Source organism: Blastococcus sp. HT6-30, from assembly GCF_039729015.1.
In the GTDB taxonomy this organism is placed as follows: domain Bacteria; phylum Actinomycetota; class Actinomycetes; order Mycobacteriales; family Geodermatophilaceae; genus Blastococcus.
The window spans coordinates 1,369,949-1,481,780 of record NZ_CP155792.1; the positions used below are offsets into that span (position 1 = coordinate 1,369,949).

The 111,832-nt window shown below is 74.2% G+C and carries 109 protein-coding genes, 3 pseudogenes and 1 riboswitch (1 of these 113 only partly in view); of the genes and pseudogenes, 60 read left to right on the top strand and 52 right to left on the bottom strand.

Features of this window, described 5'->3' with window-relative positions:
• The 10 genes from ABC795_RS06620 to ABC795_RS06665 form a co-directional block, all read left to right on the top strand.
• Positions 1–333, top strand: partial view of a type II secretion system F family protein gene (locus ABC795_RS06620; protein ID WP_347060141.1) — the final stretch only. The gene continues 576 nt to the left of window position 1, outside the view; only the last 333 of its 909 coding nucleotides appear in the window; the start codon falls outside the window, past its left edge; the stop codon is at positions 331–333.
• A gap of 348 nt (positions 334–681) precedes the next feature.
• The gene (locus ABC795_RS06625) at positions 682–888 is read left to right on the top strand and encodes a Flp family type IVb pilin (RefSeq protein WP_347060142.1); all 207 of its coding nucleotides are present in this window, start codon (positions 682–684) and stop codon (positions 886–888) included.
• Between the two features lie 143 nt (positions 889–1,031).
• Positions 1,032–1,355, top strand: a complete 324-nt coding sequence (locus ABC795_RS06630) for a TadE/TadG family type IV pilus assembly protein (RefSeq protein WP_347060143.1) — start codon at positions 1,032–1,034, stop codon at positions 1,353–1,355.
• Positions 1,343–2,320: a Tad domain-containing protein gene (locus tag ABC795_RS06635; protein WP_347060144.1), complete on the top strand. Its 978-nt coding sequence runs from the start codon at positions 1,343–1,345 to the stop codon at positions 2,318–2,320. The genes ABC795_RS06630 and ABC795_RS06635 overlap by 13 nt, the downstream gene beginning before the upstream one ends.
• A 31-nt stretch (positions 2,321–2,351) precedes the next feature.
• Positions 2,352–3,149: an RcpC/CpaB family pilus assembly protein gene (locus tag ABC795_RS06640; RefSeq protein WP_347060145.1), complete on the top strand. Its 798-nt coding sequence runs from the start codon at positions 2,352–2,354 to the stop codon at positions 3,147–3,149.
• Positions 3,146–4,336, top strand: coding sequence for an AAA family ATPase (locus ABC795_RS06645; protein WP_347060146.1), 1,191 nt, complete (start codon positions 3,146–3,148; stop codon positions 4,334–4,336). Before ABC795_RS06640 ends, ABC795_RS06645 begins: the two co-directional genes overlap by 4 nt.
• A 269-nt stretch (positions 4,337–4,605) precedes the next feature.
• Positions 4,606–5,838: a CpaF family protein gene (locus ABC795_RS06650; RefSeq protein ID WP_347060147.1), complete on the top strand. Its 1,233-nt coding sequence runs from the start codon at positions 4,606–4,608 to the stop codon at positions 5,836–5,838.
• Positions 5,835–6,776, top strand: coding sequence for a type II secretion system F family protein (locus tag ABC795_RS06655; protein WP_347060148.1), 942 nt, complete (start codon positions 5,835–5,837; stop codon positions 6,774–6,776). The genes ABC795_RS06650 and ABC795_RS06655 overlap by 4 nt, the downstream gene beginning before the upstream one ends.
• Positions 6,777–6,786: 10 nt before the next feature.
• Entirely contained in the window at positions 6,787–7,665 is an 879-nt protein-coding gene (locus ABC795_RS06660) for a type II secretion system F family protein (protein ID WP_347060149.1), read from the top strand.
• Between the two features lie 26 nt (positions 7,666–7,691).
• Entirely contained in the window at positions 7,692–8,834 is a 1,143-nt protein-coding gene (locus tag ABC795_RS06665) for an OmpA family protein (RefSeq protein WP_347060150.1), read from the top strand.
• 112 nt (positions 8,835–8,946) lie between these two features.
• On the opposite strand, the gene ABC795_RS06670 is transcribed toward ABC795_RS06665, so the two are convergent.
• Positions 8,947–9,291 (bottom strand): hypothetical protein, encoded by a 345-nt coding sequence (locus ABC795_RS06670; RefSeq protein ID WP_347060151.1) that lies wholly within the window; start codon positions 9,289–9,291, stop codon positions 8,947–8,949.
• Positions 9,292–9,459: 168 nt separating this feature from the next.
• Between ABC795_RS06670 and ABC795_RS06675 the strand changes: the two genes are divergently transcribed.
• The 5 genes from ABC795_RS06675 (at position 9,460) to ABC795_RS06695 (ending at position 12,087) form a co-directional block, all read left to right on the top strand.
• Positions 9,460–10,593, top strand: coding sequence for a Vms1/Ankzf1 family peptidyl-tRNA hydrolase (locus tag ABC795_RS06675; protein WP_347060152.1), 1,134 nt, complete (start codon positions 9,460–9,462; stop codon positions 10,591–10,593).
• A 34-nt stretch (positions 10,594–10,627) separates the two neighbouring features.
• Positions 10,628–10,885, top strand: a complete 258-nt coding sequence (locus ABC795_RS06680) for a DUF2795 domain-containing protein (protein ID WP_347060153.1) — start codon at positions 10,628–10,630, stop codon at positions 10,883–10,885.
• A gap of 1 nt (position 10,886) precedes the next feature.
• Positions 10,887–11,117: a hypothetical protein gene (locus ABC795_RS06685; protein WP_347060154.1), complete on the top strand. Its 231-nt coding sequence runs from the start codon at positions 10,887–10,889 to the stop codon at positions 11,115–11,117.
• 1 nt (position 11,118) lies between these two features.
• Entirely contained in the window at positions 11,119–11,502 is a 384-nt protein-coding gene (locus ABC795_RS06690; protein WP_347060156.1) for a thioesterase family protein, read from the top strand.
• 156 nt (positions 11,503–11,658) lie between these two features.
• Entirely contained in the window at positions 11,659–12,087 is a 429-nt protein-coding gene (locus ABC795_RS06695) for a ChaB family protein (RefSeq protein WP_347060157.1), read from the top strand.
• A 61-nt stretch (positions 12,088–12,148) separates the two neighbouring features.
• Here the strand turns inward: ABC795_RS06695 and ABC795_RS06700 are convergent, their stop codons facing one another.
• Entirely contained in the window at positions 12,149–13,459 is a 1,311-nt protein-coding gene (locus ABC795_RS06700; protein ID WP_347060159.1) for a M24 family metallopeptidase, read from the bottom strand.
• 167 nt (positions 13,460–13,626) lie between these two features.
• On the opposite strand from ABC795_RS06700, the gene ABC795_RS06705 reads away from it, so the two are divergent.
• From ABC795_RS06705 to ABC795_RS06720, 4 genes are all read left to right on the top strand, one after another.
• Positions 13,627–14,100, top strand: coding sequence for a cupin domain-containing protein (locus ABC795_RS06705; protein WP_347060161.1), 474 nt, complete (start codon positions 13,627–13,629; stop codon positions 14,098–14,100).
• A gap of 58 nt (positions 14,101–14,158) precedes the next feature.
• Complete coding sequence (locus ABC795_RS06710) at positions 14,159–14,341, top strand: hypothetical protein (protein ID WP_347060162.1); 183 nt, start codon at positions 14,159–14,161, stop codon at positions 14,339–14,341.
• A 70-nt stretch (positions 14,342–14,411) separates the two neighbouring features.
• Positions 14,412–15,107: an NADPH-dependent F420 reductase gene (gene npdG, locus ABC795_RS06715; protein ID WP_347060163.1), complete on the top strand. Its 696-nt coding sequence runs from the start codon at positions 14,412–14,414 to the stop codon at positions 15,105–15,107.
• A gap of 62 nt (positions 15,108–15,169) precedes the next feature.
• Positions 15,170–15,925 (top strand): helical backbone metal receptor, encoded by a 756-nt coding sequence (locus ABC795_RS06720; RefSeq protein WP_347060164.1) that lies wholly within the window; start codon positions 15,170–15,172, stop codon positions 15,923–15,925.
• Between the two features lie 112 nt (positions 15,926–16,037).
• Here ABC795_RS06720 and panB read toward each other — a convergent pair whose 3' ends face one another.
• Both panB and ABC795_RS06730 read right to left on the bottom strand, forming a co-directional pair.
• Positions 16,038–16,868: a 3-methyl-2-oxobutanoate hydroxymethyltransferase gene (gene panB / locus ABC795_RS06725; protein ID WP_347060165.1), complete on the bottom strand. Its 831-nt coding sequence runs from the start codon at positions 16,866–16,868 to the stop codon at positions 16,038–16,040.
• On the bottom strand, positions 16,865–18,700 hold the full coding sequence (locus ABC795_RS06730) for an NAD+ synthase (RefSeq protein WP_347060166.1): 1,836 nt from the start codon (positions 18,698–18,700) through the stop codon (positions 16,865–16,867). Before ABC795_RS06730 ends, panB begins: the two co-directional genes overlap by 4 nt.
• A 172-nt stretch (positions 18,701–18,872) precedes the next feature.
• Between ABC795_RS06730 and glnA (ABC795_RS06735) the strand changes: the two genes are divergently transcribed.
• From glnA (ABC795_RS06735) to ABC795_RS06755, 5 genes are all read left to right on the top strand, one after another.
• Positions 18,873–20,213, top strand: a complete 1,341-nt coding sequence (gene glnA, locus ABC795_RS06735; protein WP_347060167.1) for a type I glutamate--ammonia ligase — start codon at positions 18,873–18,875, stop codon at positions 20,211–20,213.
• Positions 20,214–20,331: 118 nt separating this feature from the next.
• On the top strand, positions 20,332–21,072 hold the full coding sequence (locus ABC795_RS06740) for a type 1 glutamine amidotransferase (RefSeq protein WP_347060168.1): 741 nt from the start codon (positions 20,332–20,334) through the stop codon (positions 21,070–21,072).
• Complete coding sequence (locus tag ABC795_RS06745; RefSeq protein ID WP_347060169.1) at positions 21,069–24,167, top strand: bifunctional [glutamine synthetase] adenylyltransferase/[glutamine synthetase]-adenylyl-L-tyrosine phosphorylase; 3,099 nt, start codon at positions 21,069–21,071, stop codon at positions 24,165–24,167. The genes ABC795_RS06740 and ABC795_RS06745 overlap by 4 nt, the downstream gene beginning before the upstream one ends.
• Positions 24,168–24,285: 118 nt before the next feature.
• Positions 24,286–25,842 carry a hypothetical protein gene (locus ABC795_RS06750; RefSeq protein WP_347060170.1) on the top strand — a complete coding sequence of 519 codons (1,557 nt, stop codon included), beginning with the start codon at positions 24,286–24,288 and terminating at the stop codon, positions 25,840–25,842.
• Between the two features lie 43 nt (positions 25,843–25,885).
• The gene (locus ABC795_RS06755; protein ID WP_347060171.1) at positions 25,886–26,203 is read left to right on the top strand and encodes a CDGSH iron-sulfur domain-containing protein; all 318 of its coding nucleotides are present in this window, start codon (positions 25,886–25,888) and stop codon (positions 26,201–26,203) included.
• A gap of 11 nt (positions 26,204–26,214) precedes the next feature.
• Here the strand turns inward: ABC795_RS06755 and ABC795_RS06760 are convergent, their stop codons facing one another.
• Positions 26,215–27,762 carry a methyl-accepting chemotaxis protein gene (locus ABC795_RS06760; RefSeq protein WP_347060172.1) on the bottom strand — a complete coding sequence of 516 codons (1,548 nt, stop codon included), beginning with the start codon at positions 27,760–27,762 and terminating at the stop codon, positions 26,215–26,217.
• A gap of 137 nt (positions 27,763–27,899) precedes the next feature.
• Positions 27,900–28,913, bottom strand: coding sequence for an iron-containing redox enzyme family protein (locus ABC795_RS06765; protein WP_347060173.1), 1,014 nt, complete (start codon positions 28,911–28,913; stop codon positions 27,900–27,902).
• Between the two features lie 74 nt (positions 28,914–28,987).
• On the opposite strand from ABC795_RS06765, the gene ABC795_RS06770 reads away from it, so the two are divergent.
• From ABC795_RS06770 to ABC795_RS06785, 4 genes are all read left to right on the top strand, one after another.
• The gene (locus ABC795_RS06770; protein ID WP_347060174.1) at positions 28,988–29,836 is read left to right on the top strand and encodes an SDR family oxidoreductase; all 849 of its coding nucleotides are present in this window, start codon (positions 28,988–28,990) and stop codon (positions 29,834–29,836) included.
• 59 nt (positions 29,837–29,895) lie between these two features.
• Positions 29,896–30,234 (top strand): DUF1353 domain-containing protein, encoded by a 339-nt coding sequence (locus tag ABC795_RS06775; RefSeq protein WP_347060175.1) that lies wholly within the window; start codon positions 29,896–29,898, stop codon positions 30,232–30,234.
• An 83-nt stretch (positions 30,235–30,317) separates the two neighbouring features.
• Positions 30,318–31,238: a bacteriorhodopsin gene (locus tag ABC795_RS06780; RefSeq protein WP_347060176.1), complete on the top strand. Its 921-nt coding sequence runs from the start codon at positions 30,318–30,320 to the stop codon at positions 31,236–31,238.
• Positions 31,239–31,356: 118 nt separating this feature from the next.
• Positions 31,357–32,241, top strand: coding sequence for a beta-carotene 15,15'-dioxygenase, Brp/Blh family (locus ABC795_RS06785; protein ID WP_347060177.1), 885 nt, complete (start codon positions 31,357–31,359; stop codon positions 32,239–32,241).
• A 124-nt stretch (positions 32,242–32,365) separates the two neighbouring features.
• Here ABC795_RS06785 and glnA (ABC795_RS06790) read toward each other — a convergent pair whose 3' ends face one another.
• On the bottom strand, positions 32,366–33,802 hold the full coding sequence (gene glnA, locus ABC795_RS06790) for a type I glutamate--ammonia ligase (protein ID WP_347060178.1): 1,437 nt from the start codon (positions 33,800–33,802) through the stop codon (positions 32,366–32,368).
• 189 nt (positions 33,803–33,991) lie between these two features.
• Between glnA (ABC795_RS06790) and ABC795_RS06795 the strand changes: the two genes are divergently transcribed.
• Positions 33,992–34,411, top strand: a complete 420-nt coding sequence (locus ABC795_RS06795; RefSeq protein ID WP_347060179.1) for an RDD family protein — start codon at positions 33,992–33,994, stop codon at positions 34,409–34,411.
• An 85-nt stretch (positions 34,412–34,496) separates the two neighbouring features.
• On the opposite strand, the gene ABC795_RS06800 is transcribed toward ABC795_RS06795, so the two are convergent.
• From ABC795_RS06800 to ABC795_RS06810, 3 genes are all read right to left on the bottom strand, one after another.
• Positions 34,497–35,348, bottom strand: coding sequence for a DUF4191 domain-containing protein (locus tag ABC795_RS06800; RefSeq protein WP_347060180.1), 852 nt, complete (start codon positions 35,346–35,348; stop codon positions 34,497–34,499).
• 83 nt (positions 35,349–35,431) lie between these two features.
• The gene (lipA, locus tag ABC795_RS06805; protein ID WP_347060181.1) at positions 35,432–36,418 is read right to left on the bottom strand and encodes a lipoyl synthase; all 987 of its coding nucleotides are present in this window, start codon (positions 36,416–36,418) and stop codon (positions 35,432–35,434) included.
• A gap of 80 nt (positions 36,419–36,498) precedes the next feature.
• Positions 36,499–37,668, bottom strand: a complete 1,170-nt coding sequence (locus tag ABC795_RS06810) for a hypothetical protein (protein WP_347060182.1) — start codon at positions 37,666–37,668, stop codon at positions 36,499–36,501.
• A gap of 106 nt (positions 37,669–37,774) precedes the next feature.
• Between ABC795_RS06810 and ABC795_RS06815 the strand changes: the two genes are divergently transcribed.
• Positions 37,775–38,704 (top strand): LLM class F420-dependent oxidoreductase, encoded by a 930-nt coding sequence (locus ABC795_RS06815; protein WP_347060183.1) that lies wholly within the window; start codon positions 37,775–37,777, stop codon positions 38,702–38,704.
• A gap of 84 nt (positions 38,705–38,788) precedes the next feature.
• On the opposite strand, the gene ABC795_RS06820 is transcribed toward ABC795_RS06815, so the two are convergent.
• Together ABC795_RS06820 and ABC795_RS06825 are read right to left on the bottom strand one after the other, a co-directional pair.
• The gene (locus tag ABC795_RS06820; protein ID WP_347060184.1) at positions 38,789–41,011 is read right to left on the bottom strand and encodes a diguanylate cyclase; all 2,223 of its coding nucleotides are present in this window, start codon (positions 41,009–41,011) and stop codon (positions 38,789–38,791) included.
• Between the two features lie 12 nt (positions 41,012–41,023).
• Positions 41,024–41,263 (bottom strand): hypothetical protein, encoded by a 240-nt coding sequence (locus tag ABC795_RS06825; RefSeq protein WP_347060185.1) that lies wholly within the window; start codon positions 41,261–41,263, stop codon positions 41,024–41,026.
• 265 nt (positions 41,264–41,528) lie between these two features.
• Between ABC795_RS06825 and leuS the strand changes: the two genes are divergently transcribed.
• A complete protein-coding gene (gene leuS / locus ABC795_RS06830; RefSeq protein WP_347060186.1) occupies positions 41,529–44,432 on the top strand; it encodes a leucine--tRNA ligase in 2,904 nt (967 codons plus the stop codon).
• A gap of 58 nt (positions 44,433–44,490) precedes the next feature.
• On the opposite strand, the gene ABC795_RS06835 is transcribed toward leuS, so the two are convergent.
• From ABC795_RS06835 to ABC795_RS06850, 4 genes are all read right to left on the bottom strand, one after another.
• Complete coding sequence (locus ABC795_RS06835) at positions 44,491–45,084, bottom strand: carboxymuconolactone decarboxylase family protein (RefSeq protein WP_347060187.1); 594 nt, start codon at positions 45,082–45,084, stop codon at positions 44,491–44,493.
• Between the two features lie 77 nt (positions 45,085–45,161).
• The gene (lipB, locus tag ABC795_RS06840; protein WP_347060189.1) at positions 45,162–45,824 is read right to left on the bottom strand and encodes a lipoyl(octanoyl) transferase LipB; all 663 of its coding nucleotides are present in this window, start codon (positions 45,822–45,824) and stop codon (positions 45,162–45,164) included.
• Positions 45,825–45,844: 20 nt separating this feature from the next.
• Positions 45,845–46,579, bottom strand: a complete 735-nt coding sequence (locus tag ABC795_RS06845; protein ID WP_347060190.1) for a peptidase E — start codon at positions 46,577–46,579, stop codon at positions 45,845–45,847.
• Positions 46,579–46,722 carry a hypothetical protein gene (locus ABC795_RS06850; RefSeq protein ID WP_347060191.1) on the bottom strand — a complete coding sequence of 48 codons (144 nt, stop codon included), beginning with the start codon at positions 46,720–46,722 and terminating at the stop codon, positions 46,579–46,581. The genes ABC795_RS06845 and ABC795_RS06850 overlap by 1 nt, the downstream gene beginning before the upstream one ends.
• A 104-nt stretch (positions 46,723–46,826) precedes the next feature.
• Here ABC795_RS06850 and ABC795_RS06855 point away from each other — a divergent pair, with 104 nt between their 5' ends.
• Positions 46,827–48,443, top strand: coding sequence for a serine/threonine-protein kinase (locus tag ABC795_RS06855; protein ID WP_347060192.1), 1,617 nt, complete (start codon positions 46,827–46,829; stop codon positions 48,441–48,443).
• Positions 48,444–48,465: 22 nt separating this feature from the next.
• On the opposite strand, the gene ABC795_RS06860 is transcribed toward ABC795_RS06855, so the two are convergent.
• The 3 genes from ABC795_RS06860 to lpdA all read right to left on the bottom strand — a co-directional run bounded on the left by ABC795_RS06860 (position 48,466) and on the right by lpdA (position 52,746).
• Positions 48,466–49,371, bottom strand: a complete 906-nt coding sequence (locus ABC795_RS06860; protein WP_347060194.1) for a TIGR01777 family oxidoreductase — start codon at positions 49,369–49,371, stop codon at positions 48,466–48,468.
• 84 nt (positions 49,372–49,455) lie between these two features.
• A complete protein-coding gene (gene sucB, locus ABC795_RS06865) occupies positions 49,456–51,318 on the bottom strand; it encodes a 2-oxoglutarate dehydrogenase, E2 component, dihydrolipoamide succinyltransferase (protein WP_347060195.1) in 1,863 nt (620 codons plus the stop codon).
• Between the two features lie 48 nt (positions 51,319–51,366).
• Positions 51,367–52,746, bottom strand: coding sequence for a dihydrolipoyl dehydrogenase (gene lpdA / locus ABC795_RS06870; protein ID WP_347060196.1), 1,380 nt, complete (start codon positions 52,744–52,746; stop codon positions 51,367–51,369).
• Between the two features lie 152 nt (positions 52,747–52,898).
• On the opposite strand from lpdA, the gene ABC795_RS06875 reads away from it, so the two are divergent.
• On the top strand, positions 52,899–53,246 hold the full coding sequence (locus ABC795_RS06875; RefSeq protein WP_347060197.1) for an oxidoreductase: 348 nt from the start codon (positions 52,899–52,901) through the stop codon (positions 53,244–53,246).
• Between the two features lie 182 nt (positions 53,247–53,428).
• Here the strand turns inward: ABC795_RS06875 and ABC795_RS06880 are convergent, their stop codons facing one another.
• On the bottom strand, positions 53,429–54,940 hold the full coding sequence (locus ABC795_RS06880; RefSeq protein WP_347060198.1) for a leucyl aminopeptidase: 1,512 nt from the start codon (positions 54,938–54,940) through the stop codon (positions 53,429–53,431).
• Positions 54,941–55,032: 92 nt separating this feature from the next.
• Here ABC795_RS06880 and gcvT point away from each other — a divergent pair, with 92 nt between their 5' ends.
• Positions 55,033–56,151, top strand: coding sequence for a glycine cleavage system aminomethyltransferase GcvT (gene gcvT, locus ABC795_RS06885; RefSeq protein ID WP_347060199.1), 1,119 nt, complete (start codon positions 55,033–55,035; stop codon positions 56,149–56,151).
• Positions 56,152–56,174: 23 nt separating this feature from the next.
• On the opposite strand, the gene ABC795_RS06890 is transcribed toward gcvT, so the two are convergent.
• From ABC795_RS06890 to ABC795_RS06905, 4 genes are all read right to left on the bottom strand, one after another.
• Entirely contained in the window at positions 56,175–57,317 is a 1,143-nt protein-coding gene (locus ABC795_RS06890) for a YihY/virulence factor BrkB family protein (RefSeq protein WP_347060200.1), read from the bottom strand.
• Positions 57,318–57,406: 89 nt separating this feature from the next.
• Positions 57,407–57,679, bottom strand: coding sequence for a DUF4235 domain-containing protein (locus ABC795_RS06895; RefSeq protein ID WP_347060201.1), 273 nt, complete (start codon positions 57,677–57,679; stop codon positions 57,407–57,409).
• Positions 57,676–58,191, bottom strand: a complete 516-nt coding sequence (locus tag ABC795_RS06900; RefSeq protein ID WP_347060202.1) for a DUF3618 domain-containing protein — start codon at positions 58,189–58,191, stop codon at positions 57,676–57,678. The genes ABC795_RS06895 and ABC795_RS06900 overlap by 4 nt, the downstream gene beginning before the upstream one ends.
• Positions 58,188–58,634, bottom strand: coding sequence for a phage holin family protein (locus ABC795_RS06905; RefSeq protein WP_347060203.1), 447 nt, complete (start codon positions 58,632–58,634; stop codon positions 58,188–58,190). Before ABC795_RS06905 ends, ABC795_RS06900 begins: the two co-directional genes overlap by 4 nt.
• 123 nt (positions 58,635–58,757) lie before the next feature.
• Here ABC795_RS06905 and ABC795_RS06910 point away from each other — a divergent pair, with 123 nt between their 5' ends.
• Positions 58,758–58,970, top strand: coding sequence for a hypothetical protein (locus tag ABC795_RS06910; protein WP_347060204.1), 213 nt, complete (start codon positions 58,758–58,760; stop codon positions 58,968–58,970).
• A gap of 68 nt (positions 58,971–59,038) precedes the next feature.
• Here ABC795_RS06910 and ABC795_RS06915 read toward each other — a convergent pair whose 3' ends face one another.
• A complete protein-coding gene (locus ABC795_RS06915; RefSeq protein WP_347060205.1) occupies positions 59,039–60,022 on the bottom strand; it encodes an aldo/keto reductase family protein in 984 nt (327 codons plus the stop codon).
• A 279-nt stretch (positions 60,023–60,301) separates the two neighbouring features.
• A complete protein-coding gene (locus tag ABC795_RS06920; protein ID WP_347060207.1) occupies positions 60,302–60,919 on the bottom strand; it encodes a DUF3043 domain-containing protein in 618 nt (205 codons plus the stop codon).
• Between the two features lie 151 nt (positions 60,920–61,070).
• Between ABC795_RS06920 and ABC795_RS06925 the strand changes: the two genes are divergently transcribed.
• A complete protein-coding gene (locus ABC795_RS06925) occupies positions 61,071–61,418 on the top strand; it encodes an iron-sulfur cluster assembly accessory protein (protein WP_284490907.1) in 348 nt (115 codons plus the stop codon).
• Between the two features lie 106 nt (positions 61,419–61,524).
• Here ABC795_RS06925 and asnB read toward each other — a convergent pair whose 3' ends face one another.
• Genes asnB through ABC795_RS06940 form a run of 3 tightly spaced genes read right to left on the bottom strand, consistent with a single transcriptional unit; the run spans position 61,525 to position 64,218 of the window.
• Positions 61,525–63,456, bottom strand: coding sequence for an asparagine synthase (glutamine-hydrolyzing) (gene asnB / locus ABC795_RS06930; protein WP_347060208.1), 1,932 nt, complete (start codon positions 63,454–63,456; stop codon positions 61,525–61,527).
• Positions 63,457–63,506: 50 nt separating this feature from the next.
• On the bottom strand, positions 63,507–63,863 hold the full coding sequence (locus tag ABC795_RS06935) for a DUF3817 domain-containing protein (protein WP_347060209.1): 357 nt from the start codon (positions 63,861–63,863) through the stop codon (positions 63,507–63,509).
• On the bottom strand, positions 63,853–64,218 hold the full coding sequence (locus tag ABC795_RS06940; protein ID WP_347060211.1) for a metalloprotease: 366 nt from the start codon (positions 64,216–64,218) through the stop codon (positions 63,853–63,855). Before ABC795_RS06940 ends, ABC795_RS06935 begins: the two co-directional genes overlap by 11 nt.
• A 296-nt stretch (positions 64,219–64,514) precedes the next feature.
• On the opposite strand from ABC795_RS06940, the gene coxB reads away from it, so the two are divergent.
• Together coxB and ABC795_RS06950 are read left to right on the top strand one after the other, a co-directional pair.
• On the top strand, positions 64,515–65,414 hold the full coding sequence (gene coxB / locus ABC795_RS06945; protein WP_347060212.1) for a cytochrome c oxidase subunit II: 900 nt from the start codon (positions 64,515–64,517) through the stop codon (positions 65,412–65,414).
• Positions 65,415–65,465: 51 nt separating this feature from the next.
• Complete coding sequence (locus ABC795_RS06950; RefSeq protein ID WP_347060213.1) at positions 65,466–65,870, top strand: cytochrome c oxidase subunit 4; 405 nt, start codon at positions 65,466–65,468, stop codon at positions 65,868–65,870.
• Between the two features lie 859 nt (positions 65,871–66,729).
• Here ABC795_RS06950 and ABC795_RS06955 read toward each other — a convergent pair.
• The 4 genes from ABC795_RS06955 to ABC795_RS06970 form a co-directional block, all read right to left on the bottom strand.
• Positions 66,730–68,412, bottom strand: a complete 1,683-nt coding sequence (locus tag ABC795_RS06955; protein WP_347060214.1) for a cytochrome bc complex cytochrome b subunit — start codon at positions 68,410–68,412, stop codon at positions 66,730–66,732.
• Positions 68,412–69,524: a Rieske 2Fe-2S domain-containing protein gene (locus tag ABC795_RS06960; RefSeq protein ID WP_347060215.1), complete on the bottom strand. Its 1,113-nt coding sequence runs from the start codon at positions 69,522–69,524 to the stop codon at positions 68,412–68,414. Before ABC795_RS06960 ends, ABC795_RS06955 begins: the two co-directional genes overlap by 1 nt.
• A gap of 73 nt (positions 69,525–69,597) precedes the next feature.
• Positions 69,598–70,440, bottom strand: a complete 843-nt coding sequence (locus ABC795_RS06965; RefSeq protein WP_347060216.1) for a cytochrome c — start codon at positions 70,438–70,440, stop codon at positions 69,598–69,600.
• Positions 70,441–70,447: 7 nt separating this feature from the next.
• Complete coding sequence (locus ABC795_RS06970) at positions 70,448–71,077, bottom strand: heme-copper oxidase subunit III (RefSeq protein WP_347060690.1); 630 nt, start codon at positions 71,075–71,077, stop codon at positions 70,448–70,450.
• A gap of 123 nt (positions 71,078–71,200) precedes the next feature.
• Here ABC795_RS06970 and ABC795_RS06975 point away from each other — a divergent pair, with 123 nt between their 5' ends.
• Positions 71,201–71,629: a hypothetical protein gene (locus ABC795_RS06975; protein WP_347060217.1), complete on the top strand. Its 429-nt coding sequence runs from the start codon at positions 71,201–71,203 to the stop codon at positions 71,627–71,629.
• A gap of 8 nt (positions 71,630–71,637) precedes the next feature.
• Entirely contained in the window at positions 71,638–72,699 is a 1,062-nt protein-coding gene (gene trpD, locus ABC795_RS06980; RefSeq protein ID WP_347060218.1) for an anthranilate phosphoribosyltransferase, read from the top strand.
• Positions 72,700–72,749: 50 nt separating this feature from the next.
• Here trpD and ABC795_RS06985 read toward each other — a convergent pair whose 3' ends face one another.
• The gene (locus ABC795_RS06985; protein WP_347060219.1) at positions 72,750–73,037 is read right to left on the bottom strand and encodes an Lrp/AsnC ligand binding domain-containing protein; all 288 of its coding nucleotides are present in this window, start codon (positions 73,035–73,037) and stop codon (positions 72,750–72,752) included.
• The gene (locus ABC795_RS06990) at positions 73,034–74,815 is read right to left on the bottom strand and encodes a DEDD exonuclease domain-containing protein (RefSeq protein WP_347060220.1); all 1,782 of its coding nucleotides are present in this window, start codon (positions 74,813–74,815) and stop codon (positions 73,034–73,036) included. The genes ABC795_RS06985 and ABC795_RS06990 overlap by 4 nt, the downstream gene beginning before the upstream one ends.
• Before the next feature lie 165 nt (positions 74,816–74,980).
• Here ABC795_RS06990 and ABC795_RS06995 point away from each other — a divergent pair, with 165 nt between their 5' ends.
• The 5 genes from ABC795_RS06995 (at position 74,981) to ABC795_RS07015 (ending at position 81,503) form a co-directional block, all read left to right on the top strand.
• Positions 74,981–76,726, top strand: coding sequence for a D-alanyl-D-alanine carboxypeptidase family protein (locus ABC795_RS06995; protein ID WP_347060221.1), 1,746 nt, complete (start codon positions 74,981–74,983; stop codon positions 76,724–76,726).
• Positions 76,727–76,808: 82 nt separating this feature from the next.
• Positions 76,809–77,129 carry a hypothetical protein gene (locus ABC795_RS07000; RefSeq protein ID WP_347060222.1) on the top strand — a complete coding sequence of 107 codons (321 nt, stop codon included), beginning with the start codon at positions 76,809–76,811 and terminating at the stop codon, positions 77,127–77,129.
• A 187-nt stretch (positions 77,130–77,316) separates the two neighbouring features.
• A riboswitch (cyclic di-AMP (ydaO/yuaA leader) is annotated at positions 77,317–77,496 on the top strand.
• A 16-nt stretch (positions 77,497–77,512) separates the two neighbouring features.
• On the top strand, positions 77,513–78,589 hold the full coding sequence (locus tag ABC795_RS07005; RefSeq protein ID WP_347060223.1) for an NlpC/P60 family protein: 1,077 nt from the start codon (positions 77,513–77,515) through the stop codon (positions 78,587–78,589).
• Positions 78,590–79,101: 512 nt separating this feature from the next.
• Entirely contained in the window at positions 79,102–80,385 is a 1,284-nt protein-coding gene (locus tag ABC795_RS07010; RefSeq protein WP_347060225.1) for a M48 family metallopeptidase, read from the top strand.
• Positions 80,382–81,503, top strand: a complete 1,122-nt coding sequence (locus tag ABC795_RS07015; protein WP_347060226.1) for a glycosyltransferase family 4 protein — start codon at positions 80,382–80,384, stop codon at positions 81,501–81,503. Before ABC795_RS07010 ends, ABC795_RS07015 begins: the two co-directional genes overlap by 4 nt.
• Positions 81,504–81,563: 60 nt before the next feature.
• On the opposite strand, the gene ABC795_RS07020 is transcribed toward ABC795_RS07015, so the two are convergent.
• Positions 81,564–83,297, bottom strand: a complete 1,734-nt coding sequence (locus ABC795_RS07020; RefSeq protein ID WP_347060692.1) for an AMP-dependent synthetase/ligase — start codon at positions 83,295–83,297, stop codon at positions 81,564–81,566.
• Between the two features lie 216 nt (positions 83,298–83,513).
• Here ABC795_RS07020 and ABC795_RS07025 point away from each other — a divergent pair, with 216 nt between their 5' ends.
• The 4 genes from ABC795_RS07025 to ABC795_RS07040 are packed head-to-tail and all read left to right on the top strand — an operon-like array spanning position 83,514 to position 86,405.
• Positions 83,514–83,945 carry an SRPBCC family protein gene (locus tag ABC795_RS07025; protein WP_347060227.1) on the top strand — a complete coding sequence of 144 codons (432 nt, stop codon included), beginning with the start codon at positions 83,514–83,516 and terminating at the stop codon, positions 83,943–83,945.
• A 5-nt stretch (positions 83,946–83,950) separates the two neighbouring features.
• Positions 83,951–85,102, top strand: a complete 1,152-nt coding sequence (locus ABC795_RS07030; protein WP_347060228.1) for an ArsA-related P-loop ATPase — start codon at positions 83,951–83,953, stop codon at positions 85,100–85,102.
• Positions 85,099–85,419 carry a hypothetical protein gene (locus ABC795_RS07035; protein WP_347060229.1) on the top strand — a complete coding sequence of 107 codons (321 nt, stop codon included), beginning with the start codon at positions 85,099–85,101 and terminating at the stop codon, positions 85,417–85,419. The genes ABC795_RS07030 and ABC795_RS07035 overlap by 4 nt, the downstream gene beginning before the upstream one ends.
• A complete protein-coding gene (locus ABC795_RS07040; protein ID WP_347060230.1) occupies positions 85,416–86,405 on the top strand; it encodes an ROK family glucokinase in 990 nt (329 codons plus the stop codon). The genes ABC795_RS07035 and ABC795_RS07040 overlap by 4 nt, the downstream gene beginning before the upstream one ends.
• On the opposite strand, the gene ABC795_RS07045 is transcribed toward ABC795_RS07040, so the two are convergent.
• Both ABC795_RS07045 and ABC795_RS07050 read right to left on the bottom strand, forming a co-directional pair.
• The gene (locus ABC795_RS07045; RefSeq protein ID WP_347060231.1) at positions 86,402–87,085 is read right to left on the bottom strand and encodes a hypothetical protein; all 684 of its coding nucleotides are present in this window, start codon (positions 87,083–87,085) and stop codon (positions 86,402–86,404) included. The two genes, ABC795_RS07040 and ABC795_RS07045, sit on opposite strands and share 4 nt — an antisense overlap.
• A complete protein-coding gene (locus ABC795_RS07050; protein ID WP_347060232.1) occupies positions 87,082–87,900 on the bottom strand; it encodes an alpha/beta fold hydrolase in 819 nt (272 codons plus the stop codon). Before ABC795_RS07050 ends, ABC795_RS07045 begins: the two co-directional genes overlap by 4 nt.
• Before the next feature lie 111 nt (positions 87,901–88,011).
• Here ABC795_RS07050 and ABC795_RS07055 point away from each other — a divergent pair, with 111 nt between their 5' ends.
• Complete coding sequence (locus tag ABC795_RS07055; protein WP_347060233.1) at positions 88,012–88,773, top strand: lysophospholipid acyltransferase family protein; 762 nt, start codon at positions 88,012–88,014, stop codon at positions 88,771–88,773.
• Positions 88,774–88,830: 57 nt separating this feature from the next.
• Here ABC795_RS07055 and ABC795_RS07060 read toward each other — a convergent pair whose 3' ends face one another.
• The 3 genes from ABC795_RS07060 to ABC795_RS07070 are packed head-to-tail and all read right to left on the bottom strand — an operon-like array spanning position 88,831 to position 91,932.
• On the bottom strand, positions 88,831–89,427 hold the full coding sequence (locus tag ABC795_RS07060) for a TetR/AcrR family transcriptional regulator (RefSeq protein ID WP_347060234.1): 597 nt from the start codon (positions 89,425–89,427) through the stop codon (positions 88,831–88,833).
• A gap of 16 nt (positions 89,428–89,443) precedes the next feature.
• The gene (locus ABC795_RS07065; RefSeq protein WP_347060235.1) at positions 89,444–90,403 is read right to left on the bottom strand and encodes an alpha/beta hydrolase; all 960 of its coding nucleotides are present in this window, start codon (positions 90,401–90,403) and stop codon (positions 89,444–89,446) included.
• Positions 90,400–91,932 (bottom strand): NAD(P)/FAD-dependent oxidoreductase, encoded by a 1,533-nt coding sequence (locus ABC795_RS07070; RefSeq protein WP_347060236.1) that lies wholly within the window; start codon positions 91,930–91,932, stop codon positions 90,400–90,402. The genes ABC795_RS07065 and ABC795_RS07070 overlap by 4 nt, the downstream gene beginning before the upstream one ends.
• A gap of 116 nt (positions 91,933–92,048) precedes the next feature.
• Here ABC795_RS07070 and ABC795_RS07075 point away from each other — a divergent pair, with 116 nt between their 5' ends.
• On the top strand, positions 92,049–92,954 hold the full coding sequence (locus ABC795_RS07075) for an SDR family oxidoreductase (RefSeq protein ID WP_347060237.1): 906 nt from the start codon (positions 92,049–92,051) through the stop codon (positions 92,952–92,954).
• Between the two features lie 10 nt (positions 92,955–92,964).
• Here ABC795_RS07075 and glpK read toward each other — a convergent pair whose 3' ends face one another.
• Positions 92,965–94,440, bottom strand: a complete 1,476-nt coding sequence (glpK, locus tag ABC795_RS07080) for a glycerol kinase GlpK (RefSeq protein ID WP_347060239.1) — start codon at positions 94,438–94,440, stop codon at positions 92,965–92,967.
• A gap of 94 nt (positions 94,441–94,534) precedes the next feature.
• Here glpK and ABC795_RS07085 point away from each other — a divergent pair, with 94 nt between their 5' ends.
• Positions 94,535–95,020, top strand: coding sequence for a polyadenylate-specific 3'-exoribonuclease AS (locus tag ABC795_RS07085; RefSeq protein ID WP_347060240.1), 486 nt, complete (start codon positions 94,535–94,537; stop codon positions 95,018–95,020).
• Positions 95,021–95,042: 22 nt separating this feature from the next.
• On the opposite strand, the pseudogene ABC795_RS07090 reads toward ABC795_RS07085, so the two are convergent.
• Positions 95,043–95,291 (bottom strand): annotated as a pseudogene (locus tag ABC795_RS07090) (NAD(P)H-binding protein); the annotation flags it as partial.
• 47 nt (positions 95,292–95,338) lie between these two features.
• Between ABC795_RS07090 and ABC795_RS07095 the strand changes: the two are divergent.
• From ABC795_RS07095 to ABC795_RS07105, 3 genes and pseudogenes are all read left to right on the top strand, one after another.
• Positions 95,339–96,288, top strand: a pseudogene (locus ABC795_RS07095) (6-phosphofructokinase).
• A gap of 80 nt (positions 96,289–96,368) precedes the next feature.
• Positions 96,369–97,706, top strand: a complete 1,338-nt coding sequence (locus tag ABC795_RS07100; protein WP_347060241.1) for a 3-deoxy-7-phosphoheptulonate synthase class II — start codon at positions 96,369–96,371, stop codon at positions 97,704–97,706.
• Positions 97,703–98,719 (top strand): GntG family PLP-dependent aldolase, encoded by a 1,017-nt coding sequence (locus ABC795_RS07105; protein WP_347060242.1) that lies wholly within the window; start codon positions 97,703–97,705, stop codon positions 98,717–98,719. The genes ABC795_RS07100 and ABC795_RS07105 overlap by 4 nt, the downstream gene beginning before the upstream one ends.
• A 78-nt stretch (positions 98,720–98,797) precedes the next feature.
• Here the strand turns inward: ABC795_RS07105 and ABC795_RS07110 are convergent, their stop codons facing one another.
• The 4 genes from ABC795_RS07110 to ABC795_RS07125 form a co-directional block, all read right to left on the bottom strand.
• A complete protein-coding gene (locus tag ABC795_RS07110) occupies positions 98,798–99,277 on the bottom strand; it encodes a hypothetical protein (protein WP_347060244.1) in 480 nt (159 codons plus the stop codon).
• A gap of 253 nt (positions 99,278–99,530) precedes the next feature.
• Positions 99,531–100,409 (bottom strand): deoxyribonuclease IV, encoded by an 879-nt coding sequence (locus ABC795_RS07115; RefSeq protein WP_347060245.1) that lies wholly within the window; start codon positions 100,407–100,409, stop codon positions 99,531–99,533.
• Between the two features lie 33 nt (positions 100,410–100,442).
• Positions 100,443–102,428 (bottom strand): Stk1 family PASTA domain-containing Ser/Thr kinase, encoded by a 1,986-nt coding sequence (gene pknB / locus ABC795_RS07120; protein WP_347060246.1) that lies wholly within the window; start codon positions 102,426–102,428, stop codon positions 100,443–100,445.
• Between the two features lie 82 nt (positions 102,429–102,510).
• Positions 102,511–103,662 (bottom strand): alpha-hydroxy acid oxidase, encoded by a 1,152-nt coding sequence (locus ABC795_RS07125; RefSeq protein ID WP_347060247.1) that lies wholly within the window; start codon positions 103,660–103,662, stop codon positions 102,511–102,513.
• A 13-nt stretch (positions 103,663–103,675) separates the two neighbouring features.
• On the opposite strand from ABC795_RS07125, the gene ABC795_RS07130 reads away from it, so the two are divergent.
• From ABC795_RS07130 to ABC795_RS07140, 3 genes and pseudogenes are all read left to right on the top strand, one after another.
• Positions 103,676–103,999 (top strand): Rv2175c family DNA-binding protein, encoded by a 324-nt coding sequence (locus ABC795_RS07130; protein WP_347060248.1) that lies wholly within the window; start codon positions 103,676–103,678, stop codon positions 103,997–103,999.
• Between the two features lie 116 nt (positions 104,000–104,115).
• Positions 104,116–104,481 carry a lycopene cyclase domain-containing protein gene (locus ABC795_RS07135; protein ID WP_347060249.1) on the top strand — a complete coding sequence of 122 codons (366 nt, stop codon included), beginning with the start codon at positions 104,116–104,118 and terminating at the stop codon, positions 104,479–104,481.
• A gap of 41 nt (positions 104,482–104,522) precedes the next feature.
• Positions 104,523–104,687 (top strand): annotated as a pseudogene (locus tag ABC795_RS07140) (lycopene cyclase domain-containing protein); the annotation flags it as partial.
• On the opposite strand, the gene ABC795_RS07145 reads toward ABC795_RS07140, so the two are convergent.
• The 3 genes from ABC795_RS07145 to ABC795_RS07155 all read right to left on the bottom strand — a co-directional run bounded on the left by ABC795_RS07145 (position 104,684) and on the right by ABC795_RS07155 (position 108,364).
• Positions 104,684–105,637, bottom strand: a complete 954-nt coding sequence (locus ABC795_RS07145) for a phytoene/squalene synthase family protein (RefSeq protein ID WP_347060251.1) — start codon at positions 105,635–105,637, stop codon at positions 104,684–104,686. The pseudogene ABC795_RS07140 and the gene ABC795_RS07145 overlap by 4 nt on opposite strands.
• A gap of 67 nt (positions 105,638–105,704) precedes the next feature.
• Positions 105,705–107,237 carry a phytoene desaturase family protein gene (gene crtI / locus ABC795_RS07150; RefSeq protein WP_347060252.1) on the bottom strand — a complete coding sequence of 511 codons (1,533 nt, stop codon included), beginning with the start codon at positions 107,235–107,237 and terminating at the stop codon, positions 105,705–105,707.
• Entirely contained in the window at positions 107,237–108,364 is a 1,128-nt protein-coding gene (locus ABC795_RS07155; RefSeq protein WP_347060253.1) for a polyprenyl synthetase family protein, read from the bottom strand. The genes crtI and ABC795_RS07155 overlap by 1 nt, the downstream gene beginning before the upstream one ends.
• Positions 108,365–108,563: 199 nt before the next feature.
• On the opposite strand from ABC795_RS07155, the gene metF reads away from it, so the two are divergent.
• A complete protein-coding gene (metF, locus tag ABC795_RS07160) occupies positions 108,564–109,472 on the top strand; it encodes a methylenetetrahydrofolate reductase [NAD(P)H] (RefSeq protein ID WP_347060254.1) in 909 nt (302 codons plus the stop codon).
• Here the strand turns inward: metF and ABC795_RS07165 are convergent.
• Together ABC795_RS07165 and ABC795_RS07170 are read right to left on the bottom strand one after the other, a co-directional pair.
• Positions 109,462–110,097 carry a hypothetical protein gene (locus ABC795_RS07165; RefSeq protein ID WP_347060256.1) on the bottom strand — a complete coding sequence of 212 codons (636 nt, stop codon included), beginning with the start codon at positions 110,095–110,097 and terminating at the stop codon, positions 109,462–109,464. The two genes, metF and ABC795_RS07165, sit on opposite strands and share 11 nt — an antisense overlap.
• 74 nt (positions 110,098–110,171) lie before the next feature.
• Positions 110,172–110,966, bottom strand: coding sequence for an alpha/beta fold hydrolase (locus ABC795_RS07170; protein ID WP_347060258.1), 795 nt, complete (start codon positions 110,964–110,966; stop codon positions 110,172–110,174).
• 47 nt (positions 110,967–111,013) lie between these two features.
• On the opposite strand from ABC795_RS07170, the gene ABC795_RS07175 reads away from it, so the two are divergent.
• Positions 111,014–111,712 carry a CDP-alcohol phosphatidyltransferase family protein gene (locus tag ABC795_RS07175; RefSeq protein ID WP_347060260.1) on the top strand — a complete coding sequence of 233 codons (699 nt, stop codon included), beginning with the start codon at positions 111,014–111,016 and terminating at the stop codon, positions 111,710–111,712.
• The last annotated feature ends 120 nt before the right edge of the window (positions 111,713–111,832 follow it).

The window sequence follows — 111,832 nt, forward strand, 5'->3', positions numbered from 1 at the left end:
GCCGAGGAGCTGACCCGCACCCTGCAGGACATCGCCGTCGGCCAGCCGCGCCGGGACGCCTACCTGGCCATGGCCGAGCGCACCGGGGTGCAGGATCTGCGCCGGTTCATCCGCGCGGTCGTCCAGGCCGACGCCTACGGCGTCTCCATCGCCGACGTGCTGCGCACCCAGGCAGCCGAGATGCGGCTGAAGCGCCGGCAGCGGGCCGAGGAGAAGGCGATGCAGATCCCGGTCAAGGTGATCTTCCCGCTCATCCTCTGCATCCTGCCGACGCTGTTCATCGTGTTGCTCGGCCCTGCTGTCATGGACATCGTCGCGGCGTTCAGCGACTGATCCACCTTTCTGCCCCGACGCGATCGGCGGCCTCGCGCTTCCCACGATGCTGGGCGCGCGAGGCCGCCGATGTCGTGTTCCAGGGCGCTCGCTCGCGGGCATCGTGCGTTGCTGGCTCGCTCGCCCGGAAGTCATGGCCGTGCGCCTACGGGGCGGTGCTGAAACCCGCATCAGTCGCCATTCTTGTCACCCACGGTGATTCAACCTGCCTCTAAAGGGGCGGAATCCTGTCACCCACACGGCGGAACCCCCTGTTGCCGTGACGCTGCGTGACCCAGTGTCTTCCTCAGCCGCGACGGCGGGCCACGAGGTCCGACCCGGTTCGGCGACACGGGGGGAGAACCCACCATGCTCAACGTCTACGCCGCCATCGCCACCCTGACCTCCTTCGTCGAGGGCCGCCTCAACCGCGACGAGAAGGGCGCCACCGCCGTCGAGTACGGCCTGATGGTCGGCCTGATCGCCGCGGTGATCATCACCACCGTCACCACGCTGGGTGGCCAGCTGGACGGCCTCTTCCAGGAGATCACCACTGCGCTCACGCCCGCCGGCTGACCTAAACCAACGCGTCACCGTCCGCGGGCGGCGGCGTGGCGGCCACCAGGCCGCCGCACCGCCGCCCGCGGTGCATCGGTCACGCGCAACGCCAACGGGGGGAAGTCATGGGGGAACTGCGTTCGGAGCGTGGTGCGGCGGCGGTGGAGTTGGCGCTGCTGCTGCCGGTGCTGCTCGTTCTCGTGCTCGGCATCGTCGAGTTCGGCCGGGCCTTCCAGGTACAGGCCACCCTGGCCGCCGCCGCCCGTGAGGGCGCGCGTGCGTTTGCCCTTGACAGAGACGCCGACGTCAACGCCGCCGTCATAGAGGCCAGTGCGTCCTTGGATACGACCTTGATCGATACGTACCCGGAAGTCGAAGCGGACAACTGCATCGTCAAGGTCGACTACCCGATGTCCTTTCTCACCGACTTCTTCGGCGCGACGATCGACCTCTCTGCCACCGGAGTCATGCGATGCAACGGCTGACCCGCCGCCGGCGGCTGCGCGACGAGCGCGGCGCGTCCGCGGTCCTGATCGCCCTGCTCATGATTCCGCTGCTCGGCTTCGGCGCGCTCGCCGTGGACATCGCGGCCGTCTACTCCGAGAAGCAGCAGCTGCAGAACGGCGCCGATGCCGCCGCGCTGGCCATCGCGCACGACTGCGCATCAGCGCTGCCCGCCTGCGGCGCCGCCCAGGCGACCGCCGATGAGCTGACGGGAGCCAACTACGACGAGGCCGGCTCGGCGCACGGTGTCCCGACGGTCACCTTCGGCACCAACGAGGTGACCGTGACCAACCCCGGCACCCAGGGCCACTGGCTGGCACCCGTCCTGGGCCACGACTCGACCGACGTCTCCGCCAGCGCCACCGTCCGCTGGGGAGCCGCCGGTGGCGGGACGGCGGTCCTGCCGCTGGCCTTCTCCTGGTGCGCCTTCGAGCAGCAGACCGGGGGCGGGGAGCCCACCGGCGAGACGCCGACGGTCATCGACTTCACCAAGGCCGACGAGACCGAGGGCTGCACCGGCCCGTCCAACCTCGAGGTGCCCGGCGGCTTCGCCTGGCTGGACTCGGATTCCGGCGAGTGCGGCGCGACCACCACGGTCGACGGCGTGGCGTACTCGGACACCGGCAACAGCGTCCCCGCCGAATGCGAGCCGGAGTACTTCGAGAGCCTCCTGGGTGAGACCGTCCTGCTGCCCATCTTCGGTGAGGCGGGCGACACCGGGTCGAATGCCTGGTACCGCATCTACGCGTACGCCGCGTTCACCATCACCGGCTACAACTTCGCCGGCCAGTACAAGAGCGACCCTCCCGCGGACTGCGGTGGTACGGGGTCCAGCGGCCGGTGCATCGAAGGCGTCTTCACGCAGTTCGTCGACGCCACGGACGACTTCACCTACGACCCGACCGCGCCCGATCTCGGCGGGTGGGTCGTCCAACTGGTCGCCTGACCGGCGACCGCTCCACTCAAGGGGGAAATGAGTGAACCGCCGCATCCTTGCCGCTGTGCTCGCGCTCGGCCTGGCGATCGTGGGCACCGTCGTGCTGGTCTCCTACGTCCGCGGGGCCGACGCCCGGGCCCTCGAAGGGGTCCAGACGACCCCGGTCCTCGTGGTCACCGCACCGGTGCCGGAAGGCACGCCGGCTGCCGAACTGGCCGGATCGGTACGCCTGGAGCAGATCCCCGCCAAGGTGGCGGCCACCGGCAGCGTCAGCGACCTCGCCGACCTCGGCGACCGGGTCAGCACCGTGGCCCTGCAGCCGGGCGAGCAGCTGCTGGCCAGCCGCTTCGCGGCGGAGGAGAGCCTGCAGCCGCCGGACCGCGCCGAGGTGCCACCCGGCTTCTCCGAGGTCAGCCTGCTGCTCGAGCCGCAGCGGGTGATCGGTGGCCGGCTGGCCGCGGGTGACGAGATCGGCGTCTACATCTCCATGGACCTGGAGGACGCCAACGAGAAGAAGACGGGCACGACGCACTCCGTCCTGCACGGTGTCCTGGTCACCCAGGTTCAGGGTGCGCCGGCCCCGGCCCAAGCGGCCGAGGGCTCGACCAAGACGGTCGCCGCCGGCGCCGCCGCCCCCTCGAACAGCCTGATGGTCACCGTCGCTCTGCCCGCCCGGGACGCCGAGAAGGTGGTCTTCGGCATGGAGCACGCCAGCGTCTGGCTCGCCCTCGAGCCCGAGGGCGCGGACAACGCCGGCACCGGGATCGTCACGCAGAACAACATCTACGGTGACGCGCTCGCCGGCCTCACCGCCGCCAACGGGGGGTCTGGAGAATGAGCCGCGTCGTCCTCGCCGGAGGCACTCCGGACCTGATCGAGCGGCTGCGCGCCGCCCAGCCCGAGCTCGCGGTGCTGCCGCCCGGTCGGGTGCCCACCGAACCGGTCCGGCTGTTCGAGCTGCTCCCGGCCGGCGACCTGCCTCCCGTGGTCGTGCTCGGCCCGGCCGCGCCGGTGGCGGACGTGCTGGCGCTGGCCGGTGCGCTGGACGTTGCCTGGCCGGGGATCAGCGTCGTCCTCGTCGGAGAGCCCACCCCCGAGCTCTGGCCGGCGGTCATGCGTGCCGGCATCCGGGAGGTGGTCCCGCCGGACGCTGACGTGACCGTGCTCCGCGAGGTGGTCGGACGGGCGGCGCAGGTGGCCCTCGGCCGCCGGCAGGCGTTGCACCCCGTCGCCGGCCAGCCGTCCGCGCCCGGGCGGGTCATTGCGGTGGTCTCCCCGAAGGGCGGGGTGGGCAAGACGACTGTGTCCACGAACCTGGCCGTCGGGTTGGCCGCCGTGGCCCCGCAGTCGACCGTCATCGTCGACCTCGATGTCCAGTTCGGCGACGTGGCCAGCGCGCTGGCACTGCAGCCGGAGTACACGCTGCCCGACGCCGTGCACGGCCGGGCCGGCGAGGACTCGATGGTGCTGAAGACGTTCCTGACCCAGCACCCGAGCGGCCTGTACGCCGTGTGCGGATCGGACTCCCCGGCGGCGGGGGACACGGTGACCGCGGACGACGTCAGCCGGCTGCTCGCCGCCCTGGCCCACCAGTTCCGGTACGTGGTGGTCGACACCGCGCCCGGCCTGTCGGAGCAGACGCTCGCCGCCCTCGACGTCGCGTCCGACGCCGTCCTCCTCAGCAGCCTCGACGTGCCCGGTGTGCGGGGGCTGCGGAAGGAGATGGACGTCCTCGGCGAGCTGAACCTGCTGCCGACCGGCCGGCACGTGGTGATGAACCTCGCCGACCCGAAGCAGGGCCTCGACATGGCCGACGTCGAATTGGCGCTCGGCACCGGCGTGGACGTCGTCCTGCCCCGGTCGGCCGCGGTCCCCGCATCGACCAACGCGGGGGAGCCCCTGCTGCTGCGCGACCTGAAGCGCGACCCGGCCACCAGGGAGCTGCGCCGCCTGCTCGAGCGCTTCGGCGTCGCGCCCGCTCCGAAGTCCAGCGCCTTCTGGACCCGCCAGAAGGCGGCCTCCTGATGCGCCTCGGTGAGCGGCTGGAGGCCACCCGCGGACGCGGGGCTGCCCGGCCGGCACCCGGCCCGCAGGTGCCCACGACACCGGACGGCCCGGCCGCCCTTCCCCTGCCGGAGCCGCGCGGGCAGGCGACCGACCTCGGCCCGGCTGTCCCGTCAGTGACGGAACGGCCGGTGCCCCGTCCGACCGCTCCGGTGGTGCCTCCGGTGGATGCGTTGTCGCGGTTGAAGGATCGGGTGGCGAAGGCGTTGTTCGAGCGGATGGGTGCTCGGATGAGTGATCCGTCGCTGGCTGAGGACCAGTTGCGCACGCTGGTGTTGCGGGAGCTGGACGAGGTGGTCGAGGCGGAGAAGATTCCGCTGTCGGCCGAGGAGCGGTCGCGGTTGACCTCGGAGCTGGCCGATGACGTGCTGGGGTTCGGGCCGTTGCAGCGGTTGCTGGACGACCCGTCGGTGACCGAGATCATGTGCAACGGGCCGGATGCGATCTATGTGGAGCAGTCCGGTCGGCTGGTGCGCACGCCGGCGCGGTTCGCCGGTGAGGAGCATCTGCGGCGGGTGATCGACCGGATCGTGTCCCGGGTGGGCCGGCGGATCGACGAGTCGTCGCCGTTGGTGGACGCGCGGCTGGCCGACGGGTCCCGGGTGAACGCGATCATCCCGCCGCTGGCGTTCAGTGGGTCGACGTTGACGATCCGCAAGTTCGCCAAGGACCCGTTCGGGGTGGACGACCTGATCGGGTTTGGCACGCTCTCGCCGGAGATGGCCGAGCTGCTGCAGGCGTGTGTGGATGCGCGGCTGAACATCATCGTCTCCGGTGGTACCGGCACGGGGAAGACGACGCTGCTCAACGTGCTGTCCTCCTTCATCCCGGAGGGGGAGCGGATCGTCACCATCGAGGACGCGGTGGAGCTGCAGCTGCAGCAGGAGCACGTGGTGCGGCTGGAGTCCCGCCCGCCGAACATCGAGGGCAAGGGTGCGATCACCATCCGCGACCTGGTCCGCAACAGCCTGCGTATGCGCCCCGATCGGATCGTGGTGGGGGAGTGCCGTGGTGGTGAGTCGCTGGACATGCTGCAGGCGATGAACACCGGCCACGACGGGTCGCTGTCCACGGTGCACGCCAACTCCCCCCGCGATGCGATCGCCCGGCTGGAGACCCTGGTGCTGATGGCCGGCATGGATCTGCCGCTGCGGGCGATCCGGGAGCAGATCGCCTCCGCCGTCGACGTGGTGGTGCAGCTCACCCGGCTGCGGGACGGCACCCGGCGGGTCACCCACGTCACCGAGGTCCAGGGCATGGAAGGGGAGACCGTCACCCTGCAGGACGCGTTCCTGTTCGACTACTCCGCCGGGGTCGACCCCGCCACCGGCCGCTTCCTGGGCAGCCCCGTGCCCACCGGCGTCCGTCCCCGCTTCACCGACCGCTTCGAGGAGCTGGGCATCGCCGTGTCGCCCCGGCTGTTCGGCGTCCCGGCGGGCTCGATCTCCGGGGGCTGGCGATGACCGGCACCGCGGCGCTCGCACTGGGCGTCCTGGCGGCCACCGCGGCGCTGGTCCTCGGCGTCCTCGCGATCGTCCCGGCGAAGGAGCGGGTGGCGCTCAGCCGGCTCGACCCGACCATCGGGCCACCGCCGAGCGCCCTGACCGGCCTCACCCAGCGGGCGCAGGGCGGGATCGAGACAGTGCTCGCGCGGCGCGACGGCGGTTCGGGCCTGGCCCGGGACCTGCAGGCCGCCGGCCTGCGGATGCGGCCCGCGGACTTCGTGCTGCTCTCCCTCTCCGGCGTGGTCGTCGCCGGCGCGCTGGGTCTGCTCCTCGGCGGGCCCGTGGTCGGCGTCCTCCTCGCCGCGCTCGCGCCGCTCGTCGCGAAGGTCCTGCTGAGCGTGCTCGCGAGCCGGCGCCGGGCCGCGTTCGCCGACCAGCTCGACGACTCCCTGCAGCTCATGGCCAGCAGTCTGCGCGCCGGCCACAGCATCCTGCGCGCCGTCGACTCCGTGGCCCAGGAGGGAGCGGCCCCGACGTCGGAGGAGTTCGCCCGGATCATTAACGAGACCCGGGTGGGCCGTGATCTGGGTGCGGCGATCGACGAGGTCGCCGACCGGATGGGCAGCGAGGACTTCGCCTGGGTCGCCCAGGCCATCGCCATCCAGCGCGAGGTCGGCGGGAATCTGGCCGAGGTGCTCGACCGTGTCGGGCACACCATCCGGGAACGAAACGCCATCCGTCGCCAGGTCAAGGCACTCTCCGCCGAAGGCAAGCTCTCCGCCTACGTCCTCATGGCTCTGCCCATCGGCGTCGGGCTCTTCCTGTTCCTGACCAGGCCCGAGTACATGGGCGTCTTCACCGAGAGCCTGATCGGCTACGCCATGCTCGCCGCCGTTGCCGTGCTGCTGACGGCGGGCGGGCTCTGGCTGCGCACGACCGTCCGCATCACCTTCTGAGGAGGCCGGCATGATGATCGTCTCCGGAGCCGCCTTCCTGGTGGTGTCCGCCCTTCTGCTGCTCGGCTGGTCGGTCCTCGCCCGGCCCGACGCCGCGGCGGCCAGCACCCGCGCGAACCTGGTGCGGGGCTTCCAGCTGGCGCCCGCCGGCGCGCCGGCCGGCCGTCGCCGGAGCTCGCCACTGGTCCAGCTGCTCACCCCGCGGGGCACCGCCGCGCGGCTGCAGCGGCTGATCGCCGGTGCGGGGTACCCGGCGGAGTGGCCGCTGCCCCGGCTGGTGGCCGCGAAGCTCGTGCTGGCCGCCGTGGCCGGCGGTGTGGGGTTCCTGCTCCTGGCCGACGGACTCAGCTTCTTCCGCGTGCTGTTGCTCGTCGCCATGGTCGGGATCTCCTACTTCGTTCCCGAACTTCTCCTCTACAGCCGGGGCCAGGAGCGCCAGCAGGCGATCCAGCTGCAGCTGGCCGACACCCTCGACCAGATGACGATCGCGGTCGAGGCCGGGCTGGGCTTCGAGTCGGCCATGGCCCGTGCCGGCAAGAACGGCAAGGGAGCGCTGGCCGAGGAGCTCACCCGCACGCTGCAGGACATCGCCGTCGGCCAGCCACGCCGCGACGCCTACCTGGCGCTGGCCGAGCGCACCAACGTGCAGGACCTGCGCCGGTTCGTCAGCGCCATCGTCCAGGCCGACCAGTACGGCGTCTCCATCGCCGACGTGCTGCGCACCCAGGCCGGGGAGATGCGGCTCAAGCGCCGGCAGCGGGCCGAGGAGAAGGCCATGCAGATCCCGGTCAAGGTCATCTTCCCGCTGATCCTCTTCATCCTGCCGACGCTGTTCATCATCGTGCTGGGCCCGGCCGTCATCGACATCATCGCCGCGTTCAGCGACTGATCCGGTCCGCTGAAACGAGGAGAACCATGTTCCAGTCGTCCCTCCGGCGGCGCCTGTGCACCGTGGCCGGCTCCCTGGCCCTGGTGACGTCCGTGATCGCCTGCTCCGCCCCTGTGGTCAGCGACGCCAGCGGCGGGCTCGCGATGGTGGTCGGCGCGCACAGCAACATGCCGCCGACAGCGGTCGGCGGCGTCGCCGAACAGGTGCTCACCAACGCCGTCCGCACCCGGTCCGCCGTCTCGGTCGTGGTCGCCGACGGCGCCCCGTTCGTCCTGGACGCCGAGCAGTCGGGAACCGCCGGAGTGGCGAACCGCGAGGCGCTGGACGAGGCACTCACCTCCGCGGCGGCCCGGACGCCGGAGACCGACCTGCTCACCGCGCTCGGCCTCGGCGCCGCCGAGATCGCCTCCGCGGACGGGCGGCGCACCGTCCTGGTCGTCGACTCCGGCCTGTCCACCACCGGCGCGCTGGACTTCCGGCGGGAGGGCCTGCTCGACGCCGACCCCGCGGACGTCGTCGGCAGCCTCCAAGCGGCGGGCGCCCTGCCGGACCTCAGTGGCGTCCACGTCGTCTTCCAGGGGCTCGGCGACACCGCCGCCCCACAACCGTCGCTGGGTGAGCCAGTGCGCCGCCAGCTGGCCGACCTCTGGACCGCGGTCGCTCTGGCGGCAGGGGCACTGGACGTGAGCGTCGAGCGCACCCCGCTCGTCGGGGAACCCGTCGCCGGCCTCCCCCCGGTCAGCCTCATCGGCCTTGGTGGCGGGGTCACCTGCACGCAGAGCACCGTCGTGCTCGACGGCGGTGCGGTGGCCTTCCAGGCCGACACCTCGGCATTCCAGGACGCCGCGGCCGCGGCCGCAGAGCTCCAGCCGATCGCCGACCGGATGCGGGCCGCCGGCGTCACCGCGACGCTCGTCGGGACGACCGCGGACGTCGGCGACGCCGAGGGCCAGCGGCGGCTCAGCGAGCAGCGTGCCCGAGCCGTCGCCGATCTTCTGGGCGGCCTGGGGGTGCCGGCCGAGCGCCTGACCGTCGTCGGGCTCGGCAGCGACTTCCCCGGCTACGTCCAGGACCGCGACGCCAGCGGCACGCTGGACCCGGCGGCCGCCGCGCAGAACCGGAAGGTGACCATCGAGCTCGTCGGAGCGGGGTCCGCCGTCTGCGCGTGACCGGGCGGCCGCTGCCGTCAGCCCATCCGGACACGACGAGATCGGCGATCTGGCCCGCTTCGAGGTCCTGAAGGGGGGCGAGATCGCCGATCTCGACGGCGTGAAGGCGCGGTCAGCCGGTGGAGCGGGGCTGCGCCGGGTTGGTCGGGTCACCCTGCGACGGCGGGTTCATCTTCGGGCCGGTCGTGGCCTCCGACACCTTCGATCCGGTGGAGGCGTGGACCGGGTCGTCCGCCGCGGGTGCGGCCGGGTCGCCGCCCGAGGGCTGGGCGCCCTCGCGCAACGAGGTCAGCCGGTTCTCCATGATCGTCACGACCTGCACCCGGTCGGCGTGGGCGCGCTCGTACTCGAGCAGCGTCTCGAGGCCCTGCGCGTCCAGGGTCCGGATGCGCGAGGCCAGCCCCTCCACCGGCAGGTGGTCGTAGTCGGGCAGTGGCAGTTGGTCGTGCTCCGTCATCCCTCGTCCTCTCTGCGGTTCCGTGTTCCGGGAGCGCCTACCCCGTCGCCGGCGATCGACACCGGGTGTGAGGTCCCGGTCGGTGGGTAGGCGGCGGGCTGCGGAGTTGCGGCCGTCTGTCGCCCCGCACCTGAGCCCCCCGATCGACCGAGGAGTTGTCCCACCGACATGGACGTGTCCTTCCTGGAGCCGGTGTTCGCCGCCGCTGGGCCCTACGCCACCGTGTGCGCCGACGTCACGCACACCAACGAGAACGCCGACACCGAACTGGACCTGCGGGTCCGTGCGCTCACCGAGCAGCTCAGCGAGCAGGGCGCGCCGGAGGCCGTCGTCGAGGCCGTGCGCGCCCGGCTGACCGAGGGCAACGAGGGCGGTGAGGCCGGCACCCTGAAGGGGCGGGCGGTGGTCGCCGCCGCCGACGGCACGGTCGTGCTGGACGAGGCGCTGGCCGACGCTCCGGCCCGCGAGACCGCCGAGTGGTCGCCGCACCCGGACCTGATCCCGGTGCTCAAGCAGCTGGCCGGCCGCATCCCGCACGTGGTCGTCGTCACCGACCGGATCGGCGCCGACGTCACCACGGCGGGACTTCCGGGCCGGCCGGACCAGGAGAAGGAGATCGAGGGCGACGGGTTCCACGCGCGCAAGGTCAAGGTCGGCGGCTGGGCGCACAACACCTACATGCACACCGCCGAGAACCAGTGGGAGGAGAACGCCGGGCTGGTCGCCGACGAGCTGAACTCCCTCGCCCGGCGGCTGCCGCTCCGCTTCATCCTGCTGGCCGGCGACGTGCGGGCCCGGCAGATCCTCAGCGACAAGGCGCACGCCGCCTGGTCGGACCTCGTCGTGTCGATGGACGAGGGCGGCCGCTCCGCCGGCGCCGACCGCGAGCCGATCGAGCGGCGCACCGCCGAGCTGATCGCCGAGCACGAGGCACGCGACATCGCCGACGCCGTCGAGAAGGTGCAGAGCGCCGGCGCCCACGGGCTCGCCCTCACCGGCACCGCCGCCGTGGTCGAGGCCCTGCGCAAGGGGCAGGTCGAGACGCTCGTCCTGACCGACGCCTGGGACGACGACGCCACCCTGCTGGTGGGCAACGGCCCGCTGGAGCTCGGCGTGAAGCAGCAGGACATGGACGCCCTCGGCGTGCACGGGGAGGTCGTCCCCGCCGGTTCCGCGCTCCTGGCCGCCGCAGTGGCCAGCGCCGCCGGTGTCGTCGTCGTCCCGGAGGCCGCCCTTCCCGGCGACGAGCCGGTGGCCGCGATCCTCCGCTACACCGACGACTCGACGCCGTCGGCCCAGTGACCCGGACCCGTACCGCCCTACTCGAGGAGATCCCGTGACCGACCCGCACCAGCCCGCCACCAGCCCCGGCACCGGCCAGGGCGACATCGAGCGCCGCGCCGCGCTCGCCGAGTCCCTCGGCAAGGAGGTCTGGCCGGCCGACCGCGACGCGCTGATCGCCAAGGCGCAGGAAGGGCCCGCCCCCGACCGGGTGCTCTCCGATCTGCGGCGCCTGCCCGCCGGGCAGCAGTTCGAGAACGTCCAGGAGGTCGCCCAGGCGCTGGGCCTGGGCACCGAGCAGCAGCGGTTCTGACATGACGACGCAGAAGAAGCCCAGCCCCGAGGCGCTGGACAACGTCACCGAGGACAACGTCGAGACGCGGTCCCAGCTGCTCCCGGAGGAGGCCGCGCTGCAGGGCAGCGGCATGGAGGAGGTCGCCGCCGAGGTGATACTGGCCGAGTCGGAGGAGCGGACCGTCCATCCCGATCCCGACGACGCCCAAGGTGCGCACCGCCAGTCCGCCGAGACCGCCGACCTGCCCTGACGTGCGGCACGAGCACCCGGTCCGGCTCCGCTGGTCGGACCCCGACATGCTGGGCCACGTCAACCACGCGCGGGCACTGAGCCTCCTGGAGGACGCACGGCTCGCACTGGGGGACGACCACGCCGGGGGAGGGCTGATCCTCGCCCGTCTTGAGGTGGACTACCTGCGCCAGCTCTACTACCGGGTCGGCGAGGAGCTCTGCGTGCACAGCTGGGTGACCCGGCTGGGCACGAAGTCCTTCACGATGCGGCAGGAGCTGGCGCAGGACGGGGAGGTGGCCATCCGCGCCGACGTCGTCCTGGTGGTCTTCGACTTCGCGGCGAACGCCAGCCGGCCGATGACCGAGGCCGAGCGGGCGCACTGGACGCGCTACCTGGAGGGCTGACCGGCCCGTCGGTGGTTGCGCGTGCGCGGTGCCCGCGCACGCGCACCACCGGGTGCCGGCGCGTCGCGGTGCTGGTCGGGGCGCCGGTCGAGCCCGCGGATGTGATCATCTCCGCCGATCGGGGTAGGGCAGCCCGAGTCGAGGAGAGGAGCGATCATGCCGAAGACGGCGAAGAACGGCTCCGCCAAGCAGTCGGAGCTGCCCAGCACGCTGCAGCGGTCGCCGAAGAAGGCGCAGCGCACCTTCACCAAGGCCTACGACTCCGCGGTGGAGGAGTACGACGACGAGGAGCGCGCCAACCGGACGGCGTGGGCCGCGGTGAAGCACAGCTTCGAGAAGGTCGGCGACCGTTGGGCTCGAAAAGAAAAGGGCAAGAAGGGCCCGTCCGACGCCCAAGCCGCAGGCGGGCGCGGTACCGGCAAGGAGACCAAGGGCGGCGTCGACGCCAACGCCTCGAAGTCCCATCTCTACGACGTGGCCAAGAAGCTCGACATCTCGGGCCGCTCGAAGATGGGGAAGAAGGACCTCGTCGCCGCCATCCAGAAGGCGAATGACAAGAAGACCGCCGCGGCGCGCAAGAAGTAGCCGGCGTCCACCGCGGACCGTCCCGGGCCGGGCACCCACGGGGTGCCCGGCCCGGTGCCGTTCAGCTACTTAACAGCAGGATGAACCCGGTCTGCCGACCGTCGAGGTACTCGACACCGGCGCCGGTCAGCGCGACGCCCTCCTCCAACCCGAGCCGCACGCACTGCCCGTCCCACTCGGGGACCGGCCGGCGGACGGCGAGCTCCAGCGCGTACGCCGTGTCGGAATGCACCGGGTAGTCGCCGGCGCCGGGCACGCCGTGCTGCTGGTCCCACTGCCCGATCGCCGGGCCGGCACCGTGCCCGTGGAAGCCGATCGGGTGCGAGTACACGTCGCCGTCGATCCCCTCGGCGGCGGCCGCGGCCCGGGCCGTGGCCAGCACCTCGTTGCCCGTCCGGCCGGGGAGCAGCGCCGCGGCGGTCAGCTCCTGCAGCCGGTTCGCCGCAGCCATCGCGGCCCGCAGCCCCGCCGGAGCCGCCGTCTCGCCGGGGCGCAACACGTACGCGTTGCGCTGGGTGTCGGTCCGCAGACCCAGGGAGCTGAGCCCGACGTCGCAGTGCAGCAGGTCGCCCGGCTCCACCACCGCGTCGTAGGGGACGCCGGGCAGCAGCGTGCTCTGCTCCTCGACCAGCGGTACCCCGGCCCGCTGCAGGAGCACCGAGGGCTGGAACCACGGGTCCACCCCGAGGTCGTGGAAGCGCTGCCGGATCCACCAGGCCACGTCCAGTGCCGTCGTCGTCCCGACCGTGACCACGGCGGAGGAGAACGCCTCGGCGATGACCTGGTGCGCCAGCCGGTTCATCGCGTGCAACGCCGCGATCTCCTCGGGCAGCCGCGTCTCCAGCCAGCCGACCGCCAGCCGCTCGGCCGACACCACCCGGTCGGCGTAGGGGCCCAGCGCCTCGGTCAGCAGCCGGTGCTCGGTGTGCGAGAGCCCGTCGGCCAGCGCGAAGTGCTCGGAGACGTCGACGCCGATGCGCCCGGGATCGGCCTGCTCGACGAACCGGCGCACCTCGGCCCACTGGGCGCGCTCGGCGGGCTCCCCGCCGCCGGCCGCGGCGGTCCAGGCCGGCAGGAACTGGCCGACCGGATAGCGGGAGACCGCAGCGGGCGTCACGCCGTCGTCGCTGCGGTGCAGCAGCAGGATGGTGCGGCGCCGTGCGGACAGCCAGGTGGCCGGCAGCAGCGTCGCGAGGACCGGGTCCTCGTTGTACTCGCGCCCGACCACGATCCACAGGTCGATGCCGGCCCTGTCCATCAGGCCGGGAAGCACGTCGAGCAGCCGCTGGGTGAGCCAGCGGTCGCGCACGTCGGCCTGCTCCCGCAGCGGCAGGGGCACCGTCCGCGTCGGATCAGGCGCGACGACCGTCATGCATCTAGGGAAGCAGAGAACCGCCGGACCCACCGGTCGAGAACGCCGGACCGGTAGGGGCGGTCACGGGTTCAGGGTGCGGTACGGATCGGTCGACGGTCACCGGCTCGTGCGCGGTCAACACCGCAACGCCCCCATCGGGGTGGCCGAGGTGCCAGGCTGAGGGCATGTCGCACCCTGATCCGGCGCTCGTCGACGTCCGGTCCCTCGCCGACCACCCCCTGACCGAGGCCGGGGAGGGACAGGCGCTGCGCATGGTCGCCCCGGGAGCGGTGACCGCCGGCCGCTTCGGCCTCGTCGAGTACCGGCTCGGCCCGCGGACGGCCGGGGCGGCGCCGCACTACCACCGCACCTTCTCCGAGTCCTTCTACGTGCTCTCGGGCCGGCTGACCCTCTACGCCGACGGAGCCTGGCAGAGCTACCGGCCGGGCGACTTCGCCATCGCCCACGAGCAGGGGGTGCACGGCTTCCGCAACGACGGCGACGAGCCGGCCTCGATGCTCATCCTGTTCACGCCCGGGGTGGCCCGGGAGACCTTCTTCGCCGAGATGGCCGAGATCGGGCGCCGCGAGCAGCCACCCACGAAGGAGGAGATGGCCGCGGTCTACGCCCGGCACGACCAGGTGATGGTCGAGGTCTGAGCGGGGTCGGGCCCCGGGTGGAAAGCTGGACGCCGACGACGAGCGAAGGAGGCTGCGCATGCCCCTGGGACCCTGGTTCTACTGCCTCAAGCACAACCGGGTCGAGGACCGCGACGGGTGCGCCGAGCGCCACCGGCTCGGCCCGTACGACACCCGGCAGGAGGCCGAGCACGCGCTGGCGGCCGTCGCCGAGCGGAACGAGAAGCTCGACGCGGAGGACCGCGAGTGGGAGGACCGCTGACCCCCGCCCCGGGGGACAGGCATGATCGGTCCCGGAGGCCGGGCTGTCCGGCGCCGCGAGAGGGGTGGACGTGACGGACGGTCGCGCGGTCGAGGAACTGGTCGTCGGGGTGCTGGGGGGCACCGGGCCCCAGGGGCGCGGGCTCGCGGTCCGGCTGGCGGCCCAGGGGCAGCGGGTGCTGCTCGGCTCGCGGGACGGCGAGCGCGCCGCGGAGGTGGCGGCCCAGGTCGCCGAGCGTGCGGCGACGGTCGCCACCGGGGTCGAGGTGTCGGTCACCGGCGGTTCGAACGTCGACGTCGCCGGCGCGGCGGATCTGGTCATCGTCGCCGTCCCGTTCGTCGGGCACGCCGCGACCCTGGCCGAGCTGGCCACCCCGCTGGCGGGGAAGATCGTCGTCGACTGCGTCGTCCCCATGGGCTTCGACGAGCTCGGCGCCTACGTGCTCGACGTCGAGGAGGGCAGCGTCGCCCAGCAGGCCGCCGCGCTGCTGCCTGACTCGCACGTGGTCGGGGCCTTCCACCACCTGTCGGCCACGCTGCTCGAGGATCTCTCGAAGCCGACGATCGACGGCGACGTGATGGTGGTCGGCGACGACCGGGCGTCGATGGACACGGTGCAGGCGCTCGCCGGCCGGCTGCCCGGCATGCGCGGCATCTACGCCGGCCGGCTGCGCAACGCTCGCCAGGTCGAGGCGCTCACCATCAACCTGGTGTCGGTGAACCGGCGGTACAAGGTGCACGCCGGCGTCCGCATCACCGACGTCTGAAGGAGGACCTCGTCCTCCCCGGCCGTCGCACGGTCGGCGTGGGGCCCGGGACGGGGCCGGGGGTGCCGGTGCTGCGTGACGACTCGGGGACGGCGTTCGACGGCCCGCCGCCCCGGCGGGTCGTCTCGCTGGTCCCGTCGCTGACCGAGGCGATCGCGGTCACCGACCCGTCGCTGCTGGCCGGTGCCACCGACTGGTGCACCCACCCCGTCAGCCTCGGCGTGCCGCGCGTCGGCGGCACCAAGTGGCCCGACGTCGACCGGGTCCTGGCGCTGCGTCCGGACCTGGTGGTCGCCAACGCCGAGGAGAACCGGGAGGAGGACGTCGCGGCGCTGCGGAAAGCGGGCATCCCGGTCTGGATCACCGCGCCGGCCACCGTCGATCAGGCGCTGGACACCCTCGGCCGGGTGCTCGCGGTGCTCGACCGGCCCGATCCGGAGTGGCTGGTCCGCGCTCGGGAGGTCTGGGCCGACCCGCCCCGCCTGCCCGGCGTCAGCGCCGTCGTCCCGATCTGGCGCCGGCCCTGGATGGTGCTCGGGCGGGACACCTTCGCCGGTGACGTGCTGTCCCGGCTCGGCGTCCGCAACGTCTTCGCCGGCTCCGCGGACCGGTACCCGCGGCTCGGCCGCGACGAGCCGGGCACCGTCCCCGCCGAGTTGGTGGTGTTCCCCGACGAGCCCTACGCGTTCACCCCGGACGACGGTCCCGAGGCGTGGCCGCAGGCCCGCCCGGCGTTCGTCAGCGGGCGGCACCTCACCTGGTACGGCCCGTCGCTCGTCGAGGCGCCGGCCGTGCTGCTCGGTCAACTAGCCGACTGACGTCTCACCACGCGACCAATGCCCCGCTCTGGGGGCCTTCCTCGCGGTCAGGCAGTCCTGCACGACCCGCAGAGCACGGGGGCAACTCCCGGAGCGGTCGCCCGGCGGGCCGTCAGTCGAAGGAGTGCTCGGGCCCGGGGAAGACCCCGCCGCGGACGTCGTCGGCGTACTCCTTCGCCGCCCGCAGCAGCTCGCCGCGCAGGTCGGCGTACTTCTTCACGAACTTCGGCACGCGGCCGCCGTTGAGCCCGGCCATGTCCGGCCACACCAGCACCTGGGCGTCGCAGTCGACCCCCGCGCCGATGCCGATGGTCGGGATGGAGAGCTCCTCGGTCACCTGGCCGGCGAGGGCGGCCGGCACCATCTCCATGACGACGGCGAAGGCGCCGGCCTCCTGCACCGCGTGCGCGTCGGTCAGCAGCTGGTCGGCGCCGGCACCGCGGCCCTGCACCCGGAACCCGCCGAGGGCGTGCTCGCTCTGCGGCGTGAACCCGATGTGCGCCATGACCGGGATGCCGGCCTCCTGGAGCATCCGGATCTGGGGGACCACCCGCGCGCCGCCCTCGAGCTTGACCGCCTGCGCACCGCCCTCCTGCATCATCCGGACGGCGGTGTCGAAGGCCTGCTGAGGGCCCGACTCGTAGCTGCCGAAGGGCAGGTCGGCCACGATCAGCGCCCGCTTGGTCGACCGGGTGACGGCCTTGGTCAGCACGAGGAGGTCCTCGACGGTGACCGCCACCGTGCTGCTGTGACCGAGCACGACGTTGCCGGCGGAGTCGCCCACCAGCATCACCGGGATGCCGGCCTCCTCGAAGATGGCCGCGCTGTAGGTGTCGTAGGCGGTGAGCATCGCCCACTTCTCGCCCCGCTGCTTCGCCTGCTGCAGGTGGTGGATGCGCACCCGCGCGGTGGACTGGCCGCCGTAGAGCACCGATTCGGTCATGCCTGGGCTCCTTCTCGCACGGTGGGGAGGGTTTCGCGCCAGCGGTTGGTGATGGGCAGGCGACGGTCGCGACCGAACGCCTTGAGACTGATCTTCGTACCCGGTGCCGACTGGCGGCGCTTGAACTCGGCCCCGTCCACCAGCCGGAGGACACGGGCGACCACCTCGGCGTCGTGCCCGCGCTCGAGCAGCTCGGCCATGCCGAGGTCGCGGTCGACGTAGTCGGCGATCACCGCGTCGAGTTCCTCGTAGGACGGCAACGAGTCGCTGTCCACCTGCCCGGGAGCGAGCTCCGCCGACGGCGGCTTGTCGATGGAGTTCTGCGGGATCGGCTCGGTCTCGCCACGCCCCCGGGCGTAGGCGTTGCGCCAGCGGGCGAGCTCCCACACCAGGGTCTTCGGCACGTCCTTGATGGGGGCGAACCCGCCGGCCGCGTCGCCGTAGAGCGTCGAGTAGCCGACGGCCACCTCGCTCTTGTTGGACGTGGCGAGCAGCAGGTGCCCGTGCTGGTTGGACAGGCCCATGAGCAGCGTGCCGCGCACCCGGGCCTGCAGGTTCTCGGCGGCGACGCCGGAGAGCTCCACCGAGGCCTCGTAGGCGTCGACCATCGGTGCGATCGGGACGACGGAGTAGTGCATGCCCAGCCGCGACGCGGCGTCCTCGGCGTCGGCCAGCGAGTGCTCGCTGGACCACTTCGACGGCAGCCCGACGCCGTGCACCCGGTCGGCGCCGAGCGCGTCGACGGCGATCGCGGCGACCAGCGCGGAGTCGATGCCGCCGGACATGCCGAGCACCACCGAGGGCATGCCGTTCTTGTCGATGAAGTCCTTGAGCCCGAGCACCAGGGCCCGCCAGACCTCCTCGCAGTCGGAGAGCGGGTCGACGATCGTCGCCGGGCGCCGCTCGAACGCGGGCACCGGCTCGTGCGACAGCACGTGCCGGGTCACGGTCATCGGGCCGATCCGGCCCTCGCGCCGTTCGGGCACCGAGGACGGGTCCAGGTCGAGGTCGACCGTGGCGAGGTGCTCGACGAACTGGGGCGAGCGGGCGAGCAGCGTGCCGTCGGCGGCGACGGCCATCGAGTCGCCGTCGAAGACCAGCTCGTCCTGGCCGCCCACCTGGTTGCAGTAGACGATCGTCGCCCCGGCCTCGGCCGCGCGGCGGCGGACCAGGGGCAGCCGCAGGTCGTCCTTGGCCCGCTCGTAGGGGGAGGCGTTGGGGGAGACGACGAGGTCGACCCCCGCCTGGCCGGCGACCCCGCAGGGCCCGCCCTCGACCCAGAGGTCCTCGCACACGGTCAGCGCGACGTCGACCCCGTGCAGGCGGACGACCGGCAGCTCGGTGCCGGGCACGAAGTACCGGGCCTCGTCGAAGACCCCGTAGTTGGGCAGGTGCCGCTTGTAGTAGCGGACGACGACGCGCCCGCCGTGCAGCAGCGCGGCGGCGTTGCGCGGCGCGCCTCGGCGCGGGTTCGCGTCCGCCGGCCGGTGGTCGTCGGTCGGGGGCTCGTCGACCGGCGCGGGGCCGCTGCCCTCGGTGTGCGCCAGGTACCCGACGACGACGGCGACCTCCCCGAGACCCTCGTCGGCCAGCCGGACGGCGAGGTCGACCAGCGCCTGCTCGCTGGCGCGGGCGAAGGACTCCCGCAGCACGAGGTCCTCCGGCGGGTACCCGGTCAGCGTCATCTCGGGGAAGACCACCAGGTGCGCCCCGGCCCCCGCCGCGTCGGCCGACCGGCGTACCACCAGGTCGGCGTTGCCCTGCAGGTCACCGACCCGGGTGTCGACCTGGGCCATGGCCACCCGCAACTGCACCGGCTGCTGATCACTCACGCCGTCAGTCTGGTCGCATCCTCCGGCCGGCGGCCAGGTGGGGCCGCCGCCCGGCCCGGTCGGCGACGACACGGACGGCGCCGGGGCGGACAACCGTGTGCGAACCGCCCGGACGGGGCAGGCTTGTGCCGACGTCACACTCCCGAAACGAGCGGACTGGATCATGGCCGGCATGGACCGACAGCAGGAGTTCGTCCTGCGGACCCTGGAAGAGCGAGACATCCGCTTCGTGCGGCTGTGGTTCACCGATGTCTCCGGCTACCTGAAGGCCGTCGCGGTGGCCCCGGCCGAGATCGAGGCGGCGTTCGCGGAAGGCATCGGCTTCGACGGCTCGGCGATCGAGGGCTTCGCCCGCGTCTACGAGTCCGACATGCTGGCCAAGCCGGACCCCGGCACCTTCCAGGTCATGCCGGCGCGCGAGGGGCGGGCCAGCGTCACCGCCCGGATGTTCTGCGACATCACGCTGCCCGACGGCTCGCCGTCCTGGGCCGATCCGCGCCACGTGCTGCGCCGGACGCTGGCCAAGGCCGCCGACATGGGGTTCACCTTCTACACCCACCCCGAGATCGAGTTCTTCCTGCTCAAGGACCTGCCCACTGACGGCAGTGCCCCCGAGCCCGCCGACACCGGCGGCTACTTCGACCTCTCCACGCACAACGTGGCGCACGACTTCCGGCGGGAGGCGGTCTTCGCCCTGGAGGCGATGGGGATCTCCGTGGAGTTCAGCCACCACGAGGTGGCGCCCGGGCAGCAGGAGATCGACCTGCGCTACGCCGACGCCCTGTCGATGGCGGACAACATCATGACGCTGCGGCACGTCGTCCGTGAGGTCGCGCTGGCCCAGGGCGTGCACGCCACCTTCATGCCCAAGCCCTTCACCGAGCTGGCCGGCTCGGCGATGCACACGCACCTGTCGCTGTTCGAGGGCGACCGCAACGCCTTCCACGACCCGGCCGACCCGATGCGGCTGTCGACGACCGGCAAGCAGTTCATCGCCGGGCTGCTCACCCACGCCCGCGAGGTCACCGCCGTCACCAACCAGACGGTGAACTCCTACCGGCGGCTGCTGGCCGGCACCGAGGCGCCGACGGCAGCGACGTGGGGCCGGGCCAACCGCTCGGCGCTGGTGCGGCTGCCGAGCTACAAGCCGAGCAAGGCGCAGTCGGCGCGGGTCGAGGTCCGCTCGCCGGACTCCGCGTGCAACCCGTACCTCACCTTCGCCGTCCTGCTGGCCGCCGGCCTGCGCGGCATCGAGAAGGGGTACGAGCTCCCGCCGGAGGCCGAGGACGACGTCTGGTCGCTCACCGACACCGAGCGCCGCGCCGCCGGGTACGAGGACCTCCCGGTCAGCCTCGGCGAGGCGCTGACCGCGATGCAGGGCAGCGAGCTGGTCGCCGAGACCCTCGGCGAGCACGTCTTCCAGTTCTTCCTGCGCAACAAGTGGGAGGAGTTCAACTCCTACCGGCAGAACGTGACGCCGTTCGAGCTGCAGCGCTACCTGCCCGGCCTCTGATGCCGCGTTCTGGGGGTCTTGCTCGTCCTCTGGAGGTGCTGCAGTGCCCGCAGAGCGCGAACAGCACTCCCAGAGCAGGGCCGAGAGGGCTCGGGTCGCGGCCACTAACCTCGTCGTCGTGACTTCCAGCGGCCGCCTGCTCGTCGTCGTCCCGAGCGAGACCGACCCGCCCGCGCGGCTGGGGGAGTGGCTGCGCGCGGCCGGCCTGGAGCTCGACGAGCGGCACCTGGGGCTCGGCGATCAGCTGCCGGAGACCCTCGAGGGGGCCGACGGGTTGCTCGTGCTGGGCGGCCCGCAGTCGTCGATGGACGACGAGGCGACCAGCCCCGAGCTCGTCGGGGTGCGGCAGCTCCTCCGGCAGGCGGTCGACGCCGACCTGCCCACCCTCGCCATCTGCCTGGGCGCCCAGCTGCTCGCGCAGGTGGGGGGCGGCCGCACGCGCGTGGGGGTGGACGGGCCCGAGGTCGGCGCCACGCTCGTGGCCAAGCGCGACGTCGCCGACGCCGACCCCGTGTTCGGCCCGCTGCCGCTCTCGCCCGACGTCGTGCAGTGGCACCACGACGAGATCTCCGAGCTGCCGCGCGACGCCACCCTGCTGGCGGGCAACCCGCACTACCCGCACCAGGCATTCCGGGTCGGCAGCTGCGTCTACGGGCTGCAGTTCCACATCGAGACGACGCCGGAGATGGTCCGCGGCTGGGCCGGGAGCGACCCGGTCGGCGTGGCGGCCTCCCCGCTGGACCTCGAGACGCTGTGCCTGCGCGCGGAGGCCGCCCACGACGACGTCGCCGACGCCTGGCAGCCGTTCGCGGCGCGCTTCGCTGACCTGGTGCGCTCCCGCACCGACGCGCGCGCATGACCGTGCCCCGGGTGGAGATCCCGCGCCGGGCGATCGTGCGCCTGGTCCGGTTCGGCTTCGAGGACGGCGAACGCGCGGCGCGCCTGCTGTCGGACCCGGCGCTCGGCCTGTGGGACCTGGAGCGCAACGAACCGGCCGATCCGGAGGCCGGCCCGGTCGTCGCCGCGCTGGCCCGCGCCGGTGACCCCGACCTCGCCGTCCGCTCGCTGCACCGGCTGATCGAGGCGCTGGACGACGCCGACGACAGCGGCCAGGCCGCCGCCACCCTGCTGGCCCGGCTGCGCGGCTCGGGTCACCTGCGGGGGCGGCTGCTGGCGGTGCTGGGTGCGAGCTCCGGGCTGGCCGACCACCTGGCGGCCCACCCGCTGGACTGGGATGTGCTCGACGACGAGCAGAACGGGCCGCACCGGCCCACGCCGCACGCGCTCGAGCAGCAGATGCTCCAGGCCGTCGGCGCCGACCCCGACGACCCGCCGTGGGGCGTGCGCCTGGGCGCGGCCGCGCCGGACTCCGCGCCGGAGCGGGTGCGGGCACTGCGGCTGGCCTACCGGCGGGCGATCCTCTCCCTCGCCGGGCGGGACCTCGCCGACGGCGTCCCGGCCGAGGAGGCCGCCGCCGAGCTGGCCGACATCGCCGCCGCCGTCCTCACCGCGGGACTGGCGCTCGCCGTCGCCGAGCAGCCGGAGGACACGACCGCCTGCCGCCTGTCGGTGATCGCTCTCGGCAAGACCGGGGGGCGGGAGCTGAACTACGTCAGCGACGTCGACGTCGTCTTCGTGGCCGAGCCGGTCGAGCCGGGCGAGCCGGAGGCACCGGCGCTCGCCGCCGCGACCCGGGTGGCCGCCGCGCTCATGCGGATCTGCCGGGAGGCGGCCTGGGAGGTCGACGCCGCGCTGCGCCCGGAGGGCAAGGCCGGGGCCCTGGTGCGCACCGTCGCCGGGCACGCCGCCTACTACGACCAGTGGGCCGACACCTGGGAGTTCCAGGCGCTGCTCAAGATGCGCCCGGTGGCCGGCGACCCCGACCTCGGCCGCGCCTACGTGGAGGCGCTGTGGCCGTTGGTCTGGAAGGCCGGCGACCGCCCCGGGTTCGTCGGCGAGGTGCAGGCCATGCGCCGCCGGGTGGAGGCGAACATCCCCCCGGCCCAGGCCGAGCGGGAGCTCAAGCTGGGCCGCGGCGGGCTGCGCGACGTCGAGTTCGCCGTCCAGCTGCTGCAGATGGTGCACGGCCGGGTGGACCAGAACCTGCGGGTCGGCGGCACCCTGCCGGCGCTCCTGGCGCTGTCCTCGGGCGGCTACGTCGGCCGCGACGACGCCGCCACGCTGATCGCCTCCTATCGCTTCCTGCGCACCGTCGAGCACCGGCTCCAGCTGCTGCGGCTGCGCCGCACCCACCTGCTGCCCACCGACGAGCAGCAGTTGCGCTGGCTGGCCCGCTCGCTGGGCTACAAGCCCGACCACCGGGGTGACGCCGTCGAGGTGCTGCGGGCCGAGCTCGCGCTGCACACCCGCGAGGTGCGCCGGCTGCACGAGAAGCTCTTCTACCGGCCGCTGCTGTCGGCCGTGGCCAAGGTGCCCGCGGAGGCGACGCAGCTGGGCAGCAAGGCCGCCGGTGACTGGCTGCGGGCGCTGGGCTTCGCCGACCCGGAGGGGGCGCTGCGCCACCTCGCGGCCCTCACCGGCGGGGTCTCCCGGTCGGCGTCGATGCAGAAGTACCTGCTGCCGGTGCTGCTGCAGACCTTCGCGTCCTGCCCGAACCCCGATGCGGGGCTGCTCGCCTACCGGCAGGTCAGCGAGGCCCTCGGCGGCAACCAGTGGTACCTGCGGCTGCTGCGCGACGAGGGCCAGGTGGCCGAGCGGCTCGCCCAGCTCCTGGGCTCCAGCCAGTACGTGGCCTCCCTGCTGACCCGCACCCCCGAGGCGCTGCGGTTGCTCGCCGACGACGCCGAGCTGGAGCCGCGCACCGCGGCCACGCTGGCCAAGGCCTGGCGGCAGGCTGCCGGCCGGGCCCCGGATCCGCAGGCGGGCATCCGGGTGATCCGGGCGCTGCGCCGGCAGGAGCTGCTGCGGATCGCCGCGGCCGACCTGCTGGGGCGGATCGACGTGCACGGGGTCGGCCGGGCCCTCACCGACGTCGCGGTGGCCACCCTGCAGGCCGGTCTCGACGCGGCGCTGCGGGCGCACGCGGGCGAGGCGGGCGTCGACGTCGCCGACCTGCCCATGGATCTCGCCGTCATCGGCATGGGCCGCCTGGGCGGGGGGGAGATGGGTTTCGGCTCGGACGCCGACGTGCTCTTCGTGCACCGAGCGCGCCCGGGCGCCGACGAGACCAAGGCGTCGGCCGCGGCCAACGCCGCGGCGCACACGCTCCGGCGGCTGCTCGGCGAGCCGGCTCCCGACCCGGCCTTCGAGGTCGACGCCGACCTGCGGCCCGAGGGCCGGCAGGGGGCGTTGGTGCGCAGCCTCTCGGCGTTCCGCGAGTACTACGAGCGCTGGGTGTCGGTGTGGGAGGTGCAGGCACTGCTGCGCGCGGTGCCCGTGGCCGGGAACGAGGAGCTGGGCGCGGCCTTCGTCGCGCTCGTCGACCCGATCCGCTACCCGGCCGACGGGCTCAGCGCCGAGCAGGTCGCCGAGATCCGCCGGATCAAGGCGCGGGTGGAGCGCGAGCGGCTGCCCCGGGGCGCCGATCCGGCCACGCACACCAAGCTCGGCCGCGGTGGGCTCGCCGACGTCGAGTGGACGGTGCAGCTGCTGCAGCTCGAGCACGCCGCCGGACTGCCGGCGCTGCAGCAGGCGTCGACCACCGGTGCCCTGCGGGCTCTCGAGGAGGCCGGCCGGCTCGACGCCGACCAGGCCGAGGCCCTGCGGCTGGCGTGGGAGCTGGCGACGCGGGCGCGGAACGCCATCTTCCTGGTGCGCGGCCGGCCCAGCGACCAGCTGCCCCGGCCGGGGCTGGAGCTCGGCGGCGTCGCCCGCGCCTGCGGTTACGGGCCGGACGACGACCCCGGCCAGTTCCTCGACGACTACCGGCGCATCACCCGGCACGCACGCACGGTCGTGGAGCAGGTGTTCTACGGGCAGCCGCCCCGGAGCTGAGCGGTGGCCGCCGACGCGGATGACGATCCGGTGGCGTTCCGCCGTGCGCGGTTGGGCGCGGCCGGGAACGGCAAGGGAACGGGGAGCCCTGTCCCCGATCCCCAAGGCAGGACGTGCGATGCGCCTCCTCCCCGCCGCCGGAGTCTGCGCGGCCCTGGTCCTCACCGGCTGCACCGCCGACGACGGCTCGCCGGCTGACGCCGGCCCGACCGCGTCGGCGACCGCGACTGCGCCGGCGGAGGACCGCGCCGTCGAGCCGGTCGGTGACCCGGGGACCGCCGCCGTGCAGGGCGGTGGGTTCCTGGACGCCGACCGGGCCGTCGCCCACCTCACCGACGTGGAGGTCGCTGGGTACGAGGACTTCGACCGGGTCGTTCTCGAGTTCGACGCTGATACGGTGCCGGGCTACCGCGTGTCCTACGTCGAACCGCCGGTGACTCACGACGCCTCCGGACGGCCGGTGGAGGTCGATGGGTCGGCCTTCCTGGAGATCCGGACCGCTCCGGCCGGCACGGTCGACCTGTCCGGGGAGAGCCCCGAGCAGGTCTACGACGGGCCGGGCCGGATCGCCATCCCGGACGGCGCCGTCGCCGCCGAGCTGGTGGCGACCGGTGAGGCCGAGGCGCAGCTGGCGTGGACGCTGGCCCTGCGGGAGCGGGTCCCGTTCGGCGTCGCCGCGTTCTCCGACCCGCCGCGCCTGGTCGTCGACGTGCTGCACGCCGTCGACGGCAGGCCGGCCGTGGACCTGCGGCCGGTCGCCGAGGGTGGCACGGCCGACTCCATCGCCGCCGGCGACGGCCCGCCGGTGACGCTGACCGACGTGCGGCTGGGCGCCCACGAGGGGTTCGATCGCATCGTGTTCGAGCTCGCCGGCGAGGGGGAGGCCGGCTGGCAGGTGGCCTACACCGACCAGCCGCAGGCCCAGGGGTCGGGCGCTCCGGTGCTGGTGCCCGGGGACGCCACCCTGGGGATCACGCTCACGAACATCGCGCTCCCCGGGGACGCACCCGCCGGGGTGACGCCCTGGGAGGGGACGGCCCAGCAGGAGATCGCCGGGGCCGCGGTGCTCGAGGCCCTCGTGGAGGACACGCTCTTCGAGGGGCGCCACACGTTCTTCGCCGGGCTGGACGAGCGCCGCCCGTTCGCCGTCGGCCTGCTGAGCTCGCCGCAGCGGATCGTCGTCGACGTCCTCGCCGAGGCGCCGGCGGCACCGGAGGCGCTGTCGCAGCGCTGCGAGAGCCCGGCCGGCTTCTCGATCGCGTATCCGGCGTCCTGGTCGGTCAACGAGGGCGACGTCGTGCCGGCCTGCACCCGCTTCGCCCCGGACCCGTTCACCGTGCCGCCCGGCACCGACGCCCGGGTGGGTGCGGTCACCGCCCGGGTGGAGGAGGTCCCGTTCGACCGGGTCGCCGGACCGGGCGCGGGCCAGGAGGTGAGCCGGAGCGAGATGACCGTCGACGGCCGGCGTGCCGTCCGGGTCGAGCAGGTGTCCGCCGGCGAGGGGCTGTGGCCCGAGGGCGTGCGGACGACCGCGTACGTCGTCGACCTCGGCGCCGGCGAGGACGGGCCGCGCACCCTGGTGGTCAACACCGTCGGCCTGCCGCAGTTCGACTACGCCCGCAACGTCCAGGTGCTCGACCGCATGATCGGGACCGTCACGGTTACCGGCGCCTGACCGGGCGGGCACAGCCCGACGACGGCAGGGCATGCTGGGGGGCGTGTCGGGATCACTGCCGGTCGGACCGGAGCTGCCCGAGGACGTCGAGGCCGGGGTGGAACCCGCCGGCGGGCGGGCCGACGGCGCCACCATCACGCCCTACCGGGACGGACCGCTGCTCGTGCGCGGCAACTTCCGGCTGGTCGACCAGGACGGCGCCGAGATCGATCCCGGCCGGGACACCATCGCGCTGTGCCGGTGCGGCAAGTCGGGGATCAAGCCCTTCTGCGACGGCTCGCACAAGCGGTCCGGCTTCTCCGCGCCCAGCGCGCCGAGCCGGCCGCGGCCGGGGGCGCAGCTGCGGCGCGGGCAGGGCTGACCCGCCCGAGGTCAACGGGCGGCGTCGAACGCCCGCGCCATGCGGACCTGCTCCTCGAGGATCTCGGCGATCCGCGCCTGGACGGCGTCGAGCTCGCCGATGACCGCGCTGGTCGCGTGGATGCCCGAGGTCACCGACTCGGTGCCGGCCTGGATGCCGGCGACCTGCTCGGACACCTTGCTGGTGGCCTGCGCGGTCTCCCGCGCGAGCTCCTTGACCTCGTTGGCCACGACCGCGAAGCCCTTGCCCGACTCGCCGGCCCGCGCGGCCTCGATGGTGGCGTTGAGCGCCAGCAGGTTGGTCTGGTCGGCGATCGTGGAGATGATGCGGATGACGTCGCCGACGGCGGTCGACGCGCTGGCCAGCGCCTGCACCTGCGTCGTCATCGACGACGCCCGGGTGACCGCGCTCTCGGCGACCCGGCCGGCGTCGCCGGCGGCCTCGCGCAGCCGGGAGACGGTCTCCAGCAGCTCCCGGGAGTTCGCCTGGTCGGCCGCGGACCGGCGGAGGATTTCCAGCCGCTGGGAGACCAGCTGCTGCACGTTCCGCAGCGCCGAGCCGCGCGACTCCGACAGGTCGATCGTCTCGGTCGCGAAGAAGTCCATGGTGCCGACCACGCGCCCCTCGCAGGTGACGGGGAAGCAGACCCCGGAGCGCACACCGGCCCGCTGCGCGGCGGGGGCGCGCACGCAGTCGGTGACCTCCGCCAGGTCGCGCACGAACACGAGGTCGCGGCTGCGCCAGGCCCGCCCGGACAGGCCGACGCCCTCGGCGAAGCTCGCCCCGAGGGTCACCTGGCGGAACTCCTCGCCGGCCGAGCCCGACTCGACGGCGAACCGCAGCACGTCGTCGGCCTCGTCGAGGGCCCAGAACGAGCCGTACGCCCAGCCGAAGGCCGTCCGGACGGCCTCCAGCGCGATGCGCAGCGCGGACCCCTCGTCCCGGGCCTCGCCCACCTTCGTGACGACGACGGTGACGGCGTTCCGGTCGTCGATGGTCTCGCGGAGCGCAGCGGTGGCCAGCGCGCAGCGCCGGGCGTGCGCGATCAGCCGGCTGAGCGCCTGCCACTTCTCCGCCCGGCCGCCGAAGAGCGGCAGCGTGCTGCGGGTGTAGCACTCGAGGACGGCGGTGACCCCGTTGCCTTCGACGACGGGCACGAAGCACCCCTGCCGTGCGCCGGCGGCCTGAGCGGTCGCCCAGCGCAGGCAGCCGGTGGCGGGCGTGGCGGCGTCCATGAGAACGGGGGTGCGACGGCGCAGCGCCTCGCCCCCGTAACCGGCGCTCTCGACCATCGCTTCGCCCGCCGGCCACTGCGCGGCCATGGCGGCGGCGCTCTCGCCCTCGGTCACCTGCAGGACGAAGTTGCCCTGACCGTCGGGCAGCCAGGCGGCACCGTAGGACAGGGCGAGGGCGTCGACGAGGGTGTGCAGGACCCGCCGGTGGGCCTCCAGCTCGCTGGTGACCTCCCTGTCGAGGGTCGCGATGACGCGCTCCAGAGCTTCGACGTCGCGCGGCTGCTCCACCGGCTCCGCCACCCGACGCATCCCGCGCTTGCGCATGCAGTCCTCCACCTGAACCCGGGACCGCCCACGTCCGTGATAGCGCGGTCTGGTCGTGGAACAGGTTTCGGCATGGCCACCGGCGATGTTGACCCGGAACCGACGCGTTCCGGCGGTCCCGTGGCAGCGGTCTCCCGTCAGGCCGCGAGCGCACCCGCGCGGTGCAGGGCGGACCGGCCGGCCTCCCACGCGCCGAGCAGGTGACGCGCGGCCAGGCCGTCCATGGCCAGTGACGCCCCGGCACCGAAGAGGACGTCGCCGGCCAGCTCCGGCTCCGCGGCCACGAGCGATCCGCACATGTCGACCGAGGCGATCTGCTCGTGCACGGCGTCGGCCTCGACGTGCTCGTCGTAGAACACCGTCGTCCGCTCGTCGAAGCCCAGCCGGCGCAACCCCGCGGAGTAGCGCCGGCTGGGCTCCGAGGAGGTCATCTCCACGGTGGCCAGATGCCCCAGCGCCGCGCCGCGCCAGCGCCGGTGCAGGCCGAACAGCGACATGGTGTTGACCGAGGCGAAGGCCACGGCCGGGGCCTCGTCCCACAGGGCGCCGTAGCCGCCGTCGAGGCCGAGGTCGCGCATCAGCCCGGCGAACAGCTCGCTGTGCATGCGCTCGGCGGAGCCGCCGCCGTACTCGTCGGCCTGGATCTCGACCATGGCCGCCTTCGCCCGCCCGGAGAGCCGGGGGATCGCGAACGTGTGCGGATCGGCCTCCTTCAGGTGGTACACCGACCGGAGGGTCAGGTACTCCCGCCATTGCTCGAGGGTGCCGGTCTTGGCCATGTAGCTCGACAGCGAGGGGCCGTCGTCGGCGGCGATCAGGGCGGTGAGCTGCTGGTCGACCGGCGCGCCGGAGACCGGCACCTCGCCGACGAGCAGTCGCAGCGACGCCAGGTGACGCCGTTCCAGCCCGGCGCGCACCTGCAGCAGCGCCGGGTCCCATTCCCAGTCCTCCGAGACGCCGTCGAAGCCGCGGTAGTGCAGCTCGTAGCAGACGGCGAGCGCCAGCTGGAGGTCGTCGTCGGTCGGGGCTCCGGCCGGGTCGGCCGGCAGGCTCGCGGCGCCCTCGACCGTCGTCGCCGAGAGGCCGGTGCCGGTGGCGAGGTCGCAGCACAGCGCGTCGCTGAGCGGACCGCGGGGTTCGGGCAGGCGCATGATCGTGAACCTGCCCCGCGGGCGGGCAAACGATGCACCGGTGGTTGTGATGTCGCCCGGGGTAGGAGGTGGCGATGACCTCCCTCCGCGACCGCGTCGTCCTCGTCACCGGTGGCAGCGCCGGCATCGGCCGGGCCACCGTCGTCCGGCTCACGTCCGACGGTGCCCGCGTCGTCACCTGCGCCCGCCACGGCGACCGGCTCGAGGAGGCGGTCGGCGGACTGCCCGGCGTCACCACCGTGGTGGCCGACGTCGCGGACGCCGGTGGCCGGGCCGCCCTCCTCGACCGGGTGCTGGCCGAGCACGGCCGGCTCGACGCCGTCGTCCACAACGCCGGGCTGGGGTGGGCCGGCCTGCTCGAGGACATGCCCGGCGAGGTCGTGGAGGGCATCGTGGCCACGAACCTCACCGGGGTGGTCGAGCTCAGCCGCCTGGTGCTGCCCCACCTCCTCCGCTCGGCGGCCGAGAACGGGCGGGCCGACGTCGTCGTGGTGTCCTCGGTCGTCGCCTGGTCGCAGGTGCCGCCGCTCACCGTCTACTCGTCGACCAAGGCCGGGGTGCACGGCTTCGTGAAGGGGCTGCGGCGGGAGGTGACCGCCCGCGGCGTGCGGGTGCACACCGTCAACCCGTTCTTCGTGTCGACCGAGTGGCTGGCCCGTGGCCACGGGCACGCCCCGGTCTCCGACGCCGACGCGCGCGGGCGGCTGTCCCGCGGCATCCGCCCCGAGCGCGTGGCCGACCGGATCGCCGAGTGCCTCGCGGCCCCCCGGTCGCGCACGGTGGCGGTGCCGCGGTGGGCCGGGGCCGCCCGGCTGGCGGAGCTGCCCCCGATCGCCCGGTTGCTCGACGCGGGCCTGTCGCGGTACGCCGACCGCATCGGGGCCACCGCCGCCCGGGTCGCCGCCCGCCGGACCCGTCCCTAGAGGTCCAGCCATCGGCCGGTCTCCGGAGAACGTCGCCGGTGGGGACGAGAGGAGCTGCGGTGCCGTTCGAGGTCGGGGACGTCGTGGTGCGCCGGCTGGACGACCACCGGTGGACGGTCGTCGAACCACTCGTCTACGTCGGCACCAGCGACCGGCCCGTGGTGCCCGCCGGGTTCGTGACCGACTTCGCCACGGTGCCCCGCGTCGGGGTCTGGCCGGTGCCGCGGTTCGGCCGCTACACGGCCGCGGCGATCCTGCACGACTGGCCGAACCGCGGATGTGGTCGACGACCAAACCGGGCGCAGCTCCGGCGACCGACCGCGGTCGGGTGGATCCCGCCGCCCGGCATGCCGGACGCGGAGCCGGCCAGGCCGGTTGTCGGCGGCGAGCCCGGATAGGGGCCCGGCGGCGTCCGGGTCGCGGGCGGGGAGACGGCGGACCGATCCCGGTAGTCGCCGGGGCACGACATCCAGGAGTTCGCATGGACACCCCGGCCCCTGAACTGCAGACGATGCCGCTGGGCCTCTACGACGTCGTGCAGCTGGCGCTCCTCGGCGCGGGGTTCGCGCTGTTCGCCTACTTCCTCTTCGCGCTCACCAGCCGCGAGGAGGTGTCGGCGCGGTACCGCCCCTCGGCCTACGCCGGCCTCTGTCTCGCGGCGGTCGCAGCGATCGCCTACGCCCGGCTGGTCAGCAACTGGGATGCCGGGTTCACGCTGCAGGGCGACGTCTACGTGCCGAACCAGGAAGCACGGCACACGATCAGCAGTCGCTACATCGACTGGTCGATCACGGTGCCGCTGCTGATGGTCGAGCTGCTGGCGGTGTGCTCCCTCGCCGGCGCCAGGGCGCGCAACCTGCGCTTCACGACCATGGCGGCGGCCTTCCTCATGATCGTCACCGGGTACATGGGGTCGCAGGTGGTCGCCCAGGGCCGCGACACCTCGGCGCTGGTGGTGTGGGGTCTGATCAGCACGGTGTTCCTCGTCTACCTCTACGTCGCACTGATCGGTGCGGTCCGGGCCTCCCTGCCCACCATGGGCGAGGAGGCCGCCACGAGCCTCCGCAACGCGACCATCGTCCTGCTCGGCAGCTTCGGCATCTATCCGCTGATCTACTCGATCCCGGTCTTCGTCGACGTCACCCCGGCGTGGCTCACCGCCATGCAGGTCGGCTACTCGGTGACCGACGTCGTCGCCAAGGTGGGCTTCGGCGTGCTGATCCACAAGGTCGCCAAGCTCCGGACCGCCGAGGACGTCGTCGCCGGCGTCGACACCCACACCGAACCGGTCTGGGCGAGCAACGTGCACAAGAGCGACGCCGTGCAGCCCGAGCTCACCCGGGTCTCCTCGGCGGTGCTCGCCCGGGTCCGGGACGGGGACGTTCGCGCCGACCGCGGCTGACGGTGTGTCCGGGGGCGGCGCCGCGTCAGCGGCCGGGCGCGCCCCCGTGGCGCCGTTCGGAGCCCCGGCCCGTGCAGCGACCAGGTGGTCGTGCGCGGCCGCCGGCGCGGTCCTGGCGGTGGAGGTCGTCGCCCCCGGCGGCTGGGGAGGCACCGGCGCGGCGGCGGTGCTGGTCGCCGGGCTCCTCCTGGGGCTGCCGCACGGTGCTGTGGACCACCTCGTCCCCGCGTGGAGGTTCGGCTGGCCGCCGACGCGGCTGGCGCTGTTCGGCGCCGGGTACGCCGGTCTGGCCGCTGGTGCCTACCTGGCCTTCACGACGGCGCCCGCCCCGGCGTTGCTGCTCTTCGTCCTCGTCTCGGCATGGCACTTCGGGAGCGGGGAGACTGCGTTCGCCGACCTGCGCGCCGGTCGGCCCGTCCGGCCGCGGCCGGTGGCGTCGCTGGTGCTCGGTGGGCTCGTCCTGCTGGTGCCGCTGCTCCGTGGTCTGGGCACACCCGGCAGCGACACCGCCACCCTCGCCGCGGCCGTGGCCCCCGGCTGGGGTGGGGTGCCGACCGGAGCCGCGACGGCCTCCGTCGCGGTGCTGACCGGGGCCGCGGGGGTGCTCGCGGTCTCCCTCGCCCGCCGCCACCGGTGGATGGAGGCCGGGGAGACCGTTCTCGTGGGAACGGTGGTCCTGCTGGTCCCGCCGTTGGCCGCCTTCGGCGTCTACTTCGGGGCCTGGCACTCGGTGCGGCACGTGGCCCGGGTGGTGGCCGAGGACCCGGCGAACGGTGCCGACCTCGTCGCGGGGCGGCTTGCCGCGCCGCTGCGCCGGTTCGCCCTCGCGGCCGGTGTGCCGACGGCGGCCGTGCTGGTGGCGCTGGCCGCGCTGTGGTCATGGGCGGACGGCTGGCGCGGGCTCGTCGCCACCGACCTGCCGCTGCTCGCGGCACTGACGCTGCCGCACGTCCTCGTCGTCGCCTGGGTGGACCGCACGCAGCGGCCCGGCTCTACGAGGTGAGCCTGGATGTCGCGAGCGAGCGTGCGGCGGGCCCCGGTCGTGCGGAAGGCGGGGCCCCGGAGGACCCCGCCTTCGCACACGTACCGGTCAGAGAGCGTAGGGGCAGCACCCACCCCCGGCTTCGTCAGATGTCGTAGTACATCGCGAACTCGTGGGGGTGCGGGCGCAGGCGGATCGGGTCGATCTCGTTCTCCCGCTTGTACTCGATCCACGTCTCGATCAGGTCGGGCGTGAAGACGCCGCCGTCGATGAGGTACTCGTGGTCGACCTCGAGCCGGTCGAGGACGGCGTCCAGCGACGCGGGCACCTTGTCGATGCCGAGGGCCTCCTCGGGCGGCAGCTCGTAGAGGTCCTTGTCCACGGGGGCCGGCGGCTCGATCTTGTTCTTGATGCCGTCGAGTCCGGCCATGAGCATCGCCGAGAAGGCGAGATAGGGGTTGGCCGACGGGTCGGGCACGCGGAACTCGATGCGCTTGGCCTTGGGGTTGTCGCCCGAGATGGGGATGCGGCAGCAGGCCGAGCGGTTGCGGGCCGAGTACACCAGGTTGATCGGGGCCTCGTAGCCGGGCACCAGGCGGTGGTAGCTGTTCACCGTCGGGTTCGTGAACGCCAGCAGCGACGGGGCGTGGGCCAGCAGGCCCCCGATGTAGTGGCGAGCGGTGTCGGACAGCCCGGCGTAGCCGGTCTCGGCGTGGAAGAGCGGCTGCCCGTCCTTCCAGAGGCTCTGGTGGCAGTGCATGCCGGAGCCGTTGTCCCCGAACAGCGGCTTGGGCATGAAGGTGGCGGTCTTGCCGGCGGCCCAGGCGGTGTTCTTCACGACGTACTTGAAGAGCATCAGGCTGTCGGCCGAGCGCAGCAGCGTGTCGAACTTGTAGTTGATCTCCGCCTGACCGCCGGTACCCACCTCGTGGTGCCCGCGCTCGAGCTCGAGCCCCACACCGATGAGGTTCTGCATGATGTCGGCGCGCAGGTCGCTCTGCTGGTCGTAGGGCTCGACCGGGAAGTAGCCGCCCTTGGGGCGGGCCTTGTAGCCGCGGTTGGGGCCGACGCCGTTCTCGCCGGTCGGCGAGCCGGTGTTCCAGGAGCCCTCGACCGAGTCGATGTGGTAGTAGCCCTCGTTGATCCCCGTGTCGTAGCGGATCGAGTCGAAGACGTAGAACTCGGCCTCGGGCCCGAAGTACGCGGTGTCGGCGATGCCGCTGGCGGCCAGGTAGGCCTCCGCCTTCTTCGCCACGTTCCGCGGGTCGCGGCTGTAGGCCTCACGCGTGATCGGGTCGTGGATGAAGAAGTTGACGTTCAGCGTCTTGTGCTTGCGGAACGGGTCCACGAAAGCGCTGTTGGCGTCGGGCAGCAGCAGCATGTCCGACTCGTTGATCGCCTGGAACCCGCGGATCGAGGAGCCGTCGAAGCCGAGGCCCTCGCTGAAGGTGTCCTCGCCGAACGTCGACGCAGGGATGGTGAAGTGCTGCATGACGCCGGGCAGGTCGCAGAAGCGGACGTCGACGAATTCGACGTCGTTGTCGCGGATGTAGGCGGCGACCTCGTCGGGACTGGTGAACATCGATCCTCCGGGTGTGGGCGGACGGCTGAACGGCACGCTACGAGCGGGGAGTTGCCCCGCCGTGTCCCGAGTGTTTCGGGGCGGTAACAACGGCGTGGGCGTGTCGCAGGCCACGCGGCCCCCTGCAGGGCCCCGCCGCGAGCGTGCGAGTGGTGAGTGGCAGGGGGCTCTCCTACTACGCTGGTGGTCATGGTCGGCGATGCCGGACAACCCTCTCAGGCCCCGGACCGGGGCGCCTCCCTGGGGTTGCCCTCCTCCGGGCCCGGCTCGCTGGCCCCCTTCGGCAGGCGGGTCGGCGGCTACGTCGTCGATGCGATCGGCTCGGCGGTGATCGCCTGGGCGATCACCGCCCCCTCCGGCCCGGGCAACTGGAGCCTCGTGGTGTTCGGCGTCCTCACCGTCGTCACCCTGGTGCTGTTCGGTCAGACGCCCGGGCACCGGGCGCTCGGCATGCGCCTGGCCCATCCCCGGCCGGGAGCGCGGCTGGCCCCGTGGCGCGCCGTCGTCAGGACGGCCCTGCTGATCCTGCTGGTGCCCGCCCTGCTGGTCGACGCCGACGGCCGCGGCCTGCACGACCGGCTCACCGGCACCGCCGTCGTCCTCGACTGAGGAGGCGCCCGCGCACTCGCGCCTCGCCGGGACGGCGAAAGGCCCCGTCCGAGTCGGACGGGGCCTTTCGGGCGAGCGGGTGGGGTCAGCGGCGGCGGACCTGGCGCTGGCTGACCGACATCTGACGGCCACCGGGCAGCGGACCACCGGGGACCGGCATGCGCGGGCCGCCCAGCGCGCTCATCCGCCGGCCCAGGGAGTTGACCTCGGCGGCGCTGAGGTTGCGCGGCAGCTTCATGACGTGGGTGCTGAGCTTCTTGAGCGGCACCTGACCCTCGTCGTCGCCGACGACCACGTCGTAGATCGGGGTGTCGCCGACCACGCGGGCGATCTTCTTCTTCTCCTGCGCGATCAGCCCGCGCACCCGGCCGGGGGAGCCCTCGCCGACGAGGATGATCCCCGGCCGGCCCAGCACCCGGTGCACGGCGTCCAGCTGCGGACTGCCGGCGACGCCGGAGCTGACCCGCCAGTCACCTCGCATGCCCTCGAGCACCCACGCGGCGGCACCGGGCTGGCCCTCCACCTGCCGGTAGGCCGAGCCCTGGGCGCGACGGCCGAACACGATCAGCGCGGCCAGGACACCGGCGATCAGGGCCAGCGGGAGGACGATGAACGGCGCGCTGAGCAGGATGCCGATCAGCTCGACGACCGCGGCGACCGCGACGAACCAGATGAGCATGACCCAGGGCAGCTTCGGGTCGTTCTTCCGCGTCAGGCCGTAGGCCTGCTTGATCATGCGGCCCTGGCCGCGGATCTTCTTCAGCCGGCCTGCCTTGGGCCGGCCCTTCCTGTCCAGCTTCGGCGCCTTGCCGGCCTTGCCGGAGGCGGAGGCGCCGGAGGCGGTGGCCCCCGAGGTCCGGCTGCGCCCACCGTCCTTCGGGGCGCGCCCGGCGTTGCCGCCCGGAGCGGTGGGGTCAGAGGACTTGCTGCGTGCCATGGCCCCAGGATAGTGAAGGGATCCGCTGCTCCCCGCCACTCGCATGCTCCTGGTGGGCCGCTGCGGCGGATCGGGGCTCGATCTCAGACCTGCGGAGCGAGCTTCCGGGCCTCGATCGCCTGCTGGTAGAGCCGTCCGGCGCGGTAGGAGCTGCGCACCAGCGGCCCGGCCAGGACGCCCGGGAAGCCGATCGCCTGCGCGTCCTCCTGGAACTGGACGAACTCCTCGGGCTTGACCCAGCGGACGACGGGGTGGTGCCGGGGGGAGGGGCGCAGGTACTGGGTGATGGTGAGCAGGTCGCAGCCGGCGTCGTGCAGCGCCTGCATGGTCTCGACGACCTCGTGCGGCTCCTCGCCCATGCCCAGGATCAGGTTGGACTTGGTGACCAGGCCCGCCTCACGGGCGGCGGTGATGACCGCCAGCGACCGCTCGAAGCGGAAGCCCGGGCGGATGCGCTTGAAGATCCGCGGCACCGTCTCGACGTTGTGCGCGAGGACCTCGGGCCGGGAGGAGAACACCTCGGCCAGCTGCGCGGGGTCGGCGTTGAAGTCGGGGATGAGCAGCTCGACGCCGCATCCCGGGAGGGCGGCGTGGATCTGGCGCACCGTCTCGGCGTAGAGCCAGGCCCCGCCGTCGGGCAGGTCGTCGCGGGCGACGCCGGTCACGGTGGCGTACTTGAGGCCCATCGTGGCGACGCTCTCCGCCACGCGCCGCGGCTCGTCGGCGTCGAAGTCGGCCGGCTTGCCGGTGTCGATCTGGCAGAAGTCGCACCGCCGGGTGCACTGGTCGCCCCCGATGAGGAAGGTGGCCTCCCGGTCCTCCCAGCACTCGTAGATGTTGGGGCAGCCGGCCTCTTCGCAGACGGTGTGCAGGCCTTCGCGGCGCACCAGCGACTTCAGCTCGGTGTACTCGGGGCCGGTCTTCAGCCGGGTCTTGATCCACTCCGGCTTGCGCTCGATCGGCACCTGGCTGTTGCGCACCTCGAGGCGCAGCAGCTTGCGGCCGGCGGGCTCGATCCGGGAGTCCTGGACGGTGGCCGGCTCAGGGGTCCTCGGCGGTGCCTCGCTCATGATCCCCACCGTACTCGCGAAGACGCCGCAGCCCCCGTCGCGCCGGGCGACGGGGGCTGCGGCGTGCGAGCTGTTGCCGCTCAGACCTGCTTGTCGGCCGGTCCGGCGGTGGGGCCCTGGTCGGAGCCGCCGCCCGAGGTGAACGGCTGGGGCGCGTCGGTGCCGTTCTCCGTCGCGGAGTCGGGACCGTCGCCCTCGACGAGCTGCGCGTCGCGGACGCCCATGTCGGACTCCGCCGGCGCCGAGTCGCTGGTCTGCGACGCGGTGGAGACGGTCTTGCCGGAGGTGCTGTCGGAACTGGGCACGGGGTCCTCTCGGTAGCTGGGCACCGGGCCGTCACCGGCCGGTGCGGGCGTCCACGCGTCGTCCTTCTTGCGACGGAGCAGGACGAAGGCCGCAGTACCCGCTGCGAGCAGAGCCAACACCCACGGCCAGCGCCGGGGCTGCGGCTCCGCGCCTGCCCGCCGCCGGACCGTCGTCGCGGTGGCCAGCGCCGCCCTCTCGAAGTCACGGTGCTTCTTGCCCGCCGTCCTGCGGGCCTTCTTCGCGGCCCTCCGTGCCTTGCGGGTGGACTCCGCGGCCGCGGCGGCCAGCTCGGCGCGGCGGGCGTCCAGCTCGCTGCGCGCGCTGTCGACCCCCGCCACCAGGGTGCCGCGGGCGCTCTCCAGCGCGGGCGACACCACGTCGCGAGCCGCCACGACCCGTGGGGTCGTGTAGGCCAGGGCCGCGGCCTGCGCCGCGGTCAGCCGCGGACCGACGTCCTCCCTGAGCGCCTTCTGCGCCGCCTCCACCCGGGGGGCGAGGTCGGCTGCGGCCCGGTTCGCGGCCACCTGCGCCGACAGCACTGCGGCGGCGACCCTGGGCGCCGCGGCAGTGCGGGCCGCGTCGACCCGGGGGCCGAGGGCCTCGCGTGCTGCGTCGATCCGGGGGCCGAGAGCGTCGCGGGCGGCGCCGACCCGGGGGCCGAAGGCGTCCCGGGCCGCGTCCACCCGGGGGCCGAGGCTGTCACGGGCGGTGGCGACCGCCGGCGCGGCCACCGCCACGGCGGCGGCCACCTTCGGGGCGACGGCCCGCTGGGCGGCCTCCAGGGCCGGGCCCGCGGCCTCGCGGGCGGCCTCCACACGTGGAGCGAGCTGTTCGGCGGCGGCGCGACCTGCCTCGGTCACCGCCGTCCCCAGGTGGGCCAGGCCCTCCTGCACTTCGGCGCTGATGACCTCGCCGCGCGTCTTCTTGCGGAACACGAGCTGCACCTCCGAGTTGATCGTGTGGCGATCATCCTGCCCGGTCCGGCCGGTAAGCACACCCCGGGCCCGGCCGGGTGGGGGATCGGGCGTGGTCGGCGGTTACCGTCCGGCCGTGCAGCTGCGCATCTTCACCGAACCCCAGATGGGCGCGACCTACGACGACCTGCTGGCCGTCGCGCGCCGCACCGAGGAGACCGGCTTCGACGCCTTCTTCCGGTCCGACCACTACCTGACCATGGGCGGCGACGGCCTGCCCGGACCCACCGACGCGTGGATCACCCTCGCCGGGCTCGCCCGGGAGACCAGCCGGATCCGCCTCGGCACCCTCATGACCGCCGCCACGTTCCGGCTCCCCGGTCCGCTGGCGATCTCCGTCGCGCAGGTCGACCAGATGAGCGGGGGCCGGGTCGAGCTGGGCATCGGCTCCGGCTGGTTCGAGGCCGAGCACACCGCCTACGGCATCCCGTTCCCGCCGCTGGGGGAGCGGTTCGACCGGTACGAGGAGCAGCTGGCCGTGCTCACCGGGCTGTGGCGCACCCCGGTCGGCGGGACGTTCGACCACGACGGGGAGCACTACCAGCTGTCGGGTTCCCCGGCGCTGCCCAAGCCGGTTCAGGAGGGCGGCGTGCCGATCCTGGTCGGCGGCAGGGGGGCGAAGCGGACGCCGCGGCTCGCCGCGCGCTACGCCGGTGAGTTCAACGTGCCGTTCATGCCGGCCGCGGAGAACGCACGGCTCTTCGCCGGTGTCCGGGAGGCGTGCGACGAGGCGGGCCGCGACCCGGCGTCGCTGGTGTACAGCTCGGCGCTGGTGCTCTGCGTCGGCCGCGACGAGACCGAGCTCGCCCGCCGGGCCGCCGCGATCGGCCGGGACGTCGACGAACTCCGGGAGAACGGCGTCGCCGGCACGCCCGCCGAGGCGGTCGAGACCCTCGGCCGCTACGCCGAGGCCGGCGCCGAGCGGGTGTACCTCCAGGTGCTGGACCTCGCCGACCTGGACCACCTGGACCTGGTGGCAGGCGAGGTGGCTCCGCAGCTCCGGTGAGCCCGTGCCGGGCCAGCAGGCCGTCGTAGGCCGACCGGGGAGCAACTGGGCAGGAACTCGATCCGGTCGCCCCGGGCCGGCCGCTCAACTCGGCTGAGCGGGCTGCGACCCCGCCGAGCCGGCCGGCGCCGGGGTGGCGTTCCCGCGGTCGAGCCACGCGCCGAAGGCTTCGGCGGTCATCCCCGGCCCCGGTGCTCGGAGCACCTGGCAGCCCAGCCGCCCCAGGACCGCGTCGGTGTGCCCGTCCACGCTGTCGGCCACCACGGTGCCGCCCAGCGCGGTGGTCAGCGCGACGGTGTGGCCGACGACGAGGGAGGCGCCGGCGTCGGCGACCACGTCGCGGACCAGTGCCGGGTCCAGGTGGAGGCGATCGGCCGGCAGGTCTCGCAGGCGGGTCAGCGCCAGGACTCCGGGGCCGTGGCCGTCGACCGCGGTGCCCACACCGCTGCGGCGCAGCGCGGCGAGCAGCGCAGCGACGTCCCCGGAGCCCGGAGCGCCGGTGCGCACCCGGACGACGAGAGCCGCCGGCGGCAGCCCCGTCCGGAACAGCTCGGCGGCGATCCGGTCGGGCAGGCGGGCCGGGTCCTCGTCCCCTGCCGAGAGGGTGAGCTGCACCGGGATCGGGTGGCGGGTCCACCAGCGGGCCACCGCGGCGACCGCGTCGGTCAGGACAGCCGTCCCGGCCGAATCGCCGTCGCCCGCACCGGCGACGGCGTCGGCGACCACCACCCGGCCGTCGGCGGCGAGGACCGGCCGGACCGTCAGCCCGCCGTTCCGCGGGCGCGGGACGGCGGGGCCGGGCGCTGCGGTGGCCGGACCGCCGGGGGAGAAGCGCTGGATGCCGCCACCACCGGCCTTGGCCGCGTACATCGCCACGTCCGCGCAGCGCAGCAGGCCGCTGGCCTCGGTCGCGTGCTCCGGCGCCAGCGCGATGCCGATGCTCACCCCGACCTCCACCCGCACCCCGGCGATCTCGACGGGCCGGCGGATCAGCCCGGCGATCCGCTCGGCGCACTCGTCGGCGTCGGCCGGGTCCCCGCTGGGGAGGACCACGGCGAACTCGTCGCCCCCCAGCCGGGCCAGCAGGTCGGTCGGGCGCACCTCCGGCAGCAGCCGGGCCCCGAGCCGGCGCAGCAGTTCGTCCCCGGCCTCGTGACCCAGGCCGTCGTTCACCGCCTTGAACCCGTCCAGGTCCAGCAGCAGCAGCCCGGTGGGACGGCCCGTGGTCAGCCGCCGCTCCAGCCGCCGGACGAGGACCCGGCGGTTGGGCAGCCCGGTGAGGTCGTCGGTTGCGGCCTGCCGCCTGGCCTCGTGCAGCCCGCGGCTCTCCGCGAAGGTCACCGCGGTGCGGGCCAGGAACGCCCCGAGGCAGGCCAGCGCGAGGACCTCCTCCACGCTCCGGACCCCGTCGCCCCACCGGGCGCCGAGGACCACCAGGGCGGCCGTCGCGCAGGTGACGGGGACGACCAGGGCCCGCCACCGCGTCTGGTGCCCCGGAACGACCGCCGGTGCCCGGGGCCGCCGTCTCGGTCGTGCCGCGGCCGCGACGACGGCGGCGAGGCAGGCGTTCGCCATCCAGAGGAGGTCCAGCGGGCCACCCGGGACGTACCCGCCGGCCGCCTGTGCCTTGGCCAGCAGCAGGTCGCCGACGAACTTCGACGTGAGGACGGCGCACACGCTGATCAGGACGGGGTCCGCCCGGAGGCCCGCGATGGCCAGCAAGGCTCCCACGAGGGCCAGCAGGAGCACGTCGGCCACCGGGTAGGCCAGGTTCGTGGCGGTGGCGAGGGGCGACAGGTGCGCGGACGGCACGGCCGGGACGATCACCACCGCGACGGCGACCGCGGTCACCCCGAGGGCGCCGACCACCCCGTCGAGCCAGGTGCCGGCGTGCGGCCAGGTGAACCGGGCCCGCACGAAGAGCAGCGGGACCGCGAAGAGCGAGGGGTAGGAGGCGAGCCAGAAGACGTCGGCGACGGACGGGAAGGGCGGCTCGGCAGCCGCGACCAGGAGCAGCCGGTAGGCCAGGTCCCCGGCGATGTTGAACGAGAACCCGGCCGCCGCGGCGCACCAGGCCCACCGCTCCTCGGGGATGCGCCGGGCCGCCTGCAGGCACAGCACGACGGCGAGGACGGGAGCGAGGAGGGACAGGACGCCGGAGTAGACGACGGTCTCCGTCGGTGTGTGCGGCAGACGCCAGGTGCCCGTCGCGAACGCCGCCGTGCAGACGAGGACGGCCAGGACCAGCGGCCGCGACAGCGCCCCGGACCAGGCGCTTCTCCGGACGTCAGGTCGGGCGCCGCGCACGCGCGCACCCTGTCACGACGAGCCGGGATCGAGCCGGAGCGGGGACCGGACGCGCGGGCTCGGGGCGACGTCCAGGTGGCCGAGGGCAGCAGGGTGACGGCGAGGACGACCGCCCCCGCCGGCCCACCACGTGCCGTCCGGGCGGCCGACGAGGCCGGTGGCGTGGATGCCTACCGCGAGCAGGCAGGCGACCAGGAGCCGGCCGGTCGCGGGCATGCCCCCGACCGGCGAGTCCTCGTCTGTTCGGGCCACGTCGAGGTCATCGGTCGCGGAACGGGAACGCGGGATACCGACGCCGCCGGTTCCCACCCGGACGGGGGAGCCGGCCCCGCGTCGGCACCGGGGCCGATCGTCCGCTGCCACCGCACGCGCAGGCGGTAGGCTCGGGCCCGTGACCAGGCGGCTCCTTCTTGCCCGGCCGTGCTGATCCGGCACTGATCGGAGAGCACGGCGACCCCTCCTGCGTGAGGGGTTTTTTGATGTCCGCCGCCGGCACGAGGAACCAGGAGCGCACCAGATGAGCCAGACGGCCAGCCAGACCGGCGCCGATCCCACGGGCGACGGCGTCCCCCCGCACCGGTACACCCCGGCGCTGGCCCAGCGCATCGAGCTGTCCTGGCAGGACCGCTGGAAGGCCGAGGGCACCTTCCACACGCCCAACCCGACCGGCCGGCTGAGCGCGGGCTTCGAGCGGGTCGCCGACCGGCCGAAGTACTTCGTGATGGACATGTTCCCGTACCCCTCGGGCGCGGGCCTGCACGTCGGTCACCCGCTGGGGTACCTGGGCACCGACGTCACCAGCCGGTTCCGCCGCATGGACGGCGACAACGTGCTGCACCCCATGGGCTACGACGCCTTCGGCCTGCCCGCCGAGCAGTACGCCGTCCAGACCGGGCAGCACCCGCGGATCACCACCGAGGCGAACATCGCCGCGATCCGGGCGCAGCTGCGCCGCCTGGGCGTCGACCACGACGACCGCCGCAGCTTCGCGACGATCGACCCGGGCTACTACAAGTGGACCCAGTGGATCTTCCTGCAGATCTTCGGGTCGTGGTTCGACGAGACAGCCGACGGCGGAAAGGGTCGGGCCCGGCCGATCGACGAGCTGGTCGCCGAGCTGGACGCCGGCACCCGGGAGCCGGCCCCCGGCACCAACCCGTCCGGCCGGCCGTGGGCCGAGCTGGCCGAGGCCGAGAAGGGCACCGTCGTCGACGCGCACCGGCTGGCCTACCTGCACGAGGCGCCGGTCAACTGGTGCCCGGGCCTGGGCACCGTGCTCTCCAACGAGGAGGTCACGCCCGACGGGCGGTCCGAGCGCGGCAACTTCCCGGTGTTCCGGCGCCCGCTCAAGCAGTGGATGATGCGGATCACCGCCTACGCCGACCGGCTGCTGGCCGACCTGGACCGGCTGGACTGGTCGGACTCGCTCAAGCTGATGCAGCGCAACTGGATCGGCCGCTCGACCGGCGCGCGGGTCCGGTTCGCCGCCGGTGAGGAATCCATCGAGGTCTTCACCACCCGGCCGGACACGATCTTCGGCACCACCTACATGGTGCTGGCGCCCGAGCACCCGCTGGTCGCGACGCTGACGGCCGACGCGTGGCCGGACGGCACCGACCCCCGCTGGACCGGCGGGGCGGCGACCCCGGCCGAGGCGGTGCGCACCTACCAGCGGCAGGCCTCCCGCCGCTCCGAGCTGGACCGCCAGGACGCCGGCCGGGAGAAGACCGGTGTGTGGCTGGGCGTCACCGCCGTCAACCCGGTGAACGGCCGGGAGTTGCCCGTCTTCATCGCGGACTACGTGCTGACCGGCTACGGCACGGGCGCGGTCATGGGCGTGCCGGGCGAGGACCCGCGCGACTGGGACTTCGCCGCGGCCTTCGGGCTGCCCGTCGTCCGCACCGTGCAGCCCACCGAGGGGTTCGAGGGCGGCGCCTTCACCGGCACCGGCCCGATGATCAACTCGGCCAACGACGAGATCTCGCTGGACGGCCTGGACAAGGCCACGGCGATCGCGCGGATCACCGAGTGGCTGGTGGGCAAGGGCGCGGGCGAGGCGACCACCACCTACAAGCTGCGTGACTGGCTGTTCAGCCGGCAGCGCTACTGGGGTGAGCCGTTCCCGATCGTCTACGACGAGGACGACCGCCCGGTCGCGGTGCCCACCTCGATGCTGCCGGTGCTGCTGCCCGAGGTCGACGACTACTCGCCCAAGACCTTCGCCGACGACGACGCCGACTCCGCGCCGGAGCCGCCGCTGTCGCGGGCCACCGACTGGACGACGGTCGAACTGGACCTCGGCGACGGGCCGAAGAAGTACCGCCGCGAGACCAACACCATGCCCAACTGGGCCGGATCGTGCTGGTACTACCTGCGCTACCTGGACCCGGGCGACGACGAGCGGATGGTCGACCCCGAGCTCGAGCGCTACTGGATGGGACCGCGGGAGCCCGGCGACGTCGGCGGGGTCGACCTGTACGTCGGCGGCGTCGAGCACGCCGTCCTGCACCTGCTGTACGCCCGCTTCTGGCACAAGGTTCTGCACGACCTCGGCCACGTCTCCAGCGAGGAGCCGTTCCGCCGGCTGGTCAACCAGGGGTACATCTCGGCCTACGCCTACACCGACGAGCGGGGCTTCTACGTGCCCGCCGCCGACGTCGAGGAGAAGGACGGGCGCTTCTTCTACGAGGGCAACCCGGTCAACCGCGAGTACGGGAAGATCGGCAAGAGTCTCAAGAACATGGTCACGCCCGACGAGATGATCGGCGCCTACGGAGCCGACACCTTCCGGGTGTACGAGATGTCGACCGGTCCGCTGGAGCAGTCCCGGCCCTGGGAGACCAAGGCCGTCGTCGGCTCGCAGCGCCTGCTGCAGCGCATCTGGCGCGTCGTGGTCGACGAGGAGACCGGCGCCGTCCGCGCCTCCGACGACGTCGCCCCCGACGACGGCACCCAGCGCGCCCTGCACCGGGCCCTGGCCGGCGTGCGGGACGGCTACACGACCCTGCGGTTCAACATCGCTATCGCCCGGATCACCGAGCTGACCAACCACCTGACGTCGGCCTTCGGGTCGTCGTCGCCGGTGCCGCGGCCGGTGGCCGAGGCCCTGGTGCTCATGGTCGCCCCGCTGGCCCCGCACCTGGCCGAGGAGCTGTGGTCGCGGCTGGGCCACGAGGAGTCATCGGCGTGGACGCCCTTCCCCGAGGTCCAGGAGCGCTGGCTGGTCGAGGACACCGTGCGAGTCGCGGTCCAGGTCAACGGCAAGGTGCGCGCGCAGGTGACCGTGCCCGCCGACGCGGACGCCGCGGCGCTGGAGGCGGCTGCCCGTGCCGATGAGAAGATCGCCGGCTACCTGGACGGCGCGACGATCCGCCGGGTCGTCGCCGTTCCCGGCCGCCTGGTCAACTTCGTCCTCGGCTGAGTCCGCCGTCCCCGGGTGGGTGTGCGGCAGGGCCGCACACCCACCCGGAGGGCGTCCTTCAGGTTCCCGCGTGCTTGCCGGCCTCCCAGCCCGCGTCCTGCAGGCGCTCGACGGCCCACGCCAGGGGTGAGCGCTCCAGCTGCGTGGCCATGGTGTCGTTCCACCGGTTGAGGAAACCGAAGTTGGCGATGACGGCGACGATCTCGACGACCTGCTCGTCGTCGAAGTGCCGGCGCAGTCCGGCCATCTCGTCGTCGGTCACGGCATTGGGCGTCGACCCGGCGCCACGGGCCACCCGCAGGGCGGCTCGTTCGGCCTCCGTGAAGAGGGGGCTGGACTCGAACTCCCAGACCGCGGCCAGCTTGCCCGCGTCGGCGCCCCGCTTCTCGGCCACGTGGGAGGTGTGGGCCTGGCAGTACGCGCAGCCGGCGGCGCCGGAGACGACGGTCGCGACCAGCTGCTTGAGCACGCCGCCAACCGTGCCGTCGGCCATGACCACCGCGTTGAGGCGGGCGAAGGCCTCCATGATCTCGGGTCGGCGGGCCATGGTGAGCGTGCTGTTGGGTAGGACGCCCAGCGCGGACTCCACGGCGCGGAAGGTGTCCTCGTACTGCGGCAGCGACTCGCGCGGCAGCGGCTCGATCCTGGGCACGCTCGGCCTCCTCGGGTTGGGGCCGATCACCTTAGCGCTGAGGAAATCCGGATCGCTCTCCGGCCGTGCCCAGACGGCTAGCGCGCCGCTGTGGCCCTGCCGCCGGCGAGGACCGCGCACATCGCGTCCTCGACCGGCCGCAGCGCGTCGGCCACCGTCACATCACGGGCGGTCTCCGCCGACAGCGAGGTCACGCCGGCGTCGGGGATGCCGCAGGGCACGATGGCCCCGAAGGCGCCCAGGTCGGGATCGCAGTTGAGGGCGAACCCGTGCATCGTCACGCCGCGGGCGACCCGGATGCCGATCGCGGCCACCTTGCGTTCGGGGCGGAACCCGCTGCCGGGGGCGTCGGCCGGCAGCCAGACCCCGCTGCGTCCCTCGACCCGCCCGGCGGCCACCCCGAATAGGGCGCAGACGTCGATCAGCGCGGCCTCCAGCCGCCGGACGTAGGCCACGACGTCGACCGGGTCGGGCAGCGCGACGATCGGGTACCCGACCAGCTGGCCCGGGCCGTGCCAGGTGATCTTGCCGCCGCGGTCGACGTCGACGACGGGGGTGCCGTCCATCGGCCGCTCGTGCGGCTCGGTGCGGCGGCCGGCCGTGTACACCGAGGGGTGCTCCAGCAGGAGCAGCGTGTCGGGGACCTCACCGGCCACCCGCTGCGCGTGCAACTCGCGCTGCCACGCCCAGGCCTCCTCGTAGGGAACGGTCCCGGCGTGCACCACGCGCAGCTCAGCCACGGGCCCAGCCTAAGCCCGCGCTACGCCAGGCGGCGCGGCTCGAGCCGGGTCTCCACCGCGGTGCTCCCCGGCCCGCGTTCCACCCGGTAGCCCGCCGCCCGGGGGCGGTCGGACACCACCTCGACCAGCCCGGTGCCCCGGTAGACCAGCCCGGCGCCGTCGTCGGTGGCGTGCCCGCCGGGGAGCGTGCCGTCGGCCACCAGCCGGTGGAACAGCGGCCGGCGCTGCTCCTCGGAGTCGAAGTGGACGCCGTTGGACGTCGGGATGAGGCCGAGGCCATTGGTCACCGGCCGCAGGTCGGGCCCGTAGGAGTCGGTGGTGCCGCCGACGTGCCAGCACAGCGAGCCCGCGGAGACCCCGGCGAGCACGACGCCGGCCTCCCACGCCTCCCGGAACACCTCGTCCAGCCCGTGCACCCGCCAGACCGCCAGCAGGTTGGCCAGACTGCCGCCCCCGACCCACACCACGTCCTGGGCCAGCAGGTGCGCCCGCACATCGGCCACCGTGGGCATCGGGAACAGGCTCAGGTGGCTGACCCGCACCGCACTGCCGGCGAAGGCGCCGTAGACGCCGGCGACCCGTGCCGGGTCGTCGCCGGTCGCCGTCCCCAGGTAGCACAGCCGCGGCCGGTCGGGTGCCCCGGCGAGCTCGACGGCCAGGTCGAAGACCGGACCGGGGCGCCAGTCGTAGGGGCCGCGGCCCCGGGAGGCGAAGCCCATGCTGGTGGCCAGGATCGTGGGGGCGGTCGCGGGCATCAGGCGGCGCTCCGGTCGTCGCTGCCGGCGGTCGGCCGCAGCGCGGGCAGAACGACGCGCGCCGCCCGTGCGCCGTCCTGCGCGCGCTGGGTGGACGGGGTGTCCCGGTGGTCGCCGGCCTCGGGCCGCTGCGGCATCGACACGGCTCGACGGTAGCCGGAGCCGGCGTCCGCGGACCGCGCCCCCGGGGCCGGAGCCTGTGGACAGTGCCGGCGCGGGCGGGTCGGTTCGCCCTACGCTCCCCGTCATGTCCGTCGTCCCACCCTGCGGTCCCGGTGCCGCACCGCCGCCGGCCGTCCCCGGCTACTCCCTCGAGGCGCTGCTCGGCCGGGGCGCGTCCGGCGAGGTGTGGCGGGCCGTTCCGCGCGGGGGTGGGGAGCCGGTCGCGGTGAAGGTGCTGGTGGCCGGCGACCCGGAGCGGCAGACCCGCGAGGCCGCCCTGCTGGGCGAGCTGGACCACCCGCACCTGGTGCGGCTGCACGAGGTGGTCCACCAGCCGCGCCGTGGCGGGGCGCCGCGGGTCGCGCTGGTGCTCGACCTCCTCGCCGGGGGCAGCCTGGCCGACCTGCTCGGGCGGCGCGGGCGGCTGCGCCCGGGCGAGGTGGTCACCGTGATCGCGCCGGTGGCGGCGGCGCTGGCGCACGCCCACGACCACGGCGTGGTCCACGGCGATCTCTCCCCGGGCAACGTCGTCTTCACCGCCGAGGGGCGTCCGGTCCTCACCGACCTCGGTGTCGCCCGCATGCTCGGCGAGACGGCGGCCGCCGAGGTCACCCCCGCCTACGTCGACCCGGTCGTGGCCCGCGGGGGCGCACCCGGCCCCGCGTCCGACGTCTTCGGGGTGGCGGCCGCCGCCTTCCACGCGCTGACCGGCATCGCGCCGTGGAACGCCGCGACCCCCGCCGACACCCTCGCCGTGGCGGCGGACGGCCACCTCCCCGACCTGGCCGAGCTCGCACCGGACGCCCCGGCCGAGCTGGTGGGGGTCATCCGCCGCGGGCTGTCGGCCGATCCGCACGACCGGGGGAGCGCGACGGCGTTCGCGCGGGACCTGCGGCACGCCTGCCGGCCGGAGCCGGTGGCGCTGTCGGCCGGGATGCAGGCGGGTGCCGGTGGCCGCCCCGACGCGCGCACCGATCTCACCCACGTCGTGCCGGGCCGCCGCCCCCGGCCGGCGCCGGTCGTCGTCGAGGCGCCGGCCCGGGGCCGCCGGCGCGCCCGGCGCCCGGGCACCGCGACGGGTCCGCTGGCCCGCGGGTCGTTGGTCGCCGCCCTGGTGGTGGCGGCGCTGGCCGTCACGGCGTGGGCCGGCACCCGCTGGGGTGAGGGCGCCGACGCGCCGGGCACCGCCACGACGGCGACCGTCGCCACCCAGCCTTCTCCGGGCGCCGCCTCACCCGAACCCCCCGCGCCCCCCGCGCCTCCCGCGACCGTCGCGGCCGCCGGGCTGCCGGAGACCGCAGCGCCGGACGGCCCGGACGAGTGGCGCGTCCTCGTGGCCGAGCTGTACGCGCGGCGGGCGGAGGGGCTCAGCGGCACCCCGGCCCGGCTGACCGACGTCTACCCCGCGGGCAGCCCGCTGCTGGCCGCCGACGAAGAGCACGCGCGGCGGCTGGCCGCCGCGGGGGAGACGCTCGGCGGGTTCGCCCCGGCCGTCGTCGAGCTCACCGTCACCGAGGCCTCGCCCGACCGGGCCGAGCTCCTGCTCACCGACCGGTGGCCCGACTACCGCGTGCTGGCGGCGGACGACCCGGCCGGCCTCCCGCTGCGGACGGTGACCGGCCGGCCGGACGCCGAGGTGCGGATGGTGCTCGTCCGCACGCCCGCCGGCTGGCGGATCGACCAGGCCGAACGCGTCGGCTGAGCTGGACCGCGCGGGGAGGGGGTCAGGGTCGTGCGACGGCGGCGCGAAGGGCGGAGTCGACGTCGCGGTGCGCGAAGCGGTAACCGGCCTCGGTGAGCCTGGTGGGCACGGCCCGCTGTCCCGCGAGCACGGCGACGTCGGCGAACTCGCCGAGCACGATCCGCAACGCGGGACGAGGCACCGGCAGCGCCGTCGGCCGGTGGAGCACCCGGCCCAGGGCGGCGGTGAACCCGGCGTTCGTCACCGGCTCGGGCCCGCTGAGGTTGACCGGGCCCGCCACCGGGTGGGTGAGCAGGAAGCAGATCGCGCCGACCTCGTCCGCCTGGCTGATCCAGGGGACGTACTGCCGGCCGGAGCCGAGCCGCCCGCCGAGCCCGGCGCGGAACAGCGGCAGCATCCGGCCGAGCAGCCCGCCGTGCCCCAGCACCAGGCCGGTCCGCAGGTTGGTCACGCGCACGCCGGCGTCGGCGGCCGGCGTGGTCGCCCCCTCCCAGGCCACGCAGACCCGGGCCAGGAAGTCGTCCCCGGCCGGGTCGGACTCGTCGACGACGCGGTCACCGGTGTCGCCGTACCAGCCCACCGCGGAGCCGTTGAGCAGCACCCGCGGCCGGTCGGGCTCGGCGGAGGCGACGTCGGCCAGCGCCTCGCTCAACGTGGCCGTGGTGTCCACCCGGCTGCTGAGGACCGCCTGCTTGTGCCGCTCGTTCCAGCGCCGGTCACCGACACCCACGCCGGCCAGGTTGACGACGGCGTCGGCGTCGCGGAGCAGGGTGGGGTCGATCCGCCGGTGCTGCGGATCCCAGCGGTGCTCGTCGGCGGTCCGCGGGGTGCGTCGCACCAGCTGGATCACCTCGTGCCCGCCGGCGTGCAGGGCGGGTAGCAGGGCGCGGCCGATCATCCCGGACGCCCCGGCGACGGCGATCCTCATGCGGCACTCCCCAGCGGGCACAGGTTGCGTAGGCAGGAAGGGCTCGGGGCCCCGGTGGTCACCGGGGCCCCGAGCGGAGGCGCACTAGGCGAGACCGAGCTCGCCGTGGAACTGGCCGGCCTCCAGGCGCTCGCGCACCGTGGTGAGGAACCGCGCGGCGTCGGCGCCGTCGACGATCCGGTGGTCGTAGGTGAGGGCCAGGTAGACCATCGACCGGACTGCGATGACCTCGCCCAGCTCGGCGTCCTGCACCACGACCGGCCGCTTCACGACCGAGCCGGTGCCGAGGATGGCGACCTGGGGCTGGTTGATGATCGGCGTGTCGAACAGGGCGCCGCGGCTACCGGTGTTGGTCAGCGTGAACGTCCCACCGCCGAGCTCGTCCGGGGTCACCTTGTTGGTGCGGGTGCGCTCCGCCAGATCGGCGATCTTGCGGGCCAGCCCGCCGAGGCTCAGGTCGCCGGCCTGGTGGATGACCGGCACCAGCAGGCCCCGCTCGGTGTCCACGGCGACGCCGAGGTTCTCGGAGTCGTGGTACGTCACCGTGCCGGCCTCGAGGTCGATCGAGGAGTTCACCGACGGGTGCTGCTTGAGGGCCTCGACCGCCGCCTTGGCGAAGAACGGCAGGAACGACAACTTGACGCCCTCGCGGGCCTCGAAGTCGCCCTTCGCCTGCTGCCGCAGCTGCGCGATGCGGGTGACGTCGGCCTCGACGACCGTGGTGAGCTGCGCGCTCACCTGCAGCGACTCCACCATGCGGCGGGCGATCACAGCGCGCAGCCGGGAGAGCTTCTCGGTGCGGCCGCGCACCGAGGTGTCCGGCGTGGCGGCCGGCGACGGCGTGCGGGTGCCCCCGGAGGCGGCCGGGGCCGACGCGGCGGGCTGCGCGGGGGCCGGCGCGGCGGGCTTCTCCGCGGCGGCGAGCACATCCTGCTTGCGGATGCGCCCGCCCACGCCGGTGCCCGAGACGCTGCTCAGGTCGACCCCGTGCTCGGCGGCCAGGCGGCGCACCAGCGGGGTCACGTACTGACCGCCGCCGCCGTCACCCGACGGGGCCGGGGCGGAGCGCGCCTGCGGAGCGACCTGAGGCGGGGGTGCATCGGTCGGCGAGTCCGACGGCTGGGCGCCGCTCGCGCCGTAGTCGCCACCCGGCTGGGCGCTCGCGGGGTCGGCCTCCTTGGCCTTCGGGGCCGCCTGCGGCTCCGGCTCGGCCGGCGCCTCCTGCTTCGGCGTCTCCTGCTGCGGTGCGGGAGCCGCGGGGGCGGAGCCGCCGCCGGACGCACCGGTGCCGATCACGGCGAGCTGGGCGCCGACGTCGACGGTCTCGTCCTCGTTGACCGTGATCTCCAGCAACGTGCCGCTGACCGGCGCCGGGATCTCGGTGTCGACCTTGTCGGTGGAGACCTCGAGCAGCGGCTCGTCGGCGGTGATCTCGTCGCCCACGGCCTTCAGCCAGCGGGTGACGGTGCCCTCGGTGACGCTCTCGCCGAGCGCCGGCATGGTCACGGGAGTGCCTTCGCCACCGCCACCGCCACCTCCACCGCCGCCACCGGACTCGGCGGCCGGGGCCGGCTGCTGCTCGGGCTCGGCGGCGGGCTCCTCCTGCTGTCCGCCGGAGCCGGCGTCCTCGACCTGCTGGTCGGGGGTCTGCGGCGTGGTGTCGGCGTCCTCGGCGGAGGCAGGGGGGCTGGCGGCGTCCTCGTCGCCGTCGCCGCCGCCGATGACGGCCAGCTCCGCGCCGACGTCGACGGTCTCGTCCTCGGCCACGAGGATCTTGGTGAGCACGCCGGCCGCCGGCGAGGGGATCTCGGTGTCGACCTTGTCGGTCGAGACCTCGAGGAGGGGCTCGTCGACCTCGACCTGGTCACCCTCCTGCTTGAGCCAGCGGGTGACCGTGCCCTCGGTGACGCTCTCGCCCAGGGCGGGCATGGTGACGGACGTCGGCATCGGGGCAGTGCTCCTTCTGGCGCGGTGCGGGATGGGGGAGTGGGTCGATCAGCCGTGCACGTGCAGGGGCTTGCCGGCCAGGGCCAGGTGGGCCTCGCCGAGAGCCTCGCTCTGGGTCGGGTGCGGGTGGATGAGGCCGGCGACGTCGTCGGCCTCGGCCTCCCAGTTGTAGATCAGTTGGGCCTCGGCGATGAGCTCGCCGACGCGGCTGCCCACCATGTGGATGCCGACGACGGGGCCGTCGGGCGCCTGCACGAGCTTGACGGCGCCCGTCGTCTTCAGGATCTGGCTGCGGCCGTTGCCGGCGAGGTCATAGGTGAGCGTCTTGACCTCGCCGTAGCGCTCCTTGGCCTGGGCCTCGGTGAGGCCGACCGAGGCCACCTCGGGGTCGGAGTAGGTGATCCGCGGAACGCCGGCGTAGTCGATGGGCGCGGGCTCGAGCCCGGCCACCCGCTCGGCGACGAGGATGCCCTCGCCGAAGCCGACGTGCGCGAGCTGGAGGGTCGGCACCAGGTCGCCGACGGCGGAGACCGTCGGGATGTTGGTGCGCATGTACTCGTCGACGAGGACGTAGCCGCGCTCCATCGCGACGCCCACCTCCTCGTAGCCGATGCCGGAGCTGACCGGGCCGCGGCCGACGGCGACGAGCACCAGCTCGGCCTCCAGCTCCTTGCCGTTCTCCAGCGTCACCTTCACGCCGTTGTCCGTGGTCTGCACGCCGGACACCTTGTTGCCCAGCTCGAAACCGATCTTGCGGCGGCGGAACGCGCGCTCAAGCAGCTTGGAGGACGACTCGTCCTCCAGCGGCACGAGGTGCGGCAGGCCCTCGACGATGGTGACGTCCACGCCGAAGGACTTCCAGGCGCTGGCGAACTCGCAGCCGATGACGCCGCCGCCCAGGATGATCGCCGAGCTGGGGACCCGGTCGAGGTCCAGGGCGTCCTCGCTGGTGATGACCTTGGTGCCGTCGAGCTCGATGCCCGGGAGCGTGCGCGGGTACGAGCCGGTGGCGAGCAGGACGTGCTTGCCCTCGTAGGACTGGCCGTTCACCTCGACCGTGGTGGGGGAGGTGAGCCGCCCCTCGCCCTCCACGTAGGTGATCTTGCGGGCCTTCACCAGACCCTGCAGGCCCTTGTAGAGCTTGGAGATGACGCCGTTCTTGTAGTTGTTGACGCCGTCCATGTCGATGCCGGCCAGCGACGTCTTGACGCCGAACTGCTCGCCCTCGCGGGCCAGGTCGGCGACCTCGCCGGCGTGCAGCAGGGCCTTGGTCGGGATGCAGCCACGGTGCAGGCAGGTGCCGCCGACCTTGTCCTTCTCGATCAGGACGACGTTCAGCCCCAGCTCCGAGGCGCGGAACGCCGCGGCGTATCCGCCCGAGCCACCACCGAGGATGACCAGGTCGGCGGGGGAGGTGGGTGCGCTCACGGGTGCTCCTCGTTCGGGACGGACGGCTTCCCCGCTCGAGCGGGCGGGGGCTGGGGCCCATCCTGCCACCCCGGGAACGACCTGGCCGGTAGCACCGTTGCTCTCGCGGGCGTCGAGGTGATCAACCGGGTCAGGAAGGGGCGGAGAGACCGATGGGGTTGTTCGACCGGTGGCGCCGCCACCGCGGGCGTGCCGGCGGTGCGGGCCGCCCCACGCTGGACCGCGCCTCGCAGCGGACCGACCTGAGCCACCTGGAGCAGTTCGTGGCCACCCGCCGGGGTGTCGAGGGCTACGTGGAGCCGCGCACGGCGGTCACCGAGGCGACGATCGTCCTGGTCGCGGCCGACGGTGAGTGGACCCGTCGGCGCATCGACGGGCCCGACGTGGCGCGCAGGCTGTCGAAGGACCTGGCCATCCCGGTCTACGACGCCCAGGTGACCGGCTATCCCCAGCGGATGCGCGACTGGAGCGCCCGCCAGAAGCAGAACCGCCTCCGCTGACCGCACCGCGGCTCGAGGACCGGCGCCGTCCGCGCGCCGTCCGCCGTCCCGGCTCACCGTGCCGCGTCCTGGCTCACGGTCGGACGTGGGCCAGGCCCCCTGGTGATCAGCAGAAGGCCCCCGGGCTCTCCACCGCTCGCTGACGCTCGCGGCGGGCCCCTGCCCAGGGCCGATCCATTCCGTCACTCGGCGATGAGCGCCTCGATCGTGGCGAGCAGGGTCCGGACGGGGACGCCGGTGCCGCCCTTGGGCGTGTAGCCCCAGGGAGCAGCGGTGTTGTAGCTCGGCCCGGCGATGTCGATGTGCGCCCACGGCAGCCCGGCCGGCACGAACTCGGCCAGGAAGTGCCCGCCGACGAGCATCCCGCCGAGCCGGTCGGTGTTGGCGTTGACGAAGTCCGCGACCGTCGAGTCCAGCCCCTTGCGCAGCTCCGCCGGCAGCGGCATCGGCCACATGGACTCGCCGCTGCGCTCTGCCGCGGCGATGACCGCGTCGCGCATGTCGTCGCTGCCCATGACGCCGGAGGTGCGGGCGCCGAGGGCGACCATCTGGGCGCCGGTGAGGGTGGCGGTCTCCAGCAGGACGTCGGGGGAGTCCTCCGCGGCGCGGGCGATCGCGTCGGCCAGCACGACCCGGCCCTCGGCGTCGGTGTTGGTGATCTCCGCCTTCTTGCCGTTGCGGAAGGTCACCACGTCGGCCGGCCGGTACGCGGTGCCGCTGGGCAGGTTCTCCGCCATCGGGACGGTCGCGATGACCTCGACGGGCAGGCCGAGCTGCGCGACGAGGCACACGGTGGCGATCACGGCGGCGGCGCCGGCCATGTCGCTCTTCATGTCCTCCATCTTCGCGGCGGGCTTGATCGAGATGCCGCCGCTGTCGAAAGTGATGCCCTTGCCGACCAGCGCGACCTTCGTGCGGGCGCCCTCGCCCGCGTAGGACAGGCGCAGCAGTCGCGGCTTGCGGGTCGACCCGCCACCGACGGCGAGGATGCCGCCGTACCCGCCGGCCGCCAGCGCGTCCTCGTCGAGGATCTCCGCGGTCAGCCCGAGCCTCTCCCCGGCGGCGGCACCGCGCGCGGCCAGCTCGGCCGGGTACAGGTCGTTCGGCGGCGTGTTGACCAGGTCGCGCACCAGGGCGACGGCGTCGGCGACGGCACGGACCCGGCGCAGGGCGACCTCGGCGGCACCGGCCCCCGGCACGACGATCGTGAACTCGCTCGGCGGGGCCGGGCGGTCGCTGGGGAGCTGCGACTTGTACGCGGTGAACTCGTAGGCGCCCAGGAGCGCCCCCTCGCCGACTGCGTGCAGCCGCTCGGCATCCGGCGTCCCGCCGACGGCGGCCAGGAGGCTCACCACCGAGCGGCGGCCGCGCAGGGCGCGGCTGGCGGCCCCGGCGGCCCGGCGCAGGGACTCGGGGCGGTAGCCACCGGACGGCTCGGGTGCGCCGAGGCCGACGACGGCGACCACGGGGAACGGGCCCTGGCCGAAGGAGGGGAGCCGGGTGACCTCGTCCTCGGCGCCGCGGGCGCCCAGGTCGGCCAGCGCCGGGAGCAGCCGGCCGCCGAGCAGGCGGTCGACGGCCTCGGCGCCGGGGGTGGGGAGCGGCCCGTCGGGGCCCTTCCCGACGGCGACGACGACGGCGTCGCCGGTCAGCTTCTCGAGCGGGTGGTCGGTGGCGGAGATCGTCGGCGGCACCGCTCGATCCTAGGAGGACCCCCTGCCCGCCACCGCGCACCCGCTCGGGGCGGGTCACCCGCGGGAAGGGCGCGCTAGCTAGCGTGCCGTGCGTGACCCCGCTGACCTCCCCGCTGCACGACCGGCACCTCGCTGCCGGGGCCAAGCTCGCCGACTTCAGCGGCTGGTCGATGCCGATCGAGTACGCCGGTGGTGGTGTGCTCGCCGAGCACGCGGCCGTGCGCGAGGGGGTCGGCCTGTTCGACGTCTCCCACCTGGGCACGGGGACGGTCCGAGGGCCCGGCGCCGCGGCCTTCGTGGACGCGTGCCTGACCAACGACCTGTCCCGCATCGGGCCCGGCCAGGCCCAGTACACGCTGTGCTGCGTACCGGACGGGGAGCCCGACGCCGGGGGAGTGGTGGACGACCTGATCGTCTACCTGCACGGCCCCGAGGACGTGCTCCTGGTGCCCAACGCCGCCAACTCCGCCGAGGTGCTGGGCCGGCTGGCCGACGCCGCTCCGGCAGGCGTCACCGTGGATAACCGGCACGCCGAGGTCGCCGTCCTGGCCGTGCAGGGGCCGCGGTCGCTCCAGGTCCTCGAACTGCTCGGGGTGCCCGGCGAGATCGGCTACATGTCGTTCGTGACCGGGACCGGCGGGAACGGCGCCGAGGTGACCGTGTGCCGCACCGGCTACACCGGGGAGCACGGCTACGAGCTGCTGGTGGCGGCCGACCGGGCCGGCGAGATGTGGGACGCGCTGCTGGAGGCCGGGCAGGACCTGGGCATCCGCCCGTGCGGGCTCGGGGCCAGGGACACGCTGCGGACGGAGATGGGCTACCCGCTGCACGGCCACGAGCTGTCCCGCGACATCACCCCCAACCAGGCCCGCGCAGGCTGGGCCGTCGGCTGGCGCAAGCCGGCGTTCTGGGGGCGGCAGGCCCTGACGGCGGAGAAGGAGGCCGGTCCCGCCCGCCAGCTGTGGGGCCTGAAGGCCACCGGGCGCGGGATCCCGCGCCCGGGCATGGCGGTGCTCGGCGCCGACGGCACCCGCGTGGGCGAGGTGACCAGTGGCACCTTCTCGCCGACCTTGCGGACCGGCATCGGCCTGGCGCTGCTCGACACCGCCGCCGGCGTGGCCGCGGGCGACGAGGTCGCCGTCGACGTCCGCGGCCGCCCGCAGGCCGCGGAGGTCGTCAAGCCGCCCTTCGTCCCCTCGCACGTGCGCTGAGACCGGGCCGCGCGGGGAGGCCGCTACGGCGCGGCCTTGCGGGTGGGGTCGCTGTCGCCCTTCTCCGGCTCAGCCTTGGCCGGCAGCGTGTCGGCCTTCACCGCGTCGCGCTCGCCCATCGGCATCGGCTCGCCGTCGGTGGTGTCCAGGCCGGTCTGGTGCTCGGCCTCGGAGTTGATCTCCGCCCCGAGGAGCACCAGGTAGCAGGTGAGGTACAGCCACAGCATGAGCACGATCACGCCGGCGATCGCGCCGTAGGTCTTGTCGTAGCTGCCGAAGTTGTTGACGTAGATGGTGAAGCCGAGGCTGACCAGCGCCCACACGACGGTGACCACGATCGACCCGAGGCTGACCCAGCGGAACTTCGGCGCGTCCCGGTCGGGGGCCACCCGGTAGAGCACCGCGAGCGACCCCGCGACGACGACCAGCAGCAGCAGCCAGCGCGCGATCTCCACCAGCACGGTGCCGACCGACCCGAGCGGCAGCAGATCGATCACCACCGGCAGGACGGCGACCAGGCCGATGGTCAGCACGACGAAGACGATGGCGCCCAGCGTGAGGACCAGGGACAGCGCCCGGAGCTTGAGGAAGTTGCGGGTCTCCACCTCGTCGTAGGCGATGTTCACCGCCTTGACCAGGTTGTTCACGCCGCCGGAGGCGCTCCAGAGCGCCGCGAGGATCGAGACCACAAGGCTCAGGGTGAGCGCCCCGCCGGCGTTCTCGGTCACGGCGGTGACCTGGTCCTCGATGAGCTGTTGCGCGGCCTCGGGCAGGCCGGCGGTTAACTCCTCGACCTGGGCGGCGGCTTGCTCGGGGGACGCCACCAGGCCGTAGATGGAGATCAACGCCAGGAGCGCCGGGAAGATCGCCAGGAAGCCGAAGAACGCCACCCCTCCCGCGATGATCGGCATGTTGTCGGCGTTGTTCTCCGCCCAGGCGCGCTTGAGGATCTGCTTCCACCCGCGCGCGGGGATCTGCGTGGGGGAGCCGGCGTCGATCCCCGGCAGCTGCGCGGGACCCGGGGCGCCCGCGGGCAGGCGGTTCGCGTCCTGCGACCGGCCGCCGTCGGCCGTCGTCCGGGCCGCCGCGGCGCGCCGGGCGGCCTTCTCCTCGACGCGCTGGCGGATGCGGTCGACGGCGCTCTCGCGAGGGCGGGTACCGGTCACTGCGTCTCCCTGGTGCTGGGCCGTCGTCCGGCTGCGGGGTGAGGGGTGTGCCGGTGGCCGGAACCGGGGTTCCGGCCACCGCCCAGGCGTCAGTCGCCCGGCCACGCCCCGGTGAGCCTGGTGAAGCCCTGCGCGCCCAGGCGGTCGATGGTCGCCTTGGTGGCCGCGAAGATCGCGCCCTGGAGGGCCGCGGAGACGACGATCTCCCACATCGGGTACTCGCTCTGGAGTGCGTCCGGTGCGTCGTCCTCCCCGCTGATGCGCTTCCACACCTGCTTGAAGACCGCGCCGGAGACGGCACCGGCCGCGATACCCGCTGCCAGGCCGATCGGCCGGTAGGCGAGCTTTGCTCCCTTGCTCAACGTTTCCTCCTCGCGCCTCGACGGGCCGCCTTCCGGGCCTGCGCGGTGGCCTTCCGCGCATCCTTCTCCGACCGCCTGGCGGCCTTCCGCGCATCCTTCTCGGCCCGCTTGGTGGCCTTCTGCGCGGCGGCACGCCGGGCGGCCAGTTCCCTGCGCGCCCGCTTGGCCTCGCGCTTGCGGCCCACCCGCGCACCGACCAGCAGCTCCTCGGTGCTTGCCCGCCGCCGTGCGCGTCGCCGTCGCCACAGCACGAGGCCCACCAGCCCGGCCAGCGCCGCGCCGGCTCCGGCGAACGCAGGGGGGCTCTCGCGGTAGGTCTCGACGGCGGTGTCCTTGGCGCGCGCCGCACCCTCCTTGGCCCGGGCGGGCACGTCGAGGCGCTGGCTGAGCTCGTCCACCGTGCGGCCGAGCTGCTCCCGGGTCGCCTCGATGTCGGCCCTGATCGCGTCGGGCTCGGTGGGGCCGTTGGCGGCCTGTGCGTCGTCGGGCCGTGACCCGCTGGGCGTGCTCACCGGCGTGCACTCTCCTTCACGGTCGCGATGTCGGTCTTGACGCTGGAGACGGCCTCCGTGGGCACCGGCGGGGAGCCCTGCTGGACGTCCTTCTTGCCGAGGAGGGCGAGAACGCCCGCGACGGCCAGCAGGACGACTCCGACGATCAGCGCCGCGAGCCAGCCGGGCAGGACGAGGGCCAGGGCCAGGATGGCCGCGGTGATCAGGGCCGCGGCTCCGAAGAAGGCGACGAGCCCGGCACCTCCGAAGAGGCCGGCGCCCACGCCGAGCTTCTTCGCCTTCTGGGTCACCTCGGCCTGGGCGAGGCGCGCCTCGTCGCGGACGAGGCGGCTGATCTGCTCGGTGAGCTGACCGATCAGCTGCCCGGTCGAGGCATTCTCGGGCAGGGGGGTCGCGTCGGCGCGGGTGGCGCCGGCCGTCGCGTCGGGGCGGGGTGCGGTCATCGGTCCTCCGGTTGGGACGGGTCGATGGACGTCCATGCCCCCGGCGGTCGAGGCGTAACCGGCGGGTCGATCACATCGGCGCAACGCTGCCCCCGGGGGACCGCCGCCACTAGCCTTCGGCGCATGAGCTGGCACTGGCGTCTCGAGGACCCCGCTGGATCCCCCCTCGACCCGGCCGCGGTCGGGGTGGAGGTGCCCGAGTCCGACAACCAGGGCGACGCGGAGTCGTGGCTGGGGGAGAACTGGCGGGAGCTGCTCGACCGCGGCGTCGCGACGGTCACCCTGTTCGACGGTGACCGGAAGGCCTACGGCCCGATGGGCCTGGCGGCCGACTGACGCTTAAGCTCACCTTCAGGGTCAGGTTCCTCCCGGGCCGGTGCGCCGGCCCGGGAGGAACTGCCCGGTCAGCCGCGGGCGGTCTTGGTGGGGTCCCGCTCGACGACGTCGCCCAGGGCCTCGTCGATCCGCGCCAGCACCTCGGCGTCCAGGACCACACCGGCCGCCGCGACGTTGTCGTGGACCTGCTCGGGGCGGCTGGCGCCGATGATCGCGGCGGCCACGTTGCGGTTCTGGAGCACCCACGCCAGCGCGAGCTGGGCCATCGACAGCCCCAGGTCGTCGGCGATCGGGCGCAGCTGCTGCACCCGGCCGAGGATGTCGTCGGTCATGAACCGCTGCATCGACTGGCCGGCCTCGGGGTGACCGGCGCGGCTGTCGGCCGGCGGCTGCTCACCCGGCCGGTACTTGCCGGTGAGGATGCCCTGCGCCAGCGGTGACCAGACGATCTGGGAGAGCCCCTCCTGCTCCGACGTCGGCACGACCTCGGGTTCGATGACCCGCCACAGCATCGAGTACTGCGGCTGGTTGCTGATCAGCTGGACGCCGAGCTCGCGGGCGAGCGCTGCGCCGGCGGCGATCTGCTCGGCGTTCCACTCGGAGACGCCGATGTAGAGCGCCTTGCCGGAGCGGACGAGGTCGGCGAAGGCGGTCATCGTCTCCTCGAGCGGCACCGTCGGGTCGTACCGGTGGGCCTGGTAGAGGTCGACGTAGTCGGTCTGCAGCCGGCGCAGCGAGGCGTGGCAGCTCTCGATGATGTGCTTGCGCCCCAGCCCGCGGTCGTTGCGGCCGGGGCCGGTGGGCCAGTAGACCTTGGTGAAGAGCTCGATCGACTCGCGGCGGTGCCCGTCCAGCGCCGCGCCGAGCACCGTCTCGGCCCGAGTGCCGGCGTAGACGTCGGCGGTGTCGAAGGTGGTGATGCCGACGTCCAGGGCCGCGCGCACGCAGGCCACCGCGGCGTCCTCCTCCACCTGCCCGCCATGGGTGAGCCAGTTGCCGTACGCGATCTCGGAGATGGTCAGGCCGGAGCGGCCGAGGCGTCTGAATTCCACGGACCGCGACGTTAGGCGCCGCGCCGGACCACCGCCCGCCCAACCCCGGCGAGCAGCGTGGTCCCGTCGCCGGCGGCCCGGGCGCCACACGTGGCCGACCGGTCGGCGAGCGCCGCCGCATGATGCCGGTGTCGGTCGCGTGCAGCAGCCGGACGCCGTCCAGCACGGGAAGGGCCCGGCCACGGTCAGCGGCCCGGCGTGCCGCACCCACGGCCGCCGGTGCCGAGCAGGCTCACCCGCATCGGCGGTCCGGGGTCGTGCCGGGGCGACGGCCGGTGCTCAGACCTCCGCGCCCAGCGGCACCTCGGGCTTCGGAAAGCGCCACCGGCGGATCATGGTCGACCGGCTGATGCCGTACCAGACCAGGCCGCGCATCTTGTGGTCGCCGTCGGGGAAGCGGCTCGCCACGGCGGTCTTGATCTTCCGGCCCAGGACCACCGAGTCGATGATGAGCAGGAAGAAGAAGCCGAGGAGGACGAAGCTCGAGTAGCTCTTCACCGCGAGGCTGGGCACGAAGGTGCCGACCAGCGCCACCGCGGCGACGGCGAGGAAGAGGCTGCCGATGTTGCGGCGGCTGTCGACGACGTCGCGCACGAGCTTGCGGACCGGGCCGCGGTCGCGGGCGGGGAGGTAGCCGTCGTCCCCCCGGGCCATGCCCTGGCGGGTCTCCGCGCGGCGCTGCGCCTGCTGCTCGCGCATGCGCTTGTAGGCCTCCTTGCGCGTGGTGGGCGGCGGCGGGGGCGGGCCGGGGCGCCGGCCCTGCGCCTCGCTGCGCTTCGGCGTCGGCCGGCCCTTGCCGCCGCCCTTCAGCAGCTGCGTGGTCAGCTCGCCGTCGTCGCCGGACGTGGCGGTGGTCGTCTCGGCGTGGTCACGGCGGCCGGGCAGGCGGAGCTTCACGGCCGTGGAGTCTACGTGTGTGAGCAATGCACCCTGGCAGGTCGAGCGCCGAGCCGTACAGTGGGTGCGCACGGGAAGAGGGGCCGTTCCGACGGCGTTCGTCCGCAGTAGGACCGCCTACGCGGACACCCCGGAGGGAGAGGACAGGAATATGACGGTGCAGGACACCACGGCCACCGGCGTCGTGCTGAGCGACCCCGCGGCCGCCAAGGTCAAGGCGCTGCTGGACCAGGAGGGCCGCGACGACCTGCGGCTGCGCATCGCCGTCCAGCCCGGGGGCTGTTCCGGCCTGCGGTACCAGCTCTTCTTCGACGAGCGGTTCCTCGACGGCGACCAGACCTACGACTTCGACGGCGTCGAGGTCATCGTCGACCGGATGAGCGGCCCGTACCTGGGTGGCGCGGTCATCGACTTCGTCGACACCATCGAGAAGCAGGGCTTCACGATCGACAACCCCAACGCGCAGGGCTCCTGCGCCTGCGGCGACTCCTTCAACTGAGAGAGGACCCCGTCCTCCTCACCCCTCGCATGCTCGGGGCGAGGCTCTGGACGGGGCCTTGCGCGACGGCGGCCCGGTCTCCTCGGAGACCGGGCCGCCGTCGTCCCTAGAGCCTGACCGGGTAGACCGTCGCCGGGATCTCCGGCGTGATCCGCTCCTCGACGAAGATGCCGTGCCAGACCATGAAGACCAGCAGGGTCCACAGCTTGCGGGAGTGGTCGACCGGCGAGCCGGCCCGCTGGTTCTGCCGGTGCGCGGTGAGCATGGCCAGCACCTGCTGCTTGTCCAGCCACTCGTCGGTCCGGCTCTCCTCGATGGTCTGCCGGGCCCAGTCGTGCAGGTCCTCCGCGAGCCAGTGCCGGGTGGGCACGGGGAAGCCGAGCTTGCGCCGGTTCAGCACGTGCGGCGGCACGATCTGCTCCAGGGCGCGGCGGAGGGCGAACTTGGTCGTCTCCTTGGTGACCCGCTGGTCGACCGGAAGCGTGGAGGCCACCCGGAACACCTCGGGGTCGAGGAACGGCACCCGCAGCTCCAGCGAGTTCGCCATGGTCATCTTGTCGGCCTTGACCAGGATGTCGCCGCGCAGCCAGGTGAACAGGTCCACGTACTGCATCGCCGTCACGTCGTCGTACCCGGCCGCCCGCGTGCGCTCGTAGAGTTCCCGGGTGACGGCGACGTGCGACAGGTCCGGGTCCCGCTTCTCGAGGAAGGTCAGCTCCTCGTCGCGGAAGATCCGCGCGTTGCCGTAGTACCGCTGCTCGAGCGGGATGGCCCCGCGACGCAGCAGGTCCTTGCCGCGCATGCCGTCGGGCAGCTTCGTCGACAGGGTGCCCAGGGCGCGCCGGATGCCCTGCGGCAGCCGCTCGAAGGCCGCCAGCGAGAGTGGCTCGCGGTAGATGTTGTAGCCGCCGAAGAGCTCGTCGGCGCCCTCCCCGGAGAGCACGACCTTCACGTGCTTGCGGGCTTCTCGCGCCACGAAGTACAGCGGCACGAGCGCCGGGTCGGCCACCGGGTCGTCGAGGTACCAGACGACGAGGGGGATCGACTCGGCGAACTCCTCGGCCGTCACGACCTTGGTGATGTGCTCCACCCCGATCGCGGCCGCGGACTCGGCGGCGACGTCGATCTCGGAGAAGCCCTGCCGCTCGAAGCCGACCGTGAACGTCATCAGGTCGGGGTTGTAGCGCTTGGCCAGGGCGGCGATGGCCGTGGAGTCGATGCCACCGGAGAGGAACGACCCGACGGTCACGTCGGCCCGCATGTGCATCCGCACCGAGTCGTCGAGCACCTCGGCGATCCGGTCGTAGAGCGGCTGCCGCTCGTCCTTCGCCACCGGCCGGACCGGGAAGGTCGGGTGGAAGTAGCGGGTGGTGGTGAGCTCGCCGCCGGAGACGGTGAAGCTGGTGCCGCTCTCGATGCGCCGGATCCCGCGGTGCAGGGTCGCCGGCTCGGGCACGTACTGCAGCGTCAGGTAGTGCTGCAGCGAGGCGGGGTCCACGCCGCCGGCGGCCGTGCTACCGCCGAGCATCTCCAGCAGGGCCTTCTTCTCCGACGAGAAGGCGATCGCGCCGTCGGCCAGGCGGGTGGTGAACAGCGGCTTGATGCCGAAGGGGTCGCGCGCCCCGAAGACGGTCCCGGTCTCGCTGTCCCAGATGACGAACGCGAACATCCCGCGGAGGCGGGTGACGACCTGCTCGCCCCACACGTGGTAGCCGGCCACGATCGCCTCGGTGTCACCCTCGGTGGCGAAGGTGGCGCCGGCGGCGGCGAGTTCGGCGCGCAGCTCCAGGTAGTTGTAGATCTCGCCGTTGAAGACGATCCGGTACCGGCCGTCGGCGTACGGCATGGGCTGGTGGCTGTTCTCGATGTCGATGAACGACAGCCGGTTGAAGCCGTAGACGACGCGGTCGTCGTGCCAGACCTCGCTCTCGTCCGGCCCCCGGTGCCGCAGGCAGTGCAGCGCACCCCGGACGTCGGACACGACGCTGTCGTCGACGCGTGGGGCGTCGGTGGAGAAGTAGGCGAGCAGGCCACACATGAGGCGCGGAACTCCGGGGGTCGGGGGAGGGCGGCCGGGGGCCGGGAGGGTCAGACGCGCTCGCCGGCGCGGGTCTTCCTGGTGGCATTGCGCTCGGCGAAGAAGGAGAGCACGGGAACGGTGCCGGCCAGCAGCGTCAGGGCGGTGCCCTTGAGCGTCCAGCGGGCGCGCAGGGCGAGGTCGACGGTCGCCAGGAGGAAGAGCCCGTAGAGGAAGCCGTGCGCGGTGCCGAGCACCTCCGACGGCCCGCCGATGCCGGCGAGGTGGTTCAGCGGCACCGCGACGAAGATGAGCGCGATGAGGAGCACACCGACGACCCACGCCATCGCCCGGTAGCGCTGCAGGGCAGCACCGATGCTGCGCTCGTCGCCACGCCCGGTGGTGGTGGCGGTCCGTTCAGCGGCCATTGCTGCTCCGTTGTCCCAGTGCCCGCTCGTTGAGCTCGGCGAGGTAGGCGTTGTAGGCGGCGAGGTCGGGGTCGCCGGTGGTGTCGATGCGCGGCCGCTGGTACAGCACCACCGCGTTGCCCGGCTGGTCCTCCTCGGGGTCGCGGTGCAGCTCCACCCGCACCATCCGGACGTAGAACCACAGACCCATGAAGCCGTAGAGGGGCCACTGCAGGGCGTAGCTCCAGTTGACCGCGCCGCCGCCGGCCTCGGCCTTGGACAGCTGCCAGTAACCGAGGAAGAAGGTGGCGACGAACAGGGCGACCACCAGCAGGTGCAGGAGCACCCATTTCGGGGTCAGCAACCGGGAGAACACGACACCGACTCTAACCGCCGCCCCGGCGGCACCGGCTCGGACGACGGGGGCGCGTCGACGGGGGACCAAAGGCGCCGGGCGGTGCGCGACCGGCGCGTGGGGGAGCGGAACCCGGCTGCCCGCTCGGAGGCGGGCTCCCAACCCGCCCGGCCGTCTCCGGTGGTCGGCGCCTGAGGCGGGTCGGCTACGCTCGGCCCACACTGACTTCGGCGTGGATGCACTCTGCCGAGGACCGGTGGAGGACCCGTTGGGAGGACCGCCCGGACGCCGGGCGGAGGACGAGGAGGCAGCGAGCAGTGGCTCGAGGCAGCAGGCTCGCGCGGCTGGCCGCGCTCGGTCTCCTGGGGGTGCTCACCCTCACCGGATGCGAGCTCGGCAACAGCGAATGGTGGGAGCACAACTTCGTCCGGTGGGGCTGGCCTGAGGGCGTCACCGACGAGGCCGAGGCGATGCGGGAGCTGTGGGTCGGGTCCACCTACGCGGCCCTGATCATCGGCCTGGCGGTGTGGGCTCTCATCGCCTACTCGGTGATCCGCCATCGCAAGAGGGGCGACGAGCTGCCCCGGCAGACCGCCTACAACCTGCCGCTGGAGATCGTCTACACGATCATCCCGTTCATCATCGTCTCCGCTCTGTTCTTCTTCACCGTGGTGACGCAGAACCAGGTGCGGGGCACCAGCGCGGACCCCGACGAGGTCATCGCCGTCAACGCCTTCAAGTGGAACTGGCAGTTCGTCTACCCCGAGACCTCGGACGGCAACGGCGAGCCGGTGAACACCGTCGGCACCAGCGCGGAGATCCCGATCCTCGTGGTGCCCACCGATCGCACCCTCCGGTTCGAGCTCGCCTCCGCCGACGTCATCCACTCGTTCTGGGTGCCGGAGTTCCTCTTCAAGCTCGACGTCATCCCCGGCAACGAGAACGGCCGGGACAACGTCTTCGAGGTGACCGTCCGCGAGGAGGGCGCCTACGTCGGCCGCTGCGCCGAGCTGTGCGGCACGTACCACGCCTACATGAACTTCGAGGTGCGGGCGGTCACCGGCGACGAGTACGACGACTACCTGGCAGCCCGCGAGTCCGGGCTGAGCACCTACGACGCCCTCGAGGCGATCGGGCAGCCCGGGGACGCGGGTACGACGACCCCGCTGGACCTCATCCAGGACAAGGCCGAGGACCAGTTGCAGGCCGGTGACTGACCTCTTCCGTTCCGGTAACCGGACCCGACACACGTACGAGGAGGCGCGGCCGTGAAGGTCGAGGCACTCATCTTCAATCTGATCGCGGTGTTCTGCGTCGTGGCCGCGGTTGTCTACGGCTTCTGGTCGCGCGAGCCCATCGGCACCACGGCGCTCGCGCTCTCGGGCGGGCTCATGCTCCTCATCGGTGGCTTCTTCTGGTTCGTGTCGCGCCGGATCGACCCCCGCCCGGAGGACCGCAAGGACGCCGAGATCGCCGACGGCGCCGGCGAGCTGGGCTTCTTCAGCCCGGCCAGCTACTGGCCCGTCACGCTCGCTGCGGCCGCCGGCCTCATGGGGCTCGGGGTGGCCTTCTGGTATCTCTGGCTGATCCTGCTCGCCACGGCCGCGGTGCTCATCGCCGTCGGTGGCCTGCTGTTCGAGTACTACGTGGGGCAGAACGCCCAGCAGAGCTGACGTCCCACGCGCACGACGAGGGTCCTTTCCGCCACCAGGCGGAGGGGACCCTCGTCGTCGGTGGGGGCAGCGGTGCGGTGCGGGAGCGCCTCGGGCGACCGCAACCGCAGCGGACGGGCCGCCGGGGCGCCATCGCGCTGCGGTGACACCGCCTGTGCTCATCGCCCAGGCCGGGCGGTCACGAGGAGCGGGTGACGGAGCCCTGGACCCGTCGGCCCGTTCCCCGGCGCGTATGCCCCCGGCGGCCGCCGCGGGACGACAGCCGGCCGAGGCGGCCCCTGGCCACGGCTCGGAGTCGGCGCCATGGCCCCCCGGCACCTGGCGCGGAGCCGGCGCCACGCCGCCCGACCCCCGGACCGCTGTCCTGGCCTCTGACGTCCCCGAGACCCGCAGCCGTGGGGGTGTGGGCGTGGAAGGCGCGCCGTGGCGCCGGTGGTGGGCGGCCCGGGGCGCCGAGGCGGCAGGTCCGGTGGCTGCAGCGCGCCCTCGTGGCTTCTGAGGGCGGGAACGGCGCGGGCCAACGTCGGAGGCCGCCCCCGCGCGCCGGCGGCGCTGCCAGCCGGGCCGCAGGGGGGCCTTCACCCGGTCAGGCCCCGACGAGGGGGCCGCCTGCACGCACTGGAACCCGGGGGGCGGCCCGCCGGCTGCGGAGGATTCGGCGCTGTCGAACTAGGGAGCACTTCCGGACGTGTGCGTGCGCAGCAGGCCCGGCGGCCCGCACCTGGACGCCTCGTCGGTGGGCCACCGGAGGGAGTTCGGTCGTCGGAGGATGCGCGCCGATACCTCGCAACGGAGATCCGCCGCCCTGAACGGCGAAGGGCCCCGGCGGAGTCCGCCGGGGCCCTTCGTGCCGTGCTGATCAGTCGCGCGGGTCCTGCGGGCGACCACCATCGGACGGGCGACCGCCCTCGGACGGACGACCCGAGGACGTGAGCTGCCGGTCGGAGTCGGCGGCGGAGAGGCCGCGCCCCTCGCCCCGCTGCTCCAGCTCCACTGCCGACGGCTCCTCGACGGGTGAGAAGAACCCGCGGATGGCGCGGCGGGAGCCGCCTACCTGGTTCATCCGCTTCGGCACCGGAGCGCCGCCGTAGGCCAGCTGGCCGTGACCGTGCTCGTCGACCGGGCCGAGGGGCTGGTGCACCTCGATGAACTCACCGTTGGGCAGCCGGCGGATGACACCGGTCTCGATGCCGTGCTCGAGCACCTCGCGGTCGTGCTGCTGCAGACCGAGGCAGATGCGGTACGTGACCACGTACGCGATCGCCGGCAACACGATCACCCCGATGCGTCCGACCCAGATCATGGCGTTCAGGCTGAGGTCGAACTTGTCGGCGAGGACGTCGTTCGAGCCCGAGATGGCCAGCACCAGGTAGAAGGTCAGCGCCATCGCCCCGAGCGAGGTCCGCACGGGGACGTCCCGGGGACGCTGCAGCAGGTGGTGCGACGCCGTGTCACCCGTGAGCTTGCGCTCGATCATCGGGTACAGCGCGAGCACCGTGAACATCGCCCCGGCCACCACGACCGTCGGCCAGAACAGCGCCGGGATCGTGTAGTCGCCGGGGAGGTTGACGTCCCAGGCGGGGAAGATACGCGTCGAGCCGTCGAGGAAGAGGATGTACCAGTCGGGCTGGGAGAATGTCGACACCTGGGCCGGGTTGTACGGGCCCCAGAGCCAGACCGGGTTGATCTGGGCCAGTCCGGCCAGCGCGGCGCAGACACCGAACACGATGAAGAGCAGGCCGGTCGCCTTCGCGGCGAACGTGGGGAACAGCCGGTTGCCCACCACGTTGTGCTCGGTCCGCCCGGGGCCGGCGAACTGCGTGTGCTTCTGCTTGACCAGGACGAGCAGGTGAACGGCGATCAGCGCGAGCAGGATCGCCGGGAAGATCAGCACGTGGGCGATGTAGAAGCGCCCGATGATCTCCGTGCCCACGAAGTCGCCGTTGAAGATCGCGAAGTGCAGCCACGTCCCGATGACCGGGATGGACAGCAGGATCGCGCTGATGATGCGGAGCCCGGTCCCCGACAGCAGGTCATCGGGGAGGGTGTAGCCGGTGACGCCCATGAGCAGCGCGAGCACGAGCATGACCACACCGATGAGCCAGTTGTTCTCCCGCGGCCGGCGGAAAGCGCCGGTGAAGAAGATGCGCAGCAGGTGGACCACGATGGACGCGACGAACAGCAGCGCCGCCCAGTGGTGCAGCTGCCGCATGAACAGGCCACCGCGGACGTCGAAGGAGAGGTCCAGCGTGGACGCGTAGGCCGCCGACATCTCCGTTCCGCGCAGCGGGTCGTAGGACCCCTCGTACACGACCTCGGTCAAGGTCGCGTCGAAGAAGAAGGTCAGGTACGTGCCCGACAGCAGCAGGATCACGAAGCAGTAGAGCGCGATCTCGCCGAGCAGGAAGGACCAGTGGTCGGGGAAGACCTTGTTGAGGGTGCGCCGGACGGGACCGGCGACGATCATCCGGTCGTCGAACTCGGTAGCGGCCTTGCCGAGCCGGGAGGTGGGTGCTCCCGGGAGAGTGGCGGTAGCAGCCATCAGATGCGCTCCCGGTTCCAGTATGTGGGGCCGACGGCTTCAATGTAGTCACTGCGTGCGACGAAGAAGCCCTCGTCATCGACAGTGATCGGGAGCTGCGGCAGCGATCGGGTGGCCGGGCCGAAGACCGGCTTGGCGCCCTGCGTGACGTCGAACTGCGACTGGTGGCAGGGACACAGCAGGCGGCTGGTCTCCTGCTCGTAGAGCGCCACCGGGCAGCCGGCGTGCGTGCAGATCAGCGAGTAGGCGACGTAGTCGCCGTAAGCGAAGTCGGCCTGGCCCTCGCGCGGCCGGTCCATCTCGACCTGCTCGGGGCGCAGGCGGATGAGCATCGTCCCGGCGTCGGACTGCAGGTTGCCACCGGGCACGGCCGGGAAGACCTTCTCCAGCGAGCCGGGCTCCTGGTCGCCGGGGCGGATCGGGCTGCCGTCGTCCCGCACCAGGCGGACGCCCTCGGCCCACGAGGTGCGGCCGAGCGGGTTGCCCGTGTTGGGGTTCTTGATGAGACCGCCCAGGGGAGCCAGGAGCATGATGCCGACGCCGGCGCCCATGAAGCCCAGCGACCGGGTGATCAGCTTGCGCCGGGGGAGGCCGCTGTTGTGGTAGCCGCCCACCAGGGTCGCGCCGGTGGTGACGCGGTCGAAGTGCGAGCCGTCGTGCTTGTCCTGGACCGCCGTCTCGTGCGGCAGCAGTTTCTTGGTGTAGAGCACCAGACCGACGCCGACCATCGTCAGCGACAGACCCATGAACAGCCCCAGCAGCGGGGTGAACAGGGCGCTCCAGGTGGTGCCTGCCTGGGCCCAGTTCCAGTCGGGGAGGAACCAGCCGGAGCCGGCGTAGACGACCAGGAACAGGAAGGCGAAGACGCCGGCCAGCGTGAAGGCCAGGCCGACCTGGCGCACCGCCCGCCGCTCCAGCCGTGATCCCGGCTCCGGGGCCGGGTCGACGTGGAGGATCTCCACCCCGTCGTACCGGGCGCCGAGGCGGTCCAGGTCCTCGCGGCTCATGCTGGCGAGCTGCTCGGGGGTGTAGTCCTCGTCCGGGCCGCTGTGCAGCGGGCCGGGGGTGTCCGCGCCGCCGGACGAGCCGGGGCGGGTGTCGTGCGTGGTCACGCTACCTCCTCGCTGACGGACGTCGTCAGCGTTCCCAAAGGTGCTCTGGCGGACGGCGAGCTCGCGCGCTCGTTCACGCCTTGCTGCCCATCCAGAAGATGCCGAACATGAGTGCGCTGACGCCGACCACCCACAGGACCAGGCCTTCCGCGACCGGCCCCAGGCGGCCGATGCCGGCGCCACCGGGATCGGCCATGTCCGTGACGGTCTGGACGTAGGCGATGATCGAGCGCTTCTCGTCGGGGGTCAGCTGGTTGTCCCCGAAGACCGGCATGTTCGCCGGGCCGGTCAGCATGGCCGTGTAGATCTCGAGGTCGGTGGCGCCGTCGAGGCTGGGGGCCGCCTTGCCGGAGGACAGGGCGCCGCCCTCGCCGACGAAGTTGTGGCAGGACGCGCAGTTGAGCCGGAAGAGCTCGCCACCCTCGGCCAGCTCGCCGTCGCGCAGGTTGCCCGACGGCAGGGTGGGCCCACCGCCGTTCGCCTGCACGTAGGCCATGAGCTGGTCGATCTCCTCGTCGGAGAAGACCGCCGGCTTGTCGGGTGCGTCGGCCTCCTGGCGCACCAGCGGCATGCGGCCGGTGTGCACCTGGAAGTAGACCGACGCCTCGCCGACGCCGATGAGCGAGGGGCCCCGGTTCGGGACGCCCTCCAGGTTCTCGCCGTGGCAGGAGATGCAGCTGCGCTCGTAGAGCTCGCGCCCGGCCGCCTCGGCCGCGGACTCGCTGGTGGTCTCGTCGGCGGCCTGCGCCGGTGCGAACACCGAGTAAAGGGCGCCGGTCAGGACCAGCGAGGCCATCAGCCCGGCGACGTTGGCCAGGCGGCGGCGGTGCTTGGAGCGACGCCGTGCACGGGCCCGGTCCACGGGGGTGCCGGCGTCGTCGAGCGGGGTGTCGGAGTGCGGGTTCGTGGTGGACACCGGTTCCCTAGCGGATCAGGTAGATCGTGGCGAAGAGCCCGACCCACACGACGTCGACGAAGTGCCAGTAGTAGGAGACCACGATGGCCGAGGTCGCCTGTGCCGGCGTGAAGCGGCCCATGGTGGACCGGATGAGCACGTAGACGAAGGCGATGAGCCCGCCGATGACGTGCAGTGCGTGGAAGCCCGTCGTGAGGTAGAAGACCGAGCCGTACGTCGACGACGAGATCGTCGTGCCGTGCTCGACCACCAGGACCCGGTACTCGTTCGCCTGCGCCAGCACGAAGACCAGGCCCATCACGAAGGTGATGGTGAACCAGCGACGGAGCCCGTAGACGTTCCCGTTCTCCGCCGCGAAGACGCCGAACTGACAGGTCACCGACGAGAGCACCAGGATCACGGTGAAGAACGTGGCGTAGGGCAGGTTGAGCTCGGTCGGCTCGGGCGGCCAGCCCAGCTCGGCGCCAGCCCGGGCTCGCGCGGTGAAGTACATGGCGAACAGGCCGGCGAAGAACATCAGCTCGCTGGCGAGCCAGATGATCGTGCCGACGCTGACCATGTTCGGTCGGGTCAGCGAGTGCACCCGAGAGGTGTCGAAGGTGCTGCTCGCCACGGGGGCCGTTGTCACGGGGCCCATCATGGCATCGGCAGCCCCCCGTCACGACCGCGGGTGCGGTGGGTGTGGCGCCGACGTGACCAGTCCGATACCGACGCCCGCCGCTGGCCTGCGCTGACGCCGCCGGGCACTAGTCTCGGCCGCGTGAGTGCCGCCGAGAAGCCCGCCGCACCGGCCACCGTGCTCGTCTACAGCCACCGCGGGGAGGTGCGCGAGGCGGTCAGGACGGCGGTGGGCCGCCGCCCGGCCGCCGATGTGGGTCCGCTCACGTGGCTGGAGTGCTCGACCGGCGACGAGGTCGTGGCCGCCGTCGATGCGGGCGGGATCGATCTGTGCGTCCTCGACGCCGAGGCGCAGCCCACCGGCGGCATGGCGCTGGCCCGGCAGCTGGAGGTCGAGGTCGCCGACCGGCCCGCCGTGTGCCTGCTCGTCGCCCGGCAGCCGGACCGCTGGCTGGCCCACTGGTCGCGCGCCGAGGGCATCCTCGCCCAGCCGGTCGACCCGCTGGTCGCCCCTGGCGTGGTCGCCGACCTGCTCCGTGCCCACGCCCAGCGTCCCGCGGCGAGCCGGTGAGCCGGTCGGTGCCGGTGTCGTCCGCCGTGCCGACCTGGCCCGGGCTGCTCAACCGTCTGCTCGCCGGCCACGACCTCTCCGCGGAGGACACCAGCTGGGCGATGCGCGAGGTGATGACCGGCGAGGCGACGTCGGCGCAGGTGGCGGGGTTCACGGTCGCCCTGCGGGCGAAGGGGGAGTCGCCCCAGGAGGTCGCCGGCCTCGCCGCCGAGATGCTCGCCCAGGCCACGCCGGTGGAGCTGCCGCTGGACTGCGTGGACATCGTCGGCACCGGGGGCGACGGCGCGCACACCGTCAACATCTCCACGATGGCCGCGGTGGTCACGGCGGCGGCAGGTGCGCCGGTGGCCAAGCACGGCAACCGTGCGGCGTCGTCCTCGTCGGGTGCCGCCGACGTGCTCGAGGCGCTCGGCCTCGTCATCGACCTCCCGGCTCAGGCGGTGGCCCGGTGCGTCCGCGAGGCCGGCATCGGGTTCTTCTTCGCGCCGGTCTTCCACCCCGGCATGCGGCACGCCGCCGCGCCCCGGCGGGAGATGGGCATCGGCACGGTCTTCAACTTCCTCGGGCCGCTCACCAACCCCGCGCGCCCGGTCGCGGCGGCCATCGGCTGCGCGAACCAGCGCATGGCCCCCGTGCTCGCCGAGGTGCTGGCAGCCCGCGGGAGCCGGGCGCTGGTCTTCCGCGGCGACGACGGGCTCGACGAGCTCACCACCGCCACGACGTCGGCGGTCTGGGTCGTCCGTGACGGCACGGTGGTGGCCGACCGGGTCGATCCGTCGATGCTGGGCATCGCGGCGCCGGGACCGGACGCCCTGCGGGGCGGGGACGCCCGCGCGAACGCCGATGTCTTCCGCCGCGTGGTGGACGGCGAGCGGGGCCCGGTCCGCGACGCCGTGCTGCTCAACGCCGCCGCCGCCCTGGTCGCCTTCGACGAGCAGCCGTCCCGGCTGCACGACGGGCTGGCAGCGGGGCTGGAGCAGGCCGCGGCCGCCGTCGACGACGGCCGGGCGGCGGCGCTGCTGGACCGCTGGGTGGCCGTCAGCCGCGCGGTCGCCCCGCCCCGCGGCTGACCAGGGCCGTCCCGACCCGATCGCCCCCTGCTGCCGGTAGGAGGAGGTCTTCAGTCGACGGTGTCGAAGCCGATGGAGAACGCCGCCTCCAGGTCGTGCCGCGAGTAGGCGCGGAACGCGATGTGGGTGTCGGTGTCGACCACGCCCGGCACCTTGTTGATGCGGCCGGCGATGACCTCGGCCACCTGTCCGAACTCCCGGACGCGGACGATCGCGATCAGGTCGGCCTCGCCGGCGACGGAGTAGACCTCGCTGACCCCGTCGAGCTCGGCGACGGCCTGCGCGACCTCGGCGATCGAGTCGGTGGCGGCGTCGATCATCACGATGGCGGTGATCACGCCGGCGATGCTATCCGCTCGGGCCGCGCGCGGGTGCCGAGCGACCGGCCGTCGGCGAACGGGTCGCGGGCGTCACGACCGGTGTCCACCCGGGCCAGGAAGCCGCTGTAGGCCCCGGTGCCGGGCGCAGGACTGGCCAGCGTGCCGGTGAGCTGCACGAGCCGGGTGCCGGGCTTCTCCAGCCAGCGCAGGACGAGCTCGGTCTCGTCGACCGACGTGGCCTCCTCCCCGTCGGCCCCGCTGACGGTCTCCGCCGTCGCCAGGAGGCCGGGGAGGACGCTGCGGACCGTGGTGCCCCGCGGGGCGTTGCCGGCCGCCGCGAGCCGCCCCAGCCGGATCACCGACAGCTCCCAGCCGGCGTCGCCGTCGGGACGGGCGAGCACCAGTTCGGGCACCGCGGCCAGGGACTGGAGGCGCTGCCTGCGGCGGATCGCGCGGATCAGCACGGCGACCCGGTCCCGCAGGACGGCGGCGTCCTCGTACCGCTCCTCGGCCGCCAACCGGTCCACCCGCTCCAGCAGCGGCGCGAGCAGGGGACGCGGGTCGGAGGCCACCGCGGCGGCGAAGACGGCGGCGACGTCGGCGTACTCGGGCACCGACTGGGCGCCGGTGCAGGGGGCGCCGCAGCGACCCATGTCGGCCAGCGCGCAGGCGTTGACCGGCGTCCGCGGGGACAGCCGGGCGGTGCACTGCCGCAGCGGCAGCGCGTCGTGCACGGCCGCCACGGCGGCGTCGGCGGCCCGCCGGTCCGGGAACGGGCCGAGGAAGACCCCCGCGTCCGGGCGGACCCGGCGCACGACCGACAGCCGGGGGAACGGCTCCTCGGTGAGGCGCACCCACAGCGCCCGCTCGGGGAACCGCGAGCGGCGGTTGTACCGCGGCTTGTGCCGGGCGATCAGCCGGAGCTCGCGGACCGCCGCCTCGAGCCCGTGCGCGCAGGGGATCGAGTCCACCCGCTGCGCCAGGGAGACCATCTCGGTGATCCGGCTGCGCTGCTCGCCGGAGGTGAAGTAGCTGCGGACCCGGCTGCGCAGGTCGGTGGAGGTGCCGACGTAGAGCGGCTCCTCCCGGGGGCCGCGGAAGAGGTAGACGCCCGGACCGTGCGGTACGCCGTCGGCCAGGTGCCGCTTGCGCCGACGCTCCGGGTCGACCGTGCGCGTCAGGCCGGTGAGTTCCTCGAGGGTGGTGACGCCCAGTGGCCCGAGCCGCTCGAACAGGCCGTGGAGCACGTCCACCGTCGCGCGGGCGTCGTCGAGCGCGCGGTGGGTGGGCGAGGTCGTGGCCGAGAAGTACGGGGCGAGGGTGGCCAGCTTGCAGTTGGGCACCTCGTCGCGGCTGAGCAGCCGCCGGGCCAGGACAGCGGTGTCGACCGACGCCGCGGCGGGCCAGGCCAGCCCGTTCTCGGCGCACGCCGCCTTGAGGAACCCCAGGTCGAACGGGGCGTTGTGCGCGACGAGCACCGCGTCGCGGGTGAACTCCAGGAAGGCCGGGAGGACGGCCCCGATCCGCGGCGCCGCCGCGACCATCGTGGACGTGATCCCGGTGAGCACGCTGATGTAGGGCGGGATCTCGTGGCCGGGGTCGACCAGCGTCTGGAACTCGCCGAGCACCTGGCCGCCGCGGATCTTCACCGCGCCGATCTCGGTGATCGCGCTGTCCTTCGGTGACCCGCCGGTGGTCTCGAGGTCGACGACGACGAAGGTCACCTGCGCCAACGGCGTCCCGACGTCGGCGATCGTGACCTGCTGGTAGCGCGGTGGAGCGGGAACCGGTGGCACGGGGCGGACGCTAGGGCGGGGTGCTGACAGTCCGGGGGACGCGCGCCGCCGGCCGCCCGTGCGGCCCCCCCGACCGGGGGTTCCCGGTCGGGGGGTGGGCGGGACACCATTCGTCCCGGTGGGACGTCTGGGGTGTCGCCGGCTCGAGTCGGGGGAGGGAACCGGATGCGCGCGCGCGCCTGGTCGGGCCCCGCCGCTGCTGTGGGGCGCCGGACGCTGGTGGCCGTCCTCGCGGTCTGCACGGTGGCGCTGGTGCCCACCGGGCCTGCGGCCGCCGCGCCCAGCGACCAGCCGGGTGGCACGTCGGGCGTGCTGGACAGCCGCGCCCTGGACCGGCTCCAGCGGCGCGCCGCCGAGGTGCAGGAGGAGCTCCGCGCGCGGCAGGACGACATCGTCGCCGCCCGTGCGGCGCTCGCCGAGGCGCAGGTGGCGGTCGAGGAGGCCGAGGCGGTCCTCGCCGATGCGCAGGGCGTGCTGGCCGGGTACCAGCGGGAGGTGGCCGGCTACGCCTCCGCCGTCTACCGGGACGGCGGAGCGCTGACCCCCCTGACCCTCCTGCTCAGAGCGGGCGACCCGGGTGAGGTGCTCTCCGCCCTGGGCTTCCTCGACGCCGTGGACGCGCACGCCGCCGACGTCATCGGCGTCGCGGAGGGGCACCGGCGCGCCGCCCTGGAGGAGGAGGAGCGGGCCCAGGGTGCGCTCGGGCAGGCCCGGGCGCGGGCCGACGAGGTGAGCGCCCGGGTCGCCGCGCTCGAGGAGGCCGCGGCCGCGGTCACGGCGGAGCTCGACGAGGCCCTGCAGGTCGTCGACGGCCAGCTGTCCCGGTTGCAGCGCGAGCAGCTGGACGTCAACGAGCAGACGGCGGCCAGCTGGCGCGCCTACGTGGACCAGTTGCGCGCCGCGGGCGTCGACACCGTGCCCGCCGCCGCGCTGCGCGACCCGGCTCGGGGCCTGCCGGACGGGCTGGTGCCCGTGGCTGCCGGCGGGGGCGGGGCCCAGCGCGGGGTCGCCCAGCTGCCGGGGCAGCCCAGCTCGCTGCTGGTGCTGCCCGTGGAGACGCTGACGGCGGTGAGCGCGGCGATGGAGGCGCTCGGGCGGCCGTACGCCCCCGGTACGGCGGGGCCGGACTCCTGGGGCTGCGGCACGCTGGTGCAGGCCGCGTTCGAGCGGGCCGGCGTCCCGGTGCCGGCCACGCAGGGGGAGCTGTTCGCGACCGCCACCCCCGTGGCCGCCGCCGACGTGCTCCCCGGCGACCTCGTCTTCCTCGGCTCCGGCGAGGCCGGGCTGGGGCATGTCGGCATGGCGCTGGACCAGCGCACGATGCTCGCCGCCGACGCCCGGGCCGGCGCCGTGGTGGTCCGGACGCTGCCGGCCGACCAGGTGCTGGCGGTCGGGCGACCCGGCCTGGGCCAGCGGCCCGCCGTCCCGGTGCCCGGACCGGCTCCGGGGGCGCTGCGGACCGAGTGCGGCAACACGGTCTACCCACCGAGCTATGACGGCGCCCGCGCCTGGGGTGGCTATCCGAACGGGCTCATCCCGCCCAGCGCGATGTGCCCGCTGGGCGTCGGCGGGCACTGGCTGCGCTGCGACGCGGCGGCCGCCTACCGGGCGATGTCCTCGGCGTACTCGGCCGATCTCGGCGCTCCGCTCTGCATCACCGACTCCTACCGCACGTACGCCGGCCAGGTCCGGCTGTACGGGGAGAAGCCGGCCCTCGCCGCGGTCCCCGGCACGAGCAACCACGGCTGGGGCCTCGCGGTGGACCTCTGCGGCGGCGTCCAGTCGTTCGGGACGCGGCAGTACTCCTGGATGGTGGCGAACGCGGGCCGGTTCGGCTTCCTGCACCCGACCTGGGCCGATCCCGGCAACGGGCGTGAGGAGCCCTGGCACTGGGAGTACGCCGGCACGTGAGGCCGGCTGCCGGACGGCGGCGCGGCGGAAATGTCGGCGCCTCGCCCTACCGTGCGGAACGACTCACGGAGGAGAAGAAGCGATGCTCATCGACTGCGACACCTGCACCGTCCGGGGGACCGGCTGCGCCGACTGCGTGGTGACCGTCCTGCTCGGCGCGCCGCCGGGATGGCAGGGGACCGACCCGGTGGTGGTCCCGATGACCGGCCGCTCGCGCGGTGGGTCCGCAGCGGCCGCGGCGGAGGACGTCGTGGTGCCTCCGCCGGGCGTGGTGGTGGAGTTCGACGACGTGGAGCGCCGGGCCGTCCGCGCGCTGGCGGAGGGAGGGCTCGTGCCTCCGCTGCGGCATCCTCACGGTTCCGACGGTCACGGTGGCGAGGGGCCGGGGCGGCGCACGGGCTGATCGTCCCGGTGCCGGTCGCGGTGTCCGCCCGTGCACCCGATCGGGTGAACGCCCAGGTGGAGGGGCCGTGCGGGACGGGAAGCCGAGCGCATGCGTTCCCACGGTCCACATTTGTCACAGGCGCATCACGATCGTTAAGGTCGTCGCCGTTCGGCCGGGTGGTCGTCATCCGTCGAAGGGTGGCCCCGACCGAACACCGCCTAATCACCGCGCGGCGTGCAGCACCGGCGCCCGCGGTGTACCGGGGACCCACCGCAGTTCCGGGGTGAGTTCTCCTGCGGCCGGCTCGCCGGCCCGCGGGGGATAGGGCCAGTCTTCCCAGCCCGAACCCGTCAGCTAACTCGGTCGGCGGTTGCAGAGGAAGAAACGGAGTGCCGCCGCACGTGGCGACCCCTCACGCACCGCTGACGCAGGCCCCCGAACGAGCTCCCGCCGCCGGCGGGCGCAGCTCCGCGAGCGCCCGCAGCTCCGGACCGCTCCGGTCCGGCGTGCTGGTCAGCGCGGCTGCCGCCCTGACCGTCATCGTCATCCCCGGCACCGCAGTCGCCGTTCCCGGTGCGGCCGACGAGGTCGCCGCGCAGGTGGCCGAGGCCAACCACGAGCTCGAGGTCCTCTCCGAGCAGCTCAACGACGCACGCGTCGCGCTCGAGAGGCACGAGGGCGCCGCCCGGGCCGCCGGCGACGCCGTCGCGGCCGCCGAGGCCCGGCTCGGCGCCCTGGACGGGCACATCCGCAGGCTCGCCCGCAGCGCCTACACCGGCAGCGGACTGACCCGGCTCGACGCCCTGCTGTCGAGCGACTCGGCCGACCAGATGGTGTCCCAGCTCGGGATCCTCGACGCGATCGCCGGGCACACCAACGAGGTCCTCACCGAGGTCTCGTCGGCGGCCGACGACGCGGAGCAGTCCCGGAAGGCCGCTGCGAAGGCCGCCGAGGACGCCCGGCGCACCGTGGTCGAGATCGCCGCGAAGCAAGAGGACCTCGAGACGAGGATCGCCGACTACCAGCGGCGGTACGACGCGCTCACCGCCCCGCAGCAGGCCCAGGTGGCCCAGGCGCACGGTGGCAACAGCCTCCCCGCGCCCACGGCGGTCACGGCGTCCAGCGCCGCCGCCCAGGTCGCGGTGAACACCGCGCTCGCGCAGATCGGCGATCCGTACGTCTGGGGCGCCGGTGGGCCGAACGCCTTCGACTGCTCGGGCCTGACGTCCTACGCCTACGCCGCGGCCGGCGTCACGCTGCCGCACTCCAGCAAGTCGCAGTCGCAGATGGGCCGGCCGGTCTCCCGCGGCGAGCTGCAGCCCGGCGACCTGGTGTTCTTCTACACCCCGGTCAGCCACGTCGGCATGTACATCGGCAACGGGCGGATGGTGCACGCCTCCACGTCGGGCCAGCCGGTGAAGGTGGCGAGCGTGGACTCGATGGGGAACTACAACAGCGCCCGGCGGATCGTCCGCTGAGAAACACCCCCTGGCCCCCACCGCTCGCAGGCTCGCGGCGGGATCCTGCAGGGGGCGCATCGCAGCGAAGGATGTCAGCCGGCTGATGGACACTCTGCTCCCGCCGGGGGCCACGACGGGCCGGTGACCTCTTCGGAGGCCACCGGATCTCCGTCCGCGGGCCTGACCGAGGGGTCGCCGACGTCAGCGTGCTCCGCCGCCCGGTGGCCGATCCCCGCCGGCGGCCACGCGCACCCTCCGGGGCGTCCACGAGTGGCTCACCGCCATCGCGGCCGGCAGGCGCTGGGCATCACCGCCGGGGCGACGGCGACGTAGCACCCGCGCCGGGTGTGGCCTACCGGCCGCTCCGGACGCGCCGCCGGTCCCCGTGTGGCCGGCCTGGTGGGCCGACAGCCCGCCGTCGAGCCTGGAGGCGTTCCTGCAGTTGGTCTGCGAGGGGTACCCGCGGAGTGCGCCGCCCGCACGGGGTTCCCGGGCCGGTGCGGACGGCCGGCGCACCTAGGATCGACCAGGTGGACGGCGGAGGGCGGGCAGGCGCCCGGGCCGCGCTCCTGACGGCGGCGGTCCTCGGGATCGCCCTCGTCGTCGTGATCGTGGTCCGCACGCCCTGGGAGGTGCTCCCGGAGCCGCCCGGTGGCCACACCGCGCCCGATCCCGCCGCGGGGCTGGCTCCTGCGCAGCTGGACCGGGCGGAGGCCTTCGCGGCCGCCCTGCGCCCCGCCTCGCTGCTCTCGATGGCGCTCGGGCTGGCCGTCTCGGCGGTCCTGGGCCTGACCCGGCTCGGCGGCCGGCTCGTGCACGCCGTGGCGGCCCCGCTGGGCGGCCGCTGGTTCGTCCAGGTGCTGGTCGGCGTGCCGGCCCTCGTGGTCGTCGGCCGCCTGGCGACTCTCCCGGTGTCGGCCTACGCCGAGACGGTCCGCCGCCGGTACGGCCTGTCCACCCGCGGGTGGGGCCTCTGGCTGCGCGACGTCGCCGTCTCGGTGGCCATCAGCGCGGCGCTCACGGCCGTGGTGGTCCTGGTCGTCCTCTGGCTGGTGCGCCGCGCCCCGCGCACCTGGTGGGCGTGGGCCGGGGGAGCGGCGGCGGCCCTCGTGGTGATCGGTTCCTTCCTCTACCCGGTGGTCATCGAACCGGCGTTCAACTCGTTCGAGCCGCTGCCGGCGGGGGAGCTGCGCACCGACCTGCTCGCGCTGGCCGACGAGAACGGCACCCCGGTGCAGGACGTCCTCGTCTCCGACGCCTCCCGCCGCACGACGGCCCTCAACGCCTACGTCTCCGGCTTCGGGTCAACCCGCCGCATCGTCCTCTACGACACGGTCCTCGCCGAGCTGCCGGAGGAGGAGATCGAGTCGATCGTCGCCCACGAGCTCGGGCACGTGGCCACCGACGACGTCCTGACGGGCACCCTCATGGGTGCCCTGGGCGCGGGAGCGGCCACCGCGCTGGCCGGGTGGCTGTTGACCCGGCGGGCCCTCCTGCGGCGCGCGGGTGCCGAATCGCCCGGCGATCCGCGCGTCGTGCCGCTGCTGCTCTTCCTGGTGGCCGTGGGCGGGCTGGTCTCGACCCCGGTGCAGAACCTGGTCTCCCGGCAGATCGAGGAGCGGGCCGACCTCCATGCCCTGGACCTCACCCGTGATCCGGAGGCTTTCACCGCCATGCAGCGGCGGCTGGCGACCGCGAACCTCGGCGACCCCGACCCACCGGCCGCCTGGCACTGGTTCTTCGGCAGCCACCCCACCACCGCGCAGCGCATCGCCATGGCCGAGGACTGGCGCCGGCTGGAGCGGTCGCGGTGAGCCGCACCCTCGTCGTCACCAACGACTTCCCGCCCCGGCAGGGCGGCATCCAGACGTTCGTCGCGGCGCTGCTCGCCCGCCGCCCGCCGGACTCGCTGGTCGTGCTCGCGTCGGACTCGCCCGGCTCCGCCGAGCACGACGCGGGGCTGCCGTACCCGGTGGTGCGCCGGCCGACGGGGATGCTCCTCCCCACCCGGGCCACGGCGCGCGCGGCCGTGGAATTGGTCGACCGGTTCGGCTGCGACACCGCGTTCTTCGGCGCGGCCGCCCCACTGGGCCTGCTGGCCCCCACCCTGCGGGCGGCCGGGGTGCGGCACCTCGTCGCCGCCACCCACGGGCACGAGACCGGCTGGGTGGCCTTGCCGGGCGGCCGCCAGGTGATGCAGCGGATCGCTTCCGGGCTGGACGTCGTCACCTACATCAGCGAGTACACCCGGGACCGCCTGGCGCCGGCGCTCGGCGCGCGGGCGCGGCTGGTCCAGCTCTCGCCCGGTGTCGACGTCGACCGGTTCACGCCGCAGGTCGACGGGGCGCCGGTGCGCGCCCGGTACGGGTTGGGGAAGGCGCCGGTCGTCGTCTGCGTCTCCCGCCTGGTGGCCCGCAAGGGGCAGGACGTGCTCGTCGCGGGCTGGCCGCAGGTGCTCGCCCGGCACCCCGGTGCACGGCTGCTGCTGGTCGGGGGCGGCCCGGCGGAGGCCGCCCTGCGCCGGGCGGTGGCCGAGCGCGGGCTGGAGGACTCCGTCGTCCTGACCGGGCCGGTCGACCACGACGAGCTGCCCGCGCACTACGCGGCGGGAGACGTCTTCGCCATGCCGTGCCGGACCCGTCGCGGCGGGCTGGACGTCGAGGGGCTCGGCATGGTGTTCCTCGAGGCGGCGGCCTGCGGTCGCCCCGTGGTGGCCGGCACCTCCGGCGGAGCGCCGGAAGCGGTGCGGGAGGGCGTCACCGGTCATGTCGTGGACCCGCGCTCACCCGCAGCCGTGGCGGCCCTGCTCAGCGGCCTGCTGGACGACCCGGGCGGGGCCCGCGCCATGGGGGCCGCGGGCCGGGCGTGGGTGGAGCAGCGGTGGTCGTGGAGGACCATCGCGGCCGACTTCGCGCACGTGCTCGACGGCTGAAGGCCCCGCTGCAGGGTCCCGCCCCGAGCGTGCGAGGAGCGGGGGCAGCGGGGCCCTCTTTCAGCGGGCGTAGAGCGCGTCGACCTCCGAGCCGAACTCCTTGAGGACGACGTTGCGCTTCAGCTTCAGGCTGGGCGTCAGCATCCCGTTGTCCTCGGTGAAGTCGGTGCCCAGCACGGTGAACTTCTTGATGGCCTCGGCCTGCGACACCGCCTTGTTGGCGTCCTTGACCGCCGCGTCGAGCTCGGCCAGCACGTCGGCGTCCTCGCGCAGCTGCGCAGGCGTCAGGCCGGCGTCCTTGCCCTTGGACTCCAGCCACTGCGGCAGGGCTTCCTCGTCCAGGGTGATCAGCGCGGCGATGAAGGGCCGCTGGTCACCGACGACGATGCACTGGCTGACCAGGCGGTGTGCGCGCAGCCGGTCCTCCAGCACCGCGGGGGCGACGTTCTTGCCGCCCGCGGTCACCAGGATCTCCTTCTTGCGACCGGTGATCTTGATGAAGCCGTCGTCGTCGATCTCGCCGATGTCGCCGGTGTGGAACCAGCCGTCGGCGTCGATGGCCTCCCGGGTGGCCTGCTCGTTCTTCCAGTAGCCGCGCATGACGACGCCGCCGCGCAGCAGGATCTCGCCGTCCTCGGCGATCGCCGCGGCGACCCCCGGCAGCGGCTGGCCGACGGTGCCGATGCGGAACGCGCCGTCGTGGTTGACGGAGGCGGCGGCGGTGGTCTCGGTGAGGCCGTAGCCCTCGAACACCGGGACGCCGATCCCGCGGAAGAAGTGGCCCAGCCGCTCGCCGAGCGGCGCGCCGCCGGAGATGGCGCCGATGCACCGGCCGCCGAGGGCGGCCCGCAGCTTGCCGTAGACGAGCCGGTCGAACAGGGCGTGCTGCAGCCTCAGGCCCAGCCCGGGGCCGCCGGTGTCCTGGGCGCGCGACCAGTCGATGGCCACCTGGGCGGCCCGGTCGAAGATCTTGCCCTTGCCGTCGCCCTCGGCCTTCGCCTTGGCCTGGTTGTAGACCTTCTCGAACACGCGCGGGACGGCCAGGACGAAGGTCGGCCTGAACTCGCCGAGGTCCTCCACCAGGTTCTTCACGTCCGCCGTGTGCCCGATGACCGTGCGGGTCTTGACGGCACCGCACTGCAGGACCCGGGCCAGCACGTGGGCGAGCGGGATGAACAGCAGGAGGGAGCCGTGCACGTTCATGAACCGCCCCAGCAGGCTCATCCCGTTGTTGATCTCGAACAGGAAGTTGCCGTGGGTGAGCTCGCAGCCCTTCGGCCGGCCCGTGGTGCCGCTGGTGTAGATCAGCGTGGCGAGGCTGTCGGCGTTCAGCGTCCTCCGGCGGGCCTCGAGCTCGCTGTCGGGGACGCCGGCCCCCGCCTGGGTGAGCGTGCCGATCGCGTCGTCATCGATGACGTGGACCGACCGGAGCTCCGGCGCCTGGTCCCGGACGGAGTCGACGGCGGTGGCGTGCTCGTCGCGCTCGACGATGACCGCGGTCGCGCCGGAGTCCGAGAGGATCCACCCGACCTGATCGGGGCTGGAGGTCTCGTAGATGGGGACGACGACCGCGCCGGCGGTCCAGATGGCGTAGTCGAAGACCGTCCACTCGTAGCGGGTCTTCGCCTGGAGGGCGACGCGGTCACCCGGGGCGACGCCCGCTGCGACAAGGCCCTTGGCGACCCCGGCGACCTCGCCGGCGAACTCCGCCCAGGTGACGTCGTGCCACCGGCCGTCGCGGCGGCGCCGCAGCCCCACCTCGGCGCCGGCCTCGGCTACGTTGGTGGCCAGCATGTCGGTCAGAGCCTCGTCGGGGCCGACCTCGGTGCTCACAGGAACGCTGAACTCGCGCACGCCCGGTCCTCTCCTCCCCGCCGGCCGCCCGGCACCGTCGCCTGCGGCCCCGGTACGGGGACGTCCCGGCCAATCTAGCGGCTGGTACTACCAGGCAGTAGCCGAGCGCCGCAGTGGGCGGGGCCGGTTCACCCGGGAGCGGTTAGCCTGCTGCCCATGGCCGACCAGTCCACTCAGTCGATCGTCGTAGAGGCGCCTGCGGCCGAGGTCATGGCGGTCATCGCCGACTTCCCGTCGTACCCGCAGTGGGTCGCCGCCGCGAAGCAGGTGGAGGTGCTCGAGACGGGGGACGACGGGCGGGCCCGTCGGGTGCACTTCGTGCTCGACGCCGGCGCGGTCAAGGACGACTACGTCCTCGAGTACGCGTGGGACGACGACCGCCGGGTCTCCTGGCACCTGGTGCGCGGTCAGATGCAGAAGCGGCAGGAGGGCTCGTACACCCTCGCCGAGACCGGCGGTCGCACCGAGGTGACCTACTCGATCACCATCGACCTCTCCATCCCGATGCTCGGGATGGTCAAACGCAAGGCGGAGAAGGTCATCCTCGACACCGCGCTCAAGGAGCTCAAGAAGCGCGTCGAGGGCTGACCTGCGTGCGCACCCTGCTGGTCACCGGCCCCGGTGGGGCGGGGACGTCCACCGTCGCGGCGGCCGCCGCCGTCCGTACCGCCCGTTCGGGCCGGAGCACCCTGCTGCTCTCCCGGCAACCACCCCCGGTGCCCGGCCTCGATGCGGTGCCCGGCCTGCGCGTGCAGCGGGTCGACGGACGGCGGGCGGTCGAGGAGCTCTGGGCGGCGCACGTCGCCGACCTGGGCGCGCTGCTGCCGCACCTGACGCTGCCGCCGGCCACGTCGGTGGTGCCGCCGCCGGGCGCGGAGGAGCTCGCGCTGCTCGCGGCGCTGGGCTCCGCCGACGCCGACGTGGTGGTGGTGGACGCCGGCCCGCTGCGCGACGGGCTCGCGCTGGCCGCCCTCCCCGGCACGCTGCGCTGGTGGCTGGACCAGGCGCTGCCGCCGGCGGCCCGGGCGCTGGCCGCCGTCCGGACGGCGACGGTTACCGCCGGTGCGGCCCGGCGCGGCCCGCTCGACGCCGTGCTCGAGGCCGTCCCCGCCGTCGAGCGGCTGCTGGCCCACGACCGGCTGGCCGACGCCGCGGCGACGGCGGTCTGGCTCACCGCGAGCGCGCGCGGGAACGACGTCCCGGCGGTGCGCGGCGCGGCGACCGTCCTCGGGCTGCACGGGCTGCGGGCCGCCGCCGTGCTGCCCCGGGTGCTCCCGGCCGGAGGCCTGGGGGAGTGGTGGACCAGCCGCGCCGCCGACCAGGACGCCGCGCTCCGCGACCTGGCGGAGGTGGCCCCCGTGCACGACGTCCCGGAGCTGGCGGGGGCACCGGCCGACGCCGACGCGGTGGCCGCGCTGCTGGACGGGCTGGAGCTGCCCTCGGCGGGGGGGCCCACGGCTCCGGTCCCGCAGCGACGGGACGGCGGCGGCTGGGGCCTCGCCCTGCCGCTGCCCTTCGCCGAGCGGGCGGCCGTGGGGCTGACCCGGTGGGGCGATGACCTCGTGGTGGCCGTGGGGCAGGATCGTCGTTCGCTGCGCCTGGACTCGTTGCTGCGCCGGTGCGAGGTGACCGGGGGACGGCTGACCGCCCCCGGCACCGCCGACGCGCGCCTCGAGGTCAGCTTCCGCGCGGATCCGCAGCAGTGGCCGGCCGACCTCCTGGCGGCCGAGGGGAGGACCACATGACCACGGGTGCCGACTGGCTCGACCAGGTCCGTCGCCTCGTCGACGCCGTCCGGGCCGGCGGCGAGCGCCCCACCGGCGCGCAGGAGCACGGCAGCGACTGCCGCTGGTGCCCGGTCTGCCAGACGGGAGCCGTGCTGCGGGGCGAGCGCCCGGAGGTGACCGCCGCCCTGGCCGACGTCCTGACCACGACCGCGGCCGCCCTCCGCACGTTCGCCGACGCGCCGCGCGCCGATGCGACGGCCCCGGCGGCCAGGGCGGCCGAGGGGGAGGACGAGCCCGCCGCCCAGCCGGCCGTCCAGCGGATCGACATCGCGTGATCACGCCGGACGTGACGGCCCGGCCGGCGCTGGGCATCGACATCGGCGGCACCAAGGTCGCCGGCGGGCTGGTGGCGCCCGACGGCACGATCCTGGCGACCGCACGGCGCGCCACGCCCGGCGCCTCGGTCAGCGACACCGAGGACGCGATCACGGCGGTGGTCGACGAGCTCGCCGACGGGCACGAGGGCGAGGTCGTCGGGGTCGGTGTGGGCGCCGCGGGGTGGTTCGACCGGACCGGCGACACGGTGCTGTTCAGCCCGCACCTGGCCTGGCGGAACTCGACGCTGCGCAAGGACCTCGGTGCCCGGCTGCAGCGCCCGCTGTGGGTGGGCAACGACGCGGACGCCGCGGCCTGGGCGGAGTACCGCTACGGCGCCGCGCGGGGGGCCGATCTCGCCCTGATGATCACGCTGGGGACCGGGATCGGCGGTGGCATCGTGCTCGACGGGCGGCTGCGTCGCGGTTCCCACGGGGTGGCGGGGGAGTGGGGGCACATGCGCGTCGTGCCCGACGGGCGGCTCTGCGCCTGCGGCAACCGCGGGTGCTGGGAGCAGTACGCCAGCGGCACGGCGCTCGGGCAGACCGCGCGGGAGGTCGCCGCCACCTCACCGGCCGCCGCGGCGCTGCTGCTGGAACGGGTCCACTGCGAGCCCGGCCGGCTGACCGGTGAGGACGTCGCCCGGGCCGCTCACGACGGCGACCCGCTGGCCCTCGAGCTGGTCACCGAGGTCGGGTACTGGCTGGGCCAGGGCATCGCCGACCTGGCGGCCGTCCTCGACCCCGAGGTCGTGGTGATCGGCGGCGGGGTCAGCGTGCTGGGCGAGATGGTGCTCGGCCCCGCGCGGGAGCGGCTCGAGCGGGCCCTGCCCGGCCGCGGGTTCCGGCCCGGGCCCCGGATCGTGGCCGCCGACCTGGGGGCGCAGGCCGGCATCGTCGGCGCCGCCGACCTCGTGCGCCGGGCCGTCGCGGAGGGCGAAAGCTAGACGACGGCGCCGTCGTCGCCGTCGTCGGCCGAGCGGTCACGCATCCGGGAGACGAGCAGTGCGACCCCGCCGGCGACCACCGCCACGCCGACCACCAGGCCGGCGTCGGCGGACAGGCCGATCACCGCGGGCGCGCCGATGAGCAGGATGCCCGCCGCCACCAGCAGCACCGCGTAGAGCGCCGCCGGGGCCGGCACGGGCAGCGGGGGTGGCGGCGGGGGCTCGTAGTGCTCCTCGGGCCGGTCGAGCACCGGCACCTCGTGCGGCGCAGGCGGAGGGCCCGCGGCCGGCTCCTCGTCGACGGCGGTGCGGCCGTGCTCCGCCTCGAAGGCGGCCACGATCCGCCGCCACTCGGCGTCCTCGTCGACGTCGCGACCGGCCGGTCGGCGGGCGGGGCGCGGCTCGGGCGGGTGCTCGTCGGCGTGCTGCTCCACCAGCCCGCGTGCCTCGGCCTGCCGGGCGCGGTCGACGAACAGCCGGTCCGACGGCGGGCTCGGCAGGAACACCGAGCGGGTGTAGGGCGCGACGTCCGCGGCCGGCTCCAGGTAGGCGGCGATGCCCGCGGCCTCGAGGACGTCGAGCAGGTGCTCGCCCACGCGGGGGTCGACGTCCCGCACCGGGCTCCACAGCGCGGCGTCCAGGCCGTTGTCGCGGCGGCCCCGTCCCCGCCGGTCGTTCATCGGCGGTCCGCCGCGGGCGCGCCGGGCTCGCCGGCGGGTACGCGGGAGCGGATCCACTCCGCGCTCCGGCTGAAGATCAGCGGAGCGTCGTTGTCGAGGGTCGCCACGTGGTAGCTGTGCTCCAGCAAGACCTCGGTGGTGTCCGTGCTGCCCACCCCGGCGAGCAGGATCGTGCTGTTGACCGGCTCGACGACGTGGTCCTCGGCGCTGTGGAAGACGATGACCGGTGCAGTCACCCGGCACAGGTCGGCGCGGGTGGCGGCCCACAGGCGGCGCAGCTGCATCATCGCCCGGGTCGGCAGCTTGGGATAGGCCAGCTCGGTGACGCCCGGCTTCTTGATGTCGCTGGCGATCGGCGCCCAGCTGGGGGTGAGCCGCGACAGCAGGGGCAGCAGCTTCGCGTCGAGCCGCTGGGTCAGCAGCGCCGGGTTCACCAGCAGGAGGCCGGCGACGTCGTCGGGGCGGACCTCGGCCAGCCGGGTGGCCAGCGTGCCGCCCATCGACAGCCCGGCGACGAACACCCGGTCGCAGACCGCGGCCAGCTCGTCGAAGGCGCCCTCGACCGTCGCCGTCCACTGGTCGGAGGTGCTGGTGTTGCAGTCCTGCCAGCGGGTGCCGTGACCGGGGAGCAGCGGGCACCGGACGGCGAAGCCCTCGGCGGCCAGGTGCTCCCCCCAGCGCCGCATGCTCATCGGCGTTCCGGTGAACCCGTGGACCAGCAGCACACCGGTGCGGCCCTCGGGCCCGTCGCCACCGGGGAAGTCGAACGGTTCTGCACCGGGCATGACCTCGGGTAGGGGGGTCGGTCCGGGCACGGTGCTCCTCCTCGGCGTCCGGCGTCGACGCCGGTGTCGGCTACCTCACGGTGGTGCTCCGATTGTGATCCGGGCCCCAGGCTCCCTAGTCTGGCAGTTCCCGAGGGAGGCGTGTTGTTCTACTGGTTCCTCAAGTTCGTCGCGATCGGCCCGCCGGCGCGGGTCGTCTTCCGCCCGAAGGTGGAAGGCATCGAGAACGTGCCCGCGACGGGCGCCGTGATCCTCGCGAGCAACCACCTGTCCGCGGCCGACTGGATCTTCATGCCGCTGCAGCTGAGGCGACGGGTCACCTTCCTCGCCAAGGCGGAGTACTTCACCGGCACCGGCGTGAAGGGGTTCCTGCAGCGGGCGTTCTTCTCCGGGGCCGGGCAGGTGCCGATCGACCGCTCCAGCGCGTCGGCCGCCGAGGGCGCCATCCGGACCGGCATCCGCATCCTGCGCGAGGGCAAGGTGCTCGGCATCTACCCGGAGGGCACCCGCTCGCCCGACGGGCGGCTCTACCGCGGCAAGATCGGTGTGGCGCGGATGGCGCTGGAGACCGGGGCGCCCGTCGTCCCGGTGGCCATGGTCTACACCTCCCGGCGGCTCCCGTTCGGCAAGAAGCTCACCCAGGTGCGGATCCGGATCGGGAAGCCGCTGACCTTCAGCCGGTACGAAGGCCTCTCCGGTGACCGCTTCGTCGAGCGGTCGATCACGGACGAGATCATGTACGAGATCATGACGCTGTCGGGCCAGGAGTACGTCGACGTCTACGGCGCCACGGTGAAGAAGGCGATGGACGCCACCGGGGCCACCGCCAACGAGGTCATCGCCACGCTGCAGCCGCCGGCCACCGAGGCCGCCGACCGCGCTCCCACGACGCTCGCCGGCTGAGGCCGGCCGCCGGCCGCCGGGCACCGAGGCGCCGTTCGTGGGTGACCGGCCGCTTCGTCAGCGGGGCAGCACGCGGTCGAGGACGTCGCGCAGCAGCGCGAGCAGCTCCGACCGGGGCATCGTGGGCTCCAGCACCCACTGCGCGACCAGCTCCTCGGTGAACGCGAAGAACGCCAGCACGAGCTGCCGGCGCCGGGCGTCGCCCGGGAGGCCGAGGGTCTGCAGCCCGACCTCGACCAGTCGGCCGCGGATCTCCTCGTACACCTCGGCCACCCAGGGATCGCCGCCGGCGGCGCCGCGCACGAACGCCAGGTGGGTCTCCCGGAAGGTCTCCACCCAGCCGACGTAGCGGTCGAGCATCCCGTCGACGGTGTCGTCGCCGGCGTCCGGGGCGGGCGGGCCCGGCCGGGGGAGCAGGTGGTCCCACAGCAGGTCGGCCGCGGCCCGGGTGACGGCGGCGTAGTAGTCCCGCTTGCTGGGGAAGTAGTGGAACAGCAGGCTGCGGCTGATGCCGGCGCGGCGGGCCACCTCGTCGATGGTCAGCTCCTGCACCGGTGTGGTGGGGAGCAGCTCGAGCCCGATCTGCACCAGCTGCGCCCGCCGGTCACCCGCCGACCGCCGGCCTCGCCCCGGCGGGGACGGAGGAGCCGTCATGCCCGCGTCCCCGGTGTCACGCCACCGCCCGCTCGGCGGCGGCCTCGGCCACGAGCCGCAGCAACCCGTCGACGACCAGCTGCGGGCGCTCCTGGGGCAGCATGTGGCCGGTGCGCTCGGCCCGGTGCAGCCGGGCCTCGGGCAGCGCCTCGCTCAGCTGCCTGCTGTGCCGCGGCGGCGTGAGCTTGTCGCTGTCCCCGACGAAGATCTCCAGCGGCACCCGGGAGAGCGCTGCGAGCTCCGTGCGCTTGTCGTGGTCGCCGAGCGCAGGCATGAACTCGATGAACGAGCGCAGGGTCGACGCGTGCATGATCTCCGCCCCGGCCAGCACCATCTCGTCGGTCGCGTCGGCGCCGTAGAGCAGCTCGCGGACCACCTTGCGGTGTCGCGGCGAGGACGGCGGCACCAGGGTGCGCAGCTTCTCCAGGACGCGCGCCCCGGCCAGTGCGGCGTTCAGCGCGCCCGGGCGCAGCCTGGCCATGCGGCCGGCCGCCGACCGGGGGTCGGAGGTGAGGTCGCCGGCCGACGTGGCGACCAGCGCGACGCCGGCGACCCGGTCGCCGAACAGCTCGGGCCGGGCGGCGGCGAGGCACATGATCGTCATGCCCCCCATCGAGTGTCCGCCCAGGATCACCGGCCCGGTCGGCGCCAGCTGGTGCAGCACGTCGGCGAGGTCGGCGCCGAGCCGGTCGAGGCTGAGCGCCGGCTCCGGGTGCCGGGGAGAGGCCCAGGTGGACCGCCCGTGGCCGCGCTGATCGTAGCGGACCAGGCGCAGCTCGCCGCCGGCGACCCGGTCGGCGAGCAGCGTGGCGACGTCGTCCCAGGCGGCCTGCGACAGCGTCCAGCCGTGGGCCAGGACCACGGTCACCGGTGCGCACTCCGCCCCCTCCACCGTGGCGTGCAGCCGGGCGCCGTCGCCGGTCCGGACGGCGGCGGTGCGCCTGCAGACGGTGCGGGACGGGACCGTCGCGCTCACGCGGCCTCCTCCGGACGGGCCGGCGCGGCGGCCGGGATGCCGACGTAGTTCTCCCGGTCCAGCGACCGGGTGAGCTTCCGGAACCGGAAGGTGAAATCGGGCCACAGCGTGGTGTTGTGGCCGTGGCGGTCCAGGTACCAGCTGGCGCAGCCCCCGGCGAGCCAGACGGTGTTCTTCGACTTCTCCGCGATCAGCGCCCGGTAGGCCTCCTGCGCGGCCGGCGTCGTCTCCAGCACGGCCAGGCCCTCGGCGTCCATGGTGCGCAGCGCGTGGTCGACGTAGGCGACCTGCGACTCGATCATGTAGACCATCGACGTGTGGCCGACGCCCACGTTCGGGCCGACCAGCAGGAACAGGTTGGGGAAACCCGCGACCGTCGTGCTGCGGTTGCTCACCATCCCCTCGTCCCACACCTCGGCGAGCGTGCGCCCGTCGCGCCCGGCGATCCTCCCGGCGATGGGCAGGTCGGTGACGGCGAAGCCGGTGGCGAGCACGATCGTGTCGGTGGGCCGCTCGATGCCGTCGGTGGTGACGATCGACCGCGGCCGCACCTCGGCGATGCCGGCGGTGACCAGCTCGGCGTTGGGCGCCGCCACGGCCCGGAAGTAGTCGTTGCTGATCAGGATGCGCTTGCAGCCGATCGTGTAGTCCGGCGTCAGCGCCTTCCGCAGCCTCGGATCGCGGACCTGGCGCTCCAGGTGCGCCTTCGCCAGCCGGCCGACGGGCTTCAGGAGCGCCCGACGCTTGGCCATGCCGATCACCAGGATCTCGCGGGACGTGTAGAGCAGGCCGCGGATCGCCCGCTGGAGGCCGGGCACCATCCGGTAGAGGCGCTGCGCCCACGGCTGCACCGGGTGGTCGGTGCGCGGGACCACCCACGCGGGCGTGCGCTGGTAGACGGCGATGCTCTCCACCTCCGGCTGGATGGCCGGCACGATCTGGATCGCCGAGGCGCCGGTGCCGATGACGGCGACCTTCTCCCCGGTGATGTCGTGCGAGGCGTCCCAGCGCGCCGAGTGCATGACCGTGCCCTCGAACCCGTCCAGGCCCGGGATGTCCGGGTACGTCGGATCGGCCAGCGCACCGGCCGCCGACACGAGCACCTGCGCGCGGAAGCTCCCGGCCGACGTCGCCACCAGCCAGCAGCGCGCGCCGTCGTCCCAGCGGGCGGAGGTGACGTCGGCGCCGAAGACGCAGTGCTCGCGGACGCCGAACCGCTCGGCCGTCGCCCGGAGGTAGGCATGGATCTCGGGCTGCTGCGAGTAGGAGCGCGGCCAGTCGGGATTCGGGGCGAACGAGTACGAGTACAGGTGCGACTGCACGTCGCACGCCGCGCCCGGATAGGTGTTGTCCCGCCAGGTGCCGCCGACGTCGTCGGCCCGCTCCAGCAGCAGGAAGTCGGTCTCCCCCCGCCCGCGGAGGGTGATGGCCATCGCCAGGCCGGCGAAGCCGGAGCCGATGATCGCCACCCGGACCTCCCGGGCCGGCGTCCCCGACTGGGCGGAGGGCGCGGACTGTGTCTCGATCACGCTGGTCACCTCGGGCTGGCTCCTTCCCTCCGGCTTGCTGAGCAACGCTCAACAAGCTACAACAATGGTTGAGCAGTGCTCAAGATGAGCGCGACCATCCCCGGAGGAGCACGTCCATGGCCCGTGGTCTCGGCAAGCGCCCGCGCACGTCCCTCGCCGGCACGGCGGTCCTCGTCACCGGGGCCGCCCGGGGCATCGGTGCGGAGCTGGCCCGCAAGGCGGCCGCCCGCGGCGCCCGCGTGGCGCTGGTGGGCCTGGAGCCCGGGCAGCTGGCCGCCGTCGCCGACGAGCTCGGGCCCGAGCACCTGTGGGTGGAGGCGGACGTGACGGACGCGGACGCGCTCCAGGCCGCCGTCCAGCGCACCGTGGACACCTTCGGCGGGCTGGACGTCGTCGTCGCGAATGCCGGCATCGCGCCGCTCACGACGGTGATGACGTCGTCGGCGCACGCGCTGGCCCGCACCGTCGAGGTCAACCTGATCGGCACCATGCTCACCGCCCACGCGGCGCTGCCGGAGATCGCGAAGCGGAGGGGGCACGTGCTGCTGGTCAGCTCGGCCGCGGCGTTCACCGTGCTGCCCGGCATGAGCGCGTACTGCGCGTCCAAGGCGGGCGTGGAGCGGTTCGGGGACGCGCTGCGCCTGGAGGTCGCCCACCGCGGGGTCACCGTGGCCAGCGCGCACCCCACCTGGATCGACACAGACCTGGTCCGTGACACCGAGGCGGCGCTGCCCACGTTCGCCGCGACCCGCAGGCAGCTGCCGGGGCCGCTGGGCGCCTACACCTCGGTCGAGGCGTGCGCGGAGGCGCTGGTGGACAACCTGGAGACCCGCGGCCGCCGCGTCTTCGTGCCCCGCTCGGTCGGCACGGTCGCCGCACTCCGGCAGCTCGTGACCGGTGTCGTCGCGGAGAAGCTGGCCACGGCCGTCTCGGCGAAGCGGGTGCCGCAGCTCGAGCGCGACATCGCGGCGCTGGGGGGGCAGGAGTTCGGGGTCCACTCCGTGGGCGACCGCACCACGTAGGGGCAGGGCGTCAGCGGGTCCAGCGGCCGGCGCGGTCGACGGCGTCCTTCCAGCGGTCGTGCCGGCCGTCTCCCCGGGCGCCCGACGTCGGCTCGAACCGCCGGTCCAGCGTCCAGGTGGCCCGCAGCTCGTCGGTGCTGGCCCAGACGCCGGTGCCCAGGCCGGCGAGGAACGCCGCGCCGAGCGCCGTCGTCTCGGTCACCTGCGGGCGCCGCACCGGCACGCCGAGCTGGTCGGCCTGCAGCTGCAGGAGCAGGTCGTTGGCGCTCGCCCCGCCGTCGGCCGACAGCTCGGGCACCTCCAGCCCGGCCTCGTCGACCATCACGTCGACGACGTCGCGCACCTCGAAGGCGATCGCCTCCAGCGTGGCACGGGCGATGTGCGCGCGGGCGGTGCCCCGCGTGAGACCGAGGATCGCGCCGCGGGCGTGCGGGTCCCAGTGCGGTGCGCCCATGCCGGTGAGCGCAGGCACGAAGACGACGTCGCCCGAGTCGGGCACCGTGCGGGCGAGCCCCTCGATCTCCTTCGCGGAGTCGATCAGGCCCAGCCCGTCCCGCAGCCACTGGACGGCGGCACCGGTCACGAAGATGGCGCCCTCGAGCGCGTAGACCAGCCCGTCGCCGAGGTCCCAGGCGACCGTGGTGAGCAGGCCGGCGTCGGAGCGCACGATGTCCGATCCGGTGTTGGTCAGGACGAAGGAGCCGGTGCCGTAGGTGCACTTGCTCATCCCGGGCGAGTAGCACGCCTGCCCGAACAGCGCGGCCTGCTGGTCGCCGGCGATGCCGGCGATCGGCAGTGACAGGCCGAGGAAGGCGTCGGGATCGGTGGTGCCGGCGACGCCCGAGCTCGGCACCACCTCGGGGAGCGCGGAGCGGGGGACGTCGAACAGGTCACACAGCTCGTCGGACCAGGCCCCCTTCTCCAGGTCGAAGAGCAGGGTGCGGCTGGCGTTGGTCGGGTCGGTGACGTGCGCGGCGCCGCCGGTGAGCCGGGCGATCACGTAGGAGTCGACCGTGCCCAGCACCAGCGAGCCGTCGCGGACACCCGACCACAGCCGCGGCTCGTGCTCGGCCAGCCAGGCGAACTTCGTCCCGGTGAAGTAGGGGTCCAGCCGGAGCCCGGTCATCCGCGCGACCTGCTCCTCGACGCCCTCGTTCCGCAGCCGGTCGCAGATCTGCGTGGTGCGACGGTCCTGCCAGACGATCGCCGGGCGGGGGGAGCGCAGCGTGCGCCGGTCCCAGACGACGGCGGTCTCCCGCTGGTCGGTGAGCCCGATGCAGGTGGGCTGCTGCTCGCTGCCGGCCAGCGCCTCGCGGCAGGCCGCCACCGTCGCCGTCCAGATGTCGTCGGGCTCGTGCTCCACCCAGCCCGGGCGCGGGAACAGCTGCGCGAACTCGCGGTAGCCGCGGGACAGGACGTCGCCCCGCTCGCCCACGACCAGCGCGGTCACCCCGGTGGTCCCTGCATCGATGGCCAGTACCGGCATGGGAGCACCGTAGCCCGGCCGGCGGCGGCGACCGGCGCGGTCGGCGGCTCCGCGCGACCGGCGGATGACCGCTGGGGCCGCCTACGGTGGGGCGGTGCGGCGCTTCTTCTACGACACCGAGTTCATCGAGGACGGCACGACGATCGACCTGGTGTCGATCGGCGTCGTGGACGAGACCGGACGCGAGTTCTACGCGGTGAGCACGGAGTTCGACCCGGACCGGGCCATCCCGTGGGTGCGCCGGAACGTGCTCGACCAGCTGCCGCCACCGGCGGACCGGGCGTGGCGCAGCCGGGAACGGATCCGCGACGACCTCCTCGCCTTCCTCACCGGCCCGGGCGAGGAGATCGAGCTGTGGGCGTGGTTCGCCGCCTACGACCACGTGGCGCTGTGCCAGCTGTGGGGCGCGATGCCCGCGCTGCCCCGGCCGATCCCCCGGTTCACCCGCGAGCTGCGGCAGCGCTGGGACGACCGGGGGCAGCCGGCGCTGCCGCCCAAGCCCGCCGGAACCCACGACGCACTGGTCGACGCCCGGTACAACCTGGCCCGCTGGCAGGCGATCGAGGCCGCCGGCAGCTGACCGGCCGTTCGCGGCCGGCCGGAGCCGAACCGAGCGTGTGCGCGCCGGCCAGCGCGGCCCGCAGCCCGTCGCCGTCGGCGTAGCCCCCGGGTTTCGCCGCGACCTCCGCGCCGGGCAGCCGGGGCGCGCGGCCGGGATCACGGACGACCAGCCGCAGCCGTGCCCCGGCCGCGGCCAGCCGGGCGGCGACCCGGCCGCCGAGCGCGCCCGTGGCACCGGTCACGGCGACCGTGCGCGAAGGGCTGGACGGGGCGGAGACCTGGGGCATCATCTGCGGCACAACCCGGGTGCCACCCGGGCGCTTGCCCGGAGGAACGCATGCGCATCGGCATCCTGACCGGCGGCGGCGACTGCCCCGGCCGCAACGCGGTCATCCGCGCGGTCGTGCGCAAGGGCGTCGGCGAGCTCGCCGACGAGGTCATCGGCTTCCGGGACGGCTGGCGCGGCCTGCTCGAGGACGGCAGCGTCCCGCTGGACCTGTCGTCGGTCCGGGGCCTCCTGCCGCGGGGCGGCACCGTCCTCGGCACCTCCCGGACCAACCCCTACGCGCTCGACGGCGGTCGAGAGCGGGTGCTCCAGACCCTGCGGAGCTCCGGTGTCGACGCCCTGATCCCCATCGGCGGGGAGGACACCCTCGGCGTGGCCGCCCGGCACCTTCGACACCGCCGTCGGCGTCGCCATGGAGGCCATCGACCGGCTGCACACCACCGGCGACAGCCACCACCGCACCCTCGTCGTCGAGGTGATGGGGCGGCACGCGGGGTGGATGGCGCTGTGCGCCGGGATGGCCGGCGGGGCCACCGTCATCCTGATCCCCCGAGCACCCCTTCGACGTCGACGCGGTCGTCGACCACGTGCGGCACCGGTTCGAGTCGGGCTTCTCACCGATCGTCGTGGTCTCGGAAGGAGCGAAGCCCCGGGACGGCGACCTGGTCGTGTCGACGGGGGAGCGGGACGCCTTCGGCCACGTGCGCCTCGGCGGCGTGGGGCCGGCGCTGGCCGCGCTGGTCGAGGAGCGGACCGGACGGGAGGCCCGCGCCGTCGTCCTCGGGCACGTGCAGCGCGGCGGCACCCCCTCGCCGTTCGACCGGGTGCTCGCCACGCGTTTCGGGCTGGCCGCGGTGCCGGCGGTGCACGCCGGCGAGACCGGGGTGATGGTGGCCCTGCGGGGCATGGACATCGTCCGCGTCCCGCTGGTGGAGGCGACCGCGCAGCTGAAGCTCGTACCGGCCGAGCGGTACGCCCAGGCCGAGGTCTTCTTCGGCTGACGGAGACCCCGTCCTGCTCACCCCTGGCAGGCTCGGGGCGAGCCTCGGGACGGGGCCTGCCAGGCCGTACCCTGGCAGGCGTGAGTCTCCCCGAAACTGCGCAGACGGTGCCCGGCCTGGACCGGTGGCGGGAGCTGCCCGCCGCACAGCAGCCGCGGTGGCCCGACCGCGCCGCCCTCGACGCGGTGCTGGGAACGCTGTCCACCGTGCCGCCCATCGTCGCCCCCGCCGAGGTCGACACCCTGCGGTCGCAGTTGGCCGACGTCGCGCAGGGCAAGGCGTTCCTGCTGCAGGGCGGCGACTGCGCGGAGACCTTCGACCTCAACACCGAGCCGCACCTGCAGGCCACCACCCGCACGCTGCTGCAGATGGCCGTCGTCCTCACCTACGGGGCGAGCGTGCCGGTGGTCAAGGTCGGCCGCGTCGCCGGGCAGTACGCCAAGCCGCGCTCGTCCGACACCGACGCCCTCGGCCTGCCGTCCTACCGCGGCGACATGGTCAACTCGCTGGAACCGGTGATGGAGCAGCGGATCCCCGACCCGAACCGGCTGGTGCGGGCCTACGCGAACTCCGCCGCCGCCATGAACATGATCCGGGCCTACGCCCGCGGCGGCCTGGCCGACCTGCACGCCGTCCACGACTGGAACAAGGACTTCGTCGCCAGCTCGCCCGCCGGCGTGCGCTACGAGGTCATCGCCCGGGAGATCGACCGCGCCCTGGCGTTCATGAAGGCCTGCGGCATCGACTCCGACGCGCTGCGCGGCGTGGAGCTGTTCAACTCCCACGAGGCGCTGATCCTCGACTACGAGCGCGCGCTGCTCCGCATGCACGAGGGCCGCCCCTACGCGCTCTCCGCCCACTTCGTGTGGGTGGGCGAGCGCACCCGCCAGATGGACGGGGCGCACATCGAGTTCGTCTCGAAGCTGGCCAACCCGATCGGCGTCAAGATCGGCCCGACGACGACGCCGGAGCAGGCCACCGAGCTCGTCGAGCGGCTGGACCCCGACGGCGTGCCGGGCAAGCTGACCCTGATCAGCCGGATGGGCAACGGCAAGATCCGCGACGTGCTCCCGGGCATCGTGGAGAAGGTGACCGCCAGCGGGCACCAGGTCGTGTGGCAGTGCGACCCGATGCACGGCAACACCCACGAGTCGCCCACCGGCTACAAGACCCGCCACTTCGACCGCGTCGTCGACGAGGTGCTGGGCTTCTTCGACGTGCACCGGGCGCTGGGCACCTGGCCGGGCGGCATCCACGTCGAGCTCACCGGTGAGGACGTCACCGAGTGCCTCGGCGGCGCGATGGAGATCAGCGACGCCGACCTCAACAGCCGGTACGAGACCGCCTGCGACCCCCGGTTGAACACCGGGCAGTCGCTGGAGCTGGCCTTCCTCGTCGCGGAGATGCTGCGCGGATGACCCACGCCTCCCTGGTGGACCTCCGCTCGGACACCGTCACCCGGCCGACCGAGGCGATGCGCCGGGTCATGGCCGACGCCGAGGTCGGCGACGACGTGTACCGCGAGGACCCGTCGATCACCGCGCTCGAGGAGCGGGTGGCCGCGATGTTCGGTCACGAGGCGGGGTTGTTCGTGCCCTCGGGGACGATGGGCAACCAGATCGGCATGCGGCTGGTCTGCGAGCCCGGCCAGGAGATCCTGTGCGACGCCGACGCGCACGTCGTCACCTACGAGATGGGTGCCGCGGCCGCGATCTTCGGCATCTCGACGCGCACGGTCGTCTCCGCCGGCGGCCGGCTGGACGCACAGCAGCTGATCGACCAGGTGCGGCCGAAGGGTGACTGGCACCTGACCGCCACCGCGGCGATCGCGGTGGAGAACTCGCACAACCGCGGCGGCGGCCTCGTGCAGCCGCTCGGTGAGCTGCGCCGGCTGTGGAACTGGTCGCGCGGCGCCCACGTCGCCGTCCACCTCGACGGCGCCCGCATCTGGAACGCTGCGGCGGCCTCCGGCACCGACCTCGCCACCTACGGCCGGCTGGCCGACACCGCGTCGGTCTGCCTGTCCAAGGGGCTCGGGGCGCCGGTGGGCTCGGTGCTGGTCGCCTCGGCGGAGCGGATCGCGACGGCGCGGCTGTGGCGCAAGCGCCTCGGCGGCGGCATGCGGCAGGCCGGGGTGCTCGCCGCGGCCGGCCTGCACGCGCTGGACTCCCACCTGCCGCGGCTGGCCGAGGACCACGAGCACGCGCAGCTGCTGGCCAAGCGGCTCGGCGTCGACCCGGCGTCGGTGGAGACCAACATGGTGGTGCTCGACGACGTCCCGGCGGCGATGGTCGCCGAGGGCGCCAGGGCGCGGGGGGTGCTGGTCGGGCAGGTCGGCCCGCGCCGGCTCCGGCTGGTCACCCACCTCGACGTCGACCGGGCCGGCATCGACCGCGCCGCCGACGTCCTCGCGGAGCTCCTCGACCACTGACCCGGCCGCCGCGCCCGTGATCGCCTCGCACCGGTGGCTGCTCGGACCGCACGGACAGCAGCCGTGGCTGCGTGGTGATCACGCGGCCAGGGCGCGGTCCCCGTGCCAGACGCCGTCGTACTCGACCGCGAGCCGCTGCTCGGGGTAGCCGGAGTCGACGCGGGCGACGAACCGCTTCTGCTGCCGGATCTCGTACTGCGTCACCGGCGCGGGGAGCCCGGCGCGGTGCAGCAGCAGGCGGAGCCGGGTCTCCTGCGGCGACTCCGCCAGCCCGTCGGCGAGCGCGGCGACCTCGCGGGCCTGCCGGCTGCCACGGCACCGCGGGAGGCTCCGCGCCGCGTGCCTGACTTCGTCGAGGAAGGCGACCCGGTGCTGCACCAGACGGTCGAGCAGCACGACGGCGTCGTCGGTCGGCCCACGACGGATGAGGTCCAGCGCGGTCCGCGTCCTCCCGGTGAACACGAAGGTGCCGTCGCCCACCAGGTCGCCGATCGTGGTCGCCGTCCGCACCGTGACGCCGACCCCCGGGTTCCACCGGACGCTCGGCGGGAGGACCACCTCGACCGGATCCGCCGGTCCCGCGAACGGCCCGCGCGTGCTCCACAGGGTGGCGGCGGTGAGACCGCCCAGCGCTGCCGTCGGAGGAGCGCACGGCTGCACGGCAGCCTGCCCGTTTTCCGGAGCTGCGCCGCGGGCGCCGTCCACAGGCGTGATCAGCACGCCCCCACGGCTGCCCGGAGGCCGGGATCGACAGCCGCTGGTGCGTGGTGATCCGGGGGCCGGCGGTCAGGCCGTCGCGGGCCCTCCCGTCTCAGTCGCCGATCAGCGAGTTCAGCAGCTCGATGTCGGCGGCGTGGCCACCGCACGGGTCGCCGTCGCGCAGGCTCGGCGTCTCCACGACCATGGGCACCCCGGCCGTCGTGCGGTGGCGCAGCAGCTCGGCGAACGGGCCGGTGCCGTAGGGGCCGGAGCCGATGGCGCCCTCGCCGATCGTGGTGTGCCGGTCGCGCTTGGAGCCGCACTCGTCGAGCGAGTCGTTGACGTGCACCAGGCCCAGCCGGCCGGGGCCGACGCTGGCCTCCAGCGCGTCCAGCGTCGCCGTCATCCCGCCGGGGACCGACAGGTCGTGCCCGGCGGCCCAGGCGTGGCAGGTGTCGAAGCAGACGCCGACCAGCGGGTGGTCCTCCAGGGCCGCGAAGTACGGGCCCAGGTCCTCGACGGTGGCGGCCAGGGCCTTGCCGCCACCGGCGGTCGGCTCGATCAGCAGGCGGGGGCCGGCGGGATCCGCCGCCTCCAGCACCGGCAGCAGCCGCTCGTGCAGCTGGCGCAGGGCGGAGTCGTAGCGGTCCTCGCCGACGGCGGAGCCGGCGTGCACGACGACGCCCCGGCAGCCCAGCTGCGCACCGCGCCGCAGGTTGTGCGCGATCGAGGCGATGGACTGATCGACGGTGGCCTCGGTGGGGGAGCCGACGTTCACCAGGAACGGCGTGTGGATGAACGACGGCACGCCGCGCTCGGTGCAGCCGGCGGTGAACAGGGCGTCCTGCTTCGGATCGCCGTCGGTCAGCTTCCAGCCGCGGGGGTTGCCCACGAAGACCTGGACGGCGCGCGCGGCGACGGCGTCGGTGTAGGCGAGCCCACCCTTGGCCAGCCCGCCCTTGATCTGGATGTGCGCGCCGACGCGAGGCACACCGGGGGAGGTGTTCGACAAAGGAGGAGGCGCCTATCCGAAGGTGAGGAGGATGGTGATCTCGGTGCCCTTCTCGACGGTCTCCCCGGGCTTGATGCTCTGCCGGAAGACCCGGTCGCCGAAGAACCGGGTGGACTCCACCTGCAGGCCCGCGCCCTGCAGGGTGGCGATGGCCTCCGCCTCGGGCATGTCCACGACGTCCGGGACGGTGACCAGCGGGACGCCCGCCGAGACCTGGATCCGCACGGTGCTGCCGTAGGGCACCGGGCCGGACGCGGGCCCGGGCTCGACGGCCATGACCTCGCCGACGTCCACCGCGTCGGTGCGGCCGTCCTCGGCCCGCTGCACGGTGAAGCCCAGCGCCTCCAGGTTGCGCGTCGCCTGCTCCGGGCTCTGCCCGGTCACGTCGGGCACCGCGACGGGCGCCCGGCCCTGGCTCACCACGACGGTGACGACCTGGTCGCGCTTGAGCTGGGTCCCCGCGGGCGGGTCGAAGCCGATGACCATGCCCGGGGGCACGGTGTCGTCGTAGTCCTCGCCGCGGGTGATCTGGACGGGCAGCTGCTCCTGGATCGCCGCCTCGGCCTCCTCCACGGGGCGCCCGACGAGGTCGGGAGAGACGACGTAGCGCTCGGGGCCCTTGGAGACGACGACGCGGACGTCGGTGCCGCGGATCACCGAGCCCGAGGCCGGGTCGGTGGCGATGACCTGCCCGTCGGGCACCGTCTCGCTCCACTCGGAGACCACCGGGTCGGGGTCGAGGCCGGCGTCCTGGAGGAGGTCGATCGCGGCGGCCTCCTCCTTGCCCGCGAGCGACGGGACGTCGGTCCAGCGGCCGGAGCCCAGCCACCAGCCGACGGCGCCGACGGTGACGGCCATCAGCAGGACGATCGCGATCAACAGGCGGGCCCGGCGGCGCCGGATGTGGTCGGGGACGCCGGGGCGCGGTCGGGCCGGCCCGGGGCGGCGGCCGTGCACGTCGGTGGTGGGGCCGGCGCCCATGCCCGGCAGCGTGCTGGTGCGGGCGGCGCGAGAGCCCCGCCCTCCCAGCACCTCGGTGCCGGGGTCGCTGGGGTGCCCGGGCCGCGGGCGGGTCGGGCGGTTGGTGGGCCGCAGGGTGCCGGGGCCCGCGCTGCTCTGCCCGGTGGGCACCGGGACCGGCTCGACACCGAGGTCCGTGCGGACGTCGGCGAGCTCGGCGAGGAACGCCCCGGCGTCGAGCGGACGGCCGGCGGGGTCGCGCCGCGTGGTGCGGGCGACCAGTTCGTCGACCTGCCAGGGCAGGCCGGGGACCTCCGCCGACGGTGCGGGGACGTCGTGGTGCACGTGCTGGTAGGCGACGGCCAGCGGGGTGTCGCCCCCGAACGGTGGGTGCCCGGTGAGCATCTCGTACAGCACGATGCCGGCCGCGTAGATGTCGCTGCGGGCGTCGGCGCGGCCGCGCTCGAGCTGCTCGGGGGACAGGTAGGCGACGGTGCCGATCAGCACGCCGCCGGTCTGGCTGGTCTGCCCGGTGCCGACGACGGCGCGGGCGAGACCGAAGTCGGCGACCTTGACCAGGCCGTCGACGCCGATCAGCACGTTCTCGGGCTTGATGTCGCGGTGCACGATGCCGGCCCGGTGGGCGGCCGTGAGCCCGGCGAGGACCGGCTCGAGCACGGCGAACGCCTCGGCGACGGTGAGCCGGCCGCGCGCGCTCAGCAGGTCGCGCAGCGTGCGGCCGCGCACCAGCTCCATGACCAGGAAGACCAGCCCCTGGTCGCTGCCCTGGTCGCTGACCCCCACGACGTTGACGTGGCTGAGCATCGCGGCGGCGCGCGCCTCGCGGGTGAACCGGTCGACGAACGTCGGGTCGTGGGCGAGGTGCTCGGCCATGACCTTGACCGCGACGGTCTTGTGCAGCCGCAGGTCGGTGGCTGCGTAGACGGTGGACATACCGCCACGTGCCAGCCGCTCCTCGAGGCGGTAGCGCCCCTCGAGAACGAGGCCGACCACGGGGTCGGTCACGGCGGTGTCCACCCCGCCGAGTGTAGGAGGGGTACCGGCCGCCCGGGCCCCACCACGCGGTGCGGGGGGCGGCTGGTACGCCTGGTGCGCGTGGTCAGGAGCGCCGGATCACGCCGGCCGGCGTCACGGTGTCCCGGGGGAGGGAGCGCACGTCGGGCAGGCCGCACAGGACCATCGCGTGCTCCAGCTCGGCGTTCAGCCCGTCGAGGACCCCGGCGACGCCGCGCGCGCCCCCGGTGGTCAGCCCCCACGCGATGGGCCGCCCGAGGAAGACCGCGTCCGCGCCCAGGGCGAGCGCGGTGAGCACGTCGGAGCCGGAGCGGATGCCGCCGTCGACGTAGACCTCGACGTCGTCGCCCACGGCGTCGACCACCTCGGGCAGCGCGTGCGCGCTGGCGACGGCCGGGTCGACCTGGCGGCCGCCGTGGGTGGTGACCCAGACGGCGGCTGCGCCGGCCTGCACGCACCGCACCGCATCGTCGCCCCGGAGGACGCCCTTGACCACCACGGGCAGGCCGGAGAGCTCGCCGAAGCGGGCGATCTCGTCGAACGTCCAGGTCGCCGTCGCCAGGCCGTCGAGGGTCGGCTCCTCGCCCTCGGGCGGGCGGTTGGCCATCCGGACGCCGGCGCGGTGGACGAAGTCGTGCCCCATGTCGCGGCGGCGCCGGCCCAGCAGGGGGACGTCGACGGTGAGGACCAGCGCCCGGTAGCCGGCCTCCGCGGCGCGCCGGGCGAGGTCGTCGGTGTGCCGCTCGGAGTGCAGCCGGTAGAGCTGGAACCACCGCGGGCTGCCGGGCGCGACGGCCGCGACCTCCTCGAGGCTGTGGTTCGCGCTCGTCGAGACGGTCATCAGGGTGCCGGTGTCGGCGGCGGCGCGGGCGGTGGCCAGCTCGCCCTCGGGGTGGGCCATGGCCTGGTAGGCCCACGGGGCGATGCCGATCGGGCTGCGCACCGGCGAGCCGAGCAGCTCGGTGCCCAGCTGTGCGGTGCTGAAGCCGCGCAGCACCCGGGGCCGCAGCCGCCACGAGCGCCAGGCCGCCGTCGCCTCGTTCATCGTCGTCTCGGTCTCGGCGCCGCCGGCGTAGTAGTCGTAGACGGGCTCGGGCAGCAGCTCCCGGGCCCGGATCTCCAGCGCCTCCAGGTCGAGGTACGGCGGGTCGAGGACCGGGTCCTCCGCGACCTCCGCCCCGGAATCCTGCTGCGGCCGTCCCGGCACCGGGCTGTCGGCTGGTCCGATGGTCGCCATAGGCTCGGAGTCTATGGAGACGCTCACGCCCGCGGAGGTCGCCCAGCTGCTGGGCACCTCGCCGAACCGGGTCCGCCAGCTGCTGCGCGACCGGAAGCTGATGGCCGTGCCCGGGAGCGGCAACGGGAAGATCCCGGCGGACTTCGTCCAGGACGGCGTCGTCCTCAAGCACCTGCCCGGTCTGCTGACCGTCCTGCGGGACGGCGGGTTCAGCGACGAGGAGGCCTTCGACTGGCTGTTCCGCGAGGACGAGTCGCTCCCCGGCACGCCGGTGCAGGCGCTGCGGGACAACCGGCACACCGAGGTCACCCGCCGGGCCCAGGCCCTGGCCCTGTGAGCGGACACGGGTGTGAGCAGCGCAGCGAGCGACCCGCGGGAGCGAACCGGAAGGCCCTGTGACCTCCGGGGGCCCGGGCTGGATCCGGCAGGCCGCGCGAGGCGGAAGACGCTGACGTGGAGCGGCTGACCTACCTGGGGCTGCTGGCCGGCTGCCTGGTGGTCACCGCGCCGCTCGAGCTGGTGCTGGGCGTGCGCGTCTACGCGCGCTGGCGGCGCCTGCTGCTCGCCGTCGTCCCGCAGTTCGTCGTCTTCGTGGGGTGGGTCCTCTACGCGATCGCGCAGGGGCACTGGAACTACAGCGAGGTGCGCACCCTCGGCGTCCGGCTGCCCGGCGGCATCCCCGTCGAGGAGGTGCTGTTCTTCCTCGTCGTCCCGCTCTGCTCGGTGCTGGCGCTGGAGGCGGTGCGGAAGGTGACCCGCTGGGACGCCGGCTACCCGGCCGAGGAGGCCCTGCCGGCCGGGGAGCGTGCCGGGCGGTGAGCTACTCCACGCTCGCCGTGCTGGCGGTGGCCGCCGTCCTGGTGGTCGACCTGGCCGTCTACCGCACCCGGATGGTCACCCGGAAGGTCTTCTGGGTCGCCTACGCGATCATCGTGACGTTCCAGCTGCTGATGAACGGCGTCCTCACCGGGCTGGACGTCGTCACCTACGACCCCGGCACCATCTGGGGCCCGCGGGTCGCCTACGCCCCGGTGGAGGACCTGCTCTTCGGGTTCGCCATGGTGACCCTCACCCTGGCCAGCTGGGCCGCGGTCAACCGCCGGGCGAACACGGCCAGGCGGCGGGGCTTGGACACCGACACCCGGCCGTCGAGCACCCGGTAGTCCGCCCGCTCGATCTCGGTGAGGATGCCGCCGTAGAGGTCGGTGGCGGCCCGCACGCAGTCGCGGGACTCCGGCGCGAGCATCGGCGTCCCGGGGGCCGCGTCGTCGTACCGCCGGCGGACGATCTCGACCATCTCGCGCATCAGCGCGGCGAACCGGCCGTCGTGCCGCCGCTCCAGCAGCTGCTCGCGGGTCACCCCGTGGGCGGCCATGAGGTCCGCCGGCAGGTAGATCCGGCCGCGGTCGGCGTCCTCGGCCACGTCGCGGAGGAAGTTGGTCAGCTGGAAGGCCTCGCCGAGAGCGATGGCGTGCGGAGCCGCCTCCTCCCGGAGGACCCCGGGGGCCGTGCCGAGGACGGGCAGCACCTGCAGCCCGATGACCGATGCCGAGCCCCACATGTACCGGTCGAGGGCGCCGAGGTCGGCGTAACCGGTGACCTCGAGGTCGCTGGTCATGGCCGCCAGGAAGTCGACCAGGTGCTCGACCGGGATGTCGTAGCGGCGGTAGGTGTGCACCAGGGCCAGCCGGACCGGGTCGTCGGACCAGCCGGCCGCCAGCTCGGCGAGCACGGCGCGGGACCACTCCGCCAGGTCGCCCTCGGGGTCGTCACCGGGCACGTCCACCAGGTCGTCGGCCACCCGTGCGGCGGCGTAGAGGGCGTGGACGGCGGTCCGCCGGTCGGGCGTGAGCAGCCGGGTGGCCAGGTGGTAGCTCTTCCCGTGCCGCGCGGCGATCTGCGCGCACCGCCGGTAGGCGGCGCGCAGCTGCTCCTGCCGGTGGGCCTGGGTGCCGGGTGGGCGCAGCGCCGTCATGCGATGTCCACGGTCCGGCTCGGGCCTCGCTCGCAGGCCTCGCCGCGATGCTCACTCACCCGCCGCCTCACGGAGCAGGCACCCCCGTGATCCGCTCGGCCGCGAGCCGGCCGCTGATCAGCACCATCGGCACGCCGACGCCGGGCTGCACCGAGGACCCGGCGAGCACCACGTTCTCCGGGCCGCGCCGGGGGAGCGTCGGAGTGCGGAACGGGCCGGTCTGACCGAAGGTGTGCGCCAGCGCGAACGGCGTGCCGGCCGCCATGCCCTGCGCCGCCCACGTGAGCGGGGTGTCCATGTGCTCGACCTCGATCGCGTCGGTGACCCCGGTGAACCCCCGGGCCTCCAGCGTCGCCAGCAGCTCCTCGCGGTAGCGGGGCGCCAGTGCGGCCCAGTCCAGGTCGGGGTTGCCGCCGCTGCGCCGGTCGAGGTTCGGCGTGGGGGCGACGACGCTGAGCACCTGACCACCGTCGGGGGCGAGGCTGCGGTCGGTGACCGAGGGCATGCTGATCAGCAGGCTGGGGTCGCTCATGATGCTGCCCCGCCGAGCCCTGGAACCCCCGCCGGGAAGCCGCCCGTGCGGAGTCAGCTCGTCGAACACCTGCTGCCACGCCGCACCGAAGCTGATCGTGTGGTGGGCCTGGCCCGCCAGCGGCGTGCGGACGCCCAGGTGCAGCGCGATGCAGGACGGCGAGTACACCGGCCGGCGCGGGCCGCGCAGGCCGGGCACCAGGGTGTGCGGGGCGTCGGTGGTGACGACGACGGCGTCGGCGGGCAGCCGTTCGCCGTCGGCGAGCCGCACCGCCCCCACGCGCCCGCCGGCGGTCTCTAGCTCGGCGACGGTGGCGCCGTAGCGGAGCTGGACCCCGGCGTCGGCCGCGGCGTCGGCCAGGGCGCGCGGAACGGCAGCGATGCCGCCTTCCGGGTGCCAGACGCCGGCGCCGATGTCGAGCTGCGCGATGACCGCGTAGGCGGCGATGGCGCGGAAGGGGGAGACCCCGGCGTAGAGCGCCTGGAAGCTGAACAGCCGGCGCAGCCGGTCGTCGGTGAACGCGCGTTCGACGTGACCGGACAGCCGCCGGAAACCCCCCCGGCGGGCGAGGGTGAGCAGCTGGGGACCCAGCAGGTCCAGCGGGGAGTCGAGGTTGCGGTCGATGAAGGTGTCCAGCTGCAGCCGGTACAGCTCGGCCAGGTCGGCCAGGTAGCGCCGCAGGGCGTCCGCCTCGGCCGGCCCGCACAGGGCGGCCACCTCGGCGGCGAAGGCGTCGGGGTCGGCGTGCACGTCGAGGTGCGTGCCGTCGGCGAACTGCGCCCGGTAGCTGGTCGGCAGCGGGCGCAGGGTCAGCCGGTCCTCGAGCTTCTCGCCGACCGCGGCGAGGGTGTCGGCGACGACCTCGGGTGCGGTGAACACCGACGGGCCGGTGTCCAGGGCGTACCCGGCCTGCTCCACGCGGCCGGCCCGGCCGCCCGGCCCGTTCCCCCGTTCGACGACGACGACCTCGCGGCCGGCGCCGCGCAGCCGCAGGGCGGTGGCCAGCCCGGCGAGCCCGGCACCGACGACGACGACCCGATCGGTGGGACCCGGAGCGGTGCGGACCATCAGGCGGTGCGGGTGGTGGCGGCGACCGCGAGCGCGTCGAGGGCGGCGCGGGCGTCGTCGGCGATGGGGGACTCGGCGATGGCGTCCCGCGCGCGGACGGTGCTGACCGTGATGCGCTGCTCGACGCGGTCGCGGGCGCCGGTGGAGACCAGCAGGCCGCGCAGCACCTCGAACTCCTCCGGGCCGGCGTCGGGGTTCCCGAGCAGCTCGCCGAGCAGCCGCCGGCCGGCGTCGTCCGCCGCCTCCTCGGCCAGCGCGACCAGCAGCGTCTGCTTGCCCTCGCGCAGGTCGTCGTCGGCGGACTTGCCGGTGACCTGCGGATCGCCGAAGACGCCGAGCAGGTCGTCGCGGAGCTGGAACGCCTCGCCCAGGGGCAGGCCGATCGCGGCGAAGGACTCCACCACGGACGGGCCGGCGCCGGCGATCGCGGCGCCGAGCTGCAGCGGCCGCTGCACCGTGTAGCCCGCGCTCTTGTAGCGGGCGACGGTCAGCGCGCCGTCGGGGCCGGGCAGCCCGCCGGCTGCGCGCAGCAGGTCGAGGTACTGCCCGGCGGTGACCTCGGTGCGCATGGTGTCCCAGACCGCCCGGGCCCGGCCCAGGGCCGCCTCGGAGATGCCGGAGCAGCGGAGCATCTCGTCGGACCACACGAGGGCGAGGTCGCCCACGAGGATGGCGGCGCCGACGCCGAAGAGCTGCTGGTCGCCGGAGAAGCCGTGGGCGGTGTGCCGGTCGGCGAAGCCGATGTGCGTGGTCGGCCGGCCGCGCCGGGTGCCGGCGGCGTCCATGACGTCGTCGTGCACCAGGGCGCTGGCGTGCACGAACTCCAGGGCGGCGACCGCGCGCAGCACCGCTTCGTCGTCCTCGCCGACGCCGGGGCCGTGGCCGCGGGCGCCGCGCCAGCCCCAGTAGGCGAAGGACGGGCGCAGCTTCTTGCCGCCCTCGGCGACGGCGCGGACCTCGTCGACGACCGGGGCCAGGGTCGGGTCCATGCCGGCGAGCGTGGCGCGCTGCTGGGCGAGGAAGGCGTCGAGCGCGGCGGCCACCGCGGCGCGCACCCGGTCGAGGTCCGCCGCCGCCAGCGGTGGTGCGGAGCGGGCCGACTCGCGCTGCTGCGCCCGGGCGATCATGCGGTCAGTATCGCCCGACCCGGTGGGGCGCTGCCCCTTCACCAGGGCGGCCGCCGTGCTCTGCTCCGTCGTCACTCCGCCCCCGGTTCCCGGTTCATGGCCTTTTCGGTGCCCGGGAGGGAGCCGGATGCACCTCGGCGGCCGGACTTCGGTGGTGGTGCCGCCGGGGCCGGTCCGGACGCCACTACCCTCGGATGCCGTGACCCGGACCGTGCGCGAGCTCCTCGCCACCGAGCGACCCACGTGGTCGTTCGAGTTCTTCCCGCCGAAGACGCCGGCAGGGGAGGAGCAGCTGTGGACGGCGCTGCGCGAGCTGGAGCGGCTCCGCCCGTCCTTCGTGTCGGTGACCTACGGGGCCGGCGGCTCCACCCGCGAGGGCACCGTGGCGATGACCGAGCGGATCGCGGCCGACACGACCATGACGCCGCTCGCGCACCTGACCGCGGTCGACCACAGCGTCGCGGAGCTGCGGCACGTGATCAGCCGCATGGCGGCGGCCGGGGTGCGCAACATCATGGCGCTGCGCGGCGACCCGCCGGGCGCCGATCCGCAGGCGGAGTGGGTCGCCCACCCCGAGGGCCTGCGGTACGCCTCCGAGCTGGTGGAGCTGATCCGCTCCGTCGGCGACTTCTCCGTCGGCGTCGCCGCGTTCCCCGAGCGGCACCCCCGCTCCCCGGACTTCGACACCGACGTCGAGATGTTCGTGGCCAAGTGCCGGGCGGGCGCCGATTTCGCCATCACCCAGATGTTCTTCCGACCCGAGGACTACCTGCGGATGCGTGACCGGGTGGCGGCCAAGGGGTGCGAGGTCCCGGTCATCGCCGGGGTCATGCCGGTCACGAACGTCCGGCAGATCACCCGCATCGTCCAGCTGTCGGGCCAGGCGTTCCCGCCCGAGCTCGCCGACCGCTTCGCCGCCCTGGACGGCGACCGGCCCGAGGACAAGGCCGCCGTGCGCGCCCTCGGCGTCGAGGTGGCCACGGACATGTGCCGGCAGCTCCTCGACGAGGGCGTGCCCGGCATCCACTTCATCACCATGAACCGCTCGACGGCGACCCGCGAGGTGTTCACCAACCTCGCCGCCGCCGCGCCCGCCGTCACGTCCTGAGCGGGGCCTCCAGCACGTCCGCCGCCTTCGCCGCGGCCCGGCGCAGGCCCTCCCGCTCCGAGACGTACCCGCCGGCGACACCGACGACGGGGAGGTTGGCGACCGCGCGGGCCGGCAGCCGGCCCTTGGGCCGGGCGTCGAGGGCGTCGTCGATCCGGCCGAGCAGCCGGGCCGCGCGCCACAGCGTCCGGGCGGCTCCGGTGACCCCGCGGCGCTCGTCCCTGCTGCCCAGGGCGCCCTCCACGTAGGTGCCCCTGGCGCGGGTGAGGAGTGGTTCGACACGCGCGGGGCTCAGCTCCCGGTCGAGCAGCACCCGGGCCAGCAGCGACACCCGCTCGGCCGGCGCCGCCACGCCGTGCTCGCCGGCCACGCCGAGCACCACGAGGGACTGCACGGCGGTGCCGACGGTGTTCTGCAGCGGCAGCAGGTCGGCGAGCTTGCCGGCCAACCGGGGGACGGCGGAGACGCCGGCCGCCACCCGGGAGACCCGGTCGGCCCACCACTCGTCACGTTCGCGCCGCGGCAGCGCCGGTGGCCGGCCCAGCCGGGTGGCCAGCGGGGTGAGCAGCCGGTCGAGCCGGCGCAGGACGTCGACGACGACGGCGTCGCTGATCGGAGGGGCCATGGACCGGGCATGCCCCGATCCCGGGCTCCCGATGCGCCGAAGGCCAGGTGGGGCGTTCAGCACGGCGGTCGCGCTCAGCCGCCCAGGCGGGCGCAGTCCGCGGACGTCAGCGGGACCGGGTCCCCGGCGTCCAGCTCCGCGAGCACGATGCCCTGCACCACCGGATCGCGCGGCAGCCGGGCGTGGCTCACCTGCAGGCCCTCGCACACCGACTGCACGGTCAGGTTCAGCGCGCCGTCCAGGCGGGCGGACTCCGGCGGGGTGACCACCGTGTCCTGCGTCGTCCACACCGACACCCAGTCCACCCCCTCGGGCGTCCCGTCGGCGGCCAGCCCGGTGAGCAGCTCGCTGCCCGGCACCATCTGGCGGCAGGCCTCCGCGCACCGGTCCGGTGCGAACACGGCGCCGAGCGACGCCACGCCGGTGCCGTGGTGCGGTGAGCCGAGGGTGACCACGCGGCGGACGACGTCGTCGTGCCCGTCGGCTACCCACAGCCGGGCGACCAGCCCGCCGGCCGAGTAGCCGACGACGTCGACGCTGCCGGCCCCGCTCCTGGCCAGCGCCGACGACGCCGCGGCGTCGAGGACGTCCGCCGCCGCGCGCAGGTCACCGGTGCCGCCGCCGGGCAGCGGCACCACGGTGGCGTCGCGGCCGGTGTCGCGCAGCCGCTGGGCCAGCGGTTCCAGGCCGGCGGTGTCGCCGCCGTAGCCAGGCACGAGCAGCACCGGGCCCGGCTCCTCCGCCGCGACCGGCGCGGGCGCGGGGGACCCGCCGTCCCGGGTGAGGAGCACGCCGGCCACGGCCACCGCGCCGACCAGCGCCACGGCCAGGAGGATCAGCAGGGAACGACGCGTCCGGGCGGCGGGCATGCTCCCACTGTCCCTGGTGCGGACCCGGCGGCGGGGGAGGAGGCGCGGTGCTCAGCAGGGAGGAGTACCTGGACGCCTGGTCGCGGTGGCACGGCGGCGCCGACACCGGATCGCCCCTCGTGCGCGGCTGGTTGTCGCTCGCACACGTCCTCGCCCGGCCGCTGGCCGCGCTGCCCCCGACCCTCGCCACCGCCGCCGGCGTGGTCGTCGCGGCGGCCGCGGTGGCGCCGGCGGCCGCGGGCGGTGCCTGGCTGGTCGTGGCCGGGCTGCTCGTGGGGCTCTCCGGGCTGCTCGACAGCCTCGACGGCGCGCTGGCCATCGGCACCGGACGCGCCTCGCAGCGGGGGTTCGTCCTCGACTCCGTCGTCGACCGGCTCACCGAGGCCGCGTACGCCGCGGCGCTCTGGGGCGCCGGCGCCCCGGGCTGGCTCGCCGTCGCCTTCGGGGCGCTGTGCTGGCTGCCCGACTACCTGCGGGCGCGCGCCGGGCAGGCCGGTGTCCACCGCACCGGCCCGATCTCCCTGTGGGAACGGCCGACCCGCGTGGCCATGGCGGGCCTGACCCTCGGCGGCGCGGGTGTCGTCTCCGGGCTCGAGGTGGCCGGGGTGGACGGCGCGGCGCTGGTGGTCACCGCCGGCGCGGCCACCGGGGTGCTGCTCGGCGCGATCGGCACCCTGCAGCTGGGCCGGTGGCTGGGCAGGGAGCTGGCCGGCCCCGGCGCGGGCGACGTCCCCCCCGCCGACTGAGCGACGTCGGCGGCCCCCACGACCGGGCGGCCGTGCCGGGTGGCACCTAGGGTGTGCGTGCCCCTGCCGTTCCCCGTCCGTCCACCGCCGCGGCCCCTCGTGCGCCGGCGCACCGCGCCC

What these genes read in the sequence shown, in the direction of transcription:
- ABC795_RS06625 (WP_347060142.1), top strand. Translation starts at nt 682, where the DNA reads ATGCTCAACGTCTACGCCGCCATCGCCACCCTGACCTCCTTCGTCGAG.
- ABC795_RS06635 (WP_347060144.1), top strand. Translation starts at nt 1,343, where the DNA reads ATGCAACGGCTGACCCGCCGCCGGCGGCTGCGCGACGAGCGCGGCGCG.
- ABC795_RS06645 (WP_347060146.1), top strand. Translation starts at nt 3,146, where the DNA reads ATGAGCCGCGTCGTCCTCGCCGGAGGCACTCCGGACCTGATCGAGCGG.
- ABC795_RS06650 (WP_347060147.1), top strand. Translation starts at nt 4,606, where the DNA reads ATGAGTGATCCGTCGCTGGCTGAGGACCAGTTGCGCACGCTGGTGTTG.
- ABC795_RS06655 (WP_347060148.1), top strand. Translation starts at nt 5,835, where the DNA reads ATGACCGGCACCGCGGCGCTCGCACTGGGCGTCCTGGCGGCCACCGCG.
- ABC795_RS06660 (WP_347060149.1), top strand. Translation starts at nt 6,787, where the DNA reads ATGATGATCGTCTCCGGAGCCGCCTTCCTGGTGGTGTCCGCCCTTCTG.
- ABC795_RS06665 (WP_347060150.1), top strand. Translation starts at nt 7,692, where the DNA reads ATGTTCCAGTCGTCCCTCCGGCGGCGCCTGTGCACCGTGGCCGGCTCC.
- ABC795_RS06670 (WP_347060151.1), bottom strand. Translation starts at nt 9,291, where the DNA reads ATGACGGAGCACGACCAACTGCCACTGCCCGACTACGACCACCTGCCG.
- ABC795_RS06675 (WP_347060152.1), top strand. Translation starts at nt 9,460, where the DNA reads ATGGACGTGTCCTTCCTGGAGCCGGTGTTCGCCGCCGCTGGGCCCTAC.
- ABC795_RS06685 (WP_347060154.1), top strand. Translation starts at nt 10,887, where the DNA reads ATGACGACGCAGAAGAAGCCCAGCCCCGAGGCGCTGGACAACGTCACC.
- ABC795_RS06695 (WP_347060157.1), top strand. Translation starts at nt 11,659, where the DNA reads ATGCCGAAGACGGCGAAGAACGGCTCCGCCAAGCAGTCGGAGCTGCCC.
- ABC795_RS06700 (WP_347060159.1), bottom strand. Translation starts at nt 13,459, where the DNA reads ATGACGGTCGTCGCGCCTGATCCGACGCGGACGGTGCCCCTGCCGCTG.
- ABC795_RS06705 (WP_347060161.1), top strand. Translation starts at nt 13,627, where the DNA reads ATGTCGCACCCTGATCCGGCGCTCGTCGACGTCCGGTCCCTCGCCGAC.
- ABC795_RS06710 (WP_347060162.1), top strand. Translation starts at nt 14,159, where the DNA reads ATGCCCCTGGGACCCTGGTTCTACTGCCTCAAGCACAACCGGGTCGAG.
- panB (WP_347060165.1), bottom strand. Translation starts at nt 16,868, where the DNA reads ATGACCGAATCGGTGCTCTACGGCGGCCAGTCCACCGCGCGGGTGCGC.
- glnA (WP_347060167.1), top strand. Translation starts at nt 18,873, where the DNA reads ATGGACCGACAGCAGGAGTTCGTCCTGCGGACCCTGGAAGAGCGAGAC.
- ABC795_RS06745 (WP_347060169.1), top strand. Translation starts at nt 21,069, where the DNA reads ATGACCGTGCCCCGGGTGGAGATCCCGCGCCGGGCGATCGTGCGCCTG.
- ABC795_RS06750 (WP_347060170.1), top strand. Translation starts at nt 24,286, where the DNA reads ATGCGCCTCCTCCCCGCCGCCGGAGTCTGCGCGGCCCTGGTCCTCACC.
- ABC795_RS06760 (WP_347060172.1), bottom strand. Translation starts at nt 27,762, where the DNA reads ATGCGCAAGCGCGGGATGCGTCGGGTGGCGGAGCCGGTGGAGCAGCCG.
- ABC795_RS06765 (WP_347060173.1), bottom strand. Translation starts at nt 28,913, where the DNA reads ATGCGCCTGCCCGAACCCCGCGGTCCGCTCAGCGACGCGCTGTGCTGC.
- ABC795_RS06770 (WP_347060174.1), top strand. Translation starts at nt 28,988, where the DNA reads ATGACCTCCCTCCGCGACCGCGTCGTCCTCGTCACCGGTGGCAGCGCC.
- ABC795_RS06780 (WP_347060176.1), top strand. Translation starts at nt 30,318, where the DNA reads ATGGACACCCCGGCCCCTGAACTGCAGACGATGCCGCTGGGCCTCTAC.
- glnA (WP_347060178.1), bottom strand. Translation starts at nt 33,802, where the DNA reads ATGTTCACCAGTCCCGACGAGGTCGCCGCCTACATCCGCGACAACGAC.
- ABC795_RS06795 (WP_347060179.1), top strand. Translation starts at nt 33,992, where the DNA reads ATGGTCGGCGATGCCGGACAACCCTCTCAGGCCCCGGACCGGGGCGCC.
- ABC795_RS06800 (WP_347060180.1), bottom strand. Translation starts at nt 35,348, where the DNA reads ATGGCACGCAGCAAGTCCTCTGACCCCACCGCTCCGGGCGGCAACGCC.
- lipA (WP_347060181.1), bottom strand. Translation starts at nt 36,418, where the DNA reads ATGAGCGAGGCACCGCCGAGGACCCCTGAGCCGGCCACCGTCCAGGAC.
- leuS (WP_347060186.1), top strand. Translation starts at nt 41,529, where the DNA reads ATGAGCCAGACGGCCAGCCAGACCGGCGCCGATCCCACGGGCGACGGC.
- ABC795_RS06845 (WP_347060190.1), bottom strand. Translation starts at nt 46,579, where the DNA reads ATGCCCGCGACCGCCCCCACGATCCTGGCCACCAGCATGGGCTTCGCC.
- ABC795_RS06855 (WP_347060192.1), top strand. Translation starts at nt 46,827, where the DNA reads ATGTCCGTCGTCCCACCCTGCGGTCCCGGTGCCGCACCGCCGCCGGCC.
- ABC795_RS06860 (WP_347060194.1), bottom strand. Translation starts at nt 49,371, where the DNA reads ATGAGGATCGCCGTCGCCGGGGCGTCCGGGATGATCGGCCGCGCCCTG.
- sucB (WP_347060195.1), bottom strand. Translation starts at nt 51,318, where the DNA reads ATGCCGACGTCCGTCACCATGCCCGCCCTGGGCGAGAGCGTCACCGAG.
- ABC795_RS06875 (WP_347060197.1), top strand. Translation starts at nt 52,899, where the DNA reads ATGGGGTTGTTCGACCGGTGGCGCCGCCACCGCGGGCGTGCCGGCGGT.
- ABC795_RS06905 (WP_347060203.1), bottom strand. Translation starts at nt 58,634, where the DNA reads ATGACCGCACCCCGCCCCGACGCGACGGCCGGCGCCACCCGCGCCGAC.
- ABC795_RS06910 (WP_347060204.1), top strand. Translation starts at nt 58,758, where the DNA reads ATGAGCTGGCACTGGCGTCTCGAGGACCCCGCTGGATCCCCCCTCGAC.
- ABC795_RS06925 (WP_284490907.1), top strand. Translation starts at nt 61,071, where the DNA reads ATGACGGTGCAGGACACCACGGCCACCGGCGTCGTGCTGAGCGACCCC.
- asnB (WP_347060208.1), bottom strand. Translation starts at nt 63,456, where the DNA reads ATGTGTGGCCTGCTCGCCTACTTCTCCACCGACGCCCCACGCGTCGAC.
- ABC795_RS06935 (WP_347060209.1), bottom strand. Translation starts at nt 63,863, where the DNA reads ATGGCCGCTGAACGGACCGCCACCACCACCGGGCGTGGCGACGAGCGC.
- ABC795_RS06955 (WP_347060214.1), bottom strand. Translation starts at nt 68,412, where the DNA reads ATGGCTGCTACCGCCACTCTCCCGGGAGCACCCACCTCCCGGCTCGGC.
- ABC795_RS06970 (WP_347060690.1), bottom strand. Translation starts at nt 71,077, where the DNA reads ATGGGCCCCGTGACAACGGCCCCCGTGGCGAGCAGCACCTTCGACACC.
- ABC795_RS06995 (WP_347060221.1), top strand. Translation starts at nt 74,981, where the DNA reads ATGCGCGCGCGCGCCTGGTCGGGCCCCGCCGCTGCTGTGGGGCGCCGG.
- ABC795_RS07000 (WP_347060222.1), top strand. Translation starts at nt 76,809, where the DNA reads ATGCTCATCGACTGCGACACCTGCACCGTCCGGGGGACCGGCTGCGCC.
- ABC795_RS07020 (WP_347060692.1), bottom strand. Translation starts at nt 83,297, where the DNA reads ATGCTGGCCACCAACGTAGCCGAGGCCGGCGCCGAGGTGGGGCTGCGG.
- ABC795_RS07025 (WP_347060227.1), top strand. Translation starts at nt 83,514, where the DNA reads ATGGCCGACCAGTCCACTCAGTCGATCGTCGTAGAGGCGCCTGCGGCC.
- ABC795_RS07035 (WP_347060229.1), top strand. Translation starts at nt 85,099, where the DNA reads ATGACCACGGGTGCCGACTGGCTCGACCAGGTCCGTCGCCTCGTCGAC.
- ABC795_RS07045 (WP_347060231.1), bottom strand. Translation starts at nt 87,085, where the DNA reads ATGAACGACCGGCGGGGACGGGGCCGCCGCGACAACGGCCTGGACGCC.
- ABC795_RS07060 (WP_347060234.1), bottom strand. Translation starts at nt 89,427, where the DNA reads ATGACGGCTCCTCCGTCCCCGCCGGGGCGAGGCCGGCGGTCGGCGGGT.
- ABC795_RS07075 (WP_347060237.1), top strand. Translation starts at nt 92,049, where the DNA reads ATGGCCCGTGGTCTCGGCAAGCGCCCGCGCACGTCCCTCGCCGGCACG.
- glpK (WP_347060239.1), bottom strand. Translation starts at nt 94,440, where the DNA reads ATGCCGGTACTGGCCATCGATGCAGGGACCACCGGGGTGACCGCGCTG.
- ABC795_RS07105 (WP_347060242.1), top strand. Translation starts at nt 97,703, where the DNA reads ATGACCCACGCCTCCCTGGTGGACCTCCGCTCGGACACCGTCACCCGG.
- ABC795_RS07125 (WP_347060247.1), bottom strand. Translation starts at nt 103,662, where the DNA reads ATGGCGACCATCGGACCAGCCGACAGCCCGGTGCCGGGACGGCCGCAG.
- ABC795_RS07130 (WP_347060248.1), top strand. Translation starts at nt 103,676, where the DNA reads ATGGAGACGCTCACGCCCGCGGAGGTCGCCCAGCTGCTGGGCACCTCG.
- ABC795_RS07145 (WP_347060251.1), bottom strand. Translation starts at nt 105,637, where the DNA reads ATGACGGCGCTGCGCCCACCCGGCACCCAGGCCCACCGGCAGGAGCAG.
- crtI (WP_347060252.1), bottom strand. Translation starts at nt 107,237, where the DNA reads ATGGTCCGCACCGCTCCGGGTCCCACCGATCGGGTCGTCGTCGTCGGT.
- ABC795_RS07155 (WP_347060253.1), bottom strand. Translation starts at nt 108,364, where the DNA reads ATGATCGCCCGGGCGCAGCAGCGCGAGTCGGCCCGCTCCGCACCACCG.
- ABC795_RS07165 (WP_347060256.1), bottom strand. Translation starts at nt 110,097, where the DNA reads ATGGCCCCTCCGATCAGCGACGCCGTCGTCGTCGACGTCCTGCGCCGG.
- ABC795_RS07170 (WP_347060258.1), bottom strand. Translation starts at nt 110,966, where the DNA reads ATGCCCGCCGCCCGGACGCGTCGTTCCCTGCTGATCCTCCTGGCCGTG.